Here is a 115,343-nt window from a genome sequence, read left to right as displayed (position 1 = left end):
ATATTTCAATGGGTATTGAGCTGGGGGAGCCAAGTGCAAGTACTTGAGCCAAACGTTCTTTCTGAGAAAATTCGTGATGAAGCAAAAAAAATGTTAAAACTTTAAATTTTTATTTTACTACTGACATAATGTTGTCAGTAGCCCTCCTTTATTGTGGGTATTAACAAATACATTTTCATAAAAAGGAGTTAACAATATGAAGAAATTCGAGGAGTTAGCAACATATTACATAGAGGAATTAGAAAAATACTCTATAGAACAATTTAGAATGAAGCCTTCTAGTGAAGAATGGTCTCTCGGTCAAATGTATAATCATTTAATTGCCTCTACATACATGCAGTTAGATGCGATTGCAAAATGTAAAACTGAAACACCATCAGTAACTAGTACGAAAACGGATATGGGTGAAAAAGTATATAAACTTGGTACTTTCCCAGATATACAAATAAAAGTACCCGGTCATCCTGGATATACACCCGAAAACCCAGCTAACAAAGAAGGCGTACAAAAACAATTTCTAGAATTAATTACAGTTGTAAAACATACAGAACCAACACTCCCTTCTATTGCAAGTGACTGTAAGGTCGAGCATCCTGGGCTTGGTTACTTAAATGCTGCAGAATGGTTCCAGCTTATTTCTATGCATTTTGCGCATCATCTTCGTCAGAAAGATCGACTGGAACTGAAGGTTTGCTAAGAGTTAACATTTCCACTAAAAAGAAACTGCCACTATTGGCAGTTTCTTCACTAAAATATTCACTTACTATATGACTACTCATAAAATCCCGTATCCAAGCATGTTACCTTGCTACTAACCGAAGACCTCTCTTTTTTATTGAATATAAAACCCCATCAATACGTCATCTCCATACGATCCATCTTCATATTTAATTTGCTTTCTTTGTCTTCCTTCTTCTACAAATCCCATACGTTTATACACCTTAATCGCGCGGTCATTAATAGAAACTACGCCTAAACAAATTTTCTCTAAACCTTTCTGCCCTTTAGCCCAACTAATAAGAAATTCAATTAGCTTCGTACCAATGCCCTGATTACAGTACACCTCTCTAATCCCCATTCCCATTGTGCCTGCATGTCGTAAACGTTCTAGTTCATATCGATTGAAAAGTAAAAAGCCAACTACTTTACTATCTACTTCATAAACTATGTAAAGATTACCTTTTTCATTGCTTTTCCGTATCTTTTCTCTTTCTGCATCAATATCATTTTGTAATTGATTTGGAGACACTATGAAAAACTTTGTAGTAGCCTCCGATAATATAATTTCTTTTCTAATATCCATAATGGACTCCGCATCAACCTCTTTTGCTAATCGTATCACTGAATCACCTCGTACCTTTTACTACAAAGATGAATAGATAACATAAGGTCTCCCCACTGATTCATTATTTTAACTCCTCCCACTTCGTCCAAACTTCTCTCCCGTTTATGTAGTACATATTATCCTCTCTGTCCATAAACCCATGTACAATAAATTCGCGTCTAATTGTACAAAAATCCTCATGATATTGTTTTATAAATGTATTCATTTCTTTTTCCGTATACTGATTTTCAGCGTTTAATTTGCTAACTAAATGCTCTAGCAATACTAGTTTTTTCTTTTTTTGACCTGGAATCGATTTTAGGCGGTCTTCTTTATCGAAAAAGTTACGAATGGTCGTATCTCTGAATTTCATTTCACTTTCGGTCATTTTGTTACCCTCCATCGGTTTTTCTATAATAAAATTCCACTTTTTTCTTCATTCTTTCACTTACAACATCAATAACGTAATATCCACTAATTAACACATAGTAGAATAAAAGGATTCCCAGTGTATCTTTCATACTTGTATATTCTTCTTTATGAAACAAGATAGGTGAAAGGGCAAAAATGAGGAAGAAAATGAGTGGATACAAGAAAAAATAGTAAGTAAGATTTTCTTTCATCATATCAACTCCTCTCTTCTATGTTTCTCTGTAAATTGTTGTAATTCCTTTACTTTTATTTCTAGAGATTTGGGAAGTATTTGTATACGAACTACAGAAAAGATGTCCTGCACTGCAATAAAAAAAGCACCAAAAAGGTGCTTTTCTCTACGCTTCAACCGATTGATTTTCAGCAATATTTTTAAATTGTCGTTTGTGTATCCAAGTTAATGAAGCAATTGCTCTATGACCACTTTGTTCATATGCCCATTTTTCATCAGAAGAAAAGGATTATCTTAATTTGACAATCCTTTTAATAAATACAGTTCAAATAACTCTGCAATTTTTTCTTTTTCTAACGGTTCATGATTTTTTTCCCAATCAAAAATAAGCGATACGTATAGGCGAAGCATAATAAATGCTGTAATTTCTGGATCGCATTTGCTAATTTCACCTTTTTCAATCGCCATTTCTAAATACGATTGAATAACAGAAACGATTTCCACATCAACTTGTTGCATCACTTCTTGTACTTCTTTCGTTCCCATATCGCGCTCTTCTTGAATTAATTTAATCATGAGCTGATGTTCTTTTCTAAATTCTAATATGCTATATAATGCTCTATGTACATTTTCAAAAAATGAAATATCTGGACGAATTGCATCTTTTGCAACTTGCCTCATTTCTGTAATTAAATTAGAAATAATTTCGCCAAATAGCTCTTCTTTATTTTTGAAAAAAGTATAAATTGTTCCTTTTCCTACATTCGCTAATTTCGCTACTTGATCCATCGTTGTTGCTTTATAACCGAACGCTGAAAAAGACTTTGTTGCAGCTTCAATAATAGAACGTTTTCGATCTATCGCCACATCGTCACCTCCAAAAATGACCAATTGGATAATGTAGTCAATTAGTACACTTTCGATATTACCACACGCTTACATTCTATACAAGTTCTCTTTTTTAATTATTCCCAGTATAAAAAAATTCCAGTCAGTGTATATGATACTGTCCATAGTGTATCAGAAGAAAAGAGAAAAGGAAAAGGTGTTCTTAAGAATAAAGATAAACCTTACTTATCAACAACAAAATTCCTCTTTTTTAAATAATCAAATGAAAAAACAAGAAAATCTTTACAATTAATAGTAATATAGAAAATAGACAAGTTTATCAAAATAGTGGAGGCTTTTTCATTCATGATGCGTGCGCTTCGTTTAAATATAAAGCAAGCTTTTTGTAATCGTGTTTCTTTAATTATTATGTTTAGTGGATTAGCTCTTATTTCTATTTATCATTATTATTATGTAATTCGTTATATTGGAGACGGAACGGATGTGTTTGTAACAACAGCTTTTAAATGGATTGGATTTCGGGATAATGAAATGGATGTTTATTTATTATTAATGCCCGTTATTGCCAGTCTCCCCTTTAGTACGAGTTACAACTCGGATAAATCAGATGATTTTAAACCGTTTATTAGTAAAAGGATTTCTTTATTCCCTTATTCAGTTACGAAATATATCGTTACATTTTTTTGCGGAGGAATTCTTTATACGTTTCCATTCATCTTATCGTTATTATTTTGCATTTTAACCATTCCAAACGGAGCACCTGCCTTCGGTACTGGCATAATAAACGACAATGGGATGTTCGCAAACTTATATTACGATTCTCCCCTCACTTACATTATTGTATATATCGGCATTAATTTTTTATTTGCAGGTTTAATGGCTCTTTTAGGACTTGCTGCATCTGTATGGTCACAAAAGGACTATATGGCGATTCTATTTCCATTTGCAGTTACCTCCATTCCTTACGTCCTGTTAAATACAATATTCCCTACAATCGGCGGGGCACCTATTCATTTATATGATCCGAAACAACCATTGCAAGGCATGTCACCATATATTTTAATGTTGCAATGTGCTTTCTTCCTCTTCGTTAGCCTATGCATGTACATAAAAGGCGTACAGCGTGATAAAAAAAGGTACAAAAGAAGACTGCAAAGAAGAGATCGGTGTAGAAAAGCGTTTCAAGCCATTTCAGACTAAACGATTGAACGAATAAGAGCGTAATTCCCTAAGTTCGATTCGGAATTACGCTCTTATTATCAGTTTTCAAAAAAGTTATACGCGATATTACACATTTGCTTTGGCTGCTCCACTACCGTCCAATGTCCACAATTTGTAATTTCTAAAAACTCTATATGAGGTATGTACTCTATAAAATGTTCTTTTATAGTAGTAAGAGTTAATATATCATGACTCCCTTGTGCAATTAGAATCGGAATTTTCGAGAGCCTTTCTACATGTTTAGTCACATCATAATTTCCCACCATATCTGCACCTAGTATCGTGTTAACTTCATTACTAAAGGTTGTTTTCTTTTTATAAGTTAAAGTTTCTATAGCAAACACATAATAAGGATCTAACACTTGTAACATCTCGTATATAGAAGCCTCTCCTACTTTAATCTTCTTGTTTATTTCAGAAATAATTACTTTGTCCTCTTCCGTTAATCTCTTTTGCAGTTCTTCTCCAAATCTTTCTAACCCTTTCACATTAACTCCTATCGCAGCTGTTAAAAGTAATTTATTCACTCGTTCGGGATATGTAGTTGCATACAGTAACGCAAGCATTGATCCCCATGATTCCCCAAATATATTTATTTTCTCAAACCCCAATTGCACACGCAATGCTTCTAAGTTTTCAACCTCATTCCTCATAGAATATTGTTTATCCTTTGGCTCTTCCGATTCCCCACAACCTGTTTGATCATAAAAAACTAGTTGAAATTTTTCTGCTAGCGGAGCCATATAGGGAAGAAAAAAGCGGTGTTCACTTCCAGGTCCTCCATGAAGAAATATGATTGGTTCACCTACCCCTAACATTTTTACATAAAGATTATTGTCGTTTACATTTACGAATCGTACACTTTCACTACTCATATAACCATCCCCTCTTTTACGGCGTACCAGCCAATCCCCATAAAATAACAACCGCCGCAAAGTAAATCGCTTTAATACCTACAACTAAACATAATGAAATAATTGCATATTTACTTAATTCTCTTCTTGCTCCTATTAAAGTGAAGATAACAGCCAAACTAAATGTTATATAGGACGCTGCTGTATTGATTAAGTTATACGTAATATCTAAATTCTGTGTAAGCCCTGTTATCTCGGCAACAAATTGAAGCAAGACAATACTACTAAAAAAAATCGCTAGCTGGTTCATTAATTTTCCATGTATTTGTGCTTGCATCGTTAACCTCCTTATAAAACTGAATATTTAATTAATTTTATCATCATATTACAAAAAAAGGAATTCCCTCTTCATAATTATATGCCGATGAAAAAACAAAAAAGAACGCTTAGTCACCTAAGCGTTCCCTCCTTTAAGAAGCTTTCTTCAAATCAATTTGAGCAAGTACTGGGTCGTGGTCACTTACACGTCCGTGCTCTTTCATAATGTTTGAGTTTAAGTGTACTGGGTCTACAATTGTGTGCGGTGCGATGTTGTTTGTTACTAAAATATGATCTAACACTTGTGCATTTCCTTCATGAATGTACGTGTAGCGGTTCTCCTTCGGCACTGTGTTTAACATATTTTTTAAGTTTGTTCCTTCTAATGTTTTTAGTGGTTTAGCGAACTCGAAATCGTTCATATCACCTAACACAACAACTGGTGCATTTGCATTCTTCTTCTGAATATCTTGTACGAAATGATTTACTTCTTGTGCTAACTGAATTCGTTTTTCTTCACTTTCTAATACAAGAGGTTGTACTTTTCCAAATGGCGTTGCATCTCCTATTTTTGAGTTTAAGTGATTTGCAACGACAACAACGTTTTGTCCTTGGAACGTAAATTCTGCCGCTAACGGTTTACGTGTACTTTCAAATAATGGATTTTCGTCTCCAATGCGGACAACGTTTTTATCAAGTAACTTCGGTACTGTCGCTAATTTCACGCGTGATGGGTTGTAGAAGAAACCGACGCGAATGTTAGCTCCTGGTGCTCCTCCGTCTTGATTGTTGTTTGGAGCAATTTCTACATACTCATACTTCGGACCACGAATTTCTAGCACTGCATCAATGATACGTTTTGCACTTAACGAAGCATCTGTTGTACCGTCATTAATCGTTCCGTTATTATCTTGCATTTCCTCTACACCGATAATATCTGGCATTTTTAAATTGTATTTAATGGAATACGCTAACGCTTTTACTTTTTCATCTGTTGTTTCTTTTTTATTTGCCGAGAAGTTTTCAATGTTATATGTAGCAACTGTTAATTTATCAAGACGCGGCTGAATATTTGCCCCTACTTGCTTAAATCCACCGTCTACTACAGCTGGTAATTCCGTTACGGGTGAAATACGGAACGCACCGTAATCATATCCGACTACGCCTGTTATATCTCCTGTGAAAGTATCTCCTACTTTTGCTACATAATCACGAGGTACTTTTACAGAAAGACGCTCTGGGTTTAATTGATTTTCATCTAAAAGAGGTGTGCCATATTTCGTTACTACTTTATCCCCGCCATTTTTTACTGTTACATATAAATTCCCGTTTTTCTGAGGTGCAATAATTTTTGGCGTTGGCATCGTAACGCGCATACCTTCTACACTTTCATAAAAGTCAATTCCATCTTCATTTGGATCAAATAAACCGAATGCATCATTATCAATAATTTGATCCGGGATTTTTACACCATTTTCTCCAAGTACGATCGGTGCTGGTAACGGTTGATCCTTTGCGATTACAGCAACGCGGCTCGCCTTAATTTCAGTCGTTGTTAAGTCTGTTTCAAACCTTTCTGCATATCCAGGTCCAACATATTCTTCTACTTCTCCATCAACTTGAATAAGATCTCCTACTGCTACATTCGCATCTTTTTTGTATACGTACATACCTTCTGACGTAGCTGGATCATTATCCGGTTGATTATCTTCTATATAAAAACCATTTTTATCGAGCGCTGTTACAACGCCTTCCACACCGTATACTTTCTTACCTTTGTAAGGAGAAATATGTGATTTCCCTTGAATATCATGAATACGAACTGGTTCATTGTTTACGATAATAAATGAAAATGTCGAAACCGCCGAAGAAGTAAGCCCTTCTTTTTCTGCGATTGCTTTAATTACGCTATTTTCATTTACTACAATTTGTCCGTTATAAAGAACACTCTTGTTAGTAGGAGTAGAGCCATCTAGCGTATAGTAGATTGTTGCTCCTTCTGTGTTTGTTGTTAATGTTACCGCTGTTCCTTTCGCAACTTCCCCGCCGCCCGGTGAAGCTACTACATCGCTAACACGGTTTTGTCCTTCTCCTTGAAACTTGTAAGCTGTTGTTGATTTTAAACCTGGGCTACTAAAATATAATTCAAGTGTCCCTGTTAACTGTACTTTCTTCCCTATATTTTCAGGGTGATCTTTCACATTTACTGCCGATCTTACATCGCCTTTTGGCAACTGAACAGGCATGATTTTGTCTGGATTCGTTTCATTTGGCGAATCGGCAATTGCTACGTTTGTGTCGTCAAACTTAGCCGGATCCTTCGTGTACTTAGAAGGACCTTGCGTATATCCAACGATATATCCTTCCACTATCCCCTTCGTTTTCCCTTGCTGCTTAAATACTTGAATTGCTTTTTCTACTGACATAGAAGTAGTTTCTTCTGCTTGCGCTAAAGTTCCAGTAAATGAAAGCAATAGCAAAAGTGATAAAAAGACACTTAACAATTTCTTCACAGCCATTTCCTCTCCCTATTTCATATTTTCTCAACATGTCTATCATATCAAATGATTCGTTATATAGAACAATATTTCGACAACTTTTACAAAAAATTAATCTAATTTACTCGTTTTCAAATTATAATACAAAATAATAATTTTACACCTTCTACGAATGTATTTTATAATATGAAAGAATAAAAAAACAGAAAATACCGAAATTTCATTGGCATGTAAAATGGATTCATTTGAATAGGAGTGATTGGATGGAAATGCAAACAGAAACATACCGCGCGGCTATGAATGGAACATTAGAACGTCATTTTTCAGATATGATTGCTGTTATACCAACTAGAATTACAATTGATCAGCTAAAACAGCGGCTAGAAACTATCTCTACTAAAGTTGATGAATTAAAAATTGTTTATAGTGATGAGACAAGCCTTATTGTTGAGTTACATATGGATGAAAAAGTCATACCGTATGAACTGCATATTGATGAAACGAATGATCCAGAAGAATATAAAATGTACAATAGACAAGATTCCACAATAGTAGATCGTACTTTTGAAAATGCGGCTTTCGGCACTGAAATTTTCACTCGTACGCTATTTGTAGGCGATGTACTGGACTGCTTTTTCCAGCAGTTACAATTTTTATGGAACCTTGCCCCAGATTTGTTATTTGTAATCGATTCAAGCGCAGCAATGAAAGTGATATCTAGAAGCTATATTGAATATCACGTTGAAAATGAATTGTTACCTGACATTCCTGACTTATACGTTATTCATTCCGTATATGAAGACGATAAAGAAGGCGAGCCTACGCAATATTGGTTTCATACACACGGCCTTTTAAGAGCAGGCGTAACTGAAATAGAATTAATTATTCCAAATCGCATTTCTTCCTACTACGGCATTGGCGATCTTTTTCAAACATTTGCTAATAATGCCGTTGAGAATGGCCAAGTTCCAATGAATGAGCCTATCGTTATTGCACATAGTCAGCAAGGTTCCATACATACAGTAGCTGTTCCGTGGGAAAAAGGTTTATCTTATATCGGACGTAAAACGAGTATGGATCAATTATCTTCAATTGAAGATGAAGAAGTGAAATTACAACCAATAGATGCACAAAACATATTTCTTGGCGGGATGGATGCCCGAGATGAATACCATCAATCTCCCTCTGTTCTCTTGTTCCAATATAATACTTCAGGAGAATATATAGAAAGCTTTTTCAAAGAACACGAAGAAGCTACAGGGCTCATGTTCTATAAAACAAATAGTGAAACGGCTCGTATGGCTTATAATGCAAAAAATACTTTCGGGTATTTCAGCAACATTTTTCAAATTGAACAATCAAATGAAGATTTCCGTTTCCTCGCTAAGTTTGGTGTCTCTTACGAAGAAGGAAAAAGTGAACATATGTGGTTTGAAATGCAAGACCTTACGGAAGATCTCATTCAAGGAATACTCATTAATGAACCGTATTTTATAGAAGAGATGAGTGAAGGAAATAGTTATCATTTAGATTTTGATAACTTAACAGAGTGGATTATTTATGCAGGAGATGCTGTGATAAAACCAAATAACTTATATATGTTTATTGGCGAATAAATATTTTATATAACAAACGAAACGCCTTCAATATAATTGAAGGCGTTTCTTATATTTTATTGTACGATTAATTCAGTCTCCATTACTTTTCCCAAATGAGATAGTGCACGCTTTGCGGCTTTCTCACCTTGCTCAATACAGTCCGGAAGACCAGAACCAGCGTAAGAACTACCTGCCAAGTATATACCTGGCAACTCTTTCTCCATAAATGTTGTGAGTTTCTTCATTCGCTCGTTATGGCCTACTGTATATTGAGGCATCGCTTCTTTCCAGCGACTCACCATTGTGAAATCTGGATCCATTGTAATGTCCATCGTCTTTTGTAAGTCCTCTAAGACGAGCTGTACAATTTCCTCATCGGTTTGTTCTACAATCGCTTCATCACCAGGGCGTCCAACATAGCAGCGAAGGAGTACTTTCCCTTCTGGCGTTGTATGCGGCCACTTTTTATGTGTCCACGTACATGCTGTAATCGTATAATCGCTATTTCTTGATACGACAAATCCTGTCCCATCAATATCTCGCTGAATGGCTGATTTCGGGAAAGCAAGTGCCACGTTTGCAACGGATGTAGACGGCATGTTGCGGAAGAAACGGAACTGCTTGTACTGGGCAAACATAGATGGCAATACTTTATGCGAGGCTGCCATAACAATCGCATCTGCTTCGATTTCTTTTCCGTTACTAAGTGTAATCGTATAAACGTCAGCAAGCTTCGCGATTTTTTCAATACGTGTTCCCTTCATTACCGTACCTTCATGAATCTTCACTTCAAGAGATTCTACTATAGATTCTAAACCTGTTTTCACCGTTTGGAAGATTCCCTTTTTCGGTGCAGCCTTCTCTTCTTTCGGAGCGAGCGTACGCATGCCAAGTGAAATACTACGATGTTTTTGCTCCATTTGATATAACTGCGGGAATGTAGACATAAGACTCATTTCATCAATATCCCCAGCATACACACCAGATAGTAATGGTTCTATTAAATTTTCAACTACTTCGTTTCCGAGGCGATGTCTGAAAAACTGCCCGAGTGATTGATCAGATACTGGTTTTGATCTAGGCATTAACAGATCAAAACCAGCTCTTAATTTACCAATTGGGGAGAACAAGCCGGAAAATAGAAACGGAGTAATTTGCGTTGGAATTCCCATCATTGAACCACTCGGCATTTTATGTAACCGATTGTTGACGAGAACGAATGATTTACCGGTCGTATTCTCTACAATTTCATCACCAAGGCCTAATTCTCTCGCTAATTTAGCTGCACTTTCTTTTCTCGCTAAGAAAGAATCCGGTCCGCGTTCAATTGTAAATCCATCTTTTCGAACGGTTTGAATTTTCCCGCCAAGTTTACCCGATGCTTCTATAAGTACTGTATCGATCGGCAAGTTCTTGTCATGAATTTCTTTTTGTAAGTGATACATTGTTGTTAATCCAGTGATACCACCGCCGATGATTACAACTTTTTTCCTCAAGCATGCTCCCCCTTTCTTCTTACATTACAGATTCTTTTTTCTTTAATACAACATCAGCTAAACAGTCAATGAATGCGTCCGATGCATTTGGCATTTCTGGACGATAATATTTCGCGCCAATTTCATCCGTTACAACTTTACACTCAAAGTCGTTGTCATATAAAACTTCTAAATGTTCCGCAACAAATCCAACTGGTGCATATACGAATGAACTGTATCCGTACTTTTCATTTAGTTCTCTCGTTAAATCTTGTACATCTGGACCAATCCAAGGATCTGGTGTATTTCCGGCACTTTGCCAACCAACTGCGTAGTTTGCTACTTCTGCACCGCGTGCAATATAATCAGCTGTTTCATTTAATTGATCTGGATATGGATCGCCCATTGCGATAATTTTTTCTGGTAAGCTGTGTGCAGATACGATTAATACTGCTTTTTCACGCTCTGCTTCTGACATACCGTTATATATACCTTTCACTGCATCAACCCAGTACTGGATGAATTTCGGTTCTTTATACCAGCTATCGATGCCATGAATTGTTAAGTTTCCAAGTTTCTCAGCTTCTTCTTGTGCTCGTCCAACGTATGATTTCACGCTAAACGTAGAATAGTGAGGCGCAAGAACAAGTGCAATTGCATCTTGTATGCCGTCGTTATACATATCTTTCACCGCATCTTCAATAAACGGTTCGATATGTTTTAAGCCAAGATACATATGGTACTCTACTTCATCTTGTACTTCATTTAAACGCGTCTCTAACTTTTTAGCTTGCTCTAATGTAATAGTAGCTAAAGGAGAAATACCACCAATTGCACGGTAACGCTCTGTTAAATCTTCTAGCATTTCAGGACTTGGCTTTCTTCCTCTGCGAATATGTGTATAGTAACGTTCAATATCTTCTTCTTTATATGGCGTTCCGTATGCCATTACAAGCAAACCAATTTTCTTTTTCATACAGCAAATCTCCTTTACTTCGCTAACTGCCCTTTAGAGTATTCATGAATAAATGTAGTTAAACGTTTTAATGTATCTGGATTTACTTCTGGGAATACACCGTGACCTAAGTTAAAGATATAACCTGGTTGTTTCATTCCTTGATCTAAAATACCTTTTACATGTTCTTCAATAACAGACCATGGCGCAAGTAAGAATGAAGGATCCATATTTCCTTGGACCGCCTTATGAACGCCGCGTGCGCGTGCCTCTTCGATCGGTAAGCGCCAGTCTAAACCGACTACATCAAGCGGTAAGTCGTGCCACTCATTTACTAAGTGTGCAGCGCCAACACCGTGCATAATCATTGGTACACCCATCGTGCGAACTTCTGCGAAAATACGCTCCATTGCTGGTTTAATAAATACGCGGTAATCTGCTACATTTACTGTTCCAACCCAAGAATCGAAAATTTGAACTGCTTTTGCTCCTGCGTTAATTTGCGCTTTTAAATATGTAATAACCATATCTGCTAGTTTATCCATTAAAGCTAACCAAGCTTTCGGCTCTGCATACATGAACGCTTTCGTATTATGGTAATTACGAGATGGACCGCCTTCAATCATATAGCTCGCTAGTGTAAAGGGCGCTCCTGAAAAACCGATTAACGGTACGTCTAACATTTCCGTCGTTAATAAACGAATCGTATCTAATATGTACGGTACGTCATCTTCTGGATTGATTTCCCCTAGTTTTTCTACGTCTTGTAAAGAACGGATTGGATTATCGATAACTGGACCAATACCTGATTTAATTTCAACGTCCACACCAATTGCAGGTAGTGGTGACATAATATCTTTATAAAGAATTGCTGCGTCTACGTTATATTGATCAACTGGCAGTTTTGTAACGTATGCACATAACTCTGGATTGTGTGTAATTTCAAATAGAGAATATTTTTCTTTTATCTTTCTATATTCCGGCTGCGAACGACCTGCTTGACGCATATACCATGCTGGTACATACTCTGTACGTTCCCCCCTACATGCTTTTAAAAATGTCTCATTTATAGTTCTTACCAAGACCCTTGCTCCCTTCCTTGCCAATGCTTCGAATACGTTCGATATTTATCTTTTTTTACTATACAACTTGTAAAAACAAAATGCATAATATTATGTACGTTGTTCATGAAATTGACACAAACACTCTTAAAAACGCTTACTATTTTCACAACATTCTTATTATAGCACAGAGAAAAACTATGGTTTAGCTACTTTTGACTTTTCTCCTTCACGATTCGTTTGTGTGTTATATGGTACAACGTAAAAGCTCGGTTTTGAAAATATGTTAACAAACTTTTCCTCATATTCTCCAGCACCTGTTACAGTGGCTACATGCGTATGAATTCCTTTTTCCACTCTGTAAATGCGATACATAATTCTTTCATCTGGAAGAGGTGTCCAGCTTAATTTTGTTTTAAATAAACCGAAAGGACTAAACGATAGCTTCATTTTTACATCTTCAATCCGACGTAACCGAATCGGAGCACCGATTGTTTCCACACCTTCTGGTTTCATAAACTTCTCTTTATGCTCTACATTTGCCTTCGTTAAAATTTTCTTAAACAATTTCGTCGCAGATGCACTTTCCCCTTGCAACTGATGCTCTTTATCTGTGCGGTCATAACCAATCCAAACAGCGCCGACTAAATTTGGTGTATATCCAACGAACCACATATCTCTCGCTCCATTGTCGTCATTTGGCAAAGAAGTAGTACCCGTTTTTCCAGCTAACGCTCCGTTATATACACCCGCTTTCGCCGTCCCTTCTTTCACGACGCCTTCCAGCATTTTTGTCATATACCATGCCGTTTGTTTTGAGAATATATTTGTTTCTACTTTTGGCGATTCCCCAATGACTGCACCGTGTCTATTTAACACTTTATCAATCACGTGTGGCTCAATAATATCGCCATTTGCTAAAAATGCACGATACATTTTCACAAGATCAAATGGTGAAACACCGTTTTTCAATCCGCCAAGCGCTGTACTTAAACCAGCGTCCGCAATATGAACATTTCCTTTCTCTAAATATTGCTTTCCTTCTTCCACCCCTAACTCATTTAATAAAGAAACTGCCGGTACGTTTGCTGACTCTAAAATCGCATCGTACATCGTCATTTCTTTTGAATACTCATGATTATAATTTCGAGGTTCATAGCCTTCGAAAGAACTTCTCTCATTCGTTAATAAAGAATACGGATTATACTTTTTCGTTTCTAATGCTGGCGCATAGACGATCAGTGGTTTTAAAACAGAACCGGGCTGCCTTTTTGCAAAGATGCGATTAAACCCTCTCGGCACATACTTTCTTCCGCCAATCGCCGCTTTAATCCCGCCCGTACGATTATCCATTAATAAAAATGCACCTTGCGCCCCATTTTCTTTACCAGGGAAATTTCGCTCATCTTGAAACTGGTTATACGCTACCTTTTGAATTTTTTCATCCATCGGTACGACAAACGTATATCCACCGCGCAGCACTTCTTGGTGAGACAACCCGTACAAACGAGCTGCTTCATCTATGACCATATCAATATATGGCATATATGCGAGTTCATTCTCATCTAAGTTTTTATAAAGGGCGATTGTCTTTCCTTGATAACGTACGCTTTCTTCTGCAGTTAAATAGCCTTGTTTATGCATAAGTGACAATACGAGATCACGGCGCTTCTTACTCTTCTCCGGAGATAAGTACGGTGAATATCCATTCGGTGATTTCGGAAGACCTGCAAGCATTGCACCTTCTTCTACTGTTAAATCTTCTACATTTTTATTAAAATACAACTTTGCTGCAGCTTGAATACCGTAAGCTCCATGTCCAAAATAAATATGATTCATATACATTTCAAGAATTTGCTGCTTCGTATATTTTTGCTCTAGTTGAAGAGAAATTGCGACTTCTTTCAACTTGCGCGTAACTGTTTTTTCACGATTTAAAAAGACGTTTTTAGCAAGTTGCTGCGTAATGGTACTACCGCCCTCTACCTTTTCTCCAGCTAACGTATCTTTATAAAGAGCTCGAAATATAGACGGATAATCAATTCCTTGATGCTCATAAAAACGAGAATCTTCCACCGCAACAAACGCCTGCTGCACATATTTCGGAATTTGCTCGACTGGTACGAGTTCTCTATTTTCTACGTATAATTTCGTAATTTCTTTTCCTTTCTGGTCAACGATACGTGATGAAGAGTGGAAAACGAGCTGCTTTTCATCCATCATATAGCCACCAGCTAACACGATAAGTTTATACAGTACAATCGCTACTACCACCGTTGCGACGCCGCCTAATAAAGTCCACTTTACTTTCTTCATACATCGTCCTTCTTTCCAAATGATGGTACATTTATTATTTGAAAAAGAAGTATCTTTATGTATATAATCTTCGAAGTTTTTCAAGAGAATTGATATAATAGAAACAAACTATTAAGGGGGCATTAAAATGAAGGCTATTATTTCATACGAAACACCTCTAGAACAAACACATTTCACTGCAAAAAATGATGAGAAAAACATGTTTTATAAAGAAAATACTGAAGAATCTGTAGAAGGATCACTTCAGTATGACGTACTAGACGCTGTTGGCGAATTTAACGGACAACCTGGCTATATCGTTTGTAACAACATTTCTGTAACAGACGAAGGGCGTCCAGTATTTGAAAACCGCTTTAAAAACCGTGCAGGCCTTATCGAAAACGAACCAGGCTTCCAAGCAATCCGCGTTCTTCGCCCATTAAGTAACGATACATATGTCATCTTAACGATGTGGGAAACAGAGCAAAACTTTAAAGACTGGACAGAATCACGTTCATTCGAAAATGCTCATAAAAAACGTCCTGCACAAGCAGAAGGACAAGCTCCAGCGCATCCACATGCGGAAGGACAAAAAAGCATTTTCTCTCGTCCATCGTTTGTGACTACTTTTGATGTGTTAGTTTAGGTTTCGGAGTTCGGAGACCCCGGCATGTGAAATTATATCGGCGATTCTTCGAATATATCGGCGATTTCCTGGATATATCAGCGCAACTCAAATTATATCAGCGATTTTTCCAATATATCGACTTATCGACAAATCACGACATAAAAAAGGAAACACCATTACACACTGGTGTTTCCTTTTTCTTTGTACCAATTATATATACGGAGTGCATCTTCTTTTTGCATATGCTTCACTTTGTAAGGATGCCCCGCTACCGATACGACAGCTGTACATAACTCGTCTTTCTTTTGAAAATACGACTGACTGTATCCAACTGCTTGAATATGTCTTCTTCTCATGATTCCTGTATATTTCGCAAGACCTCGGTATACCATTACTAACTGATTTTCTCGTATCATATAACCACTACTTGTATACCGAGCGTACGCAAGTAACGTAAATATGATACATAGTGGTATTAAAGTGAACAACGCGGTATGTTGTTTAAAATATATACTCGCACCGGTAATCGGCAGTGCGAGCACCGCACTTGTAATCCAGCCCATTATTACGTAACGACGTAATGCTGCTTTTGTTAAATGAACGATTTCTTCCTCCATTTCATACGGCAACTGCAAATACGTAAGTAACTGCTGTACATCTTTTTTCTTCATAAAAGGATGTAACATCACTTCATTCCCAGCGGATTCTATACTTTGAATGACTTCTACTTCGACAGAGCAATAACCGAAAGGCTGCCGAAGAATTCCTTCTTTCACAGTAATTGCTTGAATGCGGTGTAGTTTTAACACAAACTCTTTCTTATCAAATAAACCTTGAACGATACGAATTTCTTTTCTGTTTCGCTCAATTTTAAAATTCGCATATTTTAACGCATAGCCGGCTGTAGAAATGACCCACGAAATTGCCATTAAAATCGCAGCCATAATGATTAATTCATATACACCGTTATCCATCACATACGCTTCCACTTTACTGATGAGCCATTTTGGAAGAAATTGATTAAACTCTGAGTAAATAAGAAGTAGTCCAGAAAATACTAATCCGAATTTACCAGATGTAATGGCTGCGAATAAAATTTCTTTCGTTGTTAACTGATACACCGTCTTACTTTCTTCTGCTGCGGGCACTTCTTCAGTCACAACACTTCTTTCTTTATGTAATAAGGCAATTAGTTCCTTCGCTTCATCCTCTTTAATACCCGCTAACATCACTTCTGGCTCAGTACCACCGCCAGCTACTTCTATGTTTAACTTCGTAAGTCCAAGTATTTGATAAATAACATTAGAAGACGTACTAATATTTTGCACACGATCTTTATTTAAATAGCTTTCTTTCTTCACGAACACACCATGTTTTATATGTACAACATTATCTTCAACCCAGTACACTTTAAAATACCATTTTACAGCTGAAAAAATAGCCATAATACATAATAGCGCCAAAAGAACAAGATGTAAGAAATACCCAGGTTCTACTTCACCATCTGAACGAAATAGAACAAGAAAAATAAAAGGCAGTAAACCTGCAATTCGAATACCTAACAATATTGTGATCGGATGTTGCCTCTTATACATCCTCATCACTCACTTTCGCAAGTTCTCCAATTTGTCTTTTCAGCTGCTCTGCTTCTTCTTTCGTTAAACCTGGAATACTATGAGAAGTTGCCGCTGTTGAAATGTGTAATTCTGCTAAATTATACTTTCTCATAATCGGTCCTTGTTCAATCGTTACGTGCTGTACACGAATCATCGGAATGAGCACACGCTTAACCACAAACATTCCCTTTTGAATCTCAATCTCTTCTTCATTTAATCTATAACTATAATAGCACTGACGTAAATTTGGAAATACGAAATAATCAAGTGGGATAAATGTAATAGCACCTGTTACTAACAATCCAAACAACCATCCCCACCAATTAAAGTTGATCATAAAAAAGAAATACGCAATTACAACTGCTAGTATAACTGCTGCCCCAATTAAAGCGTGAACCCTCCACACTTTCAGCATATTAGCATGAATCTCCCTTTCTAACGGCTGCATCTCATCACTCCAATTATATGAATTTATTAATTATATATTAGTTGTTATATACATTTTTGTAAAATTATAGTTTCTTCACATCGTATCGAGCATTTCTTTGAAATTCCCTTCATTAATCGAATACACTTGAAACTGAATATAATCTATCTCATTCGTATTAGGACGAGCATATGGCAAAATGTTAAATCTAGAAGCCGATCTTCCTAACATATCTATAATCATAAGAGAAACATCAACATGCTCAAAGCCTACACAGAATACTACCGCTTCTCCTGTGCATTCATAATCTTTAATCGTATCATACGATTTATTTGCATTAATCAGCATCACTTTGAATAGTTGGTTCAAATTTTCTGGTTTGAAATTAATCATTTATACAACTCCTTTTTCTAACAAAACACTACGAAAACAGTGTAATCTTATACTTTCATAGCCTCACACATCAATTATATTAAAAATAAAGCTAGTTTTTTATAATTTTTTTGATATAATTACTTACGGGAAAAGGGAAGAATTTTGTCTTCCTTTGTGTTTTTATTTGCATCTAGTTCTTTTGCTAGATGCTTTTTTTTATGCAAAAAAGGTATCCTCACATACTTTGAGGATACCTTTTCATCCATTTAGTGCATTTCAATAATTGTACCGTCTTCGAATACTTTGAATACGCCAGTAAATCCTGATCCAGCTGCGCCTTCTATTTTATATGTCGTACGCACTCTAATTTGATAATATTTCTTTCCATTCTCTACTTTCGTATCCTCTAACGTGTAATTATATTCTTCATTATACTCATTTTTGATATATGCTTTCGCTTTCTCAAAAGTAAAGTCATCTTGCGTTTTTCCTGTCTCTACTTTTTGAGTCGTATCTGTTTCTACCTTTTTATTATTTTCTGTCGTTACTTTTTGAGTCTTATCTGCTTCTACCTTTTGATTATTCTCTGTCGTTGCTTTTTGATTTTTGTCTGTCCCAGCCTTTTGATTATTCTCTGTTGCTACTTTTTGTGACTTTTCTGTCGCTACCTTTTGAGCCGGTACTGTATTCGTTTTTTCTGTTTTCGTTGCTACTGTTTCATTCTTTGCATTTTTTTCTTCTTCATCAATTTTCGTGATTAATCCTGCGGCTTTTTTATTATATTCTTCAAGGCTCTTGTTATCTTTCGTTTCTGAAACTAGCTTCGTTAATAACTCTTTCGCTTCTGTATAATTTTTCTTACTTATTAACTCTTCGCTCTTCACCAGTTGTTCACTATATTTCTTTTTTGTTTCTACAATAGCTAGTAAAGCCGTGCGTTCTTCCTTCGCTTGCTTTACAAGCGTAGTACTTCCATTCTTCACGCTTTCTACTTTTTCAAATGATTGAATAGATTCTTCTACTTTTGTTTCTTCTTTTAGTTTCATTGCTTCAATCATTGCTTTCGTTTGTTCTACAAGCACTTTTACATCTGAATCATCTTTTTTCTCATCTAGTGCCTTTTCAAATGATGATAAGGCTGTTTTATATTCTTTATTCGTTAGTGCAGTATTTCCCTCATCCACTGCTTTTTCAAAATCCCCATTACTACATCCAGCTAACATTAAAAATGTAAGTCCCATTACTGCTAATAATTTTTTCATTTTTTTCTCCTCCTATATATCCCCTAAAACAATAATTTCATATGTATAAAAGTCTGTGTAGCAATTAGACTGAAAGGAAATATGTACTTTGTGTGTGGGAAAGGAAGTACACTTCATTTGCTATCATTATGTAAAACTCCTAAATAGTTGGCAGTCTTCTTCTTTTCAGACAGAAAGGAATTTTAATAATGCGCGTAAAGCTCTCACTCAGGCTCGTTACTACACACACTTTTATACACATAAAAAATCATTTTTAGTTGGAATACGAACTACAATTCGTAACATACCGAAAAACAACAGAAAACAAACCGTAACATAAGTCACAGTCCGTAACTTTTCTGTAACACAAATGTAACATAAGGTTTTTAAACATACAATAGTTTTTTTACATTATTTTTCCTCTATCTACATTTTTAGGTACGATAAGGTCCGATCTTTAGCATCAATAAGCACCCTTATTAAAAAACGTGTAGGGAATCCAGTCTCATTTCCATCAAGTTGACAAGTATCCCAATCGTACACGAAACAAAAGCAAATAAAAAAGTCTACTAATTAAAGTAAACTTAAAATCACACTATATATCTTCTAATTTTCATCATTCCTTTGATATAATCACATACAGGAATATCTTCATCTTTCCTTATAATTTGTATCTAGTACGATTGCTAACTGTCTTTTTTATATTATTTTACATAGGTGCGGGGGATTCTATTGAAGAAATTTACTGTTAGCTATATAGCATGTTTACTAGTTTTCTCTATTGTTATAAATATTTTACAGTATGCACGAGATCCAAATTATGCAGATTCATGGGGACCCATTTGGGTATCTATTATTATGTTTTCAATTCTTGGAAGCATTCCTGTTCTTATCGGTTGTTTATTAGGTGAATTTTGTTATAGAAAAATAAAAAGAAGTCACGAATTAAAAATCGGAATTCCTGTATTTATACTGTTAGGTATTTCCTACAATCATTTATTCTTTATGTGGTTTAACGACAGAGATTTTCTATCCTTTCATTTAAAAGCCTTTTTGGAAACCGGCCTTCCTATTACGTTATCATCTTTATTATTTTACTTTATAAGACGGCGCTAATTCTTTCATCATTGCATAAAAAATGTTATTCCTCCTGTTGAACTGAGGAATAACATTTTACTTAACAAATTTGCTTCCAACTCGCATCCTTCACATCTTCACTAGTCGGTTTTCTAACTGATCCAACACAACATTCCTCGCAAGCACCGAACGCAATGAAATTTTTCTGCGCTTGTCTTAACGAAGCTTCATTTGCCCCGCCTTCGAAGTCAGGATCGTTAAACTGTACCTCATCATCTTCCCAATAACATATACTGCAAATTTCATATGTACCTGGTTCTTCTTCTAATGTTCTATACCCGCAGCATGAACAAGTGTATTTCATTTTGCCAACGCCTTGTTAACTTCTTTTTTCTCCCATATATTCCGGCCCACAAAGAATATAACAGCGCAAATCATAGTTATCGCCATGAAAAAGATATTAGAAACTTCATATATAGTTGGAAGCCCTACCGTTACGGAAACAATACTAAAAGCTAAAAGTAGATATAATAATAAAGATATAATATAGCTTAATTTAAATCGTAAAATGATACCTCTAAACAATAGCTCACCAAGAAGACATCCACCTAAAATAATAGGTACTCCGAAATACAATGTAAGGACTCCCATTTGCGAAGTAGATTGAATTACCTTTCCAATTATGTTCGGCGAAGTCATCTCATCACTTTTTCCCATCCTATCATATAAATCAAGTGCCATTGCTGAAATAAAGAAACTTAATATAGAAAATGAGTACGGAATTAAAAATTTGCTCACTCTCATTCACCTCACCTTTTTCTTTACCTATATTATTCATTATTTCCTATCATTTTCATATAAGAAAATAACTGCCTATACTAAAATATAGATGGAAGAATTTCTATATAAAAAAAACCTAAACCATCTGCTCCCTATATTTTTTAGGGTAGATGGTTTAGGTTTTTTATTAGAAAGTAGTATCTTCTTTTTTATAATATTCTTTTGAAATCTCTTCATAAAATGCTGCCGATGTCGAGTAGAAATAAGGTACTAACCATAAGAAACCGATTCCTATAGTAAGAATACTTAAAATGAACCAGCCAATGAAGCTTAAGCATAGTAAAAAGTAATCCATTTTATGTCCATTCATCATACGGCGACTTTCAGTAATTGCTTGATTCGCTGTGTATTCTGGATGATCATTCAAAATAAAGTACGTCATAGCATAAGAAAATGATTTAATAATTCCCGGAATAATAAGAAGTAATGTCCATAAAATCAAGTATACGTACATTAGTAAATATGTTAAAAATGCCTTCATAAATTTACTGCCATCGCTAAACCATCTAAATAAATGACCAATACGAGCATTATCTCTACGGATTACATGTAAAACGAGATAATAGGCACCTACTGTTAATGGACCGATAATAAGCATTGCAATAATACTTACTGTAAACGACTCCCTTGCTTCTTCCCAACCCCAAAATATCGAGAAAATACCTGTGAATAGCATATTAGCAGCTCCAATGAGGATTCCAAGTAATAAGGTTGCCCCTACCGCTAATCCCCATTTTCCTTTTAATGCATCCAGTGCTTCTCTTTTCAATTGACTTATCATATACAACCTCCTAAAAAATAGTTCTATATCATTATACCATTTATATCAAAAATTCCACAAAATTCCCTTAAATAGAAACAGACTACCTTTTTAATACGTATTGATACATGTGTGCTGTATTTGTACTAACATATAGATGAAACCAAGAAAAAACTAGTTCAAATGTAAACCACTGATTTTTCTATAACAAAAAAGCCTGCCTTTTATAATAGGCAAGCCTTCTCAAATTACTCCTCACTTATTCTCTTCTTATACCAATCCTGCATTCTCTCCGCATCTTCTACTCTCGTATGCTCTAATTTATACTCCGATGACGCACTAGAAAACTTATACGTACATAAATTTGCGCGGCGCTGGAAATATGATTGTGTTTTTTCAATTGATTGGACGTGCCTTCTTCTTACAAGTCCTGTATGTTTTCCAATACTACGATGTACAATTGTAATTTGTTCTCCGTTTACACTGTAACCATTTGTTTTAAACGTTGCGTATCCAAGTGTAAAGATGAGGATCGCGAGCGGTAGTAATGCCCACATGATAAAATACTTTTCAAAGTATATGCTTATTCCCGTAAGCGGGATTGCTAGCATGGCGAAAAAGATGAAACTATCAATTAAGTAACGGCGTAGTGCTGCTTTTGGTAATGGAATCATGTTGGCATGCAGTTCATATGGTAATTGTAAATGGGCGAGTAACTGTTGCACGCGATCTTTTCGAATGATCGGATGCAGTGTAACTTTTTCCTCTTTCCCCTCACTTTGAATGACTTCTACTTGCACAGCACAATAACCGAATGGTTGGCGTAAAATACTTTCTTTTATCGTAATACCTTGAATACGATGTAACTTTAGTACGAGTTCTTTTTTTTCGAGTAATCCTTGCGAAATGCGGACTTCATCATGTCTTCGATTCACTGTGAAATCCCCATGTTTTAACGCATAACCGATTGTGGATATAATCCAAGAAACGACTAGTAAAATAGCTACCATGTAAATCCAGCCGTATATATCGTGTTCCATTACATAAGATTCTACGCTATTTTTGATCCATTTCGGAATGTACTCATCTACTTGGTTATAAACGAAAAAGATTAAAGAGAATAATAATCCAAACTGACCAGATGTAATAGACGCTAATAAAATTTCTTTCCAAGTTAACTTGTATTCTGTTGCTTGTTTTTCCTCTGTCATGCTTTCTTTTTCTACTGCATGTTCTGTAGATTCGTCTAACGCTCCTTCTGCTTTCACTTCTGGAGTCGGCTCATTTAGTAAGAAAATAAGCTCCTTCGCTTCATCTTCCGTAATACCAGCTAAGCTCACTTCTGCATCATCGCCTCCGCCAGCTGTTTCGATTTGTATTTTCTTTAAACCGAGCATTTGATATAGTACGTTAGAACTTGTATGAATTGTTTGGACACGCTCTTTATTTAAGTAGCTCTCCTTCTTCACAAAAAGCCCTTGTTTCACATGCAATACGTTATTTTCAACCCAATATGTTGTGTAATACCATTTTTCAAACGCTGAAAAAATGGTAAGTAAACCAAATCCAGCGGGAATTAAATACCAAAACGGGAATTTTCCGTTTAAGCTAAACATGAAAATAATGAGTGGTATAAAATCTGTTATTTTTAATTCTAATAACATCGTGATTGGATGCTGCCTCTTATACATCCTCATCACTCACTTTCGCTAATTCTGCGATTTTCGTTTTCAGCATTTCAGCTTCATACATCGTTAACCCTGGAATGCTATGAGACGTTGCTGCTGTTGAAATATGTAATTCTGCTAATCCATGTTTTCTCATAATTGGTCCTTGTGCAATCGTTACGTGCTGTACACGAATCATCGGTACTAATACACGTTTTACAACGAATAGACCGTGCTGAATTTCAAGTTCTTCTTCGTTCAGTTGGTAGCTATAATAACGCTGACGTAGTTTCGGGAATACGAAGTACGAAAATGGTGCGAACACAACTGTTAGCCCAATCATTACATACAAAATCCACGCCCACCAATCAAACTTTATCATGAGGAAAAGGTAAGCTAAAATAACGAGAATACCAATTCCTTCTTCAATGACAGCACGAACTTTCCACACCTTAACCATGTCAGGGTGAATTTCATTTTTCAATGGATCCATGTAACCACTCCAAATCTAGTAATCTAATATATGAATACTCTCAAGTTATATTTTACATAACTTTACAAAAAATTCATATTTATTCTTCTTTATCTTTTTTCTCAGGAATACAGTGAAACTTTAATCAGTGGGGTTTTGTCCATTTCCCACTGATTATCAGCCCTCACCAATCGGGCTTTTACGGGCAGTTATCTCCCACCTAACTTCCTCACATTCGCCAAATTTTAAGGTGGGAGTCTTACTGCCCGTTAATGCGGGACAAACCCAAGAAAACCGAGCCACCAGTTTTTCTTCATTTTCAACTTTATTCCCCCTTCATTACGTTTTTCACATTTTGAATCCAAATTTCTTTATATTTTAAATCGAATCCTATTAATATGTAATTACTCATATTATCAATAACGAGCGCTAACGTATGAGCATTTTCTTCTGTTGCATGTTGTGACACAACGTCAAGTGTCGCACCTTTCTTCAATAAATCGTGGAATCCATTTAAAAACTCCTCTTGTATTTCAAATAGGCGTTTCTGATACTTTTCGTTTCGCGTCGCACTTACGATAAATTCATTTATAACGCGTAATATACCTTCTTGGCCTTTATACTCAGACAACATTTGTAAGCCATCTGCAATCAACTTTTCTTCAAAGTTTTCTTTCGTATATTGGTCTTTATCGAAGTAACTCACAAATTGATACCCAGAAAAAATCTCCTCAAATAAAAAGTCTACTAACGCTTCTTTAGAAGGAAAATGATAATAAATAGCCGGTTTTGAAATCCCTACCTCTTTCGCAATCATGGAAAGGCTCATTTTCTCAATACCGTGCTCTGCCATCAGTTTAAATGACGCCTCTACAATGTGCTGCGATGTTTGTAAATTCTTTGTCATACTGTACCTCACTTATTTTTACTTACCAGTCGGTAAATAAATTGTAAAATGAAACGGAATGATTTGCAAGTTAGTTCGCGCCTCAGAAGGGATTTATTGGTAAATACAGAAAACATAAAGTAAAAGCAACATATAACAATAAGGAGGATGTTCATATGGGACTTGGCGGTAAAGGCGGTAGTGGTGGCGCTGGCGGCGGTGAAGTTGGACAAGATGGTAAGAGCGTTAGTAGCGGCTACATATTACTCATTGTGCTCTTTATCATATTAATCGTAGCTGGAGTCAGCTATAGTGGACTTGGCCTTTAACTTTCACCAGTAGTATGCAAAATAGAAAGCACTGGCTGTATGAATGGCCAGTGCTTTCTATTTTCAGCATTCTTATACATCATGTGTATTTCATTATTGATCATCCACAATAATGTACGCTGTTCTAATTGGTCCGTGTACACCTACGACAAGATTCATTTCAATGTCCGCGCTATTTGAAGGACCAGAAACGAAATTCACACAAGCTGGCAGGGTTTTTCCTGATGTATTTTGATCATGAATCAGTTTTGTAGCTTGGGTTAATCTTGGTACGATTGTACTTTTAGGAACGATTGCAATATATGACTCTGGAAGAAGACTAACATGCCTTCCTTTTAACCCGTCATTAAATAGTACAACGGTTCCTGATTCTGCTAAAGTCATATCACTGAACGTAATGCCTAGATCAGCAGCTTTCGCAAATGCTATGTCCTCTTCTTTATGGTCTAATCCCCATGTGCGAAATTGTGTTGTGCCTTCATTTTTGAAAAATGGAGTAAGACCATATTCATTAAAGCGCTCATCATTCGCGCACATCGCAGATTTGATATTCCATTCTTGTATAAAAGACTCCAATGTTTCAACAAGATTTTCCTTTGTTGTTCGCTTTACTTCTGTATGAATCACTTCGCAGTGCTCCATTAACTGTACTACAAGTTCATCTTGCGAAAGTCCGTCAAACACATTCCACTGCGGGGAAACAGACCATTTCGGTTTTCCCACTGCTTCTGGACGTTTCCTGCCAAGCTTTTCTGATAATTGGAGTAAAAATTCCTCACGATTTTGGATGGCCATCATTGTTCTCCTTTTCGTGTTTTTTAAACCACTCTCGAAACGGTTGTTTTTTCGGAACTGGAAAATCTCTCGCATCCGTCCAATCTTTTAACGGCCCAATGCCGCGCTCGATTTTATCTCCTTTTGCAAGAGGTTTTAATGCATACGGAGCGCTCTTCGCTGCAAAAGAAAATAATCTAGGACTCTTCACCGTTTTTTCAAAACCTTTCATAGCAACGTTCCAAGCTACAGGTGAGTATTTTTCTTGTACAATGCGGCTGCGATGTTTAATTAACAAGTCGTGTAACGGGATTTTCACTGGGCATGCTTCTGTACAAGCACCACAAAGGCTAGACGCATAAGGTAAATCCTTATATTCATCGTATCCCCCTAAAAGTGGTGTCAACACAGCTCCAATTGGCCCTGGATAAATAGAGCCGTATGCATGTCCACCAATATGCCGGTATACAGGACACACATTAATACATGCGGCGCAACGAATGCACTGAAGGACACTTTGGAATTCTGTTCCTACAATATCAGAACGTCCATTATCAACAATGACTAAATGAAATTCCTCCGGTCCATCTGTCCCGCCCGGCTCCGTTAACCCTGTAATATAACTTGTTAACTTTTGTCCTACAGAACTTCGGCATAGAAGTGTTACTAACACATCAAGCTCTTCCCATGTCGGAACAATACGTTCCATCCCCATAACTGTAATTAACGTTTTCGGAAGTGTCGTCGTAAGTCTTGCATTTCCTTCGTTTGCTACGATAGAAATGGAACCAGACTCTGCAACCGCAAAGTTACATCCCGTCACCCCTATATCCGCTGCAAAAAAATCATCACGTAAATATGCTCTTACAAATCTCGCCATTTCCGTAGGGTCAGATGTTCCCGTATAATTTAACTTTGTTTTAAATATTTCACAAATGTGTTCTTTATCTTTATGAAGACATGGAACAACAATGTGTGACGGAGGATCGTGGTCGTTTACTTGTAGAATAAATTCCGCTAGATCTGTTTCTAACACTTCCGCTCCAGCTTCTTCAATCGCTTCATTTAAACTAATCTCTTCCGTTACCATAGATTTTGATTTCACAATTTTTTTCGCATTTTTCTTTTTTACAATCTCTTTTACATATTCCCTTGCATCTTCTGCAGTCTTTGCAAAATAAACAGAACCACCGTTTTTCTCAATATTTTCACTCAATTGCTGTAAATAATAGTCTAGGTTTTCTAACGTATGCTTTCGAATTTCTTCTCCTAAAGCTCGCCACTCTTCCCAATTACCAAGACTCTCCGTAGCTTTTAACTTCTTACCTCTAAGACCATCTTGCGCTTTCCGAACAGCTCGCCGCATAAATGGATCGCCAATACCTGTTTTCGTACGCTTATGAAAGGGATCATTCCCAATTTTCATTCCCATCTCTATATCCCCCTCTTATTTTCGATCTTCATTTAATACTTGAGCAATATGTTTTACATCAATTGGATAACCATTACGTGTTAAACGTCCTTTTATATTCATTAAGCAACTGCAATCCATTCCAATTAACACTTCCGCACCGGTTTCCATAATATGCTTTACTTTTTCCTCAACCATTTCTTCAGAGATCTCTGGCATCTTCACCGAGAACGTCCCTCCAAATCCACAGCAATCATAATTATGCGGTAGTGAAACAACTTCCAGTCCCTTTACACATTTTAATAACTTTTGCGGTGGTTCTTTAATTCCCATTAATCGGCTCATATGACAAGACGTATGCACCGTTGCTTTTTTATGAAGCTCCGCACCTAAATCTTCTTTCCCTAATACTTCAACGAGAAATTGCGTGAATTCATATGTTTTATTTGCAAGTTCAGTCGCTTTTTTCTTCCACTCTGCTTCACTTTCAGAAAATAAGCTAGAAAACTCGTGAACCATCATAGCGCAAGATCCCGATGGTGCCACAACATATTCTGAATTAGCAAAGGCTTCAATCATATGTTTTGCAGCTGTTTTTGTTTCTTGCACATACCCGCTATTATAAGCAGGTTGTCCGCAGCAAGTTTGCGTTTTCGGAAAATCAACTTCACAACCTAAATCTTCAAGAATTTCCACAACATCTCTTCCTACTTCTGGATAAAAAACATCTGCAACACAAGTGATAAAAATTGATACTTTCATATTTTGCACCCCTAAATACAGTAAAGTAAGCTCAAGCAACTTTATTTGTATATTATTGGTAATAAAGTAAGACTTTAATCATTAGTGTTTTACCGCGCACAAATAGCGGGATAAAATAAAAAATATGAATAGAAATAACAAAAAAGTGATTAAGAACTATCTCAATCACTTTTTCTTATTAAAATACGATACAATCGCAAATCCTAAAACAAATGTAATCATTGAACTTATAATTCTTTATTTTGGGAGAAAAATCATCAATTATCGGGAAGAATGTTTGGAAACTTCTTGTTAGTAGAATGGCTGTTTCTATATTAAGTACTTTGCTTTTGGGGCTTTTTATATGGGAAATGAATATAGGAGATACTTGACACCTTTACAGATGAAATTTAAATAAGCAATGTAAACCATAAGGAGATATGCCCTCTTTATCATTGTTTGTCAAGAAGACTCCCTCCTCAGAGTATATCCCAGTGCATAGGAGGGAAAGCGATTGGCTAAATTGATTTCATCAAACAGAAACATTTTTGGGTTTTATAAATATATCTTTCACAAATCTCTCCACTTCCTCAGATGTTGTCATATTTAAAATTTGTTCAATAACTAAGTTTATTTCTGTTTTTGATAACTTAAGAATTTGGTTTCTTGCTCGTAAAATAGAAGTGGCACTCATAGAAAATTCGTCTAATCCTAAACCGAGAAGAATAGGAATCGCGATTTCATCCCCAGCCATTTCACCACATATACCTGCCCATTTCCCTTCATTATGTGCTGCATCAATGACATTTTTGATTAAGCGAAGGATCGCCGGGTTATATGGCTGGTATAAATAAGAAACACGCTCATTCATGCGATCTGCTGCCAGCGTATATTGAATTAAATCATTTGTTCCGATTGAAAAGAAGTCCACTTCTTTTGCAAATTGGTGAGCCATCACAGCGGAAGATGGAATTTCCACCATCATCCCTACCTCAATACTTTCACCAATGATTGTACCTTCAGCTTGAAGTTTTTCTTTTTCCTCTATTAAAATCGCTTTTGCTTGACGAAATTCATCCAGTGTAGCAATCATCGGGAACATAATTTTCAAATTACCGTATACACTTGCACGCAATAGCGCACGAAGTTGTGCGCGGAACATGTCCTGCATTTCCAAACATAAACGAATCGCACGAAACCCTAAGAATGGATTCATTTCTTTTGGAAGATTTAAATAGGGAAGTTCTTTGTCACCCCCGATATCCAGCGTCCGAACAACAACTGGCTTACCTTCCATTCGCTTTAATACCGTTTTGTAAGCATCAAATTGTTCTTCTTCTGTCGGAAGTGTATCGCGCCCCATATATAAAAATTCAGTACGATATAAACCTACTCCTTCACCACCATTATCAAGGACACCTTTTACATCTTCAGGAGTACCAATGTTAGAAAAAATCTCCACTTTATGTCCATCAGATGATAATGTAGGCTCATTCACAAGCTTGGCCCACTTTGCTTTTTGGGCTTCGTAAACAGCTTTTTTATCTTCGTATATCTTCACAACATCTTCTGTTGGATTGACGATTACTTTGCCATCTAAACCGTCGACTATGACTAATACTCCGTTTTCGATATCATTTGTTACCACCTTCGTACCTACGATCGCTGGAATTTCCATAGAACACGCCATAATCGCTGAATGTGATGTACGCCCACCTATATCCGTTGTAAAACCTTTTACATACTTGCGGTTTAATTGGGCGGTATCAGATGGTGTTAAGTCTTCTGCCACAATCACCACTTCTTCTGAAATCATGCTTGGATTGGCAATGTTCACACCTAAAAGATGCGATAACACACGCTTTGTCACATCACGAATATCCGTAACGCGCTCTCTCATATATTCGTTGTCCATTGCCTCAAACAAGTTCACAAACATAGTGGTCACTTCATTTAAGGCAAACTCCGCATTGACTTGCTCGTTTTTGATTTTTTCCTTAATTGGGTTTATTAGTTCCGGATCGGTCAACACGAGAAGGTGGGCAGCAAAGATTTCTGCTTTATCTTCGCCAAGTTCTTTACGAGCATGCTCTTTTATTCCTTCAAGCTCTAATTTTGATGTTTCAATTGCTTGTTCAAAGCGTTCTACTTCCTGATTTGTATTCGTTACTGCTATTTTTTCTACAATTAACTCTGGATTTTCTAAGCGAAAAGCTTTGGCAATAGCAATGCCTGGAGAAGCTGCAATCCCTTTAATTATGATGGACATTGTTTTAACAACCCTTTTCTCATATTAATTTTTAGTTCAAGCGGATTTCCATCAAGCCAATATACACTTCATCTGATTAAATGTTAATACTCTCTATTTGACAGAGGAGGGCTAAAAGCCCTCCTCATCAAAATTCCTAAAAAACTTCAATTCCTGTAACATTCATGCTGACGTTATTCGCCAATCCCCTCACTCTTCATTAACTCTTCGAGCGCTTCTAATGCTTCTTTTGCATCATTACCTTCAGCTACGATTGTGACTTCAGCCCCACTTGGAATCCCAAGTGACATGACACCCATAATTGATTTTAAATTTACAGACTTCCCATTGTACTGGAGAGTTATTTCTGCTCCATACTGACCTACTTTATTGACCAGACGTGTTGCTGGCCTTGCGTGAATTCCTAATTTTTCGACAATTTTAAACGTTTTTTCTTCCATTTTATATTTCACTCTTTCTGTACTAAATTTTCATACTCATTCTATATTCCAAGATGCCATTTTAATGCTACGTCTACGACATCAAACAATCCTTCCCTTACCATAAAGTAAAACTTTAATCAGTGGGGATTTTGTTCATCCCCCACTAATTATTAGCCTTCACCAACCGGACGTTTGTGCAGTAAGGCTCCTACCTAGCTTCCTTGCTCCCAGCAAATAGCGGGATAAAACATCTTACCACCGCCAATTCCTTATCCAGGTTTTAGAAAAGGAATTGGCGTATTGTAAAAATAGATTAATTGAATCACTCATAAACAAATGTTATGAGTGATTCAACGATTAGGTTAATTCAGTGTAAAAGCGGCAGCGATCGCCCCGCACAATAGATATACAAAATTCAACTGGCACACCATTGATATCATAGGCAGTTCTTTCAAGCAGAAGTGCCGGACGACCTTCCTCCGTTTGCAGATACTTACTTTCGTCAGCACGGATGAGAACAGGTTCAAATGCCTCGTTTGCTCTTGTTACTATGGTATTAAAATGTTGTGAAAATAAATCATATAAAGAAATTTCGCCTACCCTTTTTAGCTGCTCTATATCTGTAACAACATGTTTCGGAATAAAAGATGATTCCAATATAAACGGCTCATCTTCAGCACAGCGAAGGCGTTTCATTTCAATGACATTCACATCTTCGCTTAGCTGTAGCGCTTCTTTGATTTTGACATTCGGCTTGATTTCCTCTATGTTCAGAATGATATCCTTAGGGTTCAAGCCTTTTTCTTTCAATACTTTACTAAAACTATAAAACCCCATCAATGACTGCTGCAATTTTGGTTTTGCCACGAAGGTACCTTTTCCTTGGATTCGGTATAGAATTCCTTCCTGTACAAGCTCCTCAATCGCTTTTTTTGCCGTGTTGCGACTCACTCCAAATTGATCCATTAGCTGGTTTTCTGATGGGATTTTATCACCAAGTGCCCAATGACCTTTTTCAATTGAATCCTTTAATCTTTCCATTAATTGATGATAAAGCGGAATTAGACTTTCATGCTGCAATGGTTTCATTTTACTAAACCAGCCTCCAAACTATACTAACGTTCTTTTAATAACCTAAATTATACCATTAACACTTAATGCGTCAATCTAACAACCAGGTTCTATAACGAAATAGTTTCTACCAAACTATAATAATGATAGCTTATCAAAATCGTTATTACTAGATTCGTAAAAAATTCACACCACTCTTAATTGGACTATTTTCCACGTTCCAGTCAAAACAACGTTTAAAAATAAATCAAATATAAGGAAGAGTGAGAACCTTACCCCACACTTTCTTACCCTGAAATTTTTGCAAACCAGGGGCATGCTGTCTCTTTCAAGACAATATTTAGTCTTTGGATATTTTTCCTGCCGTTTTCTTGTAACCAAGCACGTCCGGCTTGTTCACCATTTTCGGCAAATTGAGCGACACCATTTTTCCATGTTGCTCGGCCACAGAGAACACCATTGAAAGTTGAGCCGGATTTTTTCGCAAATGTCAGGGTTTCTTGAAACAATTCTGCACTGACGCCGGCACTTAAGAAGATAAACGGCAGATTTGTTGCCTCACTTTGCTCTTTGAAATACGCAGCCGCTTTTTCCTTGCTGTAGGCTGTCTCACCATCTGCGTAACCCTCTACAAACTGCATATCTACTGGAACTTCTACCTTTAATACGTCCACCTTGTATTGTGGTTTAGAGAATTCCCTCATGGCCTCGATAACCTTATGAGGCTTCACTTTGGCATACTCCATGCTTTTCACATCATCATTTTTGGCATCGTAAGTCACTATTTCAAGGAAGAACGGAATGTCTTCTACCGCACACTCAGATCCAACTCGTTCCATATAAACGTGCTTATAGTCATTAATTTTTTCATCTTCATCTACATCATAATACAATAAAAACTTAACTGCATCTGCTCCAGCTTCCTTCAGACGTCTAACGGACCACTCTGGCAATAAATCAGGCAATCGCCCCTCGGTTGTTGCATCATAACCTGTTTTTTCATACGCCACTAATAACCCCGCATCCGAATGACGAACTTTCGCAGCTGGCAGACCATATTCCGGATCCAATAGAATAGACGTTGCATATGGTGTTAACTCTTCAGAAACCAACTCTTTGAAGCGAATGATGCCCTCATCTCCGACATTATTCTCACTTCCAGCTACAATCATTTTCTTTAATGAACCACGTTGATCAATTGCCAAAGCTCCGATAATTCCATTCTCATCTGATAAACGCTTAAGAGCTGCTAATTTATTATTTGTTAATGTTAACATCAACAATCACCTCTATTAATCTATTTTAATAACCTCTACCATTTCAAAAAATTGACCGAACTTCTCTGGATCAATATAACCTGTTCCCTCTTCCATCGTATTGAGCATGCCTGTCGTCATCGCAGTTTTCAGGATGTCCGAAACGGCTTGCTTTCGTCTCAGGGCAACCGCTAATCCTGCAACAGTTGCATCACCTGATCCAACAGGGTTCATGACCTCAATAGCAGGAATAGTAACCCGGTAATAATCTGCACCATGCTTGAGAAAAGAACCCGCCGCTCCCATCGAAACGACAATCCATTCAATCCCATGAAATAAATTATTGTTTAACAGTTGCTTCAAGCTGCTTATGCTCTCCTCCACTTCCATGCCAAAAAGCTGGAACAGCTCTGAGATATTCGGTTTGATTGCAAAGGGTTTTACATGATGGTTCAAAACCTGTCGGAGCGGCTCTCCTGATGTATCAACAATTACGGGAATTCCCTTCTCCCGGCCCATTTCGACCATCTGACGGTAAAATCCAGACTCAAGACCTTTTGGTAAACTACCCGAAATCGTGACAATAGAAACTTCAGACAGCAGTTCCCGATATGTTTCTAAAAAAGCATTTCCTTCTTCCGCGGATACACTTGGCCCGGTTTCGAGGATTTCAGTTTGCTTGCCTTCATGCAGAATCGCGATACAGTTTCTTGATTCTTGATTAATTTTATAAAAATGATTCCTGATATCACTTTTCGTCAATTCTTGAATAATGTAATCGCCAATAGTCCCGCCAATGACACCTGTGGCCAAAACGTCTTCGCCCATCTGTTTGACAACCCGGGCGACATTTAACCCTTTTCCGCCGGCGGTTTTTCGAACATTTCCCACACGATTTACATCATCTAACTTAAAATCTTGAATTGGATAGGAAATATCAACGGATGGATTCATAGTGACAGCTAAAATCATCTTACTCCCTCTTTCCCTAGCAAGTTCTCAGATTGAAGCCAGCAAACCGTGCCAGTTAACTCGAGCTCCGGTGTTAATGTGATAAAACCAGCATCATAACAGTTCGTAATCTTATCGTCTTCCCCATCGATGCCACTGCTTTCCGCGGATGCTGTTTTTTCCATATAGAGGGATTCCTCACTGGTCGCAATTCTCCAATCAACGACATTTTTGACAGCCTCTTTGACTTGCAAAATACTGCCCGCGATAATTTTTGTCCCTTCAATATCAATGCCTATTGCCATTTTCATGTTCCTGTACCTCAATTTCTTCTCCCCCAAAAACGATTGTAATATCGGGTTGTTGGTACAAGTTACAACGAAAGAAACACTCATATAAACTTTATTATGAAAATAATAGTTAGATTGTTTTAAGTAATTCTATTATGTAACCATAACTTATAAGGCTAACACATTAAGACTAAAACATTTAATGCAACGCATTAAATGTTTTAATCTTCAGATAAATACTCTCAAAAAACTATCCACTCTACAATATTCAGTTGTAGTTCTGTTCTATCCTATTCCTTATCGGGACAGTCACAATTATTAGATTGATAGATTGCTCTATCCTTCATCGCTTTCATTAAATACTAGACTCTTTGAATCTTGGACGCTCCGACTTTTGAAAACCTTTAATCGCTTCTTTACCAGTATTGATTGCTAAATCTCTTAATCCATCGATTTGAAGTCCGTCCTTTAGTAAAACGGTTTCGAGGACCATCGCAAGATTTGTTCCGCCAACTACAGCAGAACCTTCCTTCCCATGCGTAAGTGAAACGGCCGTTTTAAACGGAGAACCGCCAACTAAATCACATAAGACTAAGATAGACTCACATTTTTGTAATCTTGAAAAAGCCTCAAGCAGCTTTTTCTCAAGATCGCATGTTGAATCGCATTCAAGAAAATCCACGTATTCCACATTGGGTTGATCTCCAACGATTAGTTTTACCGAAGATTGAAGACCAGTTGCAAACGATCCATGACCGCTAATAATCAAACCATTCATATTAAAAATCCTCCTAACATGCTAAATATTATAAAATGGTTCCAAATGGAAATGGAATTTTACCAATAATACCGATGATAACAGTAATGATAATTAGCTTAACTGGAGAAAATCCCTTTTTTAATAGATAGTACATTAATAAAGTGTATGCCAAAGGCAATAAGTTTGGTACGAGTTTATCGAGTAAATCCTTTTGTAGAGCAATTTTTGCCTTACCAGCATGGATCACTAAACTTGATTCTAACTTTACGAATGAGGCAATCAATGCGCCAACAACTGTTACCCCAACAATAGATGCTGCATGTGCTACTTTTTTAGTATTTTCCTTTAAAGAACTGATAGCATTTGTTCCGGCACTATAACCGTAGTGCATTAACCCAAATCTAAGAGCAAAATGAACTGTGTTAAAAATTAATAGAAAGACCACTGCCCCCATAGGGTTTCCATCTTGCCCAAGTGAAGCACCTATACCAACACAAATGGGCAGGAGGGTTAGCCAGAATAGAGCATCACCAATTCCACCAAGCGGTCCCATCATGGCTACTCGAATAGATCTAATCATATTTCGATTTTGTTTCTTTTCCTCCATCGCAAGGATAATCCCCATAATAATGTTTACAAGGAATGGATGCGTGTTGAAGAATTCCATATGACTTTTCATAGATTCACTTAAATCATGCTTATTTTTGTGAATCTTTTTCAATCCTGGTAAAAGCGAATATAACCATCCTGCGGCCTGCATTCTTTCATAGTTAAATGACGCTTGAAGTAAAAGAGAGCGCCATACCATCTTGTTTAAATCTTTTTTAGTTAAAACCTTTTCTGTGGCAACGTCTTGATAATATTCCGGACTGCTCGTATGATCCATTATCGTTTCTACTTGTTTAGATTCCACGTTTTGTCCCCCCTCTTACTGATCCATCACCAGAATTTACTTTGAAATAATCGTATAGCGCGATGGCAATCCCAATTAAAGCAACAGCAATAACCGGCATTTTCATATATGTGACTAAAATAAATCCGACGATTAAAAAGGCAACGTATTGTTTTTTTAACATAATTTTTAATAGCATCGCAAAACCAATTGCAGCCATCATTCCCCCAGCAACACCAAGGCCACTAATAAGCCATTTTGGTAAAATCTCTACGACCGCTTTAGCACTTTCTGCGCCAAAATAAATTGGTAAAAAAGCAATAACAAAATAGAATATAAATAATGTAAGAATTCCAAAATAATTAATCCGTTCAATTCCCTTTGTGTTAGCCTCTTGTGCATATTGGTCAGCCTTGTGCATGACCGGAGAAAAAGCAGTAAACATGAGAGTTATACATGCCTGAACTGCAACTGCAAACGGAACAGCAATACCGATTGCCACCGTTGGCTCTTGTCCTGTCAAAATCGCAAACGATGTTCCGATTATTCCTCCAATAACAACATTTGGTGGCTGTGCCCCAGCAAGCGGCACCATACCGGCCCACACTAACTCCATAGCAGCACCTGTCATAACCCCTGTTGTTACATCCCCAAAAATCAAACCAATAATGACACCGGTTACAATTGGCCGGTGAATATGAAACAATCCGTTAAACAGGTCTATCCCTGCAATTCCAGCCCATATAGCAACTAATAAAGCTTGAAGCAGCATGTGATTATCCATTCATTCTCACTTCTTTCTATAAGTGTTTATAAATATCATCTGGTCTTTCATCTGGAACACGGCGTACCTCAAGTTTTGCTCCCAAGTCACGCAGCTTCCTAAACGACTCTTTATCATCTGCATCAACAGACACGGTAGAGAATAATTGTGTTTTCCCTTGAGAAAAATGCATATTTCCAATATTCACCTTGTCAATTGGCACACCGCCCTCTACAAGTCGCAACACATCTTGTGGTGTTTTTACAACTAAAAAGATATGCTGTTCATCTGCTGCATTGTGAATCACATCGATAGTAGTCTGGATTGAGAAAAAGCGAATTCCGATTGACCCCGGGACAACCATTTCCATTAAATCCTGTTGTACCTCATCTTCAGACACTTCATCATTTGCGACGACAATTAAATTAGCTCCTAAATGATTAACCCATGTAACTCCTACTTGACCATGAACCAATCGGTTATCGATTCTTGTTAGCAAAATATTCGGCATGATGTTACCCCCTATAAATATGATGGCTGGAATAGATATATTTTTACTCCTTTAACAACCCGGTTTACCATACCAGATGGTGATGGGCTATCTAGAGTTATTCCCAAATAAATCGAATGGAAAAATGTAAAAAGCAAATCATAAAGCAAATAGTTCAAGGAAAGAAAATATCAATGCATAGATTCATCGTGACAGCTCAAATTATCGCACTCCCTCTTTCCGTAAATGGTAACGACAAGCACCATCAAGGTACGTCGCCATCAATTCCAGTTCAGGATTCAACACAATAAAGTCAGCGGCATAACCCTGAGCAATTTTCCCGCATTCCCCATCCATCCCAATACTTTGAGCAGGTGCGGTACTTGCCATATAGATCGCTTCTTCTGGGGTGGCAATCCCCCAATCAACGACATTTTTCACTGCATCTTTCAGCTGTAAAACACTGCCTGCTAAACTGCCACTCTCGATACGAGCGGCACCACCTATCACCTCTACAGCATATTCTCCAAGCTGATAGGTTCCTTCCGGCATTCCTCCAGCCATCATACAATCAGTGACCAAAACGGTTTGATCTCTGCCGCGTGCATTCATTAAAATATTGGCGGCAGCAGGATGAACATGGTGTCCGTCACAAATGATTTCCGCAAAAACATCTTTTAGATTCATAGCAGCGCCGGCCATCCCTGGCTCACGATGGTGCAGCGGGCTCATTCCATTGAACGCATGAACAAAAATCGAAGCTCCTCTCTCAACCGCTTGCTTTGCTTCTTCATAAGTTGCATCACTGTGAGCTAACGCTACAGCTATGTCTTCACCGACAGCATATTCAATAAATTCCGCTGCACCTTTTCTTTCAGGTGCAATCGCAATTTTTTTAATAGAATCATTGGATAATTTCTGCCAATCTTTCAACTTTTCAATGGATGGGTCACAAAAATATTTCGTATTTTGTGCCCCCTTATGTTTTTCGGTAAAAAATGGCCCTTCTAAAAAAATACCTTTAATTTTGGCTCCCCTGACTTTCGTATAATTGGTACCAATCATTTCAGTTACTTGATTCAACGCTTCTGTTGAAGAGGTTAAGGTTGTCGGCAAAAACGAAGTAACTCCGCAAGAAAGAAGTCCTTCAGATATCTCATTCAATCCTTGAAAATCATTGTCCATAATGTCGTGATTTTGAAATCCATGAATATGTGTATCTACTAAACCAGGTGCAATCCAATGCCCCGCGTAATCAATGATTTCTGCCGCTTCATCAGACTGGTTTTCAGAAAAAAAACCAAATTTCCCATCTATTATTTCCAAAAAACCAGGCCCTACGACCTTCCCCTCAAGAAAAAACCGATCGGCAAAAATAAACATTGGCTTACTGCTCTCCCTACCCAAATTACTGGTATTCATAGATGGTTACACCTTTAACGACACGATTCACTGTTCCTGTGGGAGATGGGTTATCCGGTGTATTGCCGACCTTTATCGAAGCCAGCAACGAAACCGTCTGGCCAACCATGACAAAAGGTAAGGCTAAGTAAGCATCTGGTATAGATTGGGCCTCTCTGCTGAAACTAAATGTGTTCCCATCATAATTGGTTTCTCCATCGACCTCGATGGCACATATATAGCTTGCAATGTTTTCCTGCTTCATTTCTTTTAACATATCTAAATCGTATTGGCGTGTATACGGTTGGTTGGAAACAAACACAAAAGCAACGGACTTTTCATTCACAAATGATTTAGGACCATGCCGGAAGCCTAACGGCGAATCAAAAGCCGTGACAATTTTTCCAGCTGTCAGTTCTAATAATTTTAATTGTGCTTCTCTCGTTAAACCTTCTAAACTGCCAGATCCTAAATAAATGATGCGGTCAAAATCACGATTGATAATCGCTTCAATGACGCCTTCTCTTTGAATGACACTTTCACCCATTTGCTGAATTATTTTTACAATGGACGATTTTTCTTCCAGGGACTTAGAATCAAAAACGAGCAAAGTCGATAGTGCCATGCACGTATAACTTCCCGTCATCGCAAATCCTTGATCATTCGATTTTTCAGGCATCAAAAGCAATAAATTTTTTTCATCACCTGCTGCTCGCTTGGCCAATTGACCGTCCTTATTACAAGTAATTGTGAGCTGGTACAAATCAGTCACAATTTGCTCCGTTAATTTGACGGCAGCAACACTTTCTGGGCTGTTACCGCTTCTTGCAAACGAAACGAGTAAGGTTGGAAAATCCGCTTTTAGAAATTGATAAGGATTGGATACCAAGGTAGTTGTCGGAATACTCAGCAATTCCCACTGTTTTTCATCCACTTTTTCCTTTAGGTATGGGGTAACGAGATCACCAACATAGGCAGATGTTCCAGCACCAGTAAAAATAACGCGAATCCGGTCGTGTTTCATTGATATTTTTAGTAAAAACTTTTCAATCTCACTGCTTCTATCCGTATACAATGCAAAGGTTTCAGCCCATAGATCAGGCTGCTGTTTTATTTCTGCGGTTGTGATTTGTGCACCTAGTGGTACTAATTTTTCTTGACTGAATGTAAACATATACGACCACTCCTCTTTAAACTCTTTCGAATACTCGCAATCTTGCACCAACAACACCATTATTATGTTCCAGTATATAGGAGGACGATTTTTCTTTAAAAAATCCATTCCACGCTCTTTGTAACATCGGGTTGATGGTATAAGTTAAACGGAAGAAAAACTCATAACAATTAGGTTGCGAGAATAGTCTGAATATTGTAAGTAATTTCATTATATCATGCCACAATGTAGGGTCAACCCAACAAGTTAAAAAACTTTTAATTTTCAAGGAAAAGAATTCGACAGCCTCCCCCTTATCAATCCATTTAATTCTTCTGTTTTCTCACAAAATACAAATCATTAATATAATTCAAATGCACAATAAACGGATTGATGAATAAAGCTTACATTTTAAAAGGAGAAAAGAAATCATCATCTTATAGATTTCTCTTCTCTCAATGAACCTTTCGCTACTGGAGCTGCTAAAGTTTTTATTGGCCTTTTTGCTTCAACCTGGATAAAATAGCCGCAAAGTTTTGTGTGAAATCAGAAGACGCTGCATCTATTTCCGGTTGTGCTGAATTAGGATTTTTATATACATTTACAACTCTATCCTTTAAAGCATTAAATCCTGAGCTATCTAAACTTTTCTTTGAATAAGGCTTATCATCGAAAAGAGTCATTTCTTGGTAAGCAGCGGCTAATTTTGAAAAATCCGCAGCTCCTTCATTGTACTTATACAACTTTATTTCGGCAGCCGATGCAAATGTATTAGCCGGACTTCCATATGTTTCCGTGATGTATAATCTGTAGAATTTGGCTTCAACTGGTTGATCGAACTTAATTAAAGTACTTCCGCCATCCTGCATTTCTCCAGATTTCACAGTTTTCCAGCTGCCATCGTCATTCGTATCCGAAACTTGCAATTCATACTTTTTCACGTTACCGTTTCCGTCTCTGCTTACATACTCATAAGCGTCAACAGGTTTAACTTCCGGCATTTCAATGGTTAACCAATGAGGTGCTATAGGGCTTGCTCCATTGTACTGCGTGTGCCACCATGTAGAGGTTTTCCCGTCTAATACATTAGTTGCCGCTCCTTCATTTCCCCCGGCTTTTTGCTCCTCTGAATCGGCAGATGCCTTAAATCCAGTTCTGTCCAATTCCTTACGTCCAGGCGTTAAATTAAGATCTTCATAAGATTTTTTTGCCTCATCATACGCTACCGCTTCATTTCTAATTTCTACATCTGCAATCTGCAGATTTGTTTTTTTACTGCCGAGGGTGATTTTTCCTTTTGGCAATGAGAATCTATCTTTAACGTATTTTGATGACAAGAGTTCTCCATCTAAATACAGCTTAATCATCCCATTTGCTTCTCTAACTGCCTTTACATCATGCAGGGTTCCATCGTTAACTTTCCCCTTAACCGTTTCATTTGTTGTCGTTGGTTTGTATTCTGTCGTTCCAAAAGTTCCATTCGCCTTTTCAGCAACAGTCGTTACATTCGTCTTTGAATTGACAACATCGTCTCCTACAGTAAAGTTGAGATATCCGTTTTCGTCAACCGCAATAGAATAGGCACCTTCCTGGTTTAAAATGACTTGGTTATTACCTGAAGATCTAAACTTAAATGAGATAGAAAAGTCGTCTGTTCCTACCAATGGAATTTGTTTCTTAAATTTATATTCTTTATGATTGATGCTGTACAAATCAATATTTGCTTTTTCAAAATGGAAAGTCTCCAAGCTTTCTCCATTCTCAACATCCGTTTTCTCCAACAGCTTTGCCGCATAGCCATTTTCGTACCCGTGGAAATCCTTCTTGGTAACAGTAGGAGTACCCCAGATGTTTTCGACGTTAATGTCTACTTTGTTTTCCTTACCAATCTGTTTAGCATTGCTAACCTCAATGGATCGATAATCTTCCAAAATAGTGGCATCTGCATGCTTCCCATTAACAGTGATAGTTGGATTCTGAATCCTCTGATCAAATTTTACTCGCACAGTATTCTCTTTTGTATTCTTTACAGAGATAACCTTGGCAGGTGTCTGATCTTTGCTGGTAACTTGATAGATTCTTGACTCATGAGGGGCTAGGGTTACTGTTAACGTATCGCCATAGCTCATCTTCTCCACTTTGGTTTCATCAACTCTTGGCAGAGTCTGTACCATTTTTGCATTATCTAAATCCGTTGGAACACCTACAGTATTATCTAATGTCAACGTATAGCTTTGTTCTTTATTGCTGGCATTTCTAAATGAAACAATTCCTTCGCCACTGTTCCAAGCCGAATAGCCGTAAACTCCACCTTGATCTGGCCGCTTCCCAAATAGTTTTGCTTTTTCAAGCGTCTTTGAATGACTTTCGGCCCACCCCAATACATCAGCTGTTATTCTCCATTTAGCATCATTCATCATACTCGGTGAAAAATATAATTCCCAGAATGCCGTTCCTCTTGTCGCATTGATCATCAAATAATTTCTAAAATCATCATCGGTAAAGTTTATCCCTGCAGAAACTCCGTAAATCGGGTCATGATTATATACATTTTTCAACGGGAACTGCAGATCATTTTTCTTAAAAATGTTAAAGTAAACATTGTCTCTGTATGACATCATTTGTTCTGCCTGGGTTCCACCGTAGGTGCTCAAAAATCCATTGTCACCGGAGTCTTGAATCCAAATCGTATTTGCCCACTGCAGCAACCACGGACTTGGGTTTACATAGCAGGTAAGGTTTAAAAATAGACCCCTGCCTTTTTCTTCCCTTTCTTGTCTCATGGATTTAAAGGTATCAATCCATGTTTCCCAAAGATCTGATGTATAATACATATTGTGGTCGCCGCCAACCATGTGCTGATTGTCTTTATCGGCTGAAGGTCTCACAGCAAATCCATCTAGCTTCCAATATTCAATATCAAATCTGTTTTGATAATCTAAAAAGATCTTCGTCAGATTGTTTACATATGTTTTGGAGCCTACGTCTACGCTTTTCCAATAATCATTGGTCACATGTCCTGTGCCATTCTTTTCAAGAAATTCGGCAAACCCGCCAAAGTAATTGTAGCCGCCTTGAGGGCCAAGCCACAGTCCAAACGTTGAGCCAAATTTCTTTGCCATATCACTTGCCGGATATAATTCATTAGGAAATTTGTTGTTGAATTCCCAGAACCCAGTTTGGTTATCATATGGCGCTTTCGTTTCCTGTCCAGTGGAATTAACAGTTTCATAGGCATTCCAGCCATCATCTACAACATAAGAATCCAAAGGCTCTACGCCATTTTTGCTCAACTCTTTTTCCGTACCATAGAATGAATTAGCGATACTCTCATCTGTAATATCCATCATATTGTCATACCAGGAATTATATTGCTTTCGGAATTCCGTCTTTGTAGCAATATCATTGATATAGGCAAAAAAGTCAGTTTGAACAACGTCTTTATCCGTTCCAGCTGCAGCGCCCATGACGCTATTCCAAGTCGTAAAGCTTCCATCCGTATTGAGCTGCTTGTCTTCTGCTAGCTTTTTAAAATTCTTGCCTGAGTAATATCGAACCTGCATCGTGTTATTTACTACATCTGTGTCTGAGGCAGGAAATTCTGATCCAAAGAACATACCATTTGCATAAATTGGCTGCCCCAAAACTAATTCATATTTTCCAATCCACATGGAGGAAATATCCTTTAGCGGCGGGTGATGGAATAGTCCTTCCACATTTTTGGGCAGTGCGAATTGATCCACATCGATATAGTCGAAGGTGATATCTTTATTTGAAGATGCAATTTCAAGATTACTTCTTAAATAAGGGGCATTGTCCTCTACAAATACGTTGTACTTAATGGTCCATACCGAGTTATACTTTTCATACTCTTCAAACACGAATTGAATTCGTTTCCCCGTTTTGTATTTTTCTTCATTTACTTGTTTAATCGTTAATTCACTTGACTTAATCATTCCTTTATTAGTGTCTCCAGGATTGTTGTTATCTTGTCGAACGGTATCTTCAAACAGGTAAAGTTCAGCACCGGTAAATGAAATATCATTTGTTAATGCACCACTTAATTGAACAATCTTTACGTATCTTGCTGTTTTCGCCCCTGTTAAATTTCCATAGACCATATCTCCCACATTGTAGAGATTATCTACTTTGTGTAGGTTAAAGTCTTTTGACGAAAATTCTCCCGTTCCTGCATCTACCCAATTTTCCCCGTCGCTACTAACCTTGATTTCATATTTTCCTATTGTTCCATTGATTCCATATGCCTGGCCTTGGAATCCTGGCCTTTTTTGATAGCCAAACGATCCAATTGTTTTGTCTTCCTTTAAGTCAATCACAACTTCATATGGCCATGTCTTGTTTCCATCCGAAAAATCTACGTAAGTGTTGTTATCGCCATCCAGCATGGTTGCACCATCTTTGGCTTTTCCCACAGAATCATAGACTGTTGCCGTCCAATTTGTTCTGTCAAGCTGTATTTTCGGTTTGTTCGCATCAGGAATTTGTACATTTTTCTCTTTTGGCGGCTCTTCAGATGTTTGCTTCTCGGAGACCAAATGGATGGCAAAATCCTCCGAACCTCCTTCAGGAACCAAGTCCTTTCCAATTCTTTTGTTAGAGACTATTTTTGTCTTCAACTTGGAATCGGATACATCAATAACTCTTGTGATTGCATCATTTCCAATTTCTACTTTGTCCTTTGCTATGTTTACAAAGCTTGACCCGGCAGCTGAAACTTTTGTTGAACTTGAGTTGCTGCCAATCGGGAGTATAACGCTCACCACAATGACAGTAGATACGAACAGCGACAGCATCTTTTTCATATACATCTTAATTTTCTCCCCAATCATAATAAAGATTATGGTGTTAGGGTTAACCCTAACACCATTAAGATAATAAGAGATATTTATTTTCTCTACCTAAGCAGGATTCTTTACAAAGACTTCTACCTCTGCAACAGACAACATAAGAGGCCCACTGTGCGATTCCTCAAAGTTAATCGATAACTTTGTAACTTTAGTTCCAGCAGGTATAGCAGCCGCTGTTAAATCGAAAGTTACTGATTTATCGTCGAAGTTAACACTTTTTGCACCTAGATCATACTCTTTTCCAGATTCAGTATATACTTTGGCACTTAATGTTTTAATTTTGCCATTCGTATATTGCGGACGATTATAAACAATAAATTTAGTCAATTCTTGTGGTTTAGTAAAGTTGAAATCTACGGGTAACGGTAGTGAAATCCCTTCATTTCCAGTGAGACTCCATTTCAATTCCGCCAATGAACTTTCGCTTATCTCACCGTCAATAAGGTTGGCAAAAGCTAGTGCACCGTCCTGCATCTTTTCCCCTTCACCAGTAACCGTCATATCTTTATTTGATAATTGTAGTTCCTTAGGCTCTTGTGGTTGTTCCACCTCTCCAGGTTCTTGGCCAGGATTTAAAACCTCTCCTATTTTATCAATAGTATCAAAGGCTGTATTAATCAGTAATGATCTTGTTATCGGCATATCAAAACTAATATCTTTCTTAGCCTTTAACTTAATCGTGGCTAATGTCTTTGTACCTTCTAATGTATTTTGTGTTCCCTTGTTAGAAAATGCAGCCATAATTCGTTGTTCAGGCTTTCCGATCCCCGCAAGTAAAGAATAGTTCAACATATTAGCAGTTTCATTGGAAGCCGAAACAATATTTGCACCGCAAGTCCCGTCAGGCTTACACTCTTTCACTAATTCATATTTGTTAGGATCTAGTTTTAGTTCTAAGTTGAATGCATTAATATCCTTTAATCCTGCACCTATTATTTCTACTGAAAATTCCTCTCCTGCTTTTAACTCCTTCTTACTAGGTCTAATATCCAATAATCCGGCAATCGGTTTGCCTGTTGCTTGAAGTGGCTTTTGACCCAATTGTGATGCTACATACATTAAATCGTATGCGTCTATTACACCATTGAAATTAATATCCACCTTTGAAACCTGTTCCCAAGCTTCAGTTTGATCGACACCCATATAGCTTGCAAAGAAGAGAAGGTCATCTTCATCAATTTTTCCATTTGGTATATTTTCACCAACAACCGTTCCCACGGTTTTATCCTTTTTGTACGGTCTGAATTCCATTGCACTTCCAAAGCCGCCTACAGAGTTTGTGATGGTCAACTTAATATACCTTGCAGTAGTATTCCCTTGAAAATCAATGACTTTCGTTTCGTCATTTCTCTCAAATGTTCCATCAGTAATGATGTTTTTATAAGTTTTTCCATCTAGACTTACGTCTAAATTGTATTTTAATATCGTACCATTCCCCGCACCTGGTCTTGGCATATACTCAAGCTTATCTAATTCATAAGCTAATTTCATATCAATCTCAAATGTATGTGGCAGTTTATTGCCCGAATCTCCCCATGCAGTATGCCACTTTGTTTCATCCTTCCCATCTACAGCTAGAGATGCTTCTTCTCCCGGCTGCTCACTATCTGCTTTTGCAGTCATATCCTTAGGGACATTTCTGTATCGGTCAAGCTTTGTTCTTATTTTGATTTCATCACTCCAGCCTGATGATCCTTTTGTATTTGTTGCTCTTATTTTATAAGAATGTTCTGTATCAGATGTTAGACCTGTATGGAGATAGAATGGCGCTTGCCCACTGTCACTTGACTTAAACACATTTGTATGAACCACACCATCAATCATTAAATCATATGTTGGATTCGAACCGTCAACCTTGTTCCAATCTAATTTAATCTCTCTATCTGTTATGTTTGCCTCATCAGCTTTAAGCCCTGATGGAATAGTCGGTACTTCTTTATCTACTACATCCTTCTTTTGAGTATTATCAAAGCCATCTACTGTAAAAGTTATTTTATTTTTCGTGATATCTGTTTTTCCTACTTTAATATAAAGCTTTGGTGATGTAATAATTTCAGTCTGTTCAAACGCTGAGCCTTTTGTAGCATATTTGTTCAGGTTTGGACTTTCATTATAGAAATACACGTTTTCTGATTTGTTATATTCCTCTTCACTTGTAACTTTCCTTAATTTAACATCTTTATTTCCAACCTTAACCTTTACATTCTTTGGGTTTACACGCGTATTGACAATCGCTTCTGTGCCCCTGTCTTTAACCATCCCTTTATAGCCTTTTCCTTTTGCAGTATCGACAGTGATAACAGCTTTTTCCTTGCTTACCTTTGAAGTGACCTTCGTTGTTGTATTTTTCTTTTCCTTATACTCAACAGTTTTACCATCATCTTCATATAGGGTAAACTCTGATTCTCCCGATGGATAAACATCAAATATTCTATTTTCCGAACCATTTAATTCATTAATAGAATTATTTTCTGGTGCCATTGGAATAATTGCACCAGCCTTAACAAATACAGGGGTCTTCCATAGTGGAGCTTTAAAATTATGAAGGACCGAACCTCCCTGATATTGCTCACCTGTAAAATAATCGATCCAAACTTGATTTTTATCTGGAAGATAAATATCGTTCCTTACTTCAGCATCGTTAGAGTTTCCATCATATATTGGTGCTACTAATAGATTTGGCCCCCACATATATTGATACTGTGTTTGTGTCCCGTACGCATACGGATCATTCGGAGCTTCTAACATCATCCCTCGAACCATCGGCATGGATTTTGATGTAGATTCCTCAGCAATCGTGTATATATAAGGCATCATTTGTGACTTCAATTTTAAATACATCCGATTAATCGATGCATAAGGTTCACCATAATTCCATGGATTTTTAGACTTACTGTAATCATTACCTCCCGATGCCCAGCCGTCCATATCAATTTGAATAGGAGTGAATGCTTTCCATTGGAAATCACGTGTCTGTACTTTTGGATCTCCGCCAAATATACCATCCATATCTGAACCAACGTTTGGATTTCCTGATAAACCTGCGCCAATGTAAGTAGGGATGTGCATTCTTATGTACTCCCAATTACCGCCATATTGGTCGCCTGACCATAATGTAGCATAACGCTGAGTACCAGCCCATCCATCTAGCGAAATAACAAATGGACGTGCGCCACCCGAATTCTCTGCTTTTTGAATTCCTTCTGCTGCTTGTCGTGTGGCATTTAAGGCCATGGAATATCCTTCCCAAACCCATGCAACATCTGTCTTTATTGCTCTTACACCTGCTTTTACTTCCCCATCCAGGTCTCTGCGTAACGGACTATCTCCAGGTAAATTCGGATCTGGATAAAGACTGCTTTGTGTCCATAAACCTACCTCTACTTTCTGGTCATTTGCTTTATCAACAAATTGTTCCAAATTATTTAATCCGCCATACCCACATCCATAGCCGTCATTTGGTAATATCCATCCTAAAGGCATATCATTCTCTGCATATTGATTTACTGTATTTAATCCATTATCTAGGAGTGTTCGTTGATCCTTATGACCATTATGAGTTCCATTAAAACAGTCAGCATGCCCTAAATAGAAACCAGATTTTGGCATAAGGGCTGGTTTCCCAGTTAATTCTGTATATTCGTTAATGATGTTTGGAATGGAATCATCTACAAAATAATAAGCATCAAATCTGTCTTCATTGTGTGCAAAGGTAGATGTTTTGGTAAAATCATAAACGCCCGGCTTAAAAGTATTTCGCATGACTCCGTAGCCCTCAGTGCTTAAATAGAAAGGAACTGGACTTGATGCAGCTCCTGCATCCCAACCTCCCCCGACTGCAATATTTATAGAATTATTCTTATGGGCATAAAACCCATTCTGTTGACCTCCACCGTAGAAATATTCACTTTCTTTTGTATCGAGGGTTTGAACTGTACTTCCGTTCGAATGCTTTAGCGGTTCACTTTCACTCCAAAGAATCTTCGCTCTTTTTTTATCGTACAGGCTCATCTTTGAGGTATCTTTATCTATTCTTAACTCCAAAGCATTAGTAGATATTTTATAGACCTTGTTATCTCTTTCATCGACCCTAATGTCAATCGATCCGTATTCCTTTTTGTAATCGCTAACATTCTTATCGATAATTTTCGTCTCATGCTCAGATTTATTTGGAGTTGGATATTCTTCAAAAACACCCTTTGGGTCCAAATTTAATCGAAAAACATTATTTTTTAGAAAGTTAATTTTTATTTTTTCACCTGTGTTCAAGTCAAAGTATACGTTATTTCCTTCTTTCGAAACCTTAGTAATTTTGCCTATAGTCTTATAGCTTTGATTATCAGAAACGTTATTAATGGAGTAATTCTTTTTAATTGTAGTAGCAGATGCTGTTGGAAGCATAGAAAACAGCATACCCGCTGATAAGGACACGGTTACCAGTTTTTTCAACCCAGCTCGACGTCTTAACATATTCTACCTCCGCATGTAATAATGGTTTACTAAAAATGAATTCCAATAGTTTTTAACCCTTCATATGGATAATTGGCATATCCATGCTCTCCTTTCTTCCACTTATAATTGATTGAATTTTCTTACTTTTATAACATATAATAAATCGGGTTGATGGGTCAACCCTTTAACAAAAATATTCTGATAGGGATAACGTCACATCACTAGCAAGCTTAGATGTTTAAAAGTTGCTATGATGGTACGTTCCTATTGATTTTCTATGAATACAATAAAGTGAAATAAAAAAAGGCATCCTAAATGTGTAATTTAGAATGCCTTCTTTTTGTAAAGCAACTCAATTCCTACTCAATAACCGCATACGATAACAATTCATCGTCACTTCTCCAAGTCGTTGCAGTAATTGATAGTTCGCATACGCACCGACCGGGGCGCCGATTACCGGGACGAGCTGCAACATCTTCGCTAAATCGATATAGTCTCGGTACTCTGTTTGGAACTTTTCCCAGTCCATATGATTTTCTTCTACTGTATCCCACGTTTCAATCGCTTTCCATATTTCTTTTCGGTGATCATCACTTGAAAAGGCAAGCTGGAATACGTGAAGGATAAAGAGCCTCTCTTCTTTGTTACTCGTATCAAATCCATATAATGTCGCTGCATCGAATAAAAATTTAATTTTAATCGTAAGTAGAAGCGGAAAGTCAGCAAGGCCAAGAAGAATACCACCAGCGCCCGTCCCTGCTCCTTCTGCTGCAGCTATTTTTTTGTACTCATCTATTTTTTTACGTACTTCATCGTCACGTCTTTGCAGTGACCAGTTCGTTTCTTTTAGCTTCGGTTTTATGAAGTTTGATCCAGCACTAATTGTTTGCACCATCATCCGAATCGTTTCTGTTAGTACCTTTTGCACTTTCGCGGGCACTAGTTGTTGCACTTTCACCTGCACTTTTTTAGAGAACCGTGTCATCATAGAAGAATCTTTCATGAATGTAGCTTTCCACCGCTCCAATTCTTTTATAACCTTTTCTTCATATGTAATCATAGGTTCATTCCTTTCAATTTAAGCGCTCAATGCGTTTTGCACCGTATTGATAAACGAAACCGATACTAAATACTATGCTTACGACTAATAAAATTCCCGTCATCATGAAATCTTTCGTCGCTAGTAGAAATACAATTGTAAAGATAATGCTACCAGTAATGAGGATTGCATTTAATAAAGTAAGGAAATCTTTCTTCTTCTCTTCTCCCCCTACTGGATACAAATCAAGCCAAACCTTCATGCGGTGATGTTTCCATAAAGTTAATAGCTGATAACCGATTAAGTATAGGAAAATAAGGCTTACGATAAATCGTCCATATAAAAACGGAATGAAGTAAAGAATAATTCCTCCAAGAGCGAGCAAGCGTACATATAATCCAAAATAGTTGCCCGATCGTAAGAACGTTCTCGTATATAAGTATAAATACGTACGCTTTTCTCCGATTATCGAAAGAATGAAATCAAGCCATTTGCGGCGGGATACTCTTTCTTTTAATGCTGGTACATCAACGAACATATTCGCAATGCGGTACAGCAGCATCATCTTCTTACCTTCTTCAGAAATTAAATATTCCCAGTTCAGCGGCTTTCCCTTCACCATTTGATGCAGGATCGCAAGGTATAACGCCATGAGCAGAACGATTCCACCAATAAACATAACGGAAGTACGTTCTACAAGGAAATAAACAAATAATCCGTTTAAAAGAAATCGAATGAACCAATCGGCTCTCTGTATATTTTGATCTGTTAAAAATGACTTTTCCCACGCTACGAATAAATTCCACGCTTTTACAATGACAAACGCAAGTACGAGCCATATGTATGCTGCACCTGTTTGTTTCATTTGTTGGAAATATAACGGGGCAAGCGCTGCCGCTACAATTGCGATTATGTATAACTGAATCATAAACGTAAAGAGAAATGCCTTTGTGAAGTAAGGCTTTAACTTTTCTTCAACTGGCAGTAAATAAACGAGGTCTGCTTCTTTTAATAACGTTTGAATGGATCCAGCTGTTAAAACGAGTCCAATTAATATGGCCATCACGAGTGCAGCCTGAAACGAAGGTGTTAACGTTTGTAACCATTGCTGGTAATAATACGCTCCCGCACCGATGATGAACACGAAAATAAATTTCAAGTGATCATTAAATACGTATTTACTATATGTACGAACTTCTTTTAAAAAGTGTCGAAATCGTTCTTTCCACAATGCTGTGCTATTCATAATCTTCTTCCTTCGTTAACGCAATGTAAATATCATCTAACGTTGCACCTGGCATATGAAATTCGGATTGCAGTTCAGATAATGTTCCCTTCGCTCTTACTTCACCTTGATGCAGAATAATGAACGAATCACAATAACGCTCTGCCGTCGCTAAAATGTGTGTGCTCATTAAAATACCTGCGCCGCTCTTTTTCATTTGATCCATCATTTGAAGGAGTGATTGAATCGCTAACGGATCGAGCCCAACGAACGGTTCGTCTACGATGTAAAGAGATGGCTCCACTAAAAATGCACTCATAATCATTACTTTTTGCTTCATCCCTTTTGAGAAATGAGACGGAAACCATTTCAAACGATTTTTCATGCGAAACTCTTGCAGTAGTTGTCCTACACGTTCTTCGTATTGCTTTTCATCAACGCCGTACGCCATCGCTGTTAACTTCAAATGCTCTTCTAACGTTAACTCATCATATAATACCGGTGTTTCCGGAATGAAGGAGAAACTAGAACGATACGCTGTCATATCATCACGAATCGTTTTTCCATTAATTGTGACAGTTCCTTTTTTCGGTTCCATTAAACCGATAATATGTTTAATCGTCGTACTTTTACCAGCTCCATTTAAACCGATTAAGCCGACAAGTTCGCCTTTATTAACAGAGAACGAAACATCTTTTAGTACAGGGCGTTTCGTATATCCTCCTGTAACCTTTTCTACACGCAATAACTCGCTCATACGACACCACTTTCTTCATTAGTATTCATTCTACATTCATCTTACCAAAAATTGCACGATCCTACATAGTTTCGATGTCCTCAAAAAAAATTTAAATTTCTTCGCATATATTTTTACGAAAGCGGACATCATAATTAAGGAAGAAGGAACACATTGAAAAAGCAACCACCAATTGATGAGTACAACAACATAGTAAGTCATCATGAAATGGGGTGTCCATGTTGGACAAAGAAATTTACACATAACCAGATTATTTGTTTCATTTTAGAAACGGGGTGTCTCCGAAAGAGCATATACTGTTTTATAAATAAACAATTTCCTTAAAAAAAGATTGCAATTCATTTCACTTGAAAATGGGGTGTCTACGGCAGAAACTTTAGCCGATTTACCATGCATTTCTTAAATAAATGGGGTGTCTGCGAAACGTAAATTACGATAATGCTTTTTCAATCCATCTTCAGAAAGCAGGAAGCTGAGTCAGCTTCCTGTTTTTCGTGTTTGTTCTATTATGTAATTATGGTAAAATACGGCTAAGGCTATTTGAAAGGATGAGATCGATGAATCATACAGCGGATAATTGTATTTTTTGTAAAATTATTGACGGGCAAATCCCTTGCTCAAAAGTATACGAAGATGAACATGTACTTGCATTTTTAGATATTAGTCAAGTAACAAAAGGACATACACTTGTTATTCCAAAAGTTCACAAACAAGACATTTTTGCGTTAACGCCAGAAATCGCATCACACATTTTTGCTGTCGTTCCAAAAATCGCAAATGCAATGAAAGCAGAGTTTAATCCAGTTGGCTTTAACCTACTTAACAATAACGGTGAAAAAGCTGGACAAACTGTGTTCCACTTCCACCTTCATTTAATTCCACGCTACGGTGAAAACGATGGTTTCGGTGCTGTTTGGAAATCACACCAAAATGAATACACTATGGAAAGTTTACAAAACATCGCAAGCACAATTGCAAATAGTGTGAAATAGTGACACTATAAGAAGACGTAATACATAACAATTCGATTCCCAAAAATGATTACACATACGCATGACTTGTTTCTTCACTTAACATGCGCGGGGATCATTGTTTGTGCCTAGCACATATAAGAAAGATATGCATACTTTTTCACATCATGAATATGAACAAAAAATAAGGAGGTCTCCTTTTATGTCAAAAGCTAAATCCTTTATTACAGGTGTTATTTGTGGCGGAGCAGTTGCTGGACTAGCCGTTCTTTTCTCAACTCCTTCTTCTGGTAAAGACATGCGCGGCAAACTGAAAGAAAAAGGAACTGATATTAAAAAGACTTTAGCTGATATTACAGCTGATACAAAGTTATTAAAGCGTCAAATCGTTGAAACTGCTTCAGAAGGTAAAGAAGTGTTTCAAGAATTAAAAGACGATATGCAAGACACGCTTTCTAACTGGAAACAAGATATTTCTCAAAACAAGCGCCATATCGAAAAAGAAATTTTAGATATCCAAAAGTCAATTGAGAAACTGCAAGAAGCTGTTCCAGAAAAAGCGTAAACAGATTCCTGCTTAGTTTTTTGCATATAACAAATATTTTTTAGATAAATTGACCTTAACACGGCATATCACATAGATATGCCGTGTTTTTATGCATTTACAATATATGTTATCCCTTAACATGTATGGACAACACATGTATTCACGACTCATAAACCGCTTCCCTAGTTATGCATGATTTGTATAGAATGTCGTTTTTCCAAAAAATTTTCACAATTCTCACAAAAAGACTTTATTAATTTTTATTTTACTGGCATAATAGATAGTAATGAAAAAGAATGTTAAAGTGGGTGAGTATATGAAAAGTGGAGAAAAAGATTACTCGGTAAAAGAAGCGATGATTTTCAGCCAACGCATTGCTCAATTATCGAAAGCGTTATGGAAATGCGTAGAGAAAGATTGGCAACAGTGGATTAAACCTTACGATTTAAACATTAATGAGCATCACATTTTATCAATCGCTTATCATTTAAAAGGGGCTTCTATTTCTGAGATTGCTAAGTTTGGAGTTATGCACGTATCAACGGCGTTTAACTTCTCGAAAAAGCTGGAAGAACGCGGCTATCTTGTATTCTCGAAAAAAGAAGATGATAAACGAAATACGTACATTGAAATTACAGACAAAGGGGAAGAATTACTACTTTGTTTAATGGAGGAGTATAAGCCCGAAAATAATTCCGTGTTTAATGGAGCTCTTGCACTTCGTAATTTTTATGGGAAGTTCCCAGAAAACATCGAACTGATTGCCATCCTGCGTAATATTTACGGACAAGAATTTATCGATATTTTTGAGAAATCATTAGAAGATATTGATGAGAACTTTATGGAATCCGACCAGAAGTTAGTTAAGAAGTAATCTATTTATTTTTTCGCAATCATGCTTAAAAATTCATTCATAAGTGGTTTAAATAAACCTTGTTTTGCTAGCGCTTCCGCAGTTTCGTATACTTCGAGCTGATGTGGAAGCGCTTTTTCAAATTGATCTAACAGCGCATCGAACAATAAAAGCCCTTCTGCTTTCTCCACTACGTATTGTTCGTTCAACATTTCACAAAGTTGCAGTATACGTTCAATATCTTTTTTACGAGCTTTTTTCTTTATGATCAAAGAATAAAATGGACACTTTTCTTCATCAATCATTTTAAATAGTAGGTCTACGTAGTATTCAGCTTGTTCTAATCTTCTAACAACGTCCATTTTCTCCCTCACTTTCTAACACAAAGTCTTCTATTTCTGAATTTTGTAACACGAACAAAATATCGTGTGATACAATATATATATGTATTTTAGCCAAAAGGAGGTCTCGCCTCATGACACTTATAACAGTTGTTTTTGTCGCATTCGCACTTCTTGTTATATTTTACACGAATTTCATGACACATACACTGTGTGAACGAAAACAAATAACTGCGAGCCGCCAACCCGGTGTCTTTCGGGTTATTAATGTATGTATAACAATTTTATTAATTTCTAGTTATATAGAAATTATATTTCATGGAAAGTGAGGAAGGAAAGCCCCTTCCTCATTTTTTTCCTCTATAAGCAAATTATACCTACTATAACCAATAAAATAAACAGTACAAGTAATAAAATAAGTTGAGAATTCATCCCCATCCCCTCCTCTTTTCTGTATATGCGGCATATGCCCACTATGGAACACTTTCAAAATCTGACACGATATGGTTAATTTTTCTTTATCAATAGGAAAAGACGTCGAAATATGATATATTAAATTCTGTACATATTGCTTATACTATAGAACAAAACATCCATCAAAACTTTATCCTCAGCCTCGGTAAGCCCTGTTAAGCGCGCTTTACCAGTGTATAAAAAGCAAAAGTATCAGTGAGACTTAATCGGGCTCTTATGAACTTGAGTTCATTGGTGTAGGATAAATTAAAAATACATAATAGTAGGAGTGTTTATCGAATGAAGAAAGCTATGCTTGCATTAGCCGCTACAAGTGTGATTGCCTTATCAGCATGTGGAACATCATCAGAAAAAATCGTTACCTCTAAAGCTGGTGACATTACAAAAGAAGAATTCTACGATCAAATGAAAACTCAAGCTGGTAAACAAGTACTAAATAACATGGTTATGGAAAAAGTACTTATTAACAACTACAAAGTTGAAGACAAAGATGTAGACAAAAAGTTCGATGAAATGAAAAAACAATACGGTGATCAATTCGATACACTATTAAAACAACAAGGTATTAAAGAAGAAACTATAAAAGATGGTGTGCGTGCTCAATTAGCTCAAGAAAAAGCAGTTGAAAAAACAATCACTGATAAAGAACTAAAAGACAACTACAAGCCTGAAATTAAAGCAAGCCACATTCTTGTAAAAGATGAAGCAACTGCGAAAAAGGTTAAAGAAGAACTTGGACAAGGTAAATCTTTCGAAGAGTTAGCGAAACAATACTCTGAAGATACTGGTTCAAAAGAAAAAGGTGGAGACTTAGGATTCTTCGGACCTGGTAAAATGGTTAAAGAATTCGAAGATGCTGCTTACAAACTGAAAAAAGATGAAGTAAGCGAACCTGTAAAATCACAATTCGGTTACCACATCATTAAAGTAACAGACATTAAAGAACCAGAAAAATCATTCGATCAATCTAAAGCTGACATCAAAAAAGATTTAGTTCAAAAGAAAATGCAAGATGGCGAATTCATGAACGATCTTATGATGAAAGAAATCAAAAAAGCTGACGTAAAAGTTGAAGATAAAGATTTCAAAGATCTTTTCGAAGAGAAAAAAACTGACGATAAAAAAGAAGAAAAGAAATAATGAAGTGAAAAAAGCTTGGGTAGCCCCAAGCTTTTTTATTTTGCGTTAATCAAGTTATTTTAGGTAGCAAGACTCTCCCCTCTTTAGATCGTAAGGCCCACTTCATAGCATACGCCCTACTGAGTTAACGCGTAGGATAATTTCAAACAATTTGGCAAAAATATATACTAAAAAGGTGTACGGAAATGAAAAAAATAATCTTTATCGTCTTACTTTTGATAATTTCTATCGGAACTTCCGAAAAAACGTATGCCCGTTCAATAAAGTTAGGTGCAGATACATTAACAATCTTTGAGCACAAAGAATTATCATTAAAACAGGCTATTGAGTTAGCATCTACTTCTGCACTTAAATGGAATAAAAACGCTCAATTTTTACAGGCAGTTAATATTGACAAAGATAAGCCTGGGAAGGCAATCGGAAGTAACGGTAAAAGAAAATACTGGAATATTGATTTTGGAGTGCCAGATACGAATAAAATGTTTTTAATTACTATCTATGAGGGGAAAATTGTTCAAGCACAGGATGTAACCAGGGAAGGTACTTCGCCTTATCCTAAAGAAGAGTTCATCAGATTAGAAGACATTAACTACGATTCTCCCCAGTTACTAAAAAAAGCATTAAAATCATGCGCTATCTATCCCGGTAAAGATTGGGCAAAAGGTTATAATTTCATGCTCAAAAAAGACACTGAGATGAACATCCCCCTAATGCTAGTAATAGGTTGGAATAAAGAACAGACAAAAATGCAAGCAGCTGGTTTTCATGTAACAACAGGTGAATATATTCCACCACAAAACTGATTTTTTATTATCTGCTCTTTTTCAACTAACAGACTATAATCTACAACAAAAAACCTTGATTCCATCACACACGGAACCAAGGTTTATCTCATTATCATTGATTAAATTCAAAAACTATGTTAAATTAGTACAGAAACGCATTCTTCAAAAATAAAAGAATGTATTTATCCGTATCTTAATTGTACAACAAAATTCATTTTCAGTCAACCTCTATTTTTCACTTTTAAAGGAGTGCTTAGCGTATGAACAAAAAACTTGATTTAGAGCAAAAACGATTGGATACCGTAATCGAAACGATTGCGCAACAAATTGATAAGCTAGAAAACGAAACTGGCAGACGCCGAGCAGAAGTAATCAACATTCGTAAGCACTTTTGGGATGACGTAAAAGTTAATACTGATACTTTTGATGATTATCTTGAAACAGTTATCAACTTAAGACAACAAGCCCAATCACTCGCTGTAACACAAATTACACATAAGCACACTTTCAATCGACTTGCTGCACTAAAACGTATGCAGAAAGCACCTTACTTCGGACGCATTGATTTTACAGAAGAAGGCGAACAAGCCGCAGAGCAAATTTATATCGGCGTGGCTACCCTTACCGACGCAAGCGGAGAAAATTTTCTCATATACGATTGGCGCGCGCCAATTTCAAGTGTCTACTATGATTATCCACCAGGACCGGCTGAGTACAGTACACCAGGAGGCGTAATCCACGGCAATGTGGAGAAAAAGCTACAATACATTATTCAAGACGGCGTAATTGATTCTATGTTCGATACGAGCCTTACAATTGGTGATGAAATCTTGCAACAAGCGCTCGGAAAAGGTACGAACAAACATATGCAAAGTATCGTTGCGACGATTCAGCGCGAACAAAATGAAATTATAAGGCACGACGAAGGACGACTACTTATCGTTCAAGGAGCTGCTGGTAGTGGTAAAACGTCAGCTGCCCTGCAGCGAATCGCCTATTTACTATATAAATATCGCGAATGGTTAAAAGCCGATCAAATTATTCTCTTCTCCCCTAACTCTATGTTCAACAGCTACGTTTCTAACGTACTACCTGAACTTGGTGAAGAGAATATGCAACAAGTAACATTCCAGGAATATTTAAATCATAGACTAAGCAATTCATTTGACGTAGAAGACCCTTACGAGCAATTAGAATATATGCTAACTGAAACGAATAGTCCTGCCTATAAAACTAGAAATGCGAGCATTCGCTTTAAAGCATCTACTCAATTTTTCGAGATGATTAGAACGTACAGACAATCTCTAGAATCGTCTGGCATGCTATTTAGAGGAATGAAATTTAGAGGAAAACTGATTGCCTCTGCTAAAGAAATCGCAGAGCAATTTTATAATACTGATTCCTCCCTCCGCTTCCATAGTCGAATTGAGAAGTTAACGGATTGGCTAAATAAACAAATAGATGAACTTGAAAAAACAGAATTGAAAAAGCCTTGGGTAGAAGAAGAAATTGAACTACTTAGTAAAGATGAGTATCAAAAAGCTTATAAATACTTGCAGAAAAAAGGTGAGTTTGACGACAACTCCTTTAATGATTATGAACAAGAAACGAAAGTACTTGGACGTATGATTGTCCGTAAAAAATTGAAGCCACTTCGTAAAGGTGTTCAAACACTACGCTTCATCAATTTCACAGGCATATATAAACAACTCTTCACAGATTCATCATGGGTTACTGGCGAAAAGCCGAAAGAATGGGACGACATTTGCTCATTAACAGTGAACATGCTCGATGAAGGAAAACTATATTACGAGGACGCGACTCCATTTTTACTTTTAAAAGAATTAATTGAAGGTTTCCAAACGAACAGATCCATTAAGCACGTACTCGTAGACGAAGCGCAAGATTACTCTCCGTTTCAGTTCGAGTTTTTAAAACGTCTCTTCCCTGCTGCAAAAATGACAGTACTTGGGGACTTTAACCAAGCGATATTTGCTCATGCGAGTGAAACAGTTAATTTCAATACACTTACGAATTTATACGGGCCAGATGAAACAAACGGTATTAACTTAACTCGTAGCTATCGCTCAACAAAACCGATTATTGAATTTACACGTAATCTCGTACCAGAAGGAAAGAAAATTAATGCATTTGAACGTGACGGTGAGAAACCTACAGTAACTACAGTTTCTAATTACAGCGAACTGCACGACCGTATTACTTCCAAAGTTGCTGAACTTCAAAAACAACAACATAATACGATCGCAATTATATGTAAATCTGCAGCTGAAAGTGCCGCTGCTTACGAGGCACTTCGTAACATTGAAGATATTAAACTTGTGAAGAGCACCTCTGCTGAATACGAACAAGGCATTGTCGTGATCCCTGCTTATTTAGCAAAAGGTATCGAATTTGACGCTGTTATTATTTACGATGCTTCTAAAAATGTGTACAGCGATGAGAGCGTTCGTAGATTGTTCTACACTGCTTGTACGCGTGCGATGCATGAATTGCAACTTTATAGCGTTGGCGAAGTTAGTCCTTTTGTACTTGGGGCTGATTCGAAGAGTTTTGAGCTTATTACAACACCTTGATACAAATCAAGGTGTTTCTTTTTTATGCAGGATTTACACCTTAAAAATAGAATATATCAGTTTAGAAAAAGTTAAGGAGTGAAAAAATGAACCATTATTTTATCGCCATTTATGACGGCGTGTTTCCTACTGAAAAATTACATACCATCTTACAGTCTAATCCTACTTTTACCGATTTAAATGTCCGCCCTCTTGCAATCTCATCACCAAGACCTTTCACATTATTAGTTGGTGAAGAACATGATGCACTCACAACTGGGCTTACAGACAAATACCATTTATTAACGAAAGAGTTGCAAGCACTTGAGCAGCAAGAAAAATACTATTACGTATACGATTATAAAATTAGAAAAACCATCGAGAATCCCGCCCAAAAATGCTTTCCATTATCTACAATCAATATAAGTATTACGAAATTCCATCAGATGATTCAAAAAGTAAAGGACTTAAAACGACCTGTATTTGCAGGTTATAACATCATTTCTCATGATGCAGACATACTTACAATTGATGTACTTCTATCTTCACCTTTATTAGATCCGAACACTTCCGAAAAAGACGCGGAAGAATACTCCTATTTACAACAACTAGCTGAAACAATCTCTCGTTCTGAATTATGTACTTCTATGAAAGCGAGTTCGCTTATTTAAACATAGAAGAGGGTTATTTATCATAGCCCTCTTCTACTAACTATTTACGTTTGTACTTGATCATAGTAATGAATTTTATATACAACTTATAATAAGTATCAAGGTGTTTTTCTCATTCTAAACGACATATCTTTGCGGCGATACACACTTAACACAATCCCCATTAAAAGCGCATGAAATAAAGTAGGTGTTACGCCATAACTAATAAAGGGTAGTGATATGGAAACAATCGGCAATAAGCCTAATATCATGCCCACGTTATAAATGAATTGAACTATAAAAAGGGTCATCCCGCCAACGAGCAGCAATTTACCATACCGATCATTTATTTTATAAGATATGAACACTAACCTTACTACAAAAAGAGAAAGAATCAAGACAAGAATCAGTGCTAGCACATATCCATAATAATACGTCAAACTTGCAAATACAAAATCAGTATCTGGATTAGGGATGAACTTTACATCTCCATATGTACCAAACCAACCTGCTGACGACATTACTTCTTTTAAACGTATATACATAAATCCTGCGCCTTGTGCATCACGCTCTGGATTCAAATACCCTAAAAATCTATCCAAATAAACTCCTTTTACTGTGGGCCAGGAAAAAGAGGCCCCTATAATCAATAAACAGATTGGTACAACCGTAATAATTAACGCCGTTTTCTTTCCTAACTTACTCCACCAAAGCATAACGAATACCATCGTGATATAAATAAAAATCACTGAAAAAGCTGCGCCAATTAAGAATAAATACAAAGAAAATAAATACAACACTACAAGATACCTAACTTTCAATCTATTGTTATTGAAAAAAGAAGCCCAAGCTAGAAAAAAGAACGGCACTGCCATTAAACGGTCAATTGCAATAGGACCAACTTTTATTATCGGTTCTCCAAGCATCCCAGCATTCGGAAAACAGTATAACATTAACAAAATAAGTACCCCAATTGTATAAAACAACCATCCAAATCTCTCTAACTTCCGATAATCAATCAGCATCATCCCTAATGCTGTTGCAATACTAAGAACAACAGATATCACCTTATTCATTAGTAAATCATTCATATATCCAAAGGCTATAACCGGCAAAAACCCTAACCCCATCGCAGCCACTAATAAACCAATTAAGAACCAATCAATCTTTGGCTTATGTAGTTTATTAAGTTCTTGCCCAAGTTTAACCGGACTTCCCATTTGTTCAACAGCCTTATCTTCCGCAACTTCCTCACTTAACCCTTTATCCATCCACATATTCTTCGCCTGTTTCAAGTGAAAGTCTAGTTCAGTTGCCACAAAGCTCTTCGCTTCTTTTGATTTAATATGATTCGTAACTTCTTTTAAAAAACGTTCCCCTTTTTTATTCAATTTCGCCTCACTCCTGTACTAAGCCTTTTAATATAAATTGTGCCTTCGTAGCATTTTTTTCTGCCTTTCTTAGCATCTTTCTTCCTTTATCGTTTAATTGATAATATTTAGCTCCTGCGTGATCCCAGCTAGATTGGATAAAGCGATTTTGTTCTAGACGATGTAATACAGTGTATAGAGACCCTTCATTGCCTTCGAATTTTTGAATCCCTCTCCCCCGCAACAATTGCATCAATTCATAACCTGTTTTTTCATTCATAAGAAGTTGCAACACTGCTAAAAGGATATCCTCTTCCTTTTCGAACGATTGATTGATTTTTTCGCGCACCTGCTTCTTGTGCTGATCAGAAAAACTCAAATGTTTAAAAGTTGTATTCTCCATTGATTTTCGCAGGCCTTTTAATCGATCTTCCATTTGATTATTCCTCCAATCCTTTCTTCAAAAGCTCCTTAGCTTTTTTCAGTCTCGTTTTTATCGTATTTTCCTTCACTTCTATTACAGTAGCAATCTCTTTAATTGATAATTCTTCATAATAAAATAGATAAATGACTTCTCGATATTTTATCGGTAAATTCATTACTGCAGAAGCCAGCCTACTATCCTCAGCATTTTGAATAACAGTCTGTTCAACACTTTCTTTTTGACTCCCTATATACGTAAATTCATCTTCTGTAACGATTACCTTCTTGTTGTACCAACTTTTTATATAATCCTTACAATGATTAATCGCGATTCTCCACAACCACGTTTTCACATTCGATTTTCCTTTATATGTATGAAGAGATTTATAACATTTCACAAATATATCTTGCGTTAAATCCTCAGCAACCTCTTTATTATTCACATATGAATACACAAGCTGTAGCACTTCTTGTCCATACTTGTTCATTATTTCGTCGATAAGAAGTTCCTTATCTTCTATTTCAAACGCTTCTACCATTAATTCATCCACATCATTTCCTCCTTCCCATATATTAGACGAAGCACTCTATGGAAAAGTTTTATAAATTTATAAAAAATTACGGTTAGCACTGTCCATACCGTTTTGTTAAACCTTTATTTCAAGTTTTATACACCACATCATAGTCTAACTCTTAACTTCATATTATCCTCTTCCTACTAAAATAGCATTTTTGTTTCAAAGCGCTCATACGTAAAACTAAGTAGATTATCTGTAAATTGCGGGCCATTTACCAGCTCTTCCGCAATTACATTCTTTTTCATCAACCAATAATTCCAATTGATGCTTAATAACACATACACTTGCCTTAATCACATTCTTCTTCCTTTCTCTCAAATAACGATTTCGTTTTCACTTCACCAACACTAATTACCAAATTTTATACAAATACATTTTTTTACTCTTTTAGTATATTAAATGTAAGCTTCCTAAAAGCTGTTATACCATTTCCCTATCCTTATTAAGGATAGGGATTTTTTTATTACATTCTATTTATAGAATCAGTCTACATAAGGATTTTGTTAAAAACTTACATGCATCTGTTTTTCGTTGTATAATTAAATTATCAATATATTAGGAGTGTTACGTGTGTCAGAAACAATACTGATTTTGTTATACGTCTGTTTCGGAATGAGTGCAGTTTTTAGCTTAATAAAGGCCTTTCGAAAGCCACAAAAAAACCAGTTCTTGATTTTATTTGATTCTCTAATTTTGATAGGAGCTATATTTTTAATAGCTAGTATCTTTATCTAAATGATATAACGAACACTCTCCAGGGAGTGAAGCAGCTAGCAAAAGCTAACTGCTTTTTTAATTTAATTAATGCTTTTATTTAATTTTCATCCGCCCATATTAGGATTGATACATTCCCACATATAATCATCAAATTCAATCTCAGCCTTATAAAGATGGCTATGATTCAAACATCATATAATAAAGTGAAACTTTAATCAGTGGGGGTTTTCTTCATCCCCCACTGATTATTAGCCTTCACCAATCGGACTTTTATGGGCAGTTGATCCCCACCTAAATTCTTTGCTTTCGCTGAATTTTGAGGTGGGGGTCTTACTGCCCATTAAAGCGGGATAAATTCATAAACAGATGAATAGCCCATAAAAAACCACCTAAAGGCTCCCCTTCAGGTGGTTCTCTATTTTACGCTAACGCAGCCGCCTGCTCTTGTTGATCGACAGGAATGACAGCGTCTGTTAATGCTTTTTCTAGTTCTGCTGTGTATTTCATTTGCTCTTCTTTGCTCCAGCTTAGTTTCGCAGCCATGTAGTTGATTACTGCTTCTTTCCACTCGTATACCCAGTGGATGTTGAAGAATACAGCGCCTCTGCGGCGTACGAAGAAGTCAACTGGTTTTGCTGTCATTTCGTAATCCATTGCGTATACAAGTGGGATTAGAACGTCAAGCGGCATGTTGTATTCTTTCGCTTCGTCTTTATGTTTTTTCGCCAAGTCGAACAGTACGTCAACGTTAGAGCCGTAGAATTTCGCGAATTCTTCTGCTTGTGCTGTCGTTAAACCGTATTTCGTACCTTCGCCTGCTTTTTTCGCAACGAATGCTGGGAATCCGTGTGAACCACTTACATGTCCACCAGAGATTGGCATATGTTTCGTGTCGCTCTTCGGATATGCACTACGACCTTCTTTTTGTAGTAAGTCCGTTACGTAGTCTACTACCATTTCAGCCATTTTGCGGTATCCTGTTAATTTACCACCTGCGATTGTAATTAAACCAGATTCAGAAGTCCAAATTTCATCTTTACGAGAAATTTCAGATGCACTCTTACCTTCTTCGTAAATTAACGGACGTACACCCGCCCAGCTTGATTCCACATCTTTTTCTGTAATTTTCACGCTTGGGAACATGTAGTTAATCGCATTAATGATATATGTGCGATCTTCTGTCGTCATTTGTGGTACAGCTGCGTCTTTATCATAGAACGTATCTGTTGTACCTACATATGTTTTTCCGCCGCGCGGAATCGCGAATACCATACGTTTATCTGGTGTATCGAAGTAAATCGCTTGACCTAATGGGAAACGTTTTTGGTCAATTACTAAGTGAACACCTTTTGATAACTGAAGTACTTTTCCTTTTTTCGAATTATCTTTTTCACGAAGTGTATCTACCCAAGGACCAGCTGCGTTTACAATTTTCTTACCGTAAACTTCGTATACTTCTCCGTCTAGTAAATCGATTACACGTACACCACATACTTTTCCATCTTTATATAAGAAACTGTCTACTTTTGCGTAGTTAACAGCTTTTGCGCCATGCTCAATCGCTTCTTTCATTACTTCAATTGTAAGACGAGCATCGTCTGTACGATATTCTACGTAGTAACCGCCGCCTTTTAATCCTTCTTGTTTTACAAGAGGCTCTTTCTTCAGCGTTTCTTCACGGTTAAACATTTTTCTACGTTCGCTTCGTTTTACGCCTGCTAAGAAGTCGTATACACGAAGACCAATTGATGTACTAAATGATCCGAACGTACCGCCTGTATGGAACGGAAGTAACATCCACTCTGGTGTTGTTACATGGGGACCGTTCTCATATACGATTGCACGCTCTTTCCCCACCTCTGCTACCATTTTCACTTCAAGTTGTTTTAAATAACGTAGACCACCGTGTACAAGTTTCGTTGAACGACTTGATGTACCTGCTGCAAAGTCCTGCATTTCAAACACAATTGTTGATAATCCGCGTGTTGCTCCATCTAACGCAATACCAGAACCAGTAATACCTCCACCAATTACGATCACATCTAACTCTTGTTTATTTCCTCCGTTTAATACGTCTTTACGTTGTTTACTTGAAAATTTCATGGTAATTCCTCCCTTTGATAACGAAAAAAGAGACCACAAACGCCGCTATAGATTTCGCCTCTATAGCGTGTTGTGGTCTCTCCAAATCTCCTACCGAATTATTAACTTGTCACCATTATAACACTGTTTATAATTATTTGAAAGCCTTTGTTGCTTCAATTGCCTTTTTCCAACCAGCATATAGCTCTTCGCTTGTTTCCGCTTCCATCGTTGGTTCAAAGCGTTTGTCCATATGCCACTGTGCTTTAATTTCATCTTGGTTTTTCCAATATCCAACCGCAAGACCAGCTAAGTATGCTGCCCCTAAAGCTGTCGTTTCGTTGATCACTGGACGCTCTACAGGAACGTCTAAAATATCACTTTGGAACTTCATTAAGAAGTTATTCTTAACTGCTCCCCCGTCAACGCGTAACGTGTTCAGTTCAATACCTGAATCAGCTTCCATTGCGCATAATACATCTTTCGTTTGGTAAGCTAAAGATTCTAGCGTTGCACGAATGAAATGCTCTTTCGTCGTACCGCGTGTTACACCAAACATAGCGCCGCGTACTTCGCTATCCCAGTATGGTGTACCTAAACCTACGAATGCTGGTACAACATATACGCCCTCAGTTGATTCAACACGACTAGCGTACACTTCACTCTCACTTGCATCTTTAAACATGCGCATTCCGTCGCGTAACCACTGAATTGCAGAACCTGCTACGAAAATACTTCCTTCTAGCGCGTAATTCACTTTACCATCTAAACCCCATGCAATTGTTGTTAATAGGCCGTGCTCAGAAGCAACTGCTTTTTCACCTGTGTTCATTAACATGAAACAACCAGTTCCATAAGTGTTCTTCGCCATACCTTCACCGAAACAAGCTTGTCCGAATAATGCCGCTTGTTGGTCACCAGCTACACCTGCAATCGGTACATTTTGACCGAAGAAGTGATAATCAACTGTTTCTCCATATATTTCAGATGATTGACGTACTTCTGGAAGCATGCTCTTTGGTACTGTTAACATGTCTAGAAGCTCATCATCCCACTGTAAGTCGTGAATGTTAAACATTAATGTACGTGATGCATTTGAATAATCTGTTACGTGCGCTTTACCACCAGATAGTTTCCATACAAGCCACGTATCAATCGTTCCGAATAATAACTCGCCGTTTTCCGCTTTCTCTCTTGCACCTTCAACGTTATCTAAAATCCATTTTACTTTCGTACCAGAGAAGTATGCGTCAATTAAAAGACCTGTTTTTTCGCGAACCATTTCGCTATAACCTTTTTCTTTTAACTCCTCACAAATTTCAACTGTTTGACGAGATTGCCATACGATTGCGTTATAAATTGGTTTGCCAGTCTCTTTATCCCATACAACCGCTGTTTCACGTTGGTTCGTAATACCGATACCAGCGATTTGTTCTGGTTTTACGTCTGCTTCGCTTAAGCAAGTTGCGATAACTGCTAAAATAGATCCCCAAATTTCTTGCGCGTTATGTTCTACCCAGCCCGGCTTTGGAAAATGTTGTGTAAACTCTTTTTGAGCTGAATGTACAATTTCACCTTTTTTATTGAAAAGAATTGCGCGTGAGCTTGTTGTTCCTTGGTCTAATGAAAGAATATATTTTTTCATATCGGTTTCCCCCTTATGCTACTTTTCTACTATTTGTAGTGCTTCCGCTTTTTTTACTTGTCATATAAGAGATTGCTAGTACAATCACAGTTGCAATAATCACATAAATAAGTGCTGAATTTTGTTTTCCTTCAAATACAACTTGATGGAATAAACCTGCAAGTGATCCACCTAAAATTGGACCAACTACTGGAATCCATGCATACTTCCAGTTTGAACCGCCTTTTCCTGCGATCGGAAGGAAGAAGTGTGCAATACGCGGACCTAAATCACGAGCCGGGTTAATTGCATATCCTGTCGTTCCACCTAATGATAAACCAATACTTACAATTAAGAAACCTACGATAAATGGATTTAATCCGTCTGCAAATTTATTTGCTCCAATTGCTAATATACCAAATACTAAAACGAATGTTCCAATCATTTCACTTAAAAGGTTTGCAAATGTGTTCGGAATTGCTGGACCTGTCGCAAATACACCTAACTTTGTTCCTGGATCTTCTGTTTCTTTCCAGTGTGGTAAGTAATGTAAATATACAAGAACTGCCCCGATAATTGCCCCAATCATTTGTGCTGCGATATACATTGGTACGTCACTCCATGGGAACGCTCCCTTAAACGCAAGTCCTATCGTTAAAGCTGGATTCAAATGTGCCCCACTAATTGATCCAACTGCATACGCTGCTACTGCTACCGCTAAGCCCCAGCCCATCGTAATAACGATCCAACCAGAATCTTTCGCAAACGACTTCTTTAAACTTACACCAGCGCAAACGCCGCCACCAAGTAAGATTAACAACGCAGTCCCTATTAACTCTCCTAAAAATGCTGACATAGTATCCCTCCACAATCAATTTAAACGCTTTCAAAAGTGATAGAGGTAAAATGAATGGCCATTCGTTTTTTTCAAAAGAAAAAGATCCACAGCTTACATGCCTCTATATAAAAGTATATAGAAACAATAAAATGTGGATCTCTTCTTTTCTCCGTCACGTTTATTAACTTGTCTATAATGTTAACCTCTCGTGAAAGCGGTGTCAACAGAATTTTGTCACATTTCCGTCACTTTTTTTGGTAATGTTTCCATAGTTCTTTCTTCGATGTCGTAATCGCCGTCGCACCAGCATGTAACGCTCTTTCCACATCCTCCACAGTACGAATGAAACCACCCGCTAAAATCGGCACACCAGTACGCTCTTTCACTTCAGCAATCACATCCGTTAACGCTCCAGGAAGTACCTCTATATAATTCGGTTTCGTTTTTTCTAGCAAATTACAGCTCTTTTCCATCGCACTCGAATCAATTAAAAAGATGCGCTGAATTGCGACAACACCCTTTTGCTTCGCCTTCATAATTACGCTCGCCTTTGTCGATAACAACCCGTATGGTTTATATTCTTGGCATAAAAACTCCGTCGCATGCCCATCACTTTGTAATCCATGGATCAAATCAACATGTAAAAACACCTTTTTACCATGCTGCTTCGCAAGTGACACCACACTCTTTAATTGACCGACATGAATATCTAAAATAACGATATACTCATACGAACTATGTAATAGCTTTTCCAAATCTTTAATTTGCCTCACTGCCGGCAAAATTTTCTGCTCATGAAATTCCATTCTATCTGTCCCCTTCCCGTCTATTCTTTATAGTACACAATTTGAGTGGAAAGAACAGCTAGTGCGGGGAAATTCCTTCGTTTTTATATAGAAGGAGAAGCACACAAAGAATCGGTAAAAGATATGTCTATGTAAAATCTAATACTATATCAGCAGGCATCTTTTGGTGTCATAATCATGCCCATTATGCTTTCCCCTAAAGAATAACGTTGCTATACAAAACATTTATTGGAAGAAGTAGACCCAAATCGTATACATATGTTATGATGATTTTAGAGAAAGGCAGGTTTTAAATATGGAAAAACAAGCTGTTGTACTTACATTTACGGAAGATATACAATCATACAAAACATTCTCTGTTATAAAAAAACTTCACCTTGAGCATCAATTAAAAGTAGATCAAATCGCCGTTATTAAACGCAAAATAGATGGTGAATTATCAGTAGAAGACTTTTTAGATATCACTGGTGCTGATAAAACAAATAAAGGCGGTTTAATCGGTATGTTTGTTGGCATACTCGGTGGACCTTTCGGTGTATTATTAGGTGGACTAATTGGATCCACAATCGGTATCTTTAAAGATAAAAAAGAAGTTACTCATGCATACTCTGTTTTTGAAAGCACATTAAAATCGATTAAACCAGGTAAAACAGGGGTAATTGCGATTGTTGAAGAACAGACAGAAGATACATTAAATAATCTTGTACAAGAAGGAAACGGGAAAATAGATCGTTATCCAGAAGCTACTTTACGTGCCGAAATTGAGGCAGAACGCAAAAAATTAAAATCTAAGTAATGCATGCATTACTATCGCGAATCGTGGTACTTAAAAGAGTCCACGATTCGTTTTTTATTATAACCATTTTTACTAGTAATCCAATTATTCGTTATTGTAGCGATTATACCTAATTCAACATACTCCCCACTCTTTATCCTATCAACTTTACACTAATCTTCTCTAATATATCCCAAAAAACTTTCACTAATAAAAGAAGCTATCTTAAAAAGATTGTATTTCACAATCTTTTTAGATAACTTCTCTCCCTTAATTATAATAAAACCGAATCCTTATCACCACTCTGATTCCGTTTCTCTCGCTCTTCTTCTAAACGTTTCATATATACTTCGCCTTCTTTTTCGATAAACTCATTATCCATATCTTGCTCTTTTTTTGAAGTATATAAAACCATGTAGCCACTTAATACGATCCCAACAATTACAAGATAAACCCACCATGGTAAAGTTTCCAAATCACTTCATCCCTTTCCTTAGACAAGCCTTATTAGTTTCACTCTATGAGGAAAGAAGTGGATTTATGCTTACTATTTTTCATTGAGGGTGCTTCGCAAAAAATGCTTGTACATATTCCATAAACTCGATTGGTTCCTGACGAAACGGCGCGTGGTATCCTTTTTCAATAATATGAAACGTACTATTTGCAAATAGCTCGTGGTACAACTCACCATTTTCCCAAGAAACACTCTTATCATGTCGTCCCCATATAATTAAAGTCGGCACCTTAATTTTATCCGCTTCCATCGCAATGCGGCGCTCTCTCATTTTCGTAAGTTGATCATAATGCTCTTTATCATCGCGACTATTTTTCACTTCATTTTTATTATAATCCGTAATCTCTGTTACCGTTTGAAGATCGGTTGATAGCGGCGGCACTGCATTACTTTCTTTTTGCTGGAAAGATTCAATTCCTGTAGCGTCCGCTAAAATGAGATGAGTGACTGCGTCCGGATATAAATACGCTAAATTAAGGGACATCTCTCCGCCCATTGAATGACCGAGCACCGCAAACTGATCGTATCCGAGCTTCTTCATTAACTTATAATATAAATTCACTTGTGCAGGAAACGAATACTCAAAATCAACCGGCTTAGATGAACGCCCAAATCCTAAAATATCAACAGCGATAATCGTATGGTCTCTCGCAAGTTCTGGATAAATATCACTAAACCCATCAGAAGAACCACCAAACCCGTGCAGCATAAGTAAAGGCGGTTTCCCCTCACCAATTTGCTTAAAATAAATCGTCTGCCCATCAATTTGCGCCATACTCTCTTTCGTATGTAGCTTCATCATAACAGTATCTTTCACTTCTCCAACCTTCGCAATCGGCTTATCAACGAAGTTACACACTACAAGCAAAACGAGCGCAATACCGCTAATCATATAAAACTTAAACCGTTTCAAATTTCCGTCTCCTTTCTCTTGTTGCTATTTAAAGTTTTTACATTTTTTGGTTATTTTATGTTCTCTTTTTAATTGTAACTATAGTAGTTACAATTATATTAAAAAAATATTACTCATTCCCATTACTGATGGTTATTTTGTAACCATTATAGTTACAAATGAAAAGTAAGTCAATTATTTCATTCGATATGATAGACCTAGTACAAAGTAAAGTGGCTTTTTCTTTTTGTCATGTACTAGACTTTCAAATGATACCAAGGTTCAAAGCCATTCATGCACAAAAATTATATCGTCCGGACGTAGGCTGCAAGACTCATGTCTAAACTTGTAGCCAGTTTTAACTCCAGCAATCCGTTAGCGAAAATTTGAAGAAACACAGAAGTAAAAAACTTCGTGTTTCTTCTTTTAATAAAAATAAAAAATCCCCCGGATCATTAAACAGATACAGGGGATTTTCTTATCGTTGATTCTCTATATTTCCATACGTTTCATATAATTTGTGCTGTACCATCTCACTGTTAACAAAATAATCTCAGGCTTATCATGCTTCTACTAGAATACATGCTTTATTTCCATATCCATCACAAACCTTTTTAGGATAATAGTATATACAAGTTTGATAGATTTATTGCACCGGAACCATCTTTCTTATGATTTTTTAATAACCTTATTAAGTTTTTTGTAAAATTCACCTTTTGTTTTTACACGATTAAACTGATTCGGATTAATGTTAGCTTTTTGTGAGAGTGCTATAATCTCTTCTTTTGTAATTGAATCTTTAGTATTTATAGATGCTATATTTGTATATTTTCCATCTTCTGTTTTTGGAATTTCTAAAATCCCTTTATTTACAAGATCCACTACAGCCTTATGCTCTGCAGAATGTGTATCTACACCAGTAATTTTCCAATTATGCATGATTTTTGGCGTGTATACACCATCCTTTACCTCTTTTAAATATGTAATAGCAAGGTTACGGATGGTTCCACCTGTTTCTCCGAATGCATTCTCTTGTTTAGATGACCAAATTTGTTCAAACTTACGTCCCTCTAAAGCTCCTCCTTTTGCCTGAAGAGCCTCCATTCTATATGCGTTCATTCCCAGCGTCATAACATCGTTCATTTCGATTGGTTTATTTGTACGAATAGATTTTAAATTTGTAATTCTACTTCCATATGGTTTTGTTAAATCAATTTCGTATTTTACGCCCCCAAAGAAATCGTTCGTACTGTATTTAGACGCACGGCGGGTTTTATCAAAGCTAACTGTTACATCTCCGGCACGAGATGAGTTAAAATACCCTGCCGCCCATTCCATGTAGTCTTTTAAATCTTTCCCAGTTATCTTATATACTGTAATTTCTCCCAAAGCATATTGGTAATTGTACGCAATATCTTTCTTCTTAATAGGACCTACATCCAAACGGGCATAATCGTTATCAATTTGGTGGGCTACTACATCTGCTTTGCTGTAATAGAGCATAACTTCATGAAAGAAATCTGATAACGGTGTCTCTTGAATTTGCACACTTGGAATACCCTTTATTTCATTTTCAGGAACAAGATTTCTACCCTTTAATTGAGCCACTACAACATTTGCATCTCCTCTCGCATACTCGTGAAAAGGTGTTAGTGTTTCTTCAAGTGTAGGATCAGATAATACCGTTGTTCCATCAGCTTTTTTTACAGGTATAGCGGTAGCAGTTTTATCTTTTAAAACTAGCTTTCCATCTTGCTTTGTAAAAGCAAGGTCAATACGTGAGATATGTGTTCCATATTTATCTGGTTCTGTAATAATAACACCATTTACAACTTCTTTCTTAACAAGTTTATGCATATGTGCTGCAAAAATAGCGCTTAGTTCCGGACAAGCATTCGCAATATCTTGAACTCCAGTACCAGGGATTCCATTCTCATTTTCTAGTCCCATATGCATAACCCCTACCATTACATCTACTTTACCTTCTAATTCTTTAATTGCCTTTTTTGTCTCTTCTACTGGATTTTTCACCACTAAACCATCCAAATGATTTGTCCCTTTTTCAAAGTCACTAATCATTGGTGTATTCATACCAATAATCCCAACTTTAATTCCACCTTTTTCAACAATCGTATATGCAGGAAGAAAACGCTCTCCATTTTCCTTGTAAATATTTCCTGCTAACGTCTTTCCCTTATATTGCCCACTAACTTTTTTCAATGTATCTAATCCAAAGTTAAATTCATGATTTCCAAATGCCCAAGCATCATATCCCATTGCGTTCATCGCTACCATCATTGGAGATTGTGGCTTATCATTGAATAATTCTACTGAGTTTCCTTGAATTGTATCCCCAGCATCTACTAATATGGTATTTGGATTTTCTTGACGTACATTCTTTATAACCGTATAAAGCTGCGTTAAACTTCCACTCATATTTGCTCCATCAAGCGCATAATCCCAAGGCATAAATCTACCATGAATATCTGCAGTACCTAACAATGTAATATTAACATCAGATTCCTCAGCTTTAGAGATAGCTGGTTTAACCGTTACTGCTGTTACAAGAAGCATAAGAATAACAAAATAACATACATAGTTCTTCCATTTCATTTTTTGCATAATAACAATATTTCTCCCCTTTTTGTACCGTCATAAAGTTGCTTGAACTTTAAAAATGTAACTCATTATTTGGAAAACCTCAACTGTAAAAGATAATTTTGGTAGTGGTTCTGTTGCAAAAATAAAAGAAAGTAAAGTATATACCCCTAACAGAGTTGTACTTACGCCACTCATCCAAACAATTGATGGATAAATTCTTTCTAATTTTGAACAGACTGGTCCAATAAATCAATCTATTCTTTTTTGATCACATTAAAACGGATAATAAAGGTATTTAATTTAGGTGTTATAAATGCAATAACCACCTATCATTATTAAACCAACAAATGAAAGTGAAGCAAAAATCCCCCAATTTATTTTCCCTTCAATCTGACTTATTGACTGTGAAGCACTTCTCCATATGAATTCCCCTCGATATTACTTTATTTTTCATATTGTTAAACAGATTATAAGTTCTAGTGTGTACCACAAAAAGGAGGTTTAAATAATAATCAATATTTTGTGCTGTTAAGTGATAAAAAGTTGTTTAGTTTACAATAAAGTCGTTTAAAAAATAATAAAGTTGTTAAAAAATGCGGTTCATTCCATTCAACAATCGGGCCATCTAATGGAATTAAGGAAGCGATTATTCAAAGGGAAATCGAAATTAAGTTATGGCATTTTATTCGATAATCTAGAGTAACTATGTTATGTAAGGAAGGCACTAATAGGAGTCTTGAAAATATAAGTACTTGAAAGTTGTACAAGGAAGGTTTAAAGGCATTAGGACAGTTGTGAATATATAATTATGAAATAAAGTGAGTTAGAACTTGTAGAGGAGATGAGAAGATGACAATTAGTGCAGAGAGGAAGGCCTCAAGATTGATGAGGTTGCGTAGAATCTGCGGTTATAGTGCGGCAATAGCAGTAACACCTTACCTGCTGATCAAAATTGTATGGACTTTTGGTTTCTTCCTTCCAACCGAGCAAATGGGTGACGCCAACTGGCGCATTATAAACGCAGTAACTGCCGTTCTCGCTGCGATTGGCATTCTTCTTGCAATGGCGTTTTGCAGGCCATGGGGGGAGCGGCTACCTGCGTGGTTGGTTGCTCTACCCATTTGGGTTGGTACCGGTTTGCTCGTTCCCATTTTGTTGATTGCACCGGTTCTGGGCCCTGCAGCTATGATCCGGGATCAAGAAGCAGGTGCCGCCGACTTCTGGGTATACGAGCAGATCTTCGTCATGATCTCACTTTTCGGGATTGGCATCTTCCTGCCGCTTGCATTAGCGGGGTATGCAATGGCACTTTGGCCAGAGGCGCTGAGTGGCACAACCGACTACAAGGAGTTGCCGGGCAATACTTTACAACTACAGATCATCTTGGCTAGGATTGTCGCTGCCGGTTGCATTCTGCTCGGTGTCATCAAGGTGTTTTGGGCAGTTGGTGGCTCTTTTGGCATCGACCCGGCAACTATGGGGGGACGCGATGTATGGTGGTACCTGCTGTCATTGAATACAGGTGTGTGGTCCTTTGCTGGTGCGTGGGGCATACTGGTGATATCATCCCGCCGTGGATCAAGGCGGTTTCTACCTCCTATGGCAGCGACATGGATTTCATCGGGAGCGTTGTTCTCCAACAACCTCTATTCTACCTTATCTTCAGTTCGACTCGATGCGCCACCCTCCCCAGAGTACCCATTGGCATGGTTGTTGACTACACAGGCCGGCATTGTCTTAGGTGTAATAATGGGGATGATTATCCTGTTGGTGCTACACGAACGCCGGCGAGCCCTTCGAGATGAGTCCAACTGAAGTTGATTACACAGAAACACGGACTATTGAAATTGCGCAAGAGCTCGTTTCGCGTGGAGAAGAGTTAGTGTAGTGTACTTTACAATCGAAGATTTTCGAGAGCTAAAATAATTAGTGGCTTATTCGATTAAAGGGCGCGATGGTTTTACAACATAGACAGCAAATGATTAATCTTTTTTATAAAAATCAATCTTAATACCACAATATAAGAATCCGTTTTGATCAATTTTTTTCAAAATGGATTCTTTTTATTTATCGTAAAATGCTGGAATGTTGAGTATTTTTGATCAATCTTTATTTCGAACCGACAAGAAATAACGTTATTTATTTGATTAAAAAATGTTTTAGACTGAGTATCACTGGTTTAATGTGATTTCTTTATTTTTATTTTTTATACTATTTTGGTTTCCTAAAAATACTTATAAAACGAAAATAAAAAAAGCAAGCAGTTCCAGCACTCCGCTAAAACTACTTGCCCTTCTACTTACTATCTCTATTTTTACTCTTTAATAAATTCCTTCGTACTTCTCACTGTATCAATCGGACGGACTAATTTTTCAATTTCTTCACGTTTTGGCTCTAGGAATGGAGGTAAAGATAATTTTTCTCCAAGTGTTTCGTATGGCTCATCTCCCATAAACCCTGGGCCATCTGTTGCAAATTCAAATAAAATTTGCGGCGCAACTCGTGCGTATAATGATTCGAAGAAGTGGCGGTTTACATATCCAGATGAAGGAAGTCCAACGCTACCTATTCTCTCAATCCATTCTTCTAATACAGCGCGATCTTCTACGCGGAATGCGGCATGGTGCACTGTACCAAAACCTTGTTGTGCTTCAGGAAGAACCGTATTATGTTCTACGATGACAGATGCACCGTTTCCACCTTCGTTCACTTCAAATAAATAGAATTCTCCTTCTTGCGCAATCTCTTTAAATAATAGAACTTTTTCTAACACTTCTTTGAAGAAAGTAAAGTTTGCGATACGGATAAATACAGGTCCTAAGCCAGTAATTGCGTATTCTAATGGAACTGGGCCGTTTTGCCACGGTGTACCTGATTCGATCCCTTTATCTAATTCATCAGAGATTAATTGATAGTGTTGGTCATCAAAATCAACGAAAGATAGAGTTTTCTTACCAAATTGTTCTTTAATTCCTGTATGTTCCACTTCAAGTCGGTCAAAACGTTTCACCCAATATTCTAATGCTGCATCAGTTGGCACACGGAATGAAGTTTTTGAAATTTCATTTGTACCGTGTACTCCTTTTGGGACACCTGGGAAATCAAAGAATGTCATATCTGTTCCGGCACTACCTTTATCATCTGCAAAGAATAAATGGTACGTTTGAATATCATCTTGGTTTACTGTTTTTTTAACTAAACGCATTCCTAACACGTAAGTGAAAAATTCATAGTTCTTTTCTGCACTACTTGTAATTGCTGTAACGTGGTGTATTCCTTTTAATTGGTTCATATTATATTCTCCTCCAATGGTTTTAAAATTTATATTTTTTCTTCTATTACTTCTCTTCAATAGGCGCTAAATTCGCTTCAATTTCTGCTCGCTTATCTTCTAAGAACGGCGGTAAATCAAGTTTTTCTCCTAAATGTTCTACATCTCCATCAATTGTAAATCCTGGTCCATCTGTCGCAATTTCAAATAGAATTCCGTTTGATTCACGGAAATATAAGCTTTTAAAATAGAAACGATCGATGATTCCTGAAGAATGGAAACCTCTTAGTTTCACCTGTTCTTCCCAATAAGCGAGCTCTGCATCATTTTTCACACGAATTGCTAAATGGTGGATGCTACCGCGGCCCGGCTTTTCAGTAGGACCATCTAAATATTTCACAACGATTTCTCCAAAAGCTTCTCCTTTAATGGACTGAAAAATTGCTTCCTCTTCGCTGCGGCTAACCTCTGTATAACCAAACATCTCTGTAAGTGTACTCGCCATTTTATCAAGTCTACGAACTGTCATTTCCACAGAACCCATTCCTTGAATTTGATGCTTTGCAGGAACTTCTGATTTCTCCCACGTTTCCCAGTGCTCCACCTTTTCTCCGTTTGAAACGAGTAGTACTAAGCGAAGACCTTCAGCATCCTCAAATTGCAAAGCAGGACGATTTGCATATGTTGTCATTTCACTATGTTCCACACCGAATTCCTCAAATCGTACTTTCCAGTAATGCAAGCTCTCCTCTGAAGGAACGAGTAATCCAATTCGAGTAATCGCATTTGTACCACGGTATGTTTTTCCTACTAAAGGTATTTCAAAAAATGATAATTCTGTACCCGGACTTCCTGTTTTATCTCCATAAAATAAGTGATACATTGACGGATCATCTTGGTTTACCGTCATTTTCACACGACGTAAACCAAGCACGTTTTTATAAAAATGATTATTTTCATTTGCGTTTTTCGTAACCATTGAAATGTGATGGTGCCCTTTAATTTCATACATTGTTTATTCCTCCGCTTCGTTTTACTAGTCAAGTGATAACTAAAAAAATAACATTTCCCACAAGTAATATGGTTTTTAGCTTTTCAATTTATTCTCATTATGTTTTTGTAAATTCATCTTAGTTTTTACTGAATAAGTTACTTTGTTTTTTTAATCGAAAGCAACTGAGTGTATGTTTTTCATACGACTCAATCACTTTCGTTACTATCACTTTACATCTCAAGTGATTAAAAAGCAAGGATAAAATCTCGAATTCAAGATATTTTTTATTACATAACATTTTAGCGTAGTGAATGGTTCTTTTATAAAACAATTACTTACCTATTAAAGGCTTCTAATTTACTTGTTCAACTAAAGATTTTATAAAGTGAAACTTTAATCAGTGGGGGTTTTCTTCATCCCCCACTGATTATCAGCCCTCACCAATCGGACTTTAATGGGCAGCTCGACCCCCACCTAAATTCTTTGCTTTCGCTGAATTTTGAGGTGGGGGTCTTACTGCCCATTAAAGCGGGATAAACAAAAAGAATCCTACCTGTATGGAAGGATTCTTTTATGATGTAACTACTGTAAAAGTGTTTTCAGCTTTGATCACTTATTAAACTTCCCTTATAACCTGTAGCACCAATCATTTCAAATTTTTTTAATCCCATTGCATATGTTTGTACCAGGCTTTGTTGATGTGTGTAGACTTCACAGATGATGAAGTTTTAGACTTATCCCTTAGTGTACCAATTTTATTAGAACATCCTACAATATTTAGAAGGAATGTAGCCAATAAACACGATATTATTAATTTCTTCAAATAACCACTTCTAACTTTTTTTCAGTAACATTTTATTTATAACATAGGTTCATTCAAATTTGTTCATATTAAAATAATTAATAATTGCAACCATACTAATTTTACATTACATTAAAGGTTAGAAATTATTCTTATACTCATAAAGTGTTACATATTAGGGGGCAACATGGAGTTTTATAATTTAGGTATCACTATTAAAGAACTGAGAATAAAAAAAAATATATCACAATCCGAGTTATGTCACGGAATATGTTCACAAAGTCAAATTAGTAAAATAGAAAAAGGCATTATTTATCCATCTAGCATATTACTGTATCAATTATCTGAAAAGCTTGGTATTGATCCGAATTATATATTTGCACTAACTCAAAATAAGAAATTAAAATACGTAGAAAATGTAAAATATGTAATGAGAGATTGCACAAAGCAAAAACAATATAAAGAACTTTATGAAATAGTGGAACAAGAAAAAAACGAGAATAATTTCCAATCAAAAGAAGATCAACAATTTCTAATATGGCATGAATCAATTGCTAGATTTTATGTACATAAATCAACAAAAACTGCTTTAAAACTTTTAAACAATGCTTTAAAACTAACTATAACGAATTCTGATTTTTTATCAGAAAGAGAAATAGATATGATGCAGACGATGGCTATATTTCATTGGGACAACAATGAATACGAAAAAAGCATTACTATCTTAAAAAAATGTTTAACTCATTTTAATAAGCTAGATTTTCCTAAAGATAAAGAAATTAAATTAAAAATCATTTTTAATTTAGCAAAAATTTTAGGCCATGAACATCAACATGAAGAGGCAATAAAATACAATGATATGGGCATCAAATTAGCTATTAATCTAAATACTTTCTACCTATTGGGTGAACTATACTATGGGAAAGCTTGGAATTTATTGAAACTTAAACAATCTAATGAAAAAGATATTGCTACTAACATGGAAAAAGCGTTATTTATATTTGAACTAACAGAAAACGAAGACAAGTTAAAAATAATTAAAGAACAATATTTTGAAAAGCAAAATTAAAAAACAGCCCCACTAAGCTTACTAATACTTAATGAGGCCATTTGGTTCACACTATTAATTATGGAACGACGGTTTATAGAACGAACGATTATCAAGAGCAAATACACGCTCTGTGTATTCGCCTGGTTTTGTACGTCCTAATGCGCGGTCCATCATGTTCATTTTTGCATCTAAGTTATCGATGTAATGCAGAATTTCTGCTTCTTTTACTAAAGGTGGTTTTGGGCTACCCCACTCTGCTTTTCCGTGGTGAGACAGAACGATATGTTGAAGAATTAATACTTCTTCTGCATCGATTTGTAGTTCCTCTGCCGCTTTCCCAATTTCGTTCACCATAATCGAAATGTGGCCAAGTAAATTTCCTTCTAACGTATACGTTGTAGAAATTGGGCCAGATAGTTCGAATACTTTACCAAGGTCGTGTAAAATCACGCCTGCATATAGTAAGTCTTTATCTAACGATGGGTATAGAGTTGCAATTGCTTTCGCTAAATCTAACATCGACACTACGTGATAAGCTAGTCCAGATACGAATTCGTGATGATTTTTCGTCGCTGCTGGATACTCTAAAAACTCGTTTTGATGCTTATTTAATAAATGTCTTGTTAAACGCTGAATGTTCGGGTTTCTCATTTCAAATATGTATTGCGTAATTTTTTCAACCATATCTTCTTTTTTCACTGGTGCTTTTTCTACGAAGTCCGAGATGTCTGTTACTTCATTTTCATTCGCAACACGGATTTGTTTCACGCGTAATTGAATACGTCCTTTGTAGTTTAAAATATCTCCAGCTACTTTAACGATTGTTTCTGCTACATATTGTTTCTCAACTTCTGGTGATACGTCCCATAGCTTCGCTTCAATATCTCCACTTGGGTCTTGTAAGATTACTGTTAAAAACGGCTTTCCATTACTTGCGAGACCTTTCGTCGCTGTTTTAATTAACAAGAAAACATCGACTTGTTCACCAACTTCATACTCTGCAATTTTCTTTTTCATTCGAATTCCTCCACCAAATCAGTTACTTTTAGTATAGCATACTACAACTCATTTTCTTTACGCATATGCGTTAATTTTATAATCTGTTTTTCCGTAAAGAACGCGAGTAGATGAGCGTGGCATGTAAAGAAGATGACTTGTCTATCTTTCGCAATTTCTTTTATCAGTTCAATCGTTCGATTCGTCCTTACCGCATCAAAGTGCACGAAACTATCATCAATAATAAATGGATAATCATGCTCAAATGTTTTCGCGAGTGCAAATCTCAGCGATAAATATAACTGCTCTGCTGTCGCTTGGCTTAGTTCATGACTGTAAAAACGCATACCGTCGTTACGTTCCACAATGAAAGGTTCCGCCTCTGACGGTGAAAAGATTTTACTATAACGTCCGCCCGTTAAATAGACGAAATACTCTTCTGATTTTTGTAAAATACGCGGCAAATGTACTTCATGATAATATTGCTTCGTTTTCGTTAACACTGTCTTTGCCGCCGCATATGCAGCCCACTTCTTCACTTGTTCACGCACTTGCGCTTTTTTCATTTCCCATTCATGCAGTAAATCACCGTACGTACTACCTTCTTCTAAATTCGCAATTTCCATACGATGTTTCGCAATACGCTCTGTCAGCTCTTTCTCTTGCGCGAGACAGTTTTGCGTAGCTGTAATTTCTTGCTTTAATTTTTCATCATAACCGTCAGCTTCATAATGTTCAGCTAATGATAAACTCGTTAAACGCTGTTCTAACAAATCAATTTGTGGTAATAAACGCCCAACTTGCTTATCGGCGTCTTCACGTTTCTCCGCTAGTTTACCTGCTTCTAAAAACATCTCTTCATCTGTAGCTTCTGCAATATGCCATAAACCGTTTCGTTCTACTAACAGTTGCTTCAATTGCCCTTGCACGAATTCATATTCTTCTTGCCATTCCGCTAGCTTCTCTTTCAGCTGCTTACAAGTTTGGAGCTTCTCTTTCTCCTGTTGCATACGACTTTGCGCTTCATAGAGCTTACTATACTCCGCGCTACCGATAACCGTTTCTAGTTTATGTTCAAAGTGCGAAATCATTTCATATAATGAGGATTTTCGCGCGCCTTGCTTCTCTAATTCACGGTATAATTGCTGCATTTTTTCCATACGCTCAAACGCCGGCAATATGTGTGCATACGTATAAAAATCTGGGAACATATAGCGCGTTTTATATGCATCTACTTGTTCGCTAATGCGGAACGTCTCTCTCTCCCATTCCTCATACGATGAAACGACTTTATCATACGCTCGCTCCATTTGCTGTAACTTATACGACTCGCGCTCAAATAGCTTACGAATCTCTTCATCTTTTTCTAGTTGATAGCGAACAGACATCGCTTCTTCACTTTGTCTCCCGCCAGCACTTTGCTCAAGAGTAAGGAGCTCTTCTTGTAATCCACTTGCCGGATCTTTATATAAAACAAGAGCAAGAACAATCCCTACAAAAACAATGACACTAATAAATAAGAGTGGGCGGTTATCAATAAATAAGCTCGTGAATAAAACAAGCGTGTTAATAAGAAGTAACAGAAGACAAACTCTTTGCCACTGCTTTTTCTTTTGCATAGCGGCTCCTGCTTTTTCCTCATACTTACGCTTCATTCTCTCTGCGCCCATACCGATAAACGCCGCATCTTGGAACGACTTTTCTTTCTCACCTAACGCATTTCGCTCTTCATCCGCTAACATTTGTTTCTGAATCTGTCTTATATTTTCTTCTTGCTCTTCTAATTGCTCTTGCGCTACTTTGAAATGATCATCGAGCTGTGCTTTTTGCGTTTCTAACTCGCGCGCCTTTTGCACTGTTTGCGTCATTAACTCTTTCGTCGCCAAACTCATATCAAACGAAAGAACCGTTTCTTTTTCAAAAGTAGCACCAATTTGCTGCTCTAGCTCGGCGATTTCTTCTTTTATATTCGCAATACTTCCCGCTATGTCACGCATTTCTTGGCGCGCATTTTCATACGACAAATGCTGCATACGAAGTTCTTCTACGTAACTTTCTTTTTGTAAAAATTCTTCATCTATTTCTGTGGAATCAATTTCTGATTGCACTGTTTCAATCTTTTTTTGAAGTGAATCTACTTGCAACTGAAGCGGCTCCATTTTTGCCTTGATTGCCTCATAACGCGCTATTCCGTTTACAGGAAACTGCCCGTTTTCATTTTCTAACACTTTCTCGTGCGCACGTTTTTCAATAACGAGAGGCTCTAGCGCTGCTAATATTTCATAATCTTGCTTTCGTTTTTCCGCGCTCTCTTTCTCTGCACGAACAGAAGCAAGTTTCTCTTCACTTTCTTTTAACTGCTCCACTTGTTTTTCATACGTGCCAATTTTCCCTTGCCACTCTTTCATCTTCTCTTCAAGCTTCTTCATCTCTTGCAGTGACACGTTAATTTCCGGCTTACGACCACTCGGCTTAAAGCGCTGATCCATTTCTTTCTCTAACTTTTTATCGAGCTGCAATAACGCATCGCTTCCGACTGCGCTGGCCGAAAATAAATAATTACCAATATCCGCTTCGCCTAGTTGATGAATGTTTTGAAGGCCATGCATATCAAATGAAAAGACAGAGTCAAATAAGCTTTCATTCATTCCGCTTAATATATCGTGTAAAATATCTTCGCAGCCCGTTTTCCCGTCTTCAAAATAAACGGTCACCTCGCCAGCCGCTGTTTTCGGCAATCGTTCAATTTTCAAACGACCGTACTTCTCCGTTTGTACTGTGACCGCACCGCCATACTTGCCGCCTTCTTTCGGCTCATAACGGCGCTGTCCTCTCGTCGGAAAACCGAATAAAATACTTTTCATAAACGAGCGAATTGTCGATTTCCCCGCTTCATTTTCACCGTACAACACAGTCAACAAAGAAAGATCCATTTCCACATTTTCTAATTTTCCGTACCCATAAATATGGAGTTTTTCCATTCTCATTTCTTATCCCTCTCTTGCTGGAATAATTGCTCTAAAATAATATTTTCCGCTTCCTTTTGAATCTCTTTCTTCTCTTCCTCTGTAAAAGATTCAATACTATTACGCGCTACAGGAGATGTCCAAATCGCGCGCAACACTCCGTCCATATTTGTAAAAGCTTCTAACTCCTTCAGCACACTACCGACGAAATGATTTTCTTCTTTCAAACGTTCAATTTCTGCAAAAGAAACCGTCCCATTTTTCCACTTCATCGCATATACGAAATTTTTTCGCTCTTCGCCAGCTGCTAAAATATGAAAAATCTCTTCCGCGCGTTTTTCATCACGTAAATAAGGAGAAAGTGGTCCTTGCCCTGTAAATACGGCAGTTAAAAGCGTCCCTTCCTCTTCTCTTCGGCATTCATTCATCGCTGTTGATACTGCCGTCATAAGATCATCAACCGTTTCAAGTCCATCGATACTCACTTCTATCTCATCCCATACAACATCTGCCGTATGGAAAAATGAACATTGCGTTCCTTGTTTCGTAAGTTCAATAAGGTATGCACCTTTCTCGCCCGTCTCCTTACGATGACGCCCTTGTATGTTCCCTGGATAAATCATATACGGCTCTTCCGATAAAATTTCACGTTTATGTATATGGCCAAGAGCCCAATAATCAAACTGCTTTTCTTTCAGCTCACGAATTTGAAACGGTGCGTAGCGATTATGCTCTGCATCTCCTTCCACACTACCGTGAAGCATGCCAATATGAAAAGGCGCATCACTCATTTTCGTATACTGCGCTGTCATATTATCCGTTACCGCTTGCTGCAAATAACTAAACCCGTAAATAGAAGCGAACAACTCACCATTTTTATAAAATGACTTCTCTTCTACATAAGGCTCCGTAAACACATGAACATTTTCCGGAAACTCAATTGCAGCCCAACTTCCGCCTAAATGGTCGTGGTTACCGTGAATAATAAAAACAGGGATATCGTACTGCGAAAGTCTCTTCATTTGCTCGCGCACAAACACTTGCGCCCTCAAACTTCTCGTCTCCGCATCATACAAATCCCCGGCTAGTAATACGAAATCAACGCGCTCTTGAATCGCTTTATCAACAATACGCTCAAATGATTCAAACGTACTTTGCTTCATTCTTTCCCAAACAGACTGCGCTACATTCATTTCCATCCCTTTAAACGGACTATCCAAATGCAAATCAGCCGCATGTATAAACTTCACTTGTTTCACAAATAACGATCCTTTCTGTATTTCAAAAGTTTCATTTTATCAAGATTAAAATAGTTGAAAACAAATAATCATCAGGTATGAAAGACTCCCCGAAGATTAAAGTTTCACTTTATTTTACCACGCAATGTCACATATTTCTTTGCATATTCTAGCGATTTATGACAAAATAGTTATAAGATTCTGATTTTAATTATTGGAGGGAATTTTCATGGGAGTATACGTTCTAACAGTCTTTGAAAAAGATGGTTCAAAAGCATTAGACGAATCATTCGAGGCAGCAACTGAAAAAGAAGCGAAAGCAAAAGGTGAATCTATTTTACAAGAAAAAGGATTGCACGAAAAAACGCATCGCTGCACATCTTCTGCAGGTAAGCTCGTTTTATTCCAGCGCTAAAAAAAGAAGCGTCATCCGCTTCTTTTTCACTCTACTATATCTTCGTCACACCACGTAAACACCACATCTAGAATGCGATTACCGATACGTACGCGTTTATTCCATTTACCTGTTTGGATCTGATGTTGCAATTCCGCTTTCATCTTTTCCGTCCAGTCGTGAATCGTTTCACTACCGTCGTACGGATATACGCTCGGAAACTCTTCCTGCAGTAGATACAAGCTTTCTACATCAAAATGAAAATGATAGAAGTAGTTTGCTGTAAGCGATGGTTCTTGCAATCGTAAAAAATGATCATCAACTTGCTTTCTATTTCTATAGAAAGTAAAGATATTCACTTTACCGCTCGTAATTTGGTCAATTTGAATTTCGTGCTTCTCTATAATCACGTCTTGCCCACCTCGTTGTATACTACCTTTAGTATATATGTCTTTTGCAACAAAGTTAACCATTTTCGCGCGAAATTCATTTCCTTCATTATATTGCCCGTACCTCCAAGTACAATCAGAACAAATAAAAAAGTTGAAGGGGAGCGATTACATGTATTTCGGAAGCAAAGGTTGGTATGTAAAAGAACTTAAAAAATTAGGTATCCGTACTTATGAAGGTAAAAAACTAGAATCGTATCGTACGCATATTTTATCTAGTTTACTTGAGAGAATGAAGAAGGCTTCGGCTTAATAAAAAAATACAAGAAGCTACTTTTAAAGTGGCTTCTTGCTTTATAATGAAAAAATCAATATCCTTTGTACCAATCATAGCCTAAATGAATAACATTCGCCTCATCAATGTCAGTATAAGAATAGTTTACTCTTTATTTTTTTCTTTTATCTTCTCAACTTCATTTTTTATATCCTCAGATACAACTACATCTATATTACCTTTATATTTCTTATATTCTTGGAATAACATATTTGCATTTTGGTTAAATGTCAGGAGGGTTCCACTAGGTGATTCAGTCTGTTCCTTTAAAGATGTAATAGTCCCATACATTTTTTTGTATTCATCATAAAGTTCTTTATATTTATCTGGATTTTCTTTTGCAGCTTCAGAAACCGTTTTTAATTGACCTTCCATATCACTATATATTACAAAAGCTTGAGAAATTATTGAATCATATGATTTTTTCTTAGCATTTACAGCTATATTAAAGTCTCGACGATTATCGATTGCTTTCGACCACGCATCCGAATACTCTGGTAAAACCATATTAGCAACAAACCCCATTAATTCTATATTATTATAAAATTCCGCTGCTGCTTGAACATAACTAGCCTCACGTTTCTTCTTCTCTTCTGCTTCTTTAGCATTTTTTTGTAATACATTCATACTTACAAGGGCTAGAATAACCACAATAACTCCTAAAATTCCTCCGATTACCTTTTTGTTCATGCTGATTCCTCCATTTATGCATAATTGTTAAATTGTATTTGGGAAGGCAAAATAAAAGCACTCATTTGAGTGCCTTTAACTATTTAACTATTCAACTTTTAATTTAATTTCTTTTCCTGTCATACCGCCACGAGCTTTTAAAACTAATCCTTGTGCGTCAGCAGGAACATCAAAGATGATTTTACCTGTTTGAGATAAACCAGGGTTAAGTTGTTTTAAGAAGAAATCAGACTTACCACCGTTACCTACATCGAAAGCTGTTTGAGCCTGTGTAGAGTACGTAAATTCACGATCTTTATTATCAACTAATTTGAAGCTGTTAGCATCAACAGTAATAGCATCTTTTTGATTGTTTGTAACTGTAACTTCAACTACTTTAAACACACCTTGTGCTTTTTCTTTTAAATATTCGCCACCTACAGAATCTACTGATTCAACAGATCCTACAGCGATTTTAACTTTAGAAGACTCACCTTCTTTAGAAAGTTCTTTTTTAGCCTCTTGTTTCTTAGGTTCTTCTTTAGTAGCTGGAGCACTAGTTTCTTGTTTTGGCTCTGTAGAAGATTTTTCTTTTTCATCATCTCCGCTACCTAATGCCGATCCAATGATACCTAGTATGATTAAACCGATGAATCCTAAACACCCAAACTTGAAAATTTTACCCATTAAATATTCCCCCAATGACAATATGTAAGATTTACGAACTTATCATATCAGACGACCTGATTATATTATGTCACATTTTGTCGAAGGAAAATAAAAAATACGCCCTAGAAGGTCATTAAAAAACGACATTTTGGGGGTAATCCCTTCTTTTTCACCTTTATATGGAATAATAAGTATTTATTTAGAAAAGAATCTATTAATTACCTCATATAACTACGTTTTCCTGGCAACTTCTCTCGCTTAATTCCATCAATGTATATATACATAACACCTTTCTGTTCACTTTTATCTAGCCTTAATGTGCTAAGCGCACAAGCTAAAAATGCTATAATAAACCCAATCAAACTAAGGGGGAACATCTATCTTGCACGGAAAACACATTCAATTTCACAAGTTTGGCAACCCAAAAGATGTATTGCAAGTTGAATATAAAAATATAGAACCACTAAAAGATAATGAAGTTCTCGTTCGTATGCGAGTTAGACCGATTAATCCATCTGACTTAATTCCGATCACCGGAGCGTATGCACATAGAATTCCATTACCTAACATACCTGGTTATGAAGGTGTTGGGATTGTAGAAGATGTAGGTGCGGGCGTTTCTAGAGACTTTATCGGCAAACGCGTTTTACCTTTACGCGGGGAAGGTACTTGGCAAGAATATGTGAAGACGTCAGCTGACTTTGTAGTCCCTATTCCTGATTCTATTGATGATTTTACAGCAGCACAAATGTATATTAATCCTCTTACGGCGTGGATTACATGTACAGAAACACTAAACTTAAAACAGGGTAGCGTGTTATTAGTGAATGCTTGCGGATCCGCTATTGGTCACCTTTTTGCACAGTTATCGCAAATTTTGAATTTCCGACTCATTGCAGTGACAAGAAATAGTAAACATACAGAGGAATTACTTCAACTGGGTGCCGATTATGTAATAAATACTTCCACTGCTCCGCTTCACGAAACAGTTATGGAATTAACAAACGGAGCTGGTGCAGATGCTGCGATTGATTCTATTGGAGGACCTGACGGAAATGAATTGGCGTTTTGTGTACGTCCAAATGGACATTTTTTGACTATCGGTCTTCTATCGGGCGTACAAGTAAACTGGGCAGAGATTGTCACGAAAGCAAAAGTGCACACAAACATATTTCATTTACGACATTGGAATAAAGATGTGTCACCACACAAATGGCAAGAAACGTTTCGTCACTTAATTCGCTTAGTAGAAAATAAGCAATTACGTTTTATGACGGTACATTCTACGTATGACTTAGCGGATGTGAAAACAGCGGTTGATGTTGTGCAGTCTGCTGAGAAAACAAAAGGGAAAGTGTTTTTGACTAGTTTTTAAATACAATTGAAAGTTTTTTTGATTGGCCTTTTAAATAAACTAGATAGTACGTTCAGGAATACCCAATTGTAAGTATCTGGTATAATTATATTAAAAGGTGAAAGGAGACTCTAACATGTGGTTACTTACAGCAATTGCGCCTGTTTTAATAGCCGGGGGAATTGTAGTATATGTGATTGGAAGGCTTAAACATAAATATAATAACGGCACCTTAGGTAAGAAAAAATCAAAAAACGCTCAAGTTTTATTAGATAGTCTCATACCAATGGGAATGCTGTTAGGGTGTTTAATCGGTATAATGATCGACATATTTTTCCCGAATTATTCATTGTTTACAATTGGTTTAGGAGCTGGAATCGGCTATTTATTTGGTTTTTTCGCCTATGAATTTTATAGTAAGACAGGAAACAGTTATTCATAAATAGTTGTCATTCAGAAACAACAGATAAGGTGATAGAATATGGTGTTGTATATAAGATATGTAATACCCTTAACTTGAAAAGAAAAAATCCCCTCAAAGCATATACTTTGAGGGGCGACTGTAAGCGCAAAGACATCAATTTTTTTGAATTTGATGAATAAAATCCACTGAAATATTATGGTCTTTTGCATATTGATGAACCATTTTTAATATTTCTAGACTAACACCTAATAAAACAAACCAATCTTTCTCCTCTAATTGTAGTTCTTTTCCCATTCTTCTACCGTGTACTAAAGAATTTCTTACCTTATAGAACCATTCATCTTCCTTACTTTCGCCTTCAAAAGCCTCAATATTTCTAAGCTTTGTTGTTACTCTACTAGGCATATCCTGAAAGATCTTATTTATACTCGCTGATTCTGTAAACTTGTAACTCAACTGGCTTGTTACCATACTATACACATCGTCTAAATTTAACGTTGTCTCTAACTTCTTCTTAATTTCATTTATGTTATAAGCTCTATATAAATACTCTATACATCTATAAATATCCATAAAAACATCTTTATAATAAAGATTTATTAAACTTCTCACTAAAGCATTGTAATTTAAAGTTTCAAAGTTCAATGTGAAAATCTCTTTATATTGAACCAACGCTTCTTCACAATATCCTACACCAATTCCTTCTTTATTTTCACATAAAAAATAACCAGTTAAATTTATTAATGGCAGATCTGATTCGACATAACCTTCTTGAACTTTAAATAAATGAACAGATGGGAAATATTTCTTCACAACATCATATTCATGACCTGCATACCCTTCTGTATCACTACTCTCAAATAACAATTCATTTTCAATACTATATTTATCTGATGATTCCCTCGGTTGAATTGCTAGGTCACACACAATTCTAAAAAAGAATTCTTTTGTTACACTTTTCGGTATTAAAATTTCAGAGTAAAACTCAATATCTTTCTCAACACCAATAATAGCGAAGTATCTATCGTTATTTATCGAATCCTCAATTAAACAAGAAATAAGCCCATTTTCTAATCTAAAAAAATCTTTTACATAGAGACCATTACAACGGGCTTTTTCCTCATCATTCAAACTTATCCATCTAGGGGTATATAAATGAACTTCCCTAGGGTATTCATTCATAAGGTCATAAAATCCTTGAAAAATCAATTTATTCATACGGATAAAATTTGTCATGCGTTTCATTTTGAACCAGCTGCTCTCCAGCATGGAGTTAAGTTTTCAAGTTCAAATTTCTTATCTATTAATGTTTCAAATGCTTTATTAAAGAATTTCCTTTCAAAATCACCAATTCCTCTATTTACAGTTTTCATATACTCATTTAATGTTATGAAATCTATATACTCAATTAGTTCTTCTTCATTTTTCTCTTTTAATTTTTCAAAGTAATGCTCAAATAAGTCCATTAAATAAGTCGCTTTTTCATTTTGCTTTTCTTTTGAATACTCTTCTCCTGGGATACCAAAAATATATTGAGCAATTGCAGACATAAATCCTGCTTTTAACGTTTGACTACCAAATAAATCTTTCCCGCTCTTAAACTTCTCGTCTTCTACCACTTCAGAATCTAAAGTTAATTTGAAAACTATTTCATCAAATTGAATCATGATTTTCAAGAATTCAATAAATAGGTTATTTAATTGATTTTCAGATGTAACTCCAATAAAATCTAACTTAGTAAATTCGTCAGCTAATGCAGATTTTGTATCAACCTTCGCTTCCCTCGTACCAAATACTAAAAATAATTCTACTATCTTTTCAGCTTGATATTCACCAGGTTTTGTACGATTAGATGGATTCTCAACACTCAATAAAGTCATTGCTTCTACATGATCAGTTAGTTCTTTTATCAATGGGTTATATACAACTTCAATTTGTCTCTTTAAATTCCATGGCACTTGTCCAGTATTAAGTATTAACATTCTATAAAGTAAGCTATTTACATTCTTTGTAATCCAAAATTCCACTCGAATTTCTCTTTCTAACACATCTTCACTTTCTTCAATCGCTTCCATAATAGATGTCGTTCTTTGCATACCATCTATTATCGAAATAGTATTCGCGTCAGCAGCATTAATTAGTTCCTCTAGCTCTGCATACTCTCCCGCTTCATGCATTTTCTCAATTTTATTAAATCCCTCTTCCCCTACAACAATACCTACTACAACTGGAGGTAATATAGTACCTCTTACTATATCGGATTTCATTCGGTTTCTAATAGTAACGGCAGATTTCGTTTTTAAAGCAACACGTTGACCTTCAACATTGCCTTTTTGTGTATAAGCCGTTTCGATTATTCCTAAATATTCTTTAATTTGATAGGTCTTCATTAATGAAAAACAGTCTACTCTCAAGTCTTTCAAAACATCCATATTAATCTTCCTCCTATTTTATATTCACAAATGTCTCTTTTGGATTCTTTATAATTTATAATCAATTATTTTTAATTCATTTAAATCTAAGTATAACTCTTTTCTTCAATATTTTTAAATTACTCTCCTTCTTACAATTGCATTATTAGTGATTTTCTCTTATATATTTATTATGTATAACATACAATAAAATCTATTAAATATAATTATATATTTGTTATCTCTATATTGTGTAAAGATTTATATTGTCACATTAACCTCTTCACTATTCCTTTTTTACTTAAGGCAACAATTAACTCACATTTAAGACACCTTATTTTACTCAAATACTAAAGAGGAATTCAATATATAAATATCTCACCCCTCTCCCACGCTTCCCCCTCACTATCATAACCTAATTTTATATGATAATAATTCTCCTAGTTTAATTGCTGTGCGTTGAACAAATGATACATATTGTTTACAAAAAAATCCCCTCAAAGCATAAGCTTCGAGGGGATTTTTTTGTTTTCTTATATACGTACAGCTGTACCACTTACAGCAACCATTAACATTCCATCACGAACTACTTCGTAATCTACGTCAACACCAACGATAGCGTTCGCACCTTTTTGTTTTGCAAGTTCTTTCATTTCATTCATTGCAATATCACGAGCTTCCTTTAGTTTGCTTTCATAAGCACCAGAACGACCACCGACAACATCGCGAACTGAAGCAAATAAATCACGAACAATATTTGCACCCATAATAGCTTCACCATTTACAATATCAATATACTCAATAATTTCTTTACCTTGGATTCCAGACGTTGTTGTTACGATCATGACTGACACGCTCCTAATACATTGTAGTTTTTTTAATGCGTTTTCTTATGTCTTTATTATGACATGGAAAAAGTATCTAATCTATTGAATTACCTTACATGAATGTGACAATTTTGTAAGAATGAAATATTATTCTACCTATCTCTTACAATAACTACATTAATTGACAGAAAATTGTTATAATTAAATTGAAGGAGGGGATAAAATGAAGAAAATAACTTATATATGCGCCCTTAGCGTTCTATCTTTCACTTTAATCGGTTGCACAAGCACCTCAGCTACAAATAAAGCTTCACAAGCTAAGCAAGAACATACACAAACCATTCAATTAAACTCCGCAAATATTACAGACATTGAAATACTTAACACAAGCAATAATGATATTTCCAAATCTCAAACAGACAATGAAGAAATGATACAATCTATCGTTTCAGCAGTACAAAATGGCACCCCTAAAACAATCACATTAGATCAAAAAAAGAGAGCATCTGCTCATTCTACTATAACCGTTACATATAAAGATGACTCAAAAGAAGAGTTTCTTGTATGGGTTGATAATAAGGAACAAATTACGATTGCTAAAGATGAGAAAAAAGATAAAATTGATGGTGTAATATTGAATATTGAAGACGTTAAAATGATGAAGGATTTTTTTAAGAAAACATCTTAAAAGATGTCTTCTCTTTGTACATTAAAAAGGCCTACCTATTTCCCTAGGTGGGCCTTATCTTTATTACACAATATCAAAGTATACTCTCTTTTACTTGTTATGTATTTCAACACGCATTAGATCGCTACTAGAATTTTGCTTCTCTAAGCTTATCTCTATTTTAAGATTGTTTTTATTTATATCAAATTTACCTGTGCGTGTATTAGAAGCCACTATATTATCAATCTCTGTACTCAAATCTAAGTTTGGATTTATCATAGTGATCCACTTTTTCCCTAAATCCATTAATGCCTTATTACCTTGACCTCTATCAATTACAAAATTAACAGTAAAGTTATTTTCATCATCACCCTCGACAGTGAAATTCCCATAAAATTCTGGAATCCCCTCTAATACCGGAGAGAATAAAACAACCTCTGAACCTGGACCGCCTATCGCTGCATACTTTAATTCCGCATTATATTTTGTGTTGATTTGAGTAACAAGATTTTGTGCTTCCTTAGATACAGATTTTTTCAGAACAGATGAGCTCTCCATCCAACCTTCATAATAATAAATATCATCGTCTGCTAACTCTTCCGGTATAGCTGTAGGCTCTTTTTCTGATTTATTAATTGTATTGTATAAGAATTGCGCATATTGCTCACGAGTTACAATCTTGTAAGGTTCAAACATATTATCGCCCGTGCCAGCAGCAATTTCATTTTCTTGTAATGCGCTGATAGCATTTGTTGCCCAGTAATTTTTATTTACATCTTTGAACGTAGTAGTAGACGTCGCTTTTAAGTTAAAAGCCTTTGTTAATACAGCAGCCAATTGTTCGCGTGTTAAAATATTATCCGGACCAAATGTGCCATCGCCGAATCCACTCATAATACCTGCTTTACTAAGAGTTAAAATTTCGTTTTCAAACATATGACCTTTAGTATCAGTGAAAGTATTTGGTGTATTAGGTTCATTTGCTGGATTCAAGTAAAGATATATCATTCTAGCTACTTGTCCACGTGTAATACTATCACCAAAACCAAATATACCATTTCCATAACCCGCTACAATATTTTTCTGTTGTAAATCCATAATTGCTTTATAAGACCAGTGATCTTCAGGAACATCTTTAAATCCTAACGTGTTTTCTGCTTGCACATTTGTTAGAGGGATTAGTGTTGTTGATACAATAACTGTCCCTGCTAAGATGAGTTGTTTAAAATTCATAATTGAATCCCCTTATCCTTATAATAATATATTGGTAGAAAATACCGAAAACATCCTTTTCCATATTAACATATAAAAACGTTTGTTTCAGGTTAATTTTGGAAATATCCAAAGAGGATCTTTCTTAATATTTTCTCTCTTCATATAACCAATTTTCTTTATACAAGAAAACGAAAAACATACCAATCGCAACCGGGATAAAGTAAATTGAATCCGTTAAAATATATGAGTGAACCTTTATTTTTCTCCTTCTATATAAAGATGGAACTGTTATAAGCTTTGGTGGGAGTTTTACTACCCGTTATCGCGAGATGACTTTCCATATTCCCACTCTTTATCATGAATATATAATCCTTCTTGACCAAAGAAATGGAAAATAAACTCTTTTTCGTCACTATCAGTTTTTTTAGCTAGTTTAGATCCCTCCATAATTTGCTTTGTTCCAGAACGTAAATAATGAATTTCTCTAAAGTCTTCAACTGCAGATTCGAATTTTCCATCGTACCATTTGTTCAGAATAGATTCATATTTTGGTCTTTCATTATTATTAATAATATTTAAGTTATTTTTTAAGTATTGAATGTTTTCTTTCGTCATTTGGCATCGCCCTACATCACGGGTACCAGGAACATGAAGATTATTCCCATTGAATGTTAGTTTTTGTAAAGACATATGTATCATCATGTCATTTATATTTTGCTCGTTTTTGATTTCTCCAATCGACTGTGCCGCTTTAGATAATTCATCTTCACTTACTACATAACTATCTTTTTGTTGCTTTTGAACGGTTTGAACTTTCGTTTTTTCCTGAACATTTTCTTCTTGTTTAAATTTTGATTCAGTTGTAGTCTTCTCATTTGAGCTACAAGCAGCCATTCCCATAAGCAATGTACCGCATGTTAACACCGGAAGTAACTTTCGTTTCATTTTTTTCCGCCTATCTGTAGTAGTTATTTTCAATAGCTTTTTAAAATGTAAGATTTCTCATCTTATAGTAACAAACGATTCATTTTTACATTGTTATATTTTGTCGAAATATAAAAAAAGAAAGCGCTTACTAACGTCAGGAGAAATCTTGTAACTTCTGTCATCTTATTTACTTCAGCAGTTATATGTATTTTTCTATCCATCCTGGCAATATTTAAGTGATTAACGTGACGTTAGTTCAATAAGTCAATGTATAATAAACGCTCAGAGCTTTTATGCCCTGAGCAATTTTAACGCTAATGATTGTGTATCTTGTTAATTCGAAAGCTAATTTTATTATTTATCCGCAAATTGCAATTTTGCACTTCAAAACCGAATCCGTGATCTTATGATAAGCGAGTTTTTCTTTCTTAGTACGTAAACGTAATCGTCACTAAAGAATATCCTTCTTTCGCATTATACGGCTCTGCTTTATAAGAAACTCGATTTGACCCTTTCGGATAACCGATTTCTCCAATTGCCTTTTTCACATCTTGCAGTGCACCATTCATTGATTGCTTATAAAGCACTTCAATTTTCTCTGGCTTTGCGCTATAACGCTGCTGCATTTTAGTTTTTAATTCATTGTAGTTATTTGCGATGTATTCATTTCCTAAATAGCTCAGCTTCGTGTCTTTTAATATTTGCTCATATACAGGAGTTTTCGTACTACCTGCCGCAATTTTATTTGTTAATGTACCATAATAATTCGTTGTAGCTTGCGGATAATCACTTCTGTTCCACTCATGATTTCTTGCAATTTGTTCATCTGATAAGTTGAAATATGAATACGTTACGCGGCCCTGCTCATCTGGCACTGGATCATCGAATGTCGTATCAAGGTGGTACCATTTATTTTCGATTTTCACTAAATTCCAAGCATGAGGTTGTCCGTCCCCAGTTCCTGTCACAAAATGATTTTCAATACCAGCTTCTTTTAATAATTGATAGGTTAATAGTGCGTAACCTTGGCAAACCGCAGAACGATTTACGAGTGCTTCATACGCTGTGTAAGCCTTATAAGACGTATCGTAAGAAACATGTTTTACGACATAATCATGAATCGCCTTCACTTTTTCGTGATCATCCATTCCAACTTGAGTAATAGAAGAAACGATCGCCTTCGCTTGTTTCATTACATATTCCGTTTGTTCTTTCGTTTCACGATATGTAATCTTTAGCGTAAATGTATAATTTCCAGGTGATCCAGAAAGTCCGTATGAAACATTCGATCTATTATAATTTGTATACTCATTTTTACTTGCCACTTCTTTATATGCGTTAAAAAGTGTATTCATCACTTCTTGTGTATTACTATTTTCCGTTTTATACGGAAGTGTAATATTCGTTTCGTATGCATTAATACGCGTTTGTACTTCCTCTTTAAACGCTGTTAATAACGCCGCATCTCCTGTATCTTGCCCCGCAACCTCAGGCTTTTTATATTTCAAAGTATTATATAAAAACTGTGCATATTGTTCACGTTTTACCACACCATATGGATCAAATTTCCCTTCGCCTGTACCAGATGCAATCCCGTTTGACTGTACCGCACTAATCGCATTTCCGCCCCAAAAATCTTTTGGAACATCGCTAAATGTGTGGTTTTGTTTCGCCGAAAGATGAAAAGCATTTGTAAGAATTTGCGCCATTTCTGCACGATTCACAGGAGCTTTCGGTCTAAAATTCCCTTTCTCATCCCCTTTAAATACCCCTGCATTCGTTAACATTAAAATTTCCTCAGGGAACATCGTAGAGTTTTGGTTAATATCGCCATAAGGATTATTAAACTTAGATCCGTCTTTTAATATATAAAGAGAATTATTGTTACTAAACGTTCCACCTTGTTTATTCGGAAGCATAACACGATACACTAAAGCCGCTACTTGCTCCCTCGTCGCAACATCTCCAAAACCAAATATCCCATTTCCATAACCGGAAATAATATTTTTACTCGCTAAATCTTGAATCGCAGTATACGACCAATGTGATGTAGGCACATCAGAAAAAACGCCCGCCTCCGCAGCCTTCACATCACTGCCATTTGTATATAATAAAGCACCACCAATAAGTGATAATGATGTAATTGATTTTAATAGTCTTGTGTACATAATGTCTTCTCCCAATACGTCTTCTATTTTTTGTCGAAAAATCTAAAAGGCTATGCCAAGACACATTATACAATCAATAGTTTTTAGAGGATACATTAAATTTTAAAATATGCAAAAATTCATATTGTATATTTTATTGAGTTAACATAAAACCTCATTATCATTCGCTCGAACTTCTGCTACTGCAATAGAAGGACTGCTATTCTCCATATTCGTTCCCGCTTCAAGCACTAGCACGGATGTACATGTATCATCCGTTAATTTTTTAGCGATTACCCCTCCGGCAGTTCCCGCACCAATCACGATATAATCAAATTCATTTTCACAATGTGAAGACAAAATCAATAACCTCCTTAATTCATGATAGTATATTCAATGTGAAATAGACTGTTTTGCTTGTATGTTTATCTATGCTTGTCCAGCATAATTTGTCAGCATGTCTTGGTAACAGTTCTTGTGGAGTTTTGTATATCGTAGTTATGTAACTTTAACGTAAACTATCATTACAGGATAAGAAATCAACTATAAAAAAACCTTCCACCTAAAGGTAGAAGGGATCTTCTAATTCCTATCTCAAACTACTCGCAATCTCCGTAAAGATAACCCCATGCGAGTTACGATTCTTTCGTATACTCTGCGCCTTTTTCAAAGGAGTTTTTACGTCTACTTCGTTTCAGGCGCTGTCTAACCAAGAGTCTACACATGGAGCAAGTGCGTCAGCAAACAAAAGTGTATTCTGCATTTCTGAAAACAGTAGATGGCAGATTGTGACCTGCTGAATCTGCTAAGAAAGAATATACAAGAACATCCTTAACATCATCTTTATTTCCACTAATGATGACATCAAGGAAATCTTCTATTTGGAATTCTGGAGTAAACAACACAATCTTAGTTGTTCTGTTTGGTTCTAAAGAAACAAAAGTACGAGAGATTTCAACTAATTCATTTTGAGTTGGGAAAAAAGTGTTTCGGCTTCTCTTAACAGTTACCGTTACATTACTAGTATGACAGCGTGAATCATTGTTTAACATAATGTTGAGAGCAGTTGGAATAATCCCATTTTCAGAAACCGGAACTCGAAACACTCCAGTAGATTTATGAGCCATATAATCACATCCTTTCAAAATAAAATATATTTACAATATATTAAATGCAAAAAACGATCAGTTTGATAGGGACAAATTACCAATATGTGAAGAAATCAAATTGGCAATAGAAATAGACTTTAAACTAGACAAATAATAGTTGATTGATATTGTTAAAAAACAAAAAAACTCTAACTANNTAGTTAGAGTTTTTTTGTTTGAAGTATTCACGAGTATCTACCCTTATCTTTTCAGGTAAAACAATATCAAGTTCTTTATCTAACCATGCAAGAGTCTTTTTACGAAGAAACTCACGCATGTGTTCTTCTGCTTCAAGCATTACTAAGTTAATTGTACAAGAAGAATTGCTAGGTTCACAAGAATTGCAAGCCTCGGCCTCGTCTCGATATAGTAGACCATTCTGTACAATATTTTTACATTGAAAAATAGGTTTTGGACCTTCGACAGCTTCTATTACATCCCAAAAAGAAACATCTTCTGGATACTTAGCTAACCTATACCCGCCCATTTTCCAACTCGTCTATAGGACAGCAAAAAACTGATTGACCACCCATTTTTGTGCGCAAATTGTGTATGTGCTCATAAGATAAACTGACTTAAAAGATGGAGGTTTATTTTATGAGGTTTAACAAAGATGATTGTAATAGATTTTGGCCTGCACTTCCCGTATCAAACGGTTCGGGCGATTCATGCTGTAACCCTGTTATTTTTACCAACGACCAAATACAGTCATTCATCACTTTATTGTCTTCATTAAATACTGCGCTTGCTAATTTTTTCAAAAATCCAAATACAACCACTGCAAGTGCACTAACAAGTATTTTACAATCTTTTTTCACATTACTACAAGGTGTTAACAACACACCTGAAACACAGTATGCGCTACAAATTTTACAGAAATTAATTGATACACTACAACAACCTAATTTACCTATAGAAACAATCGCTCAATTATCTCAACTCTTTTTGCAAGCAATCGCTTCTATTGTATCCAATTCTAATTTCCCCGCAAGCTCCTTATCTATTATCTTTCAAATACTCGTTAATGGGAACACGATTAGCATCCCTCCTGGGATTCCTCCAAGTATCCCAGTTTCCCCAACACAATCTTCACAGTTGGAACAATTGTTGGCTCAAATAACGTCTGCACTACAAAACTATATACAAAACCCAAATCCAGAAACAATAGCTAACTTACAACAAATTATTAATGGTTTTTTGTCTCTACTTTCTACATTTCCATCTAATCCACAAACAACATTTATAATTGAGTTATTACAAAATATTAATACATCGTTAGAAAATCCAAATACCTCTATCTCACAAATTTCTCAGTTATTCCAACAGTTTTTCAATGCACTTTCTTCATTCTTCCCAACACTTATTTTGGATCCGAATACATTGCAAATCCTTATTACTTCGTTGTTAGCAGCACTAAATGCTTCAACAGCTGGAGTTACAACAGGGCCACAAGGACCCCCCGGCCCGCAAGGTCCAGAAGGCCCAACCGGTCCTCAAGGCGTACAGGGGATTCAAGGAATTCCCGGTCCAATCGGTCCAACTGGGCCGCAAGGCGTGCAAGGTTTACAGGGGGCACAAGGTTTATTAGGTCCAACCGGGCCTCAAGGCGTGCAAGGAATTCAAGGCCCGCAAGGTTTACAAGGAATTCAAGGCGTAGCTGGACCAATTGGCCCAACTGGAATAGGTATTACTGGTCCAATCGGTCCAACTGGGCCTGCGGGTGGCGGAACAGGTGGCGGAATAGGACCAACGGGGCCAACTGGACCTGCTGGCGGTCCGACAGGTCCAACTGGAGCGACAGGACCACAAGGAATCCAAGGCATACAAGGGCCGATAGGTCCTCAGGGTCCGGAAGGTACAACGGGCCCGCAAGGCGTACAAGGGATTCAAGGGCCTCAAGGCTTAGAAGGAGCCACTGGTCCGCAAGGCGTGCAAGGAATTCAAGGAATAGACGGTCCAATCGGTCCAACTGGTTCGCAAGGATTACCAGGTTCACAAGGGCCTCAAGGCCTACAAGGAATAACGGGACCCCAAGGGATAGAAGGCCCTCAAGGTCCGGAAGGTCCGGAAGGCACAACTGGAGTAACTGGGGCCACCGGCTCACAAGGGATTCAAGGGCCTCAAGGAGTTCAGGGTCCTCAAGGGATCCAAGGTCCCACAGGAGTAACTGGGGCCACCGGCTCACAAGGGATTCAAGGGCCTCAAGGAATTCAGGGTCCTCAAGGGATTCAAGGTCCCACAGGGGTAACTGGGGCCACCGGTTCACAAGGGATTCAAGGGCCCATAGGAGTAACTGGGGCCACCGGCTCACAAGGGATTCAAGGGCCTCAAGGAGTTCAGGGTCCTCAAGGGATAGAAGGCCCCACAGGAGTAACCGGAGCAACCGGCCCACAGGGCATCCAAGGCGTGCAAGGTCCTCAAGGAATTCAAGGCCCTCAAGGGATAGAGGGACCAACTGGTCTAACAGGCGCAACTGGTCCCACAGGTCCAGGATCAGGGGCAGTAATTCCATTTACCACAGTGAATACAACGACACTTAATACAAACGCATCCGGCGATTCAACCAATATTTTAATTGCTAATTTTGGCACACGTAGTCCTGCGTATGCACTTACAGGAAATACTTTTACCTTGCCGCCTGGGGATAATCAGTATAGTTTTACCGTACCTTATGATGCAACCTTAAAAAATATTTACGCAAACTTTGTAAACCTTGGCGCTTTTACACCCGCAGGAGATGTTTTTCCGTATATTGTAATTGCTACAGCACCATCAAACAGTAATACTTTTACTTTACTTGCTGCTACCGAGACAGAAGCTGCTACTCCATTTGTAGGAGGGACCCCTTATCCCGCTAATGTAGTGTTATCCGGTTCAACAACGGATATCAATGTTCTTATTTCAGCGGGAACAAGAATCGCTATTTGTTGCGCATTTAGAATTACAACACCTCCTTCAGCGCAAGGCTATTTGTTTTATTATTCAGGAGGGCTTTTACTTTCTTAAAAGTTCACGGCTATTGTCTCTAAAGTAAAAAGCTAAACATTAACATTAAGTAGATGTTTATCGATATTAAACAAAAGAGTCCTATTATTGGTCATCTCCCTGTCAAGTAGACAGTCATAAAAAGAGTATTATGCCACGGCCTTTTCCCGATATTCTATCGGGGAAAGGCCGTGAAGTTTTTCTTGGAATCTTTCTGTATTATAGAATTGGATATATTCCGGAATTGCTTCATAGGCCATTTCATATGTTTTTGAGCGCACTAAATACAACTTCTCTGTTTTTAAATGTGAGAAGAATGATTCAATACATGCATTATCAAAACAGTTTCCACATCTAGAATGACTCCCAGTCAACTACCCCCACTGAGATAAAACGTTTCAGTGGGGGCTTGAGTTAGAACGCTAGGTCTTTTCTGTCTATCACTAGACAGTTTGACGCTCTAGCATTCATGCCATATTACGGTAACACCCCAAGTATGTTTTTGGTTGGTACTGGCAACGAACGATTGTTTTCCCACTTGCACCACCCTTTCGAAAAAGAGCAGTTCTTCCTTATGGAAGAAGCCACCACTCAGATAACTCCGGCGTGTACTACAAGCCCCGACAAGTCGAGTACACATGGATGGTTGACGCACCCACTAAGCTATGCGCGAAGCAACAGCCTTACGTTTTTGCACTTCTAATAGAATCGGTGTTTTCACTTTAAGATTGTCATCCAATTCTACAACTCTTGATTTTTGCAATGTATTCAGCGCACCATTAATATCCGCATGGATACATGTTCCTGCTTTACTTTGGTACAGACCACGAGTCATTCGTTTGCCACTAAAGCAATAATGGTTCCTACCATGTAATTCCTTTTGGTTCAAGTATCCAAATGATTATGATTATCATTATCTTTTTCGTTATCCTACGATATATTCCCTCCTTACCTATGGCAGATTATATCGTAAGACAAAAGAAACAAAATTGTTTCGTCTACCTGCTGACGGCAATTCATCTCCACCTGAATTGTTGGGTTTCACCCGTAACACAAATCAGATGAAGTCTTCTTGCCGAAAAGGATAAAACCTAACTTGTCTAACCGCTTTGCGTAGGCCCTTGATGTATATTGAAACCCTTGGTCTGAATGGAAAAGGGGCTTAGCTTTAGTAGTTAACGACCTTCTTTCTAATTGATCTAATGTAGTTAAAACTAAATCTAAATTATTTCTTGGAGATAGCTTCCAGGCAACAATTTCATTGCTATATAGATCTAACACAGCTGACAAATAGGCAAATTGTTCTCCAATTCTTAAATACCACAGATGTTTTTCTTCCATTAAGACTGAGTATATCAGAGGGGAAATAAATAGAAAAATCAAATGTTTGGCTACGCCAAACCGAAATTCATCTCCCACCTACCGCTAGACTATCGTCTTTCACACGCCCCAGGAAGGAGACTTCTTTCGGATAATGCGTTAAAGTTTGTATTATTAAAAATTAATAAAATTTGAATATTCTATTTTCTATCATATTGTATTACAATATGAATTGCTAAGGGACAAGATATTCTTTTTATAGAAGCTTCTGCTTACTTACCAGAAATAGAAAAATTCTGTTCCAAGTCTAACAATGCTCATCCTATATAACTGTAGTGTTGTAACTTTACATTCTAATTTAGAAATTATCAGGTGGTGTCGGTGATGTTTGAGTTTCTTTTAATTAAAGTCTTATTTACTATTTTCTTCATTAGCCTAATCGTGTTAATCAGTATAATATGGGCTAAAATAGAAAAATTCCTGGATGATACTGTATTTAAAAACGTTTCTGAGAAATCTAGATATACATTAACTATGATAATTGTCATGGTAGTCGAATTTGCTATCATAGTCATTACTTCATTCAATTGGGGATCTTCTATTATTGATACCCTCTTTTTCGGCAGTATTATTTTGTTCTGCTGCATATGGTTAATACCTTATTTTGTTACTCAGCAACAAAACGTTGCTAAAGTTATGGATAAGCATTTTAGTGGAGGAGTAAATTTAGGTGAAGTCCAAGTTCATCGTGCAAAACTTTCTGCATTTAATCTAGGAAGCATTGTATTTTCTATAGTTGGAATTATTGTGCCTATTTGTTACTACTTTAAATACTTTTTATAGAGGCTTATCAGTTCTTTTAATGTAGATGACATTATTCTCAATACAATAGGATCAATTATTGGAACATATTTCGCAATATACATATCAAAAAACAATATTAAGAAAATCCCCTCCACCATAAGGCAGAGGGGACTTTCTAATTCCTATTTCAAACTACCCGCAATCTCCGTAAAGATAACCCCAAGCGCATGCGCACCTGCATCTGGATATCCTAAACTTCTTTCACCTACTGTACCAGCGCGGCCCATGCGAGCTACAATTTCTTTCGTGTACTCTGCGCCTTTAACGGCTGCTTCTGCTCCTTTTTCAAAGGCAGTTTTCATGTCTTCTTCGTTTGAAGCGCTAGCTAACCAAGAATCTACACATGGAGCAAGTGCGTCAACAAGTGTTTTATCACCAACTACCGCTCCTCTTCCGAATGATCTTTCACCGATAGATTGTATACCTTGCAGTGCTCCTTGCAACATTTCAGCGAATTCTTTCACTGTTAGCTCACGTTTTTCGCCTGCTGCTTTACTAGCTGCGCGGAATGCACCGCCCCAAATTGGACCAGATGCGCCGCCGCAATGTTCCATAATAATCATGGAACAACCGTCAAGGAATGATCCGATCGTTACGTTTTCTTGCTCTACAATCGAATGCCACTCACGTTTTAATTGCTTAAATCCTTTTGCCACGCTCATTCCGAAGTCGCCGTCACCTGCATGTGTGTCTAACTCACAGAACGGTACTTCATTTTTAATAATAATGTCGCTCATTTTATCAACGAGATACATCATATTATTTAATGTAATAACATTATTTTTAATAACAGCGTGCTCTTCCGCCGTTTCTAGTTCAAAGGAAACTTCCTTCTCTTCTACCTCTTCAAGCACATTTACATACTCTACACTTTCAACTGGTCCATCTACTTTAAATGCTGGTGTATTACACTCTTTCGATAGTAATGTTTTTAACTCATCATCTAATTTCATTACTGTTAAAGACATACCAGCCATATCGATACTCGTCATATAGTTACCAACGAATACTCTATTGATTTTAATGTTTCTAGCAGCTAATTCTCTCGTAACGGCATTGTTAAATAAGTAAAGTTCTTGCAGTGGTGTTCCGCCAAAACCGTTAACTAAAAGTGCAATTTCTTCTCCATCTTTTACGCCTAAATCTTTTATTAAATCATTTGTCATACGGTTAGCTAATTCATCTGCTGACATCGTTTTTTCACGCTTAATTCCTGGTTCACCGTGAATACCAACACCATATTCCATTTCATCTTCCGCAAGTGTGAAAGTAGGTGATCCGCTCGCTGGAACTGTACAAGACGTTAACGCTAAACCGATTGTGCGCACGTTAGCCGCTGCTTTTTCTGCGATAGCTTTTACTGCACCTAACTCCATACCTGCTTCCGCTGCTGCACCGGCAATTTTATGAACTAAAATAACGCCCGCAACGCCGCGACGTCCTACTGTATACAGGCTATCTTCTACCGCAATATCATCGTCCACTTTTATGTAGTCAACTTCAATTCCATCTTCCGTCGCTAAATGCGCACCGTTCTTGAAATTCATAATATCGCCGCTGTAATTTTTAATAATTAATAACGTACCTTTTTTACTAGCTGTCTCTTTAATCGCTTGATATACCTGAATTTGTGAAGGAGAAGCAAACACATCTCCGCACACTGCCGCATCTAACATTCCTTTTCCGACTAATCCTGCATGTGCTGGCTCATGACCACTACCGCCGCCACTAATTAACGTTACTTTGTTTTCGTTCATTTCTTTCTTCTTAATCACTTTATATTTTTTCAAAAGCTCAAGCTCTGGGTGAGCCATAACCATTCCGTTACACATTTCCATTACTAATGTTTCAGGTTTGTTTATAATCTTTTTCATTGTGCTTCTCCCTCAATTCCTTTAATATATTGTGATATATTTGAAATCTTCTTCTTACTACTCATGGTAAAATGAAAGCGTTTTATAGTAAACGGACAAAATGGACAATCTGTCTAAAGACACCGCTCTCATTTATGGGTAGGATTTTCATATTACTAACATTCTAGGGATGATTCTGATGACCTCTTCTATAATTTCTAAAAAGATAATCGCGAACTCATTGAAATATTTAATGGAAACAGAGTCGTTTCATAAAATATCAGTAAGCGATATTATGTTACACTGTCAAATGCGTAGGCAAACTTTTTATTATCATTTTAAAGATAAATTTGAACTATTAAGCTGGATTTATAGAGAAGAAACGAAAGAAAACATTATTGACTTTCTCGACTATGAAACGTGGGAAAACATTTTCGATTTATTATTTGATTACTTTTATGAAAATCAAAAATTTTATCGAAATGCTTTTAAAGTCATCGAGCAAAACTCGTTCAATCACTATTTATTTGAGCATACGAAAAACTTATATATGAAAATTATTGATGAACTATCCGTGAGCTGTAAATTAACTCTTTCTATTGAAACGAAAAACACGATTGCCTCCTTTTATAGTCACGGCTTCGTTGGAACGATAAAAGATTGGATTGAAAGTAAATGCGAAGTAAATCCATCTATCATGTCTTCTCTCATGAAAAATATGATAAACAATCAATTACTACTATTACTTGAGCAATCAGCAAAGTAATTAAAGGGTGGCAAAAGCAATGAAAAAGATTATGAATGATGTACAAAATATCGTTCAAGATATGCTGCATGGATTTTATTTTGAACATAATGACAAAGTACATTACGACGAAACACATCACATCATTTATGTAAAAGATATCGAAAAACTGAAGCAAGACGTCGCTATTATAAGCGGCGGTGGTAGCGGACATGAACCTGCTGATATTGGTTATGTAGGAAAAGGAATGCTTACAGCAGCAGTAAACGGAAGCATCTTCACTCCGCCTACAGTGGAACAAATCGCAAGAGCAACTCGCCTCATACCAAAAGATAAAAGTATACTATTCATCATCAAAAACTTTAAAGATGACGTAGAAAACTTTCTAGCAGCAAAGCAAATCGCAAAAGAAGAAGGAAGAAAAATTGACCACATCATCGTAAATGACGATGTTTCAATTGAAGATGATGCTTCTTTTAATAAAAGAAGACGCGGCGTCGCTGGCACTGTTTTCGTTCAAAAAATAGTTGGTGCGGCCGCTCTTGAAGGCCATTCTTTAGAAGAACTAACAACACTCGGCCGTTCTATCACTGAAAATTTACACACATTAGGAGTCGCCCTTTCACCTGCCAATGATCCAGTGAAAGGAAAAGCTTCATTTTCATTAAACGACGATGAAGTCTTTTATGGCGTCGGTATCCACGGCGAAAAAGGGTACCGTAAAGAAGCGCTATCCTCTTCTGAAATATTAGCGATTGAACTAATGAACAAACTAAAAAGCATTTATCGCTGGAGAAAAGGAGACAACTTCGCCATCCTCATTAATGGACTCGGCGCAACTCCATTAATGGAACAATACATTTTCGCAAACGATATTCGCCGTTTATGTGAACTGGAAGGATTGCAAATTACATTCGTAAAGGTCGGTACGCTGTTAACTTCTTTAGATATGAAGGGTGTTTCGCTCAGTTTGCTTAAGGTTGAGGATTTGGATTGGGTGGAGTGGTTGAAGGCTGATGCTCGAGTGGGTAATTGGTAAGTAAAAATTATGACGATAAAAGCCTTTAACTATACGAGTTAAAGGCTTTTTGCAAATTGAAATATTGCACGAGCGTTAAAACGAAATTCGTAATCACCTCACTGAATGATGACAGATCTTCCAAATAAAGCTGGATGATAAATTAACATCGCACCTACAAATGAACACACTAAACAAAAAATAGCCTCGTATTTTATAACTAGAGAAGAGTTTGTATCAAGCTTTTTCCCCTCTCTTTTACATATCATTTTAAATAAAACTCTATATAATACATACCCAACCATCGCCCCGAGAGTGTTCGTAAATAAGTCATCAATATCTGTAATTCTATTATTTAGTAATTGGCTTAACTCAATTGCCAATGAAAAAAGGAATCCTGCACATACGGTGTTTTTCATTTTTCTAAAATGCGGCCAAATAGTCGGTAATAAAAAACCGAACGGCATAAACAGTACAATGTTCAAAAGATACGTAGTACTACCTGCCGTATCAAATAGAGTCAAGTTGATTTGACTTACACGAATCCACGTTTCGTAGTTACTTATATCCCATACAGTCGCGATCTGCGTCACCCTATACACTAACGAAAGGTAGAATAGAAAAACATACACCCACAAAAAATGCCAAATAGATATAGTTCTTTTCGCTTTAAAATAAACTCCAATTTGAAACATAATACAAAAAATAATAGTAAAAAAATACGTATACAAATAACTAATCAAAACTTCTGTATGCATGTAGAATCCCCTAACTTTACATTTTCCTCTATGGCTTTTTCGTTTTTAATCTCCTTCTTGATGTAACTCATTTATAGGATAGGAAAAACTTTTAAAATAAAAAGTAGGGTAAATATAAAATTTTTCTTAAATCTTATGTTTACCCTTTTTAATAGTCCGCTATCAGACAGAAATATCCAAAGGGGATTACATAGCATAACTTTTTATAAGTATCTTGTTTTTTAAGAAATCGTAATTCCATTTCAAATATTGAACTAAATTATCTTTTATGTTTTTCTTTAACCCATACTAAAATTAAATTTTTTAGTTCGTCTGTTTCGATACTGCAAGAATGGTTTTCATCTTCTATATAGCGATGAGTAATTTTTGTGAAGTCATTACATATTTCTAAATCACAACTATTTCCACCTAATTTTAGAGAATTAATTTCGCCGTTCAATACTTTATTTATACGAGATAACCAAAAAACACCATCACTATTTTGAATATCATTTTCTAAAAACTCCCCTACTAACGATATATTCTCAGGAAGTTTAATCATCAAAAGGTTAAAAGGTCCTTTAAAAAATTCATATGTGTATTTCATATATTAAAAATCATCCTCTCAATAGCTAACGCGTAATGGAAAGGCCGAAATAATACTATTCCTTGAATCAATGAACATCATAATTTCCATACCATGTGACGTTCTACCCTTGAAGGGCTTTTAATTCCTAATGCAAAACCTATTAATCTATCCCTTCTCATCTCTCATACTGTAATACCCCAAATTAATAATAATCAAGAAATACCCACCCATAATTCCAGCAGCAAATGTCCACATGAAATCATGGTGTTCAATTTCATACATAATAATCGCACCGAGTATTGCGGCTGCAAACCGGTTCATCATTCCGAGCATCGGTGCTTTTTCTTTTTTTACAATGCTGTCTCCGAACTTTTCAATGCGCCTTCCTAAAATCCAGGCGCAGTACATACTTACTAAAAGGCCGATGCTTATACCAACAAGCTGAGCTGAAAAAGGTGTCATCAACCATCCCAATAACATTACGCCTAGCAAACAATACATCTGTATGTTGAATGATCTTAGTGCCATACGAATCATGTTGTGCTCCTTATCTTTCTCCTTGTATTTCCGTATCATCAATCCCATCTTTCGGACTTCAAACTTTCCGTTATATCTTTTTTAAAATGAGGGAATTTGATTTTACTCACCATTAAATACGCGAGTATGCATGTACCAAACGCCACGGAAACTGGATTCTTTAAAAAACATAAAATGAGGAGACACATTGCCGCGAATGGAATTGGCATGCCGATAAAGGTTGGGAGTTTACTTTGCTGCGTGTTAAATCTCGCAAGCCGAAGCATTCCGCAAACACTGTAAGCAAGCGCACATAACATCCCGATTGACTGTAAATCTTTTAACACGACCGTATATGCAAGAATAGATGGTGCCACACCAAAGGTAACTAAATCCGCAAAGGAGTCTAGCTCTCCGCCAATTTCCGAAACAGAACCGAGTTTCCGAGCAACCATGCCATCAAACAGATCAAATACCATACCTGTAATTATGAACATGACTGCACCATACATATCGCTTGCGAAAACAGAGTAAATAGCCAATATCCCACAAATAAAATTCGCTATCGTCATCATATTTGGTATGTAACTCATCACACGCTTCTCCTCCTTTCTATTCATTACCTCATCTAAGTTCTTACTCATTACAATCAAGATCCTTCTGTTTTTCTTCCAATATCACTTTATTTATTTTCGTTAACGTATCCGTCATTTGTTCTAAAGCACCGATATCGATTTTTGAAAAATACTTCTCAATTAATACATCATCTAACTCAGACAACTGCTCCATATACTTACTACCATTTGGACCAAGTGTAAGGAAATACTCCCTTTTATTATTAGGATTTACTTGTTTTGAAATCATCTTCTGCTTTTCCAATTTCGATAAAACTTGGCTGACAGCACTTTTCGATATATTAAAAGTAGTCGCAATGTGATTTGCTGTCGTGTTTTCATTTAAATTAATATGAAATAACATACTCTCTTGCTGTCCTGTAAGACCGTACTCATCTTTCAACTCCTGAAATAGTAAAATATAAAATTCATTATAGGCTCGGTTCATTTCATTAATTATTTCTTTATACGTTCTAGTCATAGCACTCTTCCTCCATGCTGTTATTTCTTTTTAATAGTTAAGTTAAGTTCACTTAACTTAACTATAGTATACTGTTTTGTTTGTGTAAAGGGAAACCTCCCCCACGTTTTTACCATCGCACAAAAAAGAAGACACCTTTATTGATGTCTTCTTTTCATACTTACAATTTCATCAGCTTCTTTTTCAGCCTACTAACAGTTGCTCAGCCTTTGCTTAAATTCATCTAAAACTTTCTTTCTCTCTTCATACTCTTCTTCACCGGCTTCTTCCCAAAGTTCAAGATCAGCGCCACGTTCAATTAATGCAATCGCATTGCTGCGAACTTCTTCTTGAAGACAACCCTTCTCAAGTTGTATTGCCGCAAGACCGATGTATACTAAAGACATAACCTCTAAATCTTCACCTATATCAAACTCATCTACATACTCTTCTAAAACAAGATTTGTTGCTTCTTCTACACTGTTACCTTCATCTATATATTCAATAAAGTGAAACTTTAATCAGTGGGGGTTTTCTTCATCCCCCACTGATTATTAGTTGAACCAATCGGACTTTTATGGGCAGTTGATCCCCCACCTAACTTCTTTGCTTTCGCTGAATTTTGAGGTGGGGGTCTTACTGCCCATTAAAGCGGGATAAATTGATCTTTCACATCGCAAGTTGTGTCATCATCAAATAATCCAGTTCCCCAAGCACCCATATTCCACAGCTCCTTCTTTATACTTTTCTACTTCAATGTTAAATACAGTAGAAATTCATTACAAGACTAGTTATGCATATAATTATATTTTACAATTGCTATAGGAAATGCATATACTTCACCATATTTATCATTCTGAATATTTAAATGCAAATGATAAAAATTCCATATAGACCCATTACTGGTTAAAATGTTATAATTTAATTACCCTACATAGTTCCTCATATCCGGACTGAGGAACTAGCGTCTTATTAAGTAATGCGCATAAATTCAATAAAAAAGACACTTTTTACAGTGTCTTTTTTATTTATATGCTATTCGTAGGAACTCTCTCTTTTATACGCGAAATCTATTACATGACAAAGGAGACTAGCAAATGGAACATCCTGTTGCAAGAGAACTGCGTTTCATACGTGTATGCCTTATCATCTTAATTATTGTCATTGCATTTTGGGACCGTGAAAGAGTTGTGGAAATCAATGATCATGGCAGCGATTCTACCCCAAACATAAGCAATATGACCCAAATTAGTGAAAATACATTTGCAGACAAAGATGACTTTGGGCAAATTAAAATATTTAAGTTTAACCCGGATACAAACGACATTTCACTCGTTAAAGAATTTAATGCTGATGAATATGACTCGAGTACAGATAGATAAAGGAATCTGTACCATAAAAGTATAATGATCAAAACCTTTAGCCATAATTACGACTAAAGGCTTTTTTGTATGTAAGTAAATGAAAAAGGAGCTAACTTTATGGAACATAATAAAAATGGAATGCTCGCTTTAATCGTTTTGTTTGTAGGCCTCGCATTTTTTGTTATCGGTATGGTTTGTCATTTATGGGGATCCTGAAAGTTCATCATTATAACAATCTGTCTCTTTCTAAAACGAAGCAACTGCGCGATTCTTCTTCACTCATTTGAATAACATACGCAAAAGAAGACATCTGAATGGATGCCTTCTTTTCTTATATCTTTTATAAATTCCTTTGAGCAGATGCTCTCCAATCACGAAAAGATGTTGGGCGTCCAGAATGCGCTCTTTTCTTTGTAGCAGCTGGTTGTTCTTCTGGAATAGTTGCTTTCTCTTCAGGAGTATTTTGTTTTTCTTCAAGAATAGCCAAAGCTGTTTGCATCTTCTCCACCTGCTCTTTTAAAGCTTGCTGCTCAATCTTTAAATCCGTAAGTAAACGTAAAATCATTTCAGAATTAGCCATAAAAATCCTCCTTCCCCCAATACACAGAATAAAATACAATATGTAAACGACGAAACACCGGTGACAAAAATAAGGTCGTCAATTCTTTTAAAATCCGTGACATCTTTATTTTTCAAAAGGACCTGCTCCATTCATCCGTAAAAACATAAATTGAATTAAATCCATTATTAAATGGTCTTTATGGAAGGAGGAGTTAATATGGGCTATGGCGGTAGTTGTGGTGGAGGCTGCGGTTTCGGCGGCGGATTCGCTTTACTTGTTGTACTCTTTATTTTATTAATCATCGTAGGAGCTAGCTGTTGGGGCGGCGGATTCGGCTGCTAATTAGAGGCACTCTTGAGAGTGTCTTTTTTTTGTTTCATTTTTTCCCCTCCGATCTGTATCAGTTCTTTTTAAAATGTAAGATTTCCCATCTCATAGTAGCAAATGATTTATTTTCATATCGTCATATTTTGTCGAACGGCAATAAAGAAAAGACACCCTAAGGTGCCTTCTTCCGACTAGATCGGAGTACCGCCAGCATTTTGGAACCCACCCACGCTAGGCAAAAAATACAATGAGCTTACCACAATTATTTCATTGGGTGGTAAACCTTCTTTTTCTTTTCCCTCTTTTTCTTCCATTTTTCCACTCCTAAATTAAAAGTTTTATAATGCTTGTACATATTTAATATATACAAGATTCAACAGATTTTTTGGACATCTATCTATCAAAATTATTTGTATATCGTATACACATCAAGTTTACATAACGTCCTATTATTTAAGAATTGACATTAGTCGATTCTTTTTTTTGACTCTTTTTATATGTGGCAAAAACGCCACACATAAAAAGTCTAAAAAAACCAGTATTATCAATGCTTTATACCACTTTTAAAACTCTCTCTCTCTTCTCACTCTCTATATAAGGGCTTTTCTCCTTGCATTCCGAAATTCGGCGGGGGTTGGTATATCGCCAACCAAAAACGAGGACTTAGGTTGCTCGACTTGGACTAGCAATTGTACCAGCCGAACCGCCAGTTCTATCGTTCTAAGCAAGAAGCTTATTCTATATTCAGTTACGTTAAGTTCCTGAGGGCTAGCCCCCAAACTCCCAGCCAGCAATCACACCCAAAAACAAGGAGTTTAATAAAACAAACAAAAAGATTAACCAATAATGGTTAATCTTTTTGTTTATTTTATATTTTATTTTTTTCTAAAATAATAAAATCAGCTGATGATAATTTTTTATATTTTTGTTCTATAATTTTTAATACGTTATAATCTTTATATCTTGATATATAGCTAAAGATATCTCGATCTTTAATTGTTGGAATATTATACACAAACTCTTCTGGTTTAACAATTCTTGTATATAAAATAATAAAAGAAGAATTACAAGAAAAAATATCGTCTAAAGTTTTTTGAAAATCAGTCTCATCTGTGATGTGATATAAAACATCTAAACATACTACTAAATCACTTTTGAAATATCCTTTATTAATAAAATATTTAGGATTGTATAATAAAAAATTTTTTGTATTATCTTTTGTAAACATTTTTGAACATATATCTATAGATGTATGTGAAATATCCATACCTAAGTAGTTAGGATATTTCATATATTTTAATTGGTTACCATCGCCACAACCAAATTCAATTACAGTTTGAATTTGGTTTTCAATTATTAATTTATTAATTACATCTTTCTTGAATTCTGCTAACATTCCATATGATCCACTCCCTGAATTTCCTCCATCGGCATAATTGTTTTCCCAGTAATCGATATAATTAAATTCTTCTTCAGTTGTGTTATCCATAATTATCCTCCTTAAAAATGGTAAAATAAAATATTTTTTATAAATATGTATTTTATATAAGTAAAATGCTTGATTTAGTGAAAAGAATTTAACTGAACATAAAAGAAAAGGGTATGATTTTGCTTCAAAAGATATAGAGCAAAAGAAAAAAGCGAAAAATAAAAATAGAGATAGTGGTTTAGAAAGATAATAAAAACAAAATAAAGTGAATACTTAAAACTAAATTAAGTATTCACGAAACAAGAGTTAAGTAAAGACTAAAAAAAGTTAAGTGCTTAAAATAACTAAAACCATTGATATAGCTAGGTTTGTCCTACTTTTTTTGTTTGATTTAATCTCTTCTATAATCAATAGAGCTTTTCTCTATGCAAGGGGGAAAAGCAAGCTAAACAAAAAAATAAGCCATCCATTTGGATAGCTCATTTACATAATTATCGTTCCCGGAAGTTGATCTTTTAGCGCTCTTTCTCGTAATTCACTATGTTTTCCAAAGAAAATAGTGAAAGGCAAGGCGATGAATATATTTACAAAATGACAAAATTGTAAGAATACACGAATGTTTGTAAGAAAGTTCGATGTTTTCCTTTTTCTTTTTTTATTATAGTGAAAAAGAAGAACGAAATATTCTCTTATGTAGGAAAGGAAGATAATAATGATTGATCTATTAAATAAATGGATGTTAGAAAGTACAGGCAATTTTAATATCGTTGTAGGACTTACAGCACTTCTATTTTTGGGTTCAGTAATTGCACTTATTATTATTTACAAAAAAATTGGTAAACCAGATGAAAGAACAAATGCTATTTATTTTAAAATTATTTCTTGTATGTTTACTACTCAAATTCTAATGAATTGCATATTTATTTCTTTAGTTGGTAAAGATATCGAGAATTTCCGTCAAATCTTTATATTATTTGAAGCCTTTGTATTCTTCGTTGGAGCTATTTATTCGTTTAAATTATATAGACAAGAATTTAAATAATTTACTTGTAAGAAACAATAAAAAACGGTAGTGATTTTATACACTATTGTTTTTTATTGTTCATTTTTAGTTAATTATATATTCTATACATATGAGGTTAAGTCGGGTAAGCGAGG

The 115,343-nt window shown here is 36.5% G+C and carries 107 protein-coding genes and 8 pseudogenes (1 of these 115 running past the window's edge); 32 read left to right on the top strand and 83 right to left on the bottom strand.

Annotated features, from left to right (window positions below; translation table 11 throughout):
- Positions 1-105: the end of a helix-turn-helix transcriptional regulator gene (locus COE49_RS18955; protein WP_088232599.1), read on the top strand. Its footprint begins 837 nt before the window's first position; only the last 105 of its 942 coding nucleotides appear in the window; its start codon lies off the left edge, out of view; the stop codon is at positions 103-105.
- Between the two features lie 91 nt (positions 106-196).
- Entirely contained in the window at positions 197-697 is a 501-nt protein-coding gene (locus COE49_RS18950) for a DinB family protein (protein ID WP_088232600.1), read from the top strand.
- Between the two features lie 135 nt (positions 698-832).
- Here the strand turns inward: COE49_RS18950 and COE49_RS18945 are convergent, their stop codons facing one another.
- From COE49_RS18945 to COE49_RS18930, 5 genes and pseudogenes are all read right to left on the bottom strand, one after another.
- Positions 833-1,342: a GNAT family N-acetyltransferase gene (locus COE49_RS18945; protein ID WP_088232601.1), complete on the bottom strand. Its 510-nt coding sequence runs from the start codon at positions 1,340-1,342 to the stop codon at positions 833-835.
- Positions 1,343-1,406: 64 nt separating this feature from the next.
- Complete coding sequence (locus COE49_RS18940; protein ID WP_141555280.1) at positions 1,407-1,712, bottom strand: DUF2087 domain-containing protein; 306 nt, start codon at positions 1,710-1,712, stop codon at positions 1,407-1,409.
- A gap of 4 nt (positions 1,713-1,716) precedes the next feature.
- Positions 1,717-1,950 (bottom strand): hypothetical protein, encoded by a 234-nt coding sequence (locus COE49_RS18935; RefSeq protein ID WP_098946003.1) that lies wholly within the window; start codon positions 1,948-1,950, stop codon positions 1,717-1,719.
- Positions 1,951-2,094: 144 nt separating this feature from the next.
- A pseudogene (locus tag COE49_RS28505) lies at positions 2,095-2,166 on the bottom strand (YhgE/Pip family protein); the annotation flags it as partial.
- 56 nt (positions 2,167-2,222) lie between these two features.
- Positions 2,223-2,795: a TetR/AcrR family transcriptional regulator gene (locus COE49_RS18930; protein ID WP_088232604.1), complete on the bottom strand. Its 573-nt coding sequence runs from the start codon at positions 2,793-2,795 to the stop codon at positions 2,223-2,225.
- Positions 2,796-3,122: 327 nt separating this feature from the next.
- On the opposite strand from COE49_RS18930, the gene COE49_RS18925 reads away from it, so the two are divergent.
- A complete protein-coding gene (locus tag COE49_RS18925; RefSeq protein ID WP_098253329.1) occupies positions 3,123-3,977 on the top strand; it encodes a hypothetical protein in 855 nt (284 codons plus the stop codon).
- Between the two features lie 59 nt (positions 3,978-4,036).
- On the opposite strand, the gene COE49_RS18920 is transcribed toward COE49_RS18925, so the two are convergent.
- From COE49_RS18920 to COE49_RS18910, 3 genes are all read right to left on the bottom strand, one after another.
- Positions 4,037-4,873, bottom strand: a complete 837-nt coding sequence (locus tag COE49_RS18920) for an alpha/beta fold hydrolase (protein WP_088232606.1) — start codon at positions 4,871-4,873, stop codon at positions 4,037-4,039.
- 16 nt (positions 4,874-4,889) lie between these two features.
- Positions 4,890-5,189, bottom strand: a complete 300-nt coding sequence (locus tag COE49_RS18915) for a hypothetical protein (RefSeq protein ID WP_098253331.1) — start codon at positions 5,187-5,189, stop codon at positions 4,890-4,892.
- Between the two features lie 133 nt (positions 5,190-5,322).
- Entirely contained in the window at positions 5,323-7,689 is a 2,367-nt protein-coding gene (locus tag COE49_RS18910; protein ID WP_098356908.1) for a DUF6359 domain-containing protein, read from the bottom strand.
- Between the two features lie 242 nt (positions 7,690-7,931).
- Between COE49_RS18910 and COE49_RS18905 the strand changes: the two genes are divergently transcribed.
- Positions 7,932-9,284, top strand: a complete 1,353-nt coding sequence (locus COE49_RS18905; protein ID WP_088232609.1) for a DUF4026 domain-containing protein — start codon at positions 7,932-7,934, stop codon at positions 9,282-9,284.
- Positions 9,285-9,340: 56 nt separating this feature from the next.
- Here the strand turns inward: COE49_RS18905 and hemY are convergent, their stop codons facing one another.
- From hemY to COE49_RS18885, 4 genes are all read right to left on the bottom strand, one after another.
- A complete protein-coding gene (gene hemY / locus COE49_RS18900; RefSeq protein WP_098253334.1) occupies positions 9,341-10,762 on the bottom strand; it encodes a protoporphyrinogen oxidase in 1,422 nt (473 codons plus the stop codon).
- A gap of 19 nt (positions 10,763-10,781) precedes the next feature.
- Positions 10,782-11,717, bottom strand: a complete 936-nt coding sequence (hemH, locus tag COE49_RS18895) for a ferrochelatase (RefSeq protein ID WP_098253335.1) — start codon at positions 11,715-11,717, stop codon at positions 10,782-10,784.
- Between the two features lie 14 nt (positions 11,718-11,731).
- Positions 11,732-12,778, bottom strand: a complete 1,047-nt coding sequence (hemE, locus tag COE49_RS18890; RefSeq protein ID WP_088232612.1) for a uroporphyrinogen decarboxylase — start codon at positions 12,776-12,778, stop codon at positions 11,732-11,734.
- A gap of 177 nt (positions 12,779-12,955) precedes the next feature.
- Positions 12,956-15,073, bottom strand: a complete 2,118-nt coding sequence (locus COE49_RS18885) for a transglycosylase domain-containing protein (RefSeq protein WP_088232613.1) — start codon at positions 15,071-15,073, stop codon at positions 12,956-12,958.
- A gap of 127 nt (positions 15,074-15,200) precedes the next feature.
- Between COE49_RS18885 and hmoB the strand changes: the two genes are divergently transcribed.
- The gene (hmoB, locus tag COE49_RS18880; RefSeq protein WP_088232614.1) at positions 15,201-15,698 is read left to right on the top strand and encodes a heme-degrading monooxygenase HmoB; all 498 of its coding nucleotides are present in this window, start codon (positions 15,201-15,203) and stop codon (positions 15,696-15,698) included.
- Positions 15,699-15,856: 158 nt separating this feature from the next.
- Here the strand turns inward: hmoB and COE49_RS18875 are convergent, their stop codons facing one another.
- The 4 genes from COE49_RS18875 to COE49_RS18860 form a co-directional block, all read right to left on the bottom strand.
- Entirely contained in the window at positions 15,857-17,275 is a 1,419-nt protein-coding gene (locus COE49_RS18875) for a PH domain-containing protein (protein WP_098946002.1), read from the bottom strand.
- Complete coding sequence (locus COE49_RS18870) at positions 17,268-17,744, bottom strand: PH domain-containing protein (RefSeq protein ID WP_098841397.1); 477 nt, start codon at positions 17,742-17,744, stop codon at positions 17,268-17,270. Before COE49_RS18870 ends, COE49_RS18875 begins: the two co-directional genes overlap by 8 nt.
- Before the next feature lie 75 nt (positions 17,745-17,819).
- Positions 17,820-18,116 carry a protoporphyrinogen oxidase gene (locus COE49_RS18865; RefSeq protein ID WP_088232617.1) on the bottom strand — a complete coding sequence of 99 codons (297 nt, stop codon included), beginning with the start codon at positions 18,114-18,116 and terminating at the stop codon, positions 17,820-17,822.
- A 248-nt stretch (positions 18,117-18,364) separates the two neighbouring features.
- Positions 18,365-19,360 (bottom strand): hypothetical protein, encoded by a 996-nt coding sequence (locus COE49_RS18860; protein WP_098946001.1) that lies wholly within the window; start codon positions 19,358-19,360, stop codon positions 18,365-18,367.
- A gap of 711 nt (positions 19,361-20,071) precedes the next feature.
- Between COE49_RS18860 and COE49_RS18855 the strand changes: the two genes are divergently transcribed.
- Entirely contained in the window at positions 20,072-20,455 is a 384-nt protein-coding gene (locus COE49_RS18855; RefSeq protein WP_088232620.1) for a hypothetical protein, read from the top strand.
- 61 nt (positions 20,456-20,516) lie between these two features.
- Here COE49_RS18855 and COE49_RS18850 read toward each other — a convergent pair whose 3' ends face one another.
- From COE49_RS18850 to COE49_RS18820, 6 genes are all read right to left on the bottom strand, one after another.
- Positions 20,517-20,780 (bottom strand): CPCC family cysteine-rich protein, encoded by a 264-nt coding sequence (locus tag COE49_RS18850; RefSeq protein WP_088232621.1) that lies wholly within the window; start codon positions 20,778-20,780, stop codon positions 20,517-20,519.
- Positions 20,777-21,214: a hypothetical protein gene (locus COE49_RS18845; RefSeq protein WP_141556632.1), complete on the bottom strand. Its 438-nt coding sequence runs from the start codon at positions 21,212-21,214 to the stop codon at positions 20,777-20,779. Before COE49_RS18845 ends, COE49_RS18850 begins: the two co-directional genes overlap by 4 nt.
- A gap of 169 nt (positions 21,215-21,383) precedes the next feature.
- On the bottom strand, positions 21,384-22,037 hold the full coding sequence (locus COE49_RS18840) for a DUF975 family protein (RefSeq protein ID WP_088232623.1): 654 nt from the start codon (positions 22,035-22,037) through the stop codon (positions 21,384-21,386).
- Between the two features lie 227 nt (positions 22,038-22,264).
- Positions 22,265-23,707 (bottom strand): PH domain-containing protein, encoded by a 1,443-nt coding sequence (locus COE49_RS18835; RefSeq protein WP_088232624.1) that lies wholly within the window; start codon positions 23,705-23,707, stop codon positions 22,265-22,267.
- A complete protein-coding gene (locus COE49_RS18830) occupies positions 23,700-24,176 on the bottom strand; it encodes a PH domain-containing protein (RefSeq protein ID WP_088232625.1) in 477 nt (158 codons plus the stop codon). Before COE49_RS18830 ends, COE49_RS18835 begins: the two co-directional genes overlap by 8 nt.
- A gap of 304 nt (positions 24,177-24,480) precedes the next feature.
- Positions 24,481-25,062, bottom strand: a complete 582-nt coding sequence (locus COE49_RS18820; protein ID WP_088232626.1) for a TetR/AcrR family transcriptional regulator — start codon at positions 25,060-25,062, stop codon at positions 24,481-24,483.
- 155 nt (positions 25,063-25,217) lie between these two features.
- Between COE49_RS18820 and COE49_RS18815 the strand changes: the two genes are divergently transcribed.
- Positions 25,218-25,370 carry a sporulation protein YjcZ gene (locus tag COE49_RS18815; protein WP_088232627.1) on the top strand — a complete coding sequence of 51 codons (153 nt, stop codon included), beginning with the start codon at positions 25,218-25,220 and terminating at the stop codon, positions 25,368-25,370.
- A 93-nt stretch (positions 25,371-25,463) separates the two neighbouring features.
- Here the strand turns inward: COE49_RS18815 and COE49_RS18810 are convergent, their stop codons facing one another.
- The 3 genes from COE49_RS18810 to COE49_RS18800 are packed head-to-tail and all read right to left on the bottom strand — an operon-like array spanning position 25,464 to position 28,317.
- Positions 25,464-26,165, bottom strand: coding sequence for a LutC/YkgG family protein (locus tag COE49_RS18810; protein ID WP_088232628.1), 702 nt, complete (start codon positions 26,163-26,165; stop codon positions 25,464-25,466).
- Positions 26,146-27,576, bottom strand: coding sequence for a LutB/LldF family L-lactate oxidation iron-sulfur protein (locus COE49_RS18805; protein ID WP_098945998.1), 1,431 nt, complete (start codon positions 27,574-27,576; stop codon positions 26,146-26,148). Before COE49_RS18805 ends, COE49_RS18810 begins: the two co-directional genes overlap by 20 nt.
- Positions 27,577-27,591: 15 nt before the next feature.
- Positions 27,592-28,317, bottom strand: a complete 726-nt coding sequence (locus COE49_RS18800) for a (Fe-S)-binding protein (RefSeq protein ID WP_088232630.1) — start codon at positions 28,315-28,317, stop codon at positions 27,592-27,594.
- Between the two features lie 225 nt (positions 28,318-28,542).
- Here COE49_RS18800 and COE49_RS28500 point away from each other — a divergent pair.
- Positions 28,543-28,688, top strand: a pseudogene (locus COE49_RS28500) (hypothetical protein); the annotation flags it as partial.
- 140 nt (positions 28,689-28,828) lie between these two features.
- Here the strand turns inward: COE49_RS28500 and ptsP are convergent.
- From ptsP to ecsA, 17 genes are all read right to left on the bottom strand, one after another.
- On the bottom strand, positions 28,829-30,565 hold the full coding sequence (gene ptsP, locus COE49_RS18795; protein ID WP_098945997.1) for a phosphoenolpyruvate--protein phosphotransferase: 1,737 nt from the start codon (positions 30,563-30,565) through the stop codon (positions 28,829-28,831).
- 173 nt (positions 30,566-30,738) lie between these two features.
- Entirely contained in the window at positions 30,739-31,005 is a 267-nt protein-coding gene (locus COE49_RS18790) for a phosphocarrier protein HPr (RefSeq protein WP_088232632.1), read from the bottom strand.
- Positions 31,006-31,344: 339 nt separating this feature from the next.
- The gene (locus tag COE49_RS18785; RefSeq protein ID WP_088232633.1) at positions 31,345-32,076 is read right to left on the bottom strand and encodes a GntR family transcriptional regulator; all 732 of its coding nucleotides are present in this window, start codon (positions 32,074-32,076) and stop codon (positions 31,345-31,347) included.
- 269 nt (positions 32,077-32,345) lie between these two features.
- Positions 32,346-33,335 carry a tagatose-bisphosphate aldolase gene (gene lacD / locus COE49_RS18780; RefSeq protein ID WP_088232634.1) on the bottom strand — a complete coding sequence of 330 codons (990 nt, stop codon included), beginning with the start codon at positions 33,333-33,335 and terminating at the stop codon, positions 32,346-32,348.
- Between the two features lie 15 nt (positions 33,336-33,350).
- Entirely contained in the window at positions 33,351-34,286 is a 936-nt protein-coding gene (gene lacC / locus COE49_RS18775) for a tagatose-6-phosphate kinase (RefSeq protein ID WP_088232635.1), read from the bottom strand.
- On the bottom strand, positions 34,283-34,591 hold the full coding sequence (locus COE49_RS28095; protein ID WP_088232636.1) for a hypothetical protein: 309 nt from the start codon (positions 34,589-34,591) through the stop codon (positions 34,283-34,285). The genes lacC and COE49_RS28095 overlap by 4 nt, the downstream gene beginning before the upstream one ends.
- Positions 34,592-34,910: 319 nt before the next feature.
- The gene (gene agaF / locus COE49_RS18765; protein ID WP_088232637.1) at positions 34,911-35,333 is read right to left on the bottom strand and encodes a PTS galactosamine/N-acetylgalactosamine transporter subunit IIA; all 423 of its coding nucleotides are present in this window, start codon (positions 35,331-35,333) and stop codon (positions 34,911-34,913) included.
- A gap of 28 nt (positions 35,334-35,361) precedes the next feature.
- Positions 35,362-36,228, bottom strand: coding sequence for a PTS system mannose/fructose/sorbose family transporter subunit IID (locus tag COE49_RS18760; RefSeq protein ID WP_427282571.1), 867 nt, complete (start codon positions 36,226-36,228; stop codon positions 35,362-35,364).
- Complete coding sequence (agaW, locus tag COE49_RS18755; RefSeq protein WP_088232638.1) at positions 36,218-36,991, bottom strand: PTS N-acetylgalactosamine transporter subunit IIC; 774 nt, start codon at positions 36,989-36,991, stop codon at positions 36,218-36,220. Before agaW ends, COE49_RS18760 begins: the two co-directional genes overlap by 11 nt.
- Before the next feature lie 16 nt (positions 36,992-37,007).
- Complete coding sequence (gene agaV / locus COE49_RS18750; RefSeq protein ID WP_088232639.1) at positions 37,008-37,481, bottom strand: PTS N-acetylgalactosamine transporter subunit IIB; 474 nt, start codon at positions 37,479-37,481, stop codon at positions 37,008-37,010.
- Positions 37,482-37,682: 201 nt separating this feature from the next.
- On the bottom strand, positions 37,683-38,882 hold the full coding sequence (gene nagA / locus COE49_RS18745) for an N-acetylglucosamine-6-phosphate deacetylase (protein ID WP_255294752.1): 1,200 nt from the start codon (positions 38,880-38,882) through the stop codon (positions 37,683-37,685).
- A complete protein-coding gene (locus COE49_RS18740) occupies positions 38,869-40,035 on the bottom strand; it encodes an AgaS family sugar isomerase (RefSeq protein WP_088232698.1) in 1,167 nt (388 codons plus the stop codon). Before COE49_RS18740 ends, nagA begins: the two co-directional genes overlap by 14 nt.
- A gap of 470 nt (positions 40,036-40,505) precedes the next feature.
- On the bottom strand, positions 40,506-44,843 hold the full coding sequence (locus tag COE49_RS18735; RefSeq protein ID WP_170952786.1) for a discoidin domain-containing protein: 4,338 nt from the start codon (positions 44,841-44,843) through the stop codon (positions 40,506-40,508).
- A 90-nt stretch (positions 44,844-44,933) separates the two neighbouring features.
- Positions 44,934-49,295, bottom strand: coding sequence for a discoidin domain-containing protein (locus COE49_RS18730; protein WP_255294753.1), 4,362 nt, complete (start codon positions 49,293-49,295; stop codon positions 44,934-44,936).
- Between the two features lie 391 nt (positions 49,296-49,686).
- A complete protein-coding gene (gene ecsC, locus COE49_RS18725) occupies positions 49,687-50,394 on the bottom strand; it encodes an ecs operon protein EcsC (RefSeq protein ID WP_088232642.1) in 708 nt (235 codons plus the stop codon).
- Positions 50,395-50,407: 13 nt separating this feature from the next.
- On the bottom strand, positions 50,408-51,619 hold the full coding sequence (gene ecsB / locus COE49_RS18720) for an ABC transporter permease EcsB (RefSeq protein WP_088232643.1): 1,212 nt from the start codon (positions 51,617-51,619) through the stop codon (positions 50,408-50,410).
- On the bottom strand, positions 51,612-52,355 hold the full coding sequence (ecsA, locus tag COE49_RS18715; protein ID WP_098253350.1) for an ABC transporter ATP-binding protein EcsA: 744 nt from the start codon (positions 52,353-52,355) through the stop codon (positions 51,612-51,614). Before ecsA ends, ecsB begins: the two co-directional genes overlap by 8 nt.
- Positions 52,356-52,912: 557 nt before the next feature.
- Here ecsA and COE49_RS18705 point away from each other — a divergent pair.
- The 3 genes from COE49_RS18705 (at position 52,913) to COE49_RS18695 (ending at position 54,747) form a co-directional block, all read left to right on the top strand.
- The gene (locus COE49_RS18705) at positions 52,913-53,347 is read left to right on the top strand and encodes an HIT family protein (RefSeq protein WP_088232645.1); all 435 of its coding nucleotides are present in this window, start codon (positions 52,913-52,915) and stop codon (positions 53,345-53,347) included.
- A gap of 181 nt (positions 53,348-53,528) precedes the next feature.
- Entirely contained in the window at positions 53,529-53,891 is a 363-nt protein-coding gene (locus COE49_RS18700) for a YtxH domain-containing protein (protein ID WP_071711168.1), read from the top strand.
- Positions 53,892-54,189: 298 nt separating this feature from the next.
- Complete coding sequence (locus COE49_RS18695; protein ID WP_088232646.1) at positions 54,190-54,747, top strand: HTH-type transcriptional regulator Hpr; 558 nt, start codon at positions 54,190-54,192, stop codon at positions 54,745-54,747.
- Positions 54,748-54,752: 5 nt separating this feature from the next.
- On the opposite strand, the gene COE49_RS18690 is transcribed toward COE49_RS18695, so the two are convergent.
- A complete protein-coding gene (locus COE49_RS18690) occupies positions 54,753-55,088 on the bottom strand; it encodes a DUF1878 family protein (protein WP_088232647.1) in 336 nt (111 codons plus the stop codon).
- A 113-nt stretch (positions 55,089-55,201) separates the two neighbouring features.
- Between COE49_RS18690 and COE49_RS18685 the strand changes: the two genes are divergently transcribed.
- The 5 genes from COE49_RS18685 (at position 55,202) to COE49_RS18660 (ending at position 60,710) form a co-directional block, all read left to right on the top strand.
- Complete coding sequence (locus COE49_RS18685; protein WP_048656387.1) at positions 55,202-55,396, top strand: hypothetical protein; 195 nt, start codon at positions 55,202-55,204, stop codon at positions 55,394-55,396.
- 424 nt (positions 55,397-55,820) lie between these two features.
- Positions 55,821-56,681 carry a peptidylprolyl isomerase PrsA gene (gene prsA / locus COE49_RS18675; RefSeq protein ID WP_088232648.1) on the top strand — a complete coding sequence of 287 codons (861 nt, stop codon included), beginning with the start codon at positions 55,821-55,823 and terminating at the stop codon, positions 56,679-56,681.
- A 185-nt stretch (positions 56,682-56,866) separates the two neighbouring features.
- Positions 56,867-57,484: a hypothetical protein gene (locus COE49_RS18670; RefSeq protein WP_098841387.1), complete on the top strand. Its 618-nt coding sequence runs from the start codon at positions 56,867-56,869 to the stop codon at positions 57,482-57,484.
- 242 nt (positions 57,485-57,726) lie between these two features.
- Entirely contained in the window at positions 57,727-60,060 is a 2,334-nt protein-coding gene (gene helD / locus COE49_RS18665; protein WP_098252915.1) for an RNA polymerase recycling motor HelD, read from the top strand.
- Between the two features lie 86 nt (positions 60,061-60,146).
- Positions 60,147-60,710 carry a hypothetical protein gene (locus COE49_RS18660; protein WP_088232650.1) on the top strand — a complete coding sequence of 188 codons (564 nt, stop codon included), beginning with the start codon at positions 60,147-60,149 and terminating at the stop codon, positions 60,708-60,710.
- Between the two features lie 98 nt (positions 60,711-60,808).
- Here COE49_RS18660 and COE49_RS18655 read toward each other — a convergent pair whose 3' ends face one another.
- From COE49_RS18655 to glpP, 7 genes are all read right to left on the bottom strand, one after another.
- The gene (locus tag COE49_RS18655; protein ID WP_088232651.1) at positions 60,809-62,080 is read right to left on the bottom strand and encodes an FtsW/RodA/SpoVE family cell cycle protein; all 1,272 of its coding nucleotides are present in this window, start codon (positions 62,078-62,080) and stop codon (positions 60,809-60,811) included.
- Positions 62,081-62,087: 7 nt separating this feature from the next.
- Positions 62,088-62,495: a PadR family transcriptional regulator gene (locus COE49_RS18650; protein WP_088232652.1), complete on the bottom strand. Its 408-nt coding sequence runs from the start codon at positions 62,493-62,495 to the stop codon at positions 62,088-62,090.
- Between the two features lie 4 nt (positions 62,496-62,499).
- Positions 62,500-63,033: a sigma-70 family RNA polymerase sigma factor gene (locus tag COE49_RS18645; RefSeq protein ID WP_098357198.1), complete on the bottom strand. Its 534-nt coding sequence runs from the start codon at positions 63,031-63,033 to the stop codon at positions 62,500-62,502.
- Positions 63,034-64,197: 1,164 nt separating this feature from the next.
- Positions 64,198-65,880, bottom strand: a complete 1,683-nt coding sequence (glpD, locus tag COE49_RS18635; RefSeq protein ID WP_098945996.1) for an aerobic glycerol-3-phosphate dehydrogenase — start codon at positions 65,878-65,880, stop codon at positions 64,198-64,200.
- Between the two features lie 133 nt (positions 65,881-66,013).
- A complete protein-coding gene (gene glpK / locus COE49_RS18630; RefSeq protein ID WP_088232656.1) occupies positions 66,014-67,504 on the bottom strand; it encodes a glycerol kinase GlpK in 1,491 nt (496 codons plus the stop codon).
- A gap of 13 nt (positions 67,505-67,517) precedes the next feature.
- The gene (gene glpF, locus COE49_RS18625) at positions 67,518-68,339 is read right to left on the bottom strand and encodes a glycerol uptake facilitator protein GlpF (RefSeq protein WP_088232657.1); all 822 of its coding nucleotides are present in this window, start codon (positions 68,337-68,339) and stop codon (positions 67,518-67,520) included.
- 227 nt (positions 68,340-68,566) lie between these two features.
- Complete coding sequence (gene glpP / locus COE49_RS18620) at positions 68,567-69,127, bottom strand: glycerol uptake operon antiterminator GlpP (RefSeq protein WP_088232658.1); 561 nt, start codon at positions 69,125-69,127, stop codon at positions 68,567-68,569.
- 295 nt (positions 69,128-69,422) lie between these two features.
- Here glpP and COE49_RS18615 point away from each other — a divergent pair, with 295 nt between their 5' ends.
- A complete protein-coding gene (locus tag COE49_RS18615; protein WP_088232659.1) occupies positions 69,423-69,923 on the top strand; it encodes a co-chaperone DjlA in 501 nt (166 codons plus the stop codon).
- A gap of 253 nt (positions 69,924-70,176) precedes the next feature.
- Here the strand turns inward: COE49_RS18615 and COE49_RS18610 are convergent, their stop codons facing one another.
- Positions 70,177-70,377, bottom strand: a complete 201-nt coding sequence (locus COE49_RS18610) for a sporulation YhaL family protein (RefSeq protein ID WP_088232660.1) — start codon at positions 70,375-70,377, stop codon at positions 70,177-70,179.
- Between the two features lie 79 nt (positions 70,378-70,456).
- The gene (locus tag COE49_RS18605) at positions 70,457-71,329 is read right to left on the bottom strand and encodes an alpha/beta fold hydrolase (RefSeq protein ID WP_140417493.1); all 873 of its coding nucleotides are present in this window, start codon (positions 71,327-71,329) and stop codon (positions 70,457-70,459) included.
- 158 nt (positions 71,330-71,487) lie between these two features.
- Here COE49_RS18605 and COE49_RS28360 point away from each other — a divergent pair, with 158 nt between their 5' ends.
- Positions 71,488-71,652, top strand: coding sequence for a Tn3 family transposase (locus COE49_RS28360; RefSeq protein WP_140417494.1), 165 nt, complete (start codon positions 71,488-71,490; stop codon positions 71,650-71,652).
- Between the two features lie 325 nt (positions 71,653-71,977).
- On the opposite strand, the gene COE49_RS18600 is transcribed toward COE49_RS28360, so the two are convergent.
- Positions 71,978-73,930, bottom strand: a complete 1,953-nt coding sequence (locus COE49_RS18600) for a bifunctional metallophosphatase/5'-nucleotidase (protein ID WP_088232662.1) — start codon at positions 73,928-73,930, stop codon at positions 71,978-71,980.
- Positions 73,931-74,758: 828 nt separating this feature from the next.
- Between COE49_RS18600 and COE49_RS18595 the strand changes: the two genes are divergently transcribed.
- Positions 74,759-75,724: a hypothetical protein gene (locus COE49_RS18595; RefSeq protein ID WP_088232663.1), complete on the top strand. Its 966-nt coding sequence runs from the start codon at positions 74,759-74,761 to the stop codon at positions 75,722-75,724.
- A 499-nt stretch (positions 75,725-76,223) separates the two neighbouring features.
- On the opposite strand, the gene COE49_RS18590 is transcribed toward COE49_RS18595, so the two are convergent.
- On the bottom strand, positions 76,224-77,201 hold the full coding sequence (locus tag COE49_RS18590; protein WP_098357199.1) for a ring-cleaving dioxygenase: 978 nt from the start codon (positions 77,199-77,201) through the stop codon (positions 76,224-76,226).
- Between the two features lie 46 nt (positions 77,202-77,247).
- A complete protein-coding gene (locus COE49_RS18585; protein WP_088232665.1) occupies positions 77,248-78,192 on the bottom strand; it encodes a ring-cleaving dioxygenase in 945 nt (314 codons plus the stop codon).
- 971 nt (positions 78,193-79,163) lie between these two features.
- Between COE49_RS18585 and COE49_RS18580 the strand changes: the two genes are divergently transcribed.
- A complete protein-coding gene (locus tag COE49_RS18580; RefSeq protein WP_088232666.1) occupies positions 79,164-80,045 on the top strand; it encodes a helix-turn-helix domain-containing protein in 882 nt (293 codons plus the stop codon).
- Between the two features lie 54 nt (positions 80,046-80,099).
- On the opposite strand, the gene yhaM is transcribed toward COE49_RS18580, so the two are convergent.
- From yhaM to COE49_RS18565, 3 genes are read right to left on the bottom strand one after another with little or no spacing between them, the layout of a single operon-like run.
- Positions 80,100-81,044, bottom strand: a complete 945-nt coding sequence (yhaM, locus tag COE49_RS18575; protein WP_071711193.1) for a 3'-5' exoribonuclease YhaM — start codon at positions 81,042-81,044, stop codon at positions 80,100-80,102.
- Positions 81,045-81,085: 41 nt separating this feature from the next.
- Positions 81,086-84,010 carry an ATP-binding protein gene (locus COE49_RS18570; protein WP_098945995.1) on the bottom strand — a complete coding sequence of 975 codons (2,925 nt, stop codon included), beginning with the start codon at positions 84,008-84,010 and terminating at the stop codon, positions 81,086-81,088.
- On the bottom strand, positions 84,007-85,248 hold the full coding sequence (locus COE49_RS18565) for a metallophosphoesterase family protein (RefSeq protein WP_088232668.1): 1,242 nt from the start codon (positions 85,246-85,248) through the stop codon (positions 84,007-84,009). Before COE49_RS18565 ends, COE49_RS18570 begins: the two co-directional genes overlap by 4 nt.
- A gap of 208 nt (positions 85,249-85,456) precedes the next feature.
- Between COE49_RS18565 and COE49_RS18560 the strand changes: the two genes are divergently transcribed.
- Positions 85,457-85,642, top strand: a complete 186-nt coding sequence (locus COE49_RS18560) for a YhzD family protein (protein WP_000539550.1) — start codon at positions 85,457-85,459, stop codon at positions 85,640-85,642.
- Between the two features lie 26 nt (positions 85,643-85,668).
- Here the strand turns inward: COE49_RS18560 and COE49_RS18555 are convergent, their stop codons facing one another.
- On the bottom strand, positions 85,669-86,031 hold the full coding sequence (locus COE49_RS18555) for a hypothetical protein (RefSeq protein ID WP_140417495.1): 363 nt from the start codon (positions 86,029-86,031) through the stop codon (positions 85,669-85,671).
- Between the two features lie 151 nt (positions 86,032-86,182).
- On the opposite strand from COE49_RS18555, the gene COE49_RS18550 reads away from it, so the two are divergent.
- The gene (locus tag COE49_RS18550) at positions 86,183-86,323 is read left to right on the top strand and encodes a YflJ family protein (RefSeq protein ID WP_000273535.1); all 141 of its coding nucleotides are present in this window, start codon (positions 86,183-86,185) and stop codon (positions 86,321-86,323) included.
- A gap of 126 nt (positions 86,324-86,449) precedes the next feature.
- On the opposite strand, the gene COE49_RS18545 is transcribed toward COE49_RS18550, so the two are convergent.
- Together COE49_RS18545 and COE49_RS18540 are read right to left on the bottom strand one after the other, a co-directional pair.
- Positions 86,450-87,034 carry a hypothetical protein gene (locus COE49_RS18545; protein WP_098945994.1) on the bottom strand — a complete coding sequence of 195 codons (585 nt, stop codon included), beginning with the start codon at positions 87,032-87,034 and terminating at the stop codon, positions 86,450-86,452.
- 87 nt (positions 87,035-87,121) lie between these two features.
- Positions 87,122-87,700, bottom strand: a complete 579-nt coding sequence (locus COE49_RS18540; RefSeq protein WP_098945993.1) for a DUF4352 domain-containing protein — start codon at positions 87,698-87,700, stop codon at positions 87,122-87,124.
- Between the two features lie 364 nt (positions 87,701-88,064).
- Between COE49_RS18540 and COE49_RS18535 the strand changes: the two genes are divergently transcribed.
- Both COE49_RS18535 and COE49_RS18530 read left to right on the top strand, forming a co-directional pair.
- Entirely contained in the window at positions 88,065-89,057 is a 993-nt protein-coding gene (locus tag COE49_RS18535) for a zinc-dependent alcohol dehydrogenase family protein (protein WP_141552104.1), read from the top strand.
- A 115-nt stretch (positions 89,058-89,172) separates the two neighbouring features.
- Positions 89,173-89,478: a hypothetical protein gene (locus COE49_RS18530; RefSeq protein ID WP_098882681.1), complete on the top strand. Its 306-nt coding sequence runs from the start codon at positions 89,173-89,175 to the stop codon at positions 89,476-89,478.
- Positions 89,479-89,613: 135 nt separating this feature from the next.
- On the opposite strand, the gene COE49_RS18525 is transcribed toward COE49_RS18530, so the two are convergent.
- The 3 genes from COE49_RS18525 to COE49_RS18515 form a co-directional block, all read right to left on the bottom strand.
- Positions 89,614-90,705: a hypothetical protein gene (locus COE49_RS18525; protein WP_088232672.1), complete on the bottom strand. Its 1,092-nt coding sequence runs from the start codon at positions 90,703-90,705 to the stop codon at positions 89,614-89,616.
- Positions 90,702-91,892 carry a hypothetical protein gene (locus tag COE49_RS18520; protein WP_088232673.1) on the bottom strand — a complete coding sequence of 397 codons (1,191 nt, stop codon included), beginning with the start codon at positions 91,890-91,892 and terminating at the stop codon, positions 90,702-90,704. The genes COE49_RS18525 and COE49_RS18520 overlap by 4 nt, the downstream gene beginning before the upstream one ends.
- 512 nt (positions 91,893-92,404) lie before the next feature.
- A complete protein-coding gene (locus COE49_RS18515) occupies positions 92,405-92,716 on the bottom strand; it encodes a YbjQ family protein (RefSeq protein ID WP_088232674.1) in 312 nt (103 codons plus the stop codon).
- Between the two features lie 205 nt (positions 92,717-92,921).
- On the opposite strand from COE49_RS18515, the gene COE49_RS18510 reads away from it, so the two are divergent.
- A complete protein-coding gene (locus COE49_RS18510; protein ID WP_098357205.1) occupies positions 92,922-93,386 on the top strand; it encodes a hypothetical protein in 465 nt (154 codons plus the stop codon).
- A gap of 90 nt (positions 93,387-93,476) precedes the next feature.
- Here the strand turns inward: COE49_RS18510 and COE49_RS18505 are convergent, their stop codons facing one another.
- From COE49_RS18505 to COE49_RS18480, 6 genes and pseudogenes are all read right to left on the bottom strand, one after another.
- Entirely contained in the window at positions 93,477-94,598 is a 1,122-nt protein-coding gene (locus COE49_RS18505; RefSeq protein ID WP_098945992.1) for an S-layer homology domain-containing protein, read from the bottom strand.
- Between the two features lie 294 nt (positions 94,599-94,892).
- Complete coding sequence (locus COE49_RS18500; protein ID WP_098357207.1) at positions 94,893-95,525, bottom strand: DUF6241 domain-containing protein; 633 nt, start codon at positions 95,523-95,525, stop codon at positions 94,893-94,895.
- A gap of 410 nt (positions 95,526-95,935) precedes the next feature.
- Complete coding sequence (locus COE49_RS18495) at positions 95,936-97,675, bottom strand: S-layer homology domain-containing protein (protein ID WP_098945991.1); 1,740 nt, start codon at positions 97,673-97,675, stop codon at positions 95,936-95,938.
- 156 nt (positions 97,676-97,831) lie between these two features.
- Positions 97,832-98,014, bottom strand: a pseudogene (locus COE49_RS18490) (GMC family oxidoreductase); the annotation flags it as partial.
- Between the two features lie 377 nt (positions 98,015-98,391).
- The gene (locus COE49_RS18485; protein ID WP_088232679.1) at positions 98,392-98,781 is read right to left on the bottom strand and encodes a hypothetical protein; all 390 of its coding nucleotides are present in this window, start codon (positions 98,779-98,781) and stop codon (positions 98,392-98,394) included.
- A gap of 124 nt (positions 98,782-98,905) precedes the next feature.
- Positions 98,906-99,286, bottom strand: a pseudogene (locus COE49_RS18480) (Rrf2 family transcriptional regulator); the annotation flags it as partial.
- Between the two features lie 113 nt (positions 99,287-99,399).
- Here COE49_RS18480 and COE49_RS28265 point away from each other — a divergent pair.
- On the top strand, positions 99,400-101,808 hold the full coding sequence (locus COE49_RS28265; RefSeq protein ID WP_170933793.1) for a collagen-like repeat preface domain-containing protein: 2,409 nt from the start codon (positions 99,400-99,402) through the stop codon (positions 101,806-101,808).
- Between the two features lie 128 nt (positions 101,809-101,936).
- Here the strand turns inward: COE49_RS28265 and COE49_RS18470 are convergent.
- From COE49_RS18470 to COE49_RS18450, 3 pseudogenes are all read right to left on the bottom strand, one after another.
- Positions 101,937-102,155: pseudogene (locus COE49_RS18470) on the bottom strand (IS3 family transposase); the annotation flags it as partial.
- 290 nt (positions 102,156-102,445) lie between these two features.
- Positions 102,446-102,652, bottom strand: a pseudogene (locus COE49_RS18460) (RNA-guided endonuclease TnpB family protein); the annotation flags it as partial.
- 218 nt (positions 102,653-102,870) lie between these two features.
- Positions 102,871-103,107 (bottom strand): annotated as a pseudogene (locus tag COE49_RS18450) (DDE-type integrase/transposase/recombinase); the annotation flags it as partial.
- A 384-nt stretch (positions 103,108-103,491) separates the two neighbouring features.
- On the opposite strand from COE49_RS18450, the gene COE49_RS18440 reads away from it, so the two are divergent.
- Positions 103,492-103,950, top strand: coding sequence for a hypothetical protein (locus COE49_RS18440; RefSeq protein WP_098252901.1), 459 nt, complete (start codon positions 103,492-103,494; stop codon positions 103,948-103,950).
- A 143-nt stretch (positions 103,951-104,093) separates the two neighbouring features.
- On the opposite strand, the gene dhaK is transcribed toward COE49_RS18440, so the two are convergent.
- Complete coding sequence (gene dhaK / locus COE49_RS18430) at positions 104,094-105,845, bottom strand: dihydroxyacetone kinase subunit DhaK (RefSeq protein WP_098945990.1); 1,752 nt, start codon at positions 105,843-105,845, stop codon at positions 104,094-104,096.
- Positions 105,846-106,023: 178 nt separating this feature from the next.
- On the opposite strand from dhaK, the gene dhaS reads away from it, so the two are divergent.
- Positions 106,024-106,590, top strand: coding sequence for a dihydroxyacetone kinase transcriptional activator DhaS (gene dhaS / locus COE49_RS18425; protein ID WP_088232682.1), 567 nt, complete (start codon positions 106,024-106,026; stop codon positions 106,588-106,590).
- Between the two features lie 19 nt (positions 106,591-106,609).
- Positions 106,610-107,608, top strand: a complete 999-nt coding sequence (gene dhaQ, locus COE49_RS18420) for a DhaKLM operon coactivator DhaQ (protein ID WP_098945989.1) — start codon at positions 106,610-106,612, stop codon at positions 107,606-107,608.
- 98 nt (positions 107,609-107,706) lie between these two features.
- On the opposite strand, the gene COE49_RS18415 is transcribed toward dhaQ, so the two are convergent.
- From COE49_RS18415 to COE49_RS28080, 6 genes and pseudogenes are all read right to left on the bottom strand, one after another.
- Complete coding sequence (locus tag COE49_RS18415) at positions 107,707-108,345, bottom strand: VanZ family protein (RefSeq protein ID WP_098882688.1); 639 nt, start codon at positions 108,343-108,345, stop codon at positions 107,707-107,709.
- 259 nt (positions 108,346-108,604) lie between these two features.
- Positions 108,605-108,931, bottom strand: a complete 327-nt coding sequence (locus tag COE49_RS18410; protein ID WP_088232685.1) for a hypothetical protein — start codon at positions 108,929-108,931, stop codon at positions 108,605-108,607.
- A gap of 147 nt (positions 108,932-109,078) precedes the next feature.
- A complete protein-coding gene (locus tag COE49_RS18405; protein WP_088232701.1) occupies positions 109,079-109,450 on the bottom strand; it encodes an ATP synthase subunit I in 372 nt (123 codons plus the stop codon).
- A gap of 38 nt (positions 109,451-109,488) precedes the next feature.
- Entirely contained in the window at positions 109,489-110,073 is a 585-nt protein-coding gene (gene pssA / locus COE49_RS18400; protein ID WP_098882689.1) for a CDP-diacylglycerol--serine O-phosphatidyltransferase, read from the bottom strand.
- The gene (locus COE49_RS18395; RefSeq protein ID WP_088232686.1) at positions 110,066-110,524 is read right to left on the bottom strand and encodes a MarR family winged helix-turn-helix transcriptional regulator; all 459 of its coding nucleotides are present in this window, start codon (positions 110,522-110,524) and stop codon (positions 110,066-110,068) included. Before COE49_RS18395 ends, pssA begins: the two co-directional genes overlap by 8 nt.
- A gap of 191 nt (positions 110,525-110,715) precedes the next feature.
- A pseudogene (locus tag COE49_RS28080) lies at positions 110,716-111,024 on the bottom strand (MarR family transcriptional regulator); the annotation flags it as partial.
- 576 nt (positions 111,025-111,600) lie between these two features.
- Between COE49_RS28080 and COE49_RS18380 the strand changes: the two are divergent.
- Positions 111,601-111,885 carry a YmzC family protein gene (locus tag COE49_RS18380; RefSeq protein ID WP_098357214.1) on the top strand — a complete coding sequence of 95 codons (285 nt, stop codon included), beginning with the start codon at positions 111,601-111,603 and terminating at the stop codon, positions 111,883-111,885.
- A 322-nt stretch (positions 111,886-112,207) separates the two neighbouring features.
- Here the strand turns inward: COE49_RS18380 and COE49_RS18370 are convergent, their stop codons facing one another.
- Positions 112,208-112,447, bottom strand: coding sequence for a preprotein translocase (locus tag COE49_RS18370; RefSeq protein ID WP_140417498.1), 240 nt, complete (start codon positions 112,445-112,447; stop codon positions 112,208-112,210).
- A gap of 198 nt (positions 112,448-112,645) precedes the next feature.
- Here COE49_RS18370 and COE49_RS18365 point away from each other — a divergent pair, with 198 nt between their 5' ends.
- Positions 112,646-112,771 carry a YjcZ family sporulation protein gene (locus COE49_RS18365; RefSeq protein WP_000540377.1) on the top strand — a complete coding sequence of 42 codons (126 nt, stop codon included), beginning with the start codon at positions 112,646-112,648 and terminating at the stop codon, positions 112,769-112,771.
- A gap of 176 nt (positions 112,772-112,947) precedes the next feature.
- Here COE49_RS18365 and COE49_RS28075 read toward each other — a convergent pair whose 3' ends face one another.
- On the bottom strand, positions 112,948-113,070 hold the full coding sequence (locus COE49_RS28075; protein ID WP_255294751.1) for a hypothetical protein: 123 nt from the start codon (positions 113,068-113,070) through the stop codon (positions 112,948-112,950).
- Positions 113,071-113,624: 554 nt separating this feature from the next.
- Positions 113,625-114,245, bottom strand: coding sequence for a class I SAM-dependent methyltransferase (locus tag COE49_RS18355; RefSeq protein WP_088232692.1), 621 nt, complete (start codon positions 114,243-114,245; stop codon positions 113,625-113,627).
- Positions 114,246-114,897: 652 nt separating this feature from the next.
- Between COE49_RS18355 and COE49_RS18340 the strand changes: the two genes are divergently transcribed.
- Positions 114,898-115,227, top strand: a complete 330-nt coding sequence (locus COE49_RS18340; RefSeq protein ID WP_088232694.1) for a 6-aminohexanoate hydrolase — start codon at positions 114,898-114,900, stop codon at positions 115,225-115,227.
- Positions 115,228-115,343: the final 116 nt, after the last annotated feature.

Origin of the sequence: Bacillus sp. AFS029637 (assembly GCF_002584985.1) — a bacterium.
GTDB lineage: Bacteria > Bacillota > Bacilli > Bacillales > Bacillaceae_G > Bacillus_A.
The sequence above is the reverse complement of the archived record's forward strand: the minus strand, read 5'-3'. Positions and strand labels throughout refer to the sequence as shown.

Coding starts and splice junctions, on each gene's coding strand:
- COE49_RS18660 (WP_088232650.1), top strand. CDS start 60,147: ATGAACCATTATTTTATCGCCATTTATGACGGCGTGTTTCCTACTGAA.
- COE49_RS18830 (WP_088232625.1), bottom strand. CDS start 24,176: ATGGATCCATTGAAAAATGAAATTCACCCTGACATGGTTAAGGTGTGG.
- COE49_RS18885 (WP_088232613.1), bottom strand. CDS start 15,073: ATGAAGAAAGTAAAGTGGACTTTATTAGGCGGCGTCGCAACGGTGGTA.
- COE49_RS18790 (WP_088232632.1), bottom strand. CDS start 31,005: ATGGAAGAAAAAACGTTTAAAATTGTCGAAAAATTAGGAATTCACGCA.
- COE49_RS18380 (WP_098357214.1), top strand. CDS start 111,601: ATGGAACATCCTGTTGCAAGAGAACTGCGTTTCATACGTGTATGCCTT.
- COE49_RS18505 (WP_098945992.1), bottom strand. CDS start 94,598: ATGAATTTTAAACAACTCATCTTAGCAGGGACAGTTATTGTATCAACA.
- COE49_RS18915 (WP_098253331.1), bottom strand. CDS start 5,189: ATGCAAGCACAAATACATGGAAAATTAATGAACCAGCTAGCGATTTTT.
- nagA (WP_255294752.1), bottom strand. CDS start 38,882: ATGAATACCAGTAATTTGGGTAGGGAGAGCAGTAAGCCAATGTTTATT.
- helD (WP_098252915.1), top strand. CDS start 57,727: ATGAACAAAAAACTTGATTTAGAGCAAAAACGATTGGATACCGTAATC.
- agaV (WP_088232639.1), bottom strand. CDS start 37,481: ATGCCGAATATTTTGCTAACAAGAATCGATAACCGATTGGTTCATGGT.
- COE49_RS18515 (WP_088232674.1), bottom strand. CDS start 92,716: ATGATCGTAACAACAACGTCTGGAATCCAAGGTAAAGAAATTATTGAG.
- COE49_RS18650 (WP_088232652.1), bottom strand. CDS start 62,495: ATGGAAGATCGATTAAAAGGCCTGCGAAAATCAATGGAGAATACAACT.
- COE49_RS18545 (WP_098945994.1), bottom strand. CDS start 87,034: ATGAACAAAAAGGTAATCGGAGGAATTTTAGGAGTTATTGTGGTTATT.
- COE49_RS18860 (WP_098946001.1), bottom strand. CDS start 19,360: ATGAAAAAATTATTAGCAGTAATGGGACTTACATTTTTAATGTTAGCT.
- COE49_RS18910 (WP_098356908.1), bottom strand. CDS start 7,689: ATGGCTGTGAAGAAATTGTTAAGTGTCTTTTTATCACTTTTGCTATTG.
- COE49_RS18595 (WP_088232663.1), top strand. CDS start 74,759: ATGACAATTAGTGCAGAGAGGAAGGCCTCAAGATTGATGAGGTTGCGT.
- COE49_RS28075 (WP_255294751.1), bottom strand. CDS start 113,070: ATGGAAGAAAAAGAGGGAAAAGAAAAAGAAGGTTTACCACCCAATGAA.
- COE49_RS18920 (WP_088232606.1), bottom strand. CDS start 4,873: ATGAGTAGTGAAAGTGTACGATTCGTAAATGTAAACGACAATAATCTT.
- COE49_RS18340 (WP_088232694.1), top strand. CDS start 114,898: ATGATTGATCTATTAAATAAATGGATGTTAGAAAGTACAGGCAATTTT.
- COE49_RS18805 (WP_098945998.1), bottom strand. CDS start 27,576: ATGGGAATGAAAATTGGGAATGATCCCTTTCATAAGCGTACGAAAACA.
- ecsC (WP_088232642.1), bottom strand. CDS start 50,394: ATGATTACATATGAAGAAAAGGTTATAAAAGAATTGGAGCGGTGGAAA.
- COE49_RS18785 (WP_088232633.1), bottom strand. CDS start 32,076: ATGAAACCATTGCAGCATGAAAGTCTAATTCCGCTTTATCATCAATTA.
- COE49_RS18740 (WP_088232698.1), bottom strand. CDS start 40,035: ATGTTTACATTCAGTCAAGAAAAATTAGTACCACTAGGTGCACAAATC.
- dhaK (WP_098945990.1), bottom strand. CDS start 105,845: ATGAAAAAGATTATAAACAAACCTGAAACATTAGTAATGGAAATGTGT.
- COE49_RS18670 (WP_098841387.1), top strand. CDS start 56,867: ATGAAAAAAATAATCTTTATCGTCTTACTTTTGATAATTTCTATCGGA.
- lacC (WP_088232635.1), bottom strand. CDS start 34,286: ATGATTTTAGCTGTCACTATGAATCCATCCGTTGATATTTCCTATCCA.
- COE49_RS18730 (WP_255294753.1), bottom strand. CDS start 49,295: ATGCTGTTTTCTATGCTTCCAACAGCATCTGCTACTACAATTAAAAAG.
- glpP (WP_088232658.1), bottom strand. CDS start 69,127: ATGGAATTTCATGAGCAGAAAATTTTGCCGGCAGTGAGGCAAATTAAA.
- COE49_RS18940 (WP_141555280.1), bottom strand. CDS start 1,712: ATGACCGAAAGTGAAATGAAATTCAGAGATACGACCATTCGTAACTTT.
- COE49_RS18835 (WP_088232624.1), bottom strand. CDS start 23,707: ATGTATAAGAGGCAGCATCCAATCACGATGTTATTAGAATTAAAAATA.
- COE49_RS18870 (WP_098841397.1), bottom strand. CDS start 17,744: ATGCAGCCGTTAGAAAGGGAGATTCATGCTAATATGCTGAAAGTGTGG.
- COE49_RS18850 (WP_088232621.1), bottom strand. CDS start 20,780: ATGAAATACACTTGTTCATGCTGCGGGTATAGAACATTAGAAGAAGAA.
- COE49_RS18415 (WP_098882688.1), bottom strand. CDS start 108,345: ATGCATACAGAAGTTTTGATTAGTTATTTGTATACGTATTTTTTTACT.
- COE49_RS18485 (WP_088232679.1), bottom strand. CDS start 98,781: ATGGCTCATAAATCTACTGGAGTGTTTCGAGTTCCGGTTTCTGAAAAT.
- COE49_RS18540 (WP_098945993.1), bottom strand. CDS start 87,700: ATGGGTAAAATTTTCAAGTTTGGGTGTTTAGGATTCATCGGTTTAATC.
- COE49_RS18355 (WP_088232692.1), bottom strand. CDS start 114,245: ATGGATAACACAACTGAAGAAGAATTTAATTATATCGATTACTGGGAA.
- COE49_RS18590 (WP_098357199.1), bottom strand. CDS start 77,201: ATGAACCAATTAAAAGGAATACACCACGTTACAGCAATTACAAGTAGT.
- lacD (WP_088232634.1), bottom strand. CDS start 33,335: ATGTTAACATTAACAAATAATAAATTAGCAGCTCTTAAGCGTTTATCA.
- COE49_RS18700 (WP_071711168.1), top strand. CDS start 53,529: ATGTCAAAAGCTAAATCCTTTATTACAGGTGTTATTTGTGGCGGAGCA.
- COE49_RS18365 (WP_000540377.1), top strand. CDS start 112,646: ATGGGCTATGGCGGTAGTTGTGGTGGAGGCTGCGGTTTCGGCGGCGGA.
- COE49_RS18865 (WP_088232617.1), bottom strand. CDS start 18,116: ATGATTAATTTCAAACCAGAAAATTTGAACCAACTATTCAAAGTGATG.
- COE49_RS18840 (WP_088232623.1), bottom strand. CDS start 22,037: ATGATAAGTCAATTGAAAAGAGAAGCACTGGATGCATTAAAAGGAAAA.
- COE49_RS18705 (WP_088232645.1), top strand. CDS start 52,913: ATGAATCATACAGCGGATAATTGTATTTTTTGTAAAATTATTGACGGG.
- COE49_RS18525 (WP_088232672.1), bottom strand. CDS start 90,705: ATGAAACGCATGACAAATTTTATCCGTATGAATAAATTGATTTTTCAA.
- COE49_RS18580 (WP_088232666.1), top strand. CDS start 79,164: ATGGAGTTTTATAATTTAGGTATCACTATTAAAGAACTGAGAATAAAA.
- dhaQ (WP_098945989.1), top strand. CDS start 106,610: ATGAAAAAGATTATGAATGATGTACAAAATATCGTTCAAGATATGCTG.
- COE49_RS18570 (WP_098945995.1), bottom strand. CDS start 84,010: ATGAGAATGGAAAAACTCCATATTTATGGGTACGGAAAATTAGAAAAT.
- glpF (WP_088232657.1), bottom strand. CDS start 68,339: ATGTCAGCATTTTTAGGAGAGTTAATAGGGACTGCGTTGTTAATCTTA.
- pssA (WP_098882689.1), bottom strand. CDS start 110,073: ATGAGTAAGAACTTAGATGAGGTAATGAATAGAAAGGAGGAGAAGCGT.
- COE49_RS18510 (WP_098357205.1), top strand. CDS start 92,922: ATGAAGAAAATAACTTATATATGCGCCCTTAGCGTTCTATCTTTCACT.
- hmoB (WP_088232614.1), top strand. CDS start 15,201: ATGAAGGCTATTATTTCATACGAAACACCTCTAGAACAAACACATTTC.
- ecsB (WP_088232643.1), bottom strand. CDS start 51,619: ATGAATAGCACAGCATTGTGGAAAGAACGATTTCGACACTTTTTAAAA.
- COE49_RS18950 (WP_088232600.1), top strand. CDS start 197: ATGAAGAAATTCGAGGAGTTAGCAACATATTACATAGAGGAATTAGAA.
- yhaM (WP_071711193.1), bottom strand. CDS start 81,044: ATGAAAAAGAAAATTGCAGAGTATGAAGTTGGTGAACAAGTCGATGTT.
- COE49_RS18695 (WP_088232646.1), top strand. CDS start 54,190: ATGAAAAGTGGAGAAAAAGATTACTCGGTAAAAGAAGCGATGATTTTC.
- COE49_RS18520 (WP_088232673.1), bottom strand. CDS start 91,892: ATGGATGTTTTGAAAGACTTGAGAGTAGACTGTTTTTCATTAATGAAG.
- hemH (WP_098253335.1), bottom strand. CDS start 11,717: ATGAAAAAGAAAATTGGTTTGCTTGTAATGGCATACGGAACGCCATAT.
- COE49_RS18685 (WP_048656387.1), top strand. CDS start 55,202: ATGACACTTATAACAGTTGTTTTTGTCGCATTCGCACTTCTTGTTATA.
- prsA (WP_088232648.1), top strand. CDS start 55,821: ATGAAGAAAGCTATGCTTGCATTAGCCGCTACAAGTGTGATTGCCTTA.
- glpD (WP_098945996.1), bottom strand. CDS start 65,880: ATGAAATTTTCAAGTAAACAACGTAAAGACGTATTAAACGGAGGAAAT.
- COE49_RS18600 (WP_088232662.1), bottom strand. CDS start 73,930: ATGCAAAAAATGAAATGGAAGAACTATGTATGTTATTTTGTTATTCTT.
- COE49_RS18935 (WP_098946003.1), bottom strand. CDS start 1,950: ATGATGAAAGAAAATCTTACTTACTATTTTTTCTTGTATCCACTCATT.
- COE49_RS18690 (WP_088232647.1), bottom strand. CDS start 55,088: ATGGACGTTGTTAGAAGATTAGAACAAGCTGAATACTACGTAGACCTA.
- COE49_RS18410 (WP_088232685.1), bottom strand. CDS start 108,931: ATGAAATACACATATGAATTTTTTAAAGGACCTTTTAACCTTTTGATG.
- COE49_RS28265 (WP_170933793.1), top strand. CDS start 99,400: ATGAGGTTTAACAAAGATGATTGTAATAGATTTTGGCCTGCACTTCCC.
- COE49_RS28360 (WP_140417494.1), top strand. CDS start 71,488: ATGAAAAGTAAGTCAATTATTTCATTCGATATGATAGACCTAGTACAA.
- COE49_RS18810 (WP_088232628.1), bottom strand. CDS start 26,165: ATGGCCATCCAAAATCGTGAGGAATTTTTACTCCAATTATCAGAAAAG.
- COE49_RS18800 (WP_088232630.1), bottom strand. CDS start 28,317: ATGAAAGTATCAATTTTTATCACTTGTGTTGCAGATGTTTTTTATCCA.
- glpK (WP_088232656.1), bottom strand. CDS start 67,504: ATGAAAAAATATATTCTTTCATTAGACCAAGGAACAACAAGCTCACGC.
- COE49_RS18495 (WP_098945991.1), bottom strand. CDS start 97,675: ATGTACACAAGACTATTAAAATCAATTACATCATTATCACTTATTGGT.
- COE49_RS18925 (WP_098253329.1), top strand. CDS start 3,123: ATGATGCGTGCGCTTCGTTTAAATATAAAGCAAGCTTTTTGTAATCGT.
- COE49_RS18500 (WP_098357207.1), bottom strand. CDS start 95,525: ATGAAACGAAAGTTACTTCCGGTGTTAACATGCGGTACATTGCTTATG.
- agaW (WP_088232638.1), bottom strand. CDS start 36,991: ATGGATAATCACATGCTGCTTCAAGCTTTATTAGTTGCTATATGGGCT.
- COE49_RS18530 (WP_098882681.1), top strand. CDS start 89,173: ATGTGGTTACTTACAGCAATTGCGCCTGTTTTAATAGCCGGGGGAATT.
- COE49_RS18735 (WP_170952786.1), bottom strand. CDS start 44,843: ATGTATATGAAAAAGATGCTGTCGCTGTTCGTATCTACTGTCATTGTG.
- COE49_RS18905 (WP_088232609.1), top strand. CDS start 7,932: ATGGAAATGCAAACAGAAACATACCGCGCGGCTATGAATGGAACATTA.
- COE49_RS18370 (WP_140417498.1), bottom strand. CDS start 112,447: ATGGCTAATTCTGAAATGATTTTACGTTTACTTACGGATTTAAAGATT.
- COE49_RS18615 (WP_088232659.1), top strand. CDS start 69,423: ATGGAAAAACAAGCTGTTGTACTTACATTTACGGAAGATATACAATCA.
- agaF (WP_088232637.1), bottom strand. CDS start 35,333: ATGAATGGTTTGATTATTAGCGGTCATGGATCGTTTGCAACTGGTCTT.
- ptsP (WP_098945997.1), bottom strand. CDS start 30,565: ATGTCCATCATAATTAAAGGGATTGCAGCTTCTCCAGGCATTGCTATT.
- COE49_RS18440 (WP_098252901.1), top strand. CDS start 103,492: ATGTTTGAGTTTCTTTTAATTAAAGTCTTATTTACTATTTTCTTCATT.
- ecsA (WP_098253350.1), bottom strand. CDS start 52,355: ATGAGCGAGTTATTGCGTGTAGAAAAGGTTACAGGAGGATATACGAAA.
- COE49_RS18875 (WP_098946002.1), bottom strand. CDS start 17,275: ATGTATAAGAGGCAACATCCGATCACAATATTGTTAGGTATTCGAATT.
- COE49_RS18395 (WP_088232686.1), bottom strand. CDS start 110,524: ATGACTAGAACGTATAAAGAAATAATTAATGAAATGAACCGAGCCTAT.
- COE49_RS18560 (WP_000539550.1), top strand. CDS start 85,457: ATGGGAGTATACGTTCTAACAGTCTTTGAAAAAGATGGTTCAAAAGCA.
- COE49_RS18815 (WP_088232627.1), top strand. CDS start 25,218: ATGGGACTTGGCGGTAAAGGCGGTAGTGGTGGCGCTGGCGGCGGTGAA.
- COE49_RS18405 (WP_088232701.1), bottom strand. CDS start 109,450: ATGATTCGTATGGCACTAAGATCATTCAACATACAGATGTATTGTTTG.
- dhaS (WP_088232682.1), top strand. CDS start 106,024: ATGACCTCTTCTATAATTTCTAAAAAGATAATCGCGAACTCATTGAAA.
- COE49_RS18585 (WP_088232665.1), bottom strand. CDS start 78,192: ATGTATGAAATTAAAGGGCACCATCACATTTCAATGGTTACGAAAAAC.
- COE49_RS18550 (WP_000273535.1), top strand. CDS start 86,183: ATGTATTTCGGAAGCAAAGGTTGGTATGTAAAAGAACTTAAAAAATTA.
- COE49_RS18820 (WP_088232626.1), bottom strand. CDS start 25,062: ATGACAAAGAATTTACAAACATCGCAGCACATTGTAGAGGCGTCATTT.